This is a genomic window from Candidatus Eremiobacteraceae bacterium, from assembly GCA_035295225.1.
In the GTDB taxonomy this organism is placed as follows: Bacteria; Vulcanimicrobiota; Vulcanimicrobiia; order Eremiobacterales; family Eremiobacteraceae; genus JABCYQ01.
This window is the reverse complement of the sequence record DATGJI010000025.1, coordinates 1-96,828: the sequence shown is the minus strand read 5'-3', so window position 1 is coordinate 96,828 and position 96,828 is coordinate 1. Positions and strand designations below refer to the sequence as shown.

At 63.3% G+C, this 96,828-nt stretch carries 87 protein-coding genes, 14 tRNA genes, 1 other RNA gene and 1 riboswitch; of the genes, 23 read left to right on the top strand and 79 right to left on the bottom strand.

All coding sequences use genetic code 11. The features are described 5' to 3' along the window. The 4 genes from VKT51_04740 to VKT51_04725 all read left to right on the top strand — a co-directional run. The coding region (locus VKT51_04740) for a DNA integrity scanning protein DisA nucleotide-binding domain protein (GenBank protein HLJ83459.1) at positions 1 to 466 on the top strand (466 nt) is incomplete at its 5' end. Then, positions 450 to 1,121: a hypothetical protein gene (locus tag VKT51_04735; protein HLJ83458.1), complete on the top strand. Its 672-nt coding sequence runs from the start codon at positions 450 to 452 to the stop codon at positions 1,119 to 1,121. The genes VKT51_04740 and VKT51_04735, both read left to right, overlap by 17 nt. Next, positions 1,118 to 2,452 (top strand): phosphoglucosamine mutase, encoded by a 1,335-nt coding sequence (gene glmM / locus VKT51_04730; GenBank protein ID HLJ83457.1) that lies wholly within the window; start codon positions 1,118 to 1,120, stop codon positions 2,450 to 2,452. Before VKT51_04735 ends, glmM begins: the two co-directional genes overlap by 4 nt. 219 nt (positions 2,453 to 2,671) lie before the next feature. Continuing rightward, positions 2,672 to 2,828: riboswitch (cyclic di-AMP (ydaO/yuaA leader) on the top strand. Further along, positions 2,829 to 3,671: an NlpC/P60 family protein gene (locus tag VKT51_04725; protein ID HLJ83456.1), complete on the top strand. Its 843-nt coding sequence runs from the start codon at positions 2,829 to 2,831 to the stop codon at positions 3,669 to 3,671. Between the two features lie 83 nt (positions 3,672 to 3,754). Here the strand turns inward: VKT51_04725 and VKT51_04720 are convergent, their stop codons facing one another. Next, the gene (locus VKT51_04720; protein HLJ83455.1) at positions 3,755 to 4,744 is read right to left on the bottom strand and encodes a sulfotransferase; all 990 of its coding nucleotides are present in this window, start codon (positions 4,742 to 4,744) and stop codon (positions 3,755 to 3,757) included. A gap of 526 nt (positions 4,745 to 5,270) precedes the next feature. Here VKT51_04720 and VKT51_04715 point away from each other — a divergent pair. The 3 genes from VKT51_04715 (at position 5,271) to VKT51_04705 (ending at position 6,806) form a co-directional block, all read left to right on the top strand. Then, a tRNA-Gln gene (locus VKT51_04715) sits at positions 5,271 to 5,343 on the top strand. A gap of 78 nt (positions 5,344 to 5,421) precedes the next feature. Continuing rightward, positions 5,422 to 5,997: a sigma-70 family RNA polymerase sigma factor gene (locus VKT51_04710; GenBank protein ID HLJ83454.1), complete on the top strand. Its 576-nt coding sequence runs from the start codon at positions 5,422 to 5,424 to the stop codon at positions 5,995 to 5,997. After that, positions 5,997 to 6,806, top strand: a complete 810-nt coding sequence (locus VKT51_04705) for an anti-sigma factor (protein HLJ83453.1) — start codon at positions 5,997 to 5,999, stop codon at positions 6,804 to 6,806. The genes VKT51_04710 and VKT51_04705 overlap by 1 nt, the downstream gene beginning before the upstream one ends. Positions 6,807 to 6,826: 20 nt before the next feature. Here VKT51_04705 and VKT51_04700 read toward each other — a convergent pair whose 3' ends face one another. Further along, the gene (locus VKT51_04700) at positions 6,827 to 7,984 is read right to left on the bottom strand and encodes a citrate/2-methylcitrate synthase (GenBank protein HLJ83452.1); all 1,158 of its coding nucleotides are present in this window, start codon (positions 7,982 to 7,984) and stop codon (positions 6,827 to 6,829) included. Positions 7,985 to 8,155: 171 nt separating this feature from the next. On the opposite strand from VKT51_04700, the gene mdh reads away from it, so the two are divergent. From mdh to VKT51_04680, 4 genes are all read left to right on the top strand, one after another. Further along, positions 8,156 to 9,106, top strand: a complete 951-nt coding sequence (gene mdh / locus VKT51_04695) for a malate dehydrogenase (protein HLJ83451.1) — start codon at positions 8,156 to 8,158, stop codon at positions 9,104 to 9,106. Positions 9,107 to 9,220: 114 nt separating this feature from the next. After that, positions 9,221 to 11,344, top strand: a complete 2,124-nt coding sequence (locus tag VKT51_04690) for an ATPase, T2SS/T4P/T4SS family (GenBank protein ID HLJ83450.1) — start codon at positions 9,221 to 9,223, stop codon at positions 11,342 to 11,344. Between the two features lie 105 nt (positions 11,345 to 11,449). Then, complete coding sequence (locus tag VKT51_04685; GenBank protein HLJ83449.1) at positions 11,450 to 12,760, top strand: O-acetylhomoserine aminocarboxypropyltransferase/cysteine synthase family protein; 1,311 nt, start codon at positions 11,450 to 11,452, stop codon at positions 12,758 to 12,760. Continuing rightward, positions 12,757 to 13,227 carry a CoA-binding protein gene (locus VKT51_04680; protein ID HLJ83448.1) on the top strand — a complete coding sequence of 157 codons (471 nt, stop codon included), beginning with the start codon at positions 12,757 to 12,759 and terminating at the stop codon, positions 13,225 to 13,227. The genes VKT51_04685 and VKT51_04680 overlap by 4 nt, the downstream gene beginning before the upstream one ends. A 33-nt stretch (positions 13,228 to 13,260) precedes the next feature. Here the strand turns inward: VKT51_04680 and VKT51_04675 are convergent, their stop codons facing one another. Then, positions 13,261 to 13,947, bottom strand: coding sequence for a hypothetical protein (locus VKT51_04675; GenBank protein HLJ83447.1), 687 nt, complete (start codon positions 13,945 to 13,947; stop codon positions 13,261 to 13,263). A gap of 253 nt (positions 13,948 to 14,200) precedes the next feature. Continuing rightward, the gene (locus tag VKT51_04670; GenBank protein HLJ83446.1) at positions 14,201 to 14,683 is read right to left on the bottom strand and encodes a hypothetical protein; all 483 of its coding nucleotides are present in this window, start codon (positions 14,681 to 14,683) and stop codon (positions 14,201 to 14,203) included. A gap of 164 nt (positions 14,684 to 14,847) precedes the next feature. Here VKT51_04670 and xerA point away from each other — a divergent pair, with 164 nt between their 5' ends. Further along, positions 14,848 to 15,804 (top strand): site-specific tyrosine recombinase/integron integrase, encoded by a 957-nt coding sequence (gene xerA, locus VKT51_04665; protein ID HLJ83445.1) that lies wholly within the window; start codon positions 14,848 to 14,850, stop codon positions 15,802 to 15,804. Here the strand turns inward: xerA and VKT51_04660 are convergent. Together VKT51_04660 and VKT51_04655 are read right to left on the bottom strand one after the other, a co-directional pair. Further along, a complete protein-coding gene (locus tag VKT51_04660; GenBank protein ID HLJ83444.1) occupies positions 15,801 to 16,535 on the bottom strand; it encodes a hypothetical protein in 735 nt (244 codons plus the stop codon). The two genes, xerA and VKT51_04660, sit on opposite strands and share 4 nt — an antisense overlap. 19 nt (positions 16,536 to 16,554) lie before the next feature. Continuing rightward, positions 16,555 to 18,648, bottom strand: coding sequence for a prolyl oligopeptidase family serine peptidase (locus VKT51_04655; GenBank protein ID HLJ83443.1), 2,094 nt, complete (start codon positions 18,646 to 18,648; stop codon positions 16,555 to 16,557). A gap of 32 nt (positions 18,649 to 18,680) precedes the next feature. On the opposite strand from VKT51_04655, the gene VKT51_04650 reads away from it, so the two are divergent. Together VKT51_04650 and VKT51_04645 are read left to right on the top strand one after the other, a co-directional pair. Continuing rightward, positions 18,681 to 19,031, top strand: coding sequence for a tRNA-binding protein (locus VKT51_04650; GenBank protein HLJ83442.1), 351 nt, complete (start codon positions 18,681 to 18,683; stop codon positions 19,029 to 19,031). 757 nt (positions 19,032 to 19,788) lie between these two features. Next, complete coding sequence (locus VKT51_04645) at positions 19,789 to 20,469, top strand: hypothetical protein (GenBank protein HLJ83441.1); 681 nt, start codon at positions 19,789 to 19,791, stop codon at positions 20,467 to 20,469. Positions 20,470 to 20,482: 13 nt separating this feature from the next. On the opposite strand, the gene VKT51_04640 is transcribed toward VKT51_04645, so the two are convergent. Then, positions 20,483 to 21,835, bottom strand: coding sequence for a M56 family metallopeptidase (locus tag VKT51_04640; GenBank protein HLJ83440.1), 1,353 nt, complete (start codon positions 21,833 to 21,835; stop codon positions 20,483 to 20,485). Continuing rightward, positions 21,835 to 22,218 (bottom strand): BlaI/MecI/CopY family transcriptional regulator, encoded by a 384-nt coding sequence (locus tag VKT51_04635; protein HLJ83439.1) that lies wholly within the window; start codon positions 22,216 to 22,218, stop codon positions 21,835 to 21,837. The genes VKT51_04640 and VKT51_04635 overlap by 1 nt, the downstream gene beginning before the upstream one ends. Positions 22,219 to 22,392: 174 nt before the next feature. On the opposite strand from VKT51_04635, the gene VKT51_04630 reads away from it, so the two are divergent. After that, positions 22,393 to 24,630 carry a hypothetical protein gene (locus VKT51_04630; GenBank protein HLJ83438.1) on the top strand — a complete coding sequence of 746 codons (2,238 nt, stop codon included), beginning with the start codon at positions 22,393 to 22,395 and terminating at the stop codon, positions 24,628 to 24,630. 9 nt (positions 24,631 to 24,639) lie between these two features. Here VKT51_04630 and VKT51_04625 read toward each other — a convergent pair whose 3' ends face one another. From VKT51_04625 to gmk, 7 genes are read right to left on the bottom strand one after another with little or no spacing between them, the layout of a single operon-like run. Further along, positions 24,640 to 26,136, bottom strand: coding sequence for an MlaD family protein (locus VKT51_04625; protein ID HLJ83437.1), 1,497 nt, complete (start codon positions 26,134 to 26,136; stop codon positions 24,640 to 24,642). 18 nt (positions 26,137 to 26,154) lie between these two features. Beyond that, positions 26,155 to 26,961: an ATP-binding cassette domain-containing protein gene (locus VKT51_04620; protein ID HLJ83436.1), complete on the bottom strand. Its 807-nt coding sequence runs from the start codon at positions 26,959 to 26,961 to the stop codon at positions 26,155 to 26,157. Beyond that, on the bottom strand, positions 26,961 to 27,743 hold the full coding sequence (locus tag VKT51_04615) for an ABC transporter permease (GenBank protein ID HLJ83435.1): 783 nt from the start codon (positions 27,741 to 27,743) through the stop codon (positions 26,961 to 26,963). Before VKT51_04615 ends, VKT51_04620 begins: the two co-directional genes overlap by 1 nt. Then, the gene (locus VKT51_04610; GenBank protein HLJ83434.1) at positions 27,740 to 28,081 is read right to left on the bottom strand and encodes a hypothetical protein; all 342 of its coding nucleotides are present in this window, start codon (positions 28,079 to 28,081) and stop codon (positions 27,740 to 27,742) included. The genes VKT51_04615 and VKT51_04610 overlap by 4 nt, the downstream gene beginning before the upstream one ends. Then, positions 28,078 to 28,866, bottom strand: a complete 789-nt coding sequence (gene rph / locus VKT51_04605) for a ribonuclease PH (GenBank protein HLJ83433.1) — start codon at positions 28,864 to 28,866, stop codon at positions 28,078 to 28,080. The genes VKT51_04610 and rph overlap by 4 nt, the downstream gene beginning before the upstream one ends. A 1-nt stretch (position 28,867) precedes the next feature. After that, entirely contained in the window at positions 28,868 to 30,700 is a 1,833-nt protein-coding gene (gene glmS, locus VKT51_04600; GenBank protein HLJ83432.1) for a glutamine--fructose-6-phosphate transaminase (isomerizing), read from the bottom strand. A gap of 2 nt (positions 30,701 to 30,702) precedes the next feature. Beyond that, a complete protein-coding gene (gmk, locus tag VKT51_04595; GenBank protein ID HLJ83431.1) occupies positions 30,703 to 31,281 on the bottom strand; it encodes a guanylate kinase in 579 nt (192 codons plus the stop codon). A 53-nt stretch (positions 31,282 to 31,334) separates the two neighbouring features. On the opposite strand from gmk, the gene VKT51_04590 reads away from it, so the two are divergent. After that, positions 31,335 to 33,044 carry an NFACT RNA binding domain-containing protein gene (locus VKT51_04590; protein ID HLJ83430.1) on the top strand — a complete coding sequence of 570 codons (1,710 nt, stop codon included), beginning with the start codon at positions 31,335 to 31,337 and terminating at the stop codon, positions 33,042 to 33,044. On the opposite strand, the gene queA is transcribed toward VKT51_04590, so the two are convergent. The 7 genes from queA to pknB all read right to left on the bottom strand — a co-directional run bounded on the left by queA (position 33,034) and on the right by pknB (position 40,245). Next, entirely contained in the window at positions 33,034 to 34,101 is a 1,068-nt protein-coding gene (gene queA, locus VKT51_04585) for a tRNA preQ1(34) S-adenosylmethionine ribosyltransferase-isomerase QueA (GenBank protein HLJ83429.1), read from the bottom strand. The genes VKT51_04590 and queA overlap by 11 nt on opposite strands. Further along, on the bottom strand, positions 34,098 to 35,264 hold the full coding sequence (locus VKT51_04580) for a SpoIID/LytB domain-containing protein (GenBank protein HLJ83428.1): 1,167 nt from the start codon (positions 35,262 to 35,264) through the stop codon (positions 34,098 to 34,100). The genes queA and VKT51_04580 overlap by 4 nt, the downstream gene beginning before the upstream one ends. Positions 35,265 to 35,302: 38 nt before the next feature. Continuing rightward, the gene (ruvB, locus tag VKT51_04575; GenBank protein HLJ83427.1) at positions 35,303 to 36,361 is read right to left on the bottom strand and encodes a Holliday junction branch migration DNA helicase RuvB; all 1,059 of its coding nucleotides are present in this window, start codon (positions 36,359 to 36,361) and stop codon (positions 35,303 to 35,305) included. A 66-nt stretch (positions 36,362 to 36,427) separates the two neighbouring features. Then, positions 36,428 to 37,066, bottom strand: a complete 639-nt coding sequence (ruvA, locus tag VKT51_04570) for a Holliday junction branch migration protein RuvA (protein HLJ83426.1) — start codon at positions 37,064 to 37,066, stop codon at positions 36,428 to 36,430. Beyond that, on the bottom strand, positions 37,066 to 37,569 hold the full coding sequence (ruvC, locus tag VKT51_04565; protein HLJ83425.1) for a crossover junction endodeoxyribonuclease RuvC: 504 nt from the start codon (positions 37,567 to 37,569) through the stop codon (positions 37,066 to 37,068). Before ruvC ends, ruvA begins: the two co-directional genes overlap by 1 nt. After that, positions 37,566 to 38,162: a hypothetical protein gene (locus VKT51_04560; GenBank protein ID HLJ83424.1), complete on the bottom strand. Its 597-nt coding sequence runs from the start codon at positions 38,160 to 38,162 to the stop codon at positions 37,566 to 37,568. The genes ruvC and VKT51_04560 overlap by 4 nt, the downstream gene beginning before the upstream one ends. A gap of 1 nt (position 38,163) precedes the next feature. After that, positions 38,164 to 40,245 carry a Stk1 family PASTA domain-containing Ser/Thr kinase gene (gene pknB / locus VKT51_04555; GenBank protein ID HLJ83423.1) on the bottom strand — a complete coding sequence of 694 codons (2,082 nt, stop codon included), beginning with the start codon at positions 40,243 to 40,245 and terminating at the stop codon, positions 38,164 to 38,166. Between the two features lie 140 nt (positions 40,246 to 40,385). On the opposite strand from pknB, the gene VKT51_04550 reads away from it, so the two are divergent. Together VKT51_04550 and VKT51_04545 are read left to right on the top strand one after the other, a co-directional pair. After that, the gene (locus VKT51_04550) at positions 40,386 to 41,759 is read left to right on the top strand and encodes a penicillin-binding protein 2 (protein HLJ83422.1); all 1,374 of its coding nucleotides are present in this window, start codon (positions 40,386 to 40,388) and stop codon (positions 41,757 to 41,759) included. A gap of 90 nt (positions 41,760 to 41,849) precedes the next feature. Next, on the top strand, positions 41,850 to 42,380 hold the full coding sequence (locus tag VKT51_04545) for a hypothetical protein (GenBank protein ID HLJ83421.1): 531 nt from the start codon (positions 41,850 to 41,852) through the stop codon (positions 42,378 to 42,380). Here the strand turns inward: VKT51_04545 and VKT51_04540 are convergent. From VKT51_04540 to VKT51_04505, 8 genes are all read right to left on the bottom strand, one after another. Continuing rightward, positions 42,309 to 45,146, bottom strand: coding sequence for a GAF domain-containing protein (locus VKT51_04540; protein HLJ83420.1), 2,838 nt, complete (start codon positions 45,144 to 45,146; stop codon positions 42,309 to 42,311). The two genes, VKT51_04545 and VKT51_04540, sit on opposite strands and share 72 nt — an antisense overlap. A gap of 72 nt (positions 45,147 to 45,218) precedes the next feature. Continuing rightward, positions 45,219 to 48,437: a carbamoyl-phosphate synthase large subunit gene (gene carB, locus VKT51_04535; GenBank protein ID HLJ83419.1), complete on the bottom strand. Its 3,219-nt coding sequence runs from the start codon at positions 48,435 to 48,437 to the stop codon at positions 45,219 to 45,221. Positions 48,438 to 48,441: 4 nt separating this feature from the next. Continuing rightward, complete coding sequence (gene carA / locus VKT51_04530; GenBank protein HLJ83418.1) at positions 48,442 to 49,530, bottom strand: glutamine-hydrolyzing carbamoyl-phosphate synthase small subunit; 1,089 nt, start codon at positions 49,528 to 49,530, stop codon at positions 48,442 to 48,444. Next, positions 49,527 to 50,804: a dihydroorotase gene (locus VKT51_04525; protein HLJ83417.1), complete on the bottom strand. Its 1,278-nt coding sequence runs from the start codon at positions 50,802 to 50,804 to the stop codon at positions 49,527 to 49,529. Before VKT51_04525 ends, carA begins: the two co-directional genes overlap by 4 nt. After that, complete coding sequence (locus VKT51_04520) at positions 50,801 to 51,715, bottom strand: aspartate carbamoyltransferase catalytic subunit (protein HLJ83416.1); 915 nt, start codon at positions 51,713 to 51,715, stop codon at positions 50,801 to 50,803. The genes VKT51_04525 and VKT51_04520 overlap by 4 nt, the downstream gene beginning before the upstream one ends. After that, complete coding sequence (pyrR, locus tag VKT51_04515) at positions 51,712 to 52,266, bottom strand: bifunctional pyr operon transcriptional regulator/uracil phosphoribosyltransferase PyrR (protein HLJ83415.1); 555 nt, start codon at positions 52,264 to 52,266, stop codon at positions 51,712 to 51,714. The genes VKT51_04520 and pyrR overlap by 4 nt, the downstream gene beginning before the upstream one ends. 96 nt (positions 52,267 to 52,362) lie before the next feature. Next, on the bottom strand, positions 52,363 to 54,984 hold the full coding sequence (locus tag VKT51_04510; GenBank protein HLJ83414.1) for a valine--tRNA ligase: 2,622 nt from the start codon (positions 54,982 to 54,984) through the stop codon (positions 52,363 to 52,365). A 93-nt stretch (positions 54,985 to 55,077) separates the two neighbouring features. Next, positions 55,078 to 56,046, bottom strand: coding sequence for a pyridoxal-phosphate dependent enzyme (locus VKT51_04505; protein HLJ83413.1), 969 nt, complete (start codon positions 56,044 to 56,046; stop codon positions 55,078 to 55,080). Between the two features lie 215 nt (positions 56,047 to 56,261). On the opposite strand from VKT51_04505, the gene VKT51_04500 reads away from it, so the two are divergent. Together VKT51_04500 and VKT51_04495 are read left to right on the top strand one after the other, a co-directional pair. Continuing rightward, positions 56,262 to 57,455: a S53 family peptidase gene (locus VKT51_04500; protein ID HLJ83412.1), complete on the top strand. Its 1,194-nt coding sequence runs from the start codon at positions 56,262 to 56,264 to the stop codon at positions 57,453 to 57,455. Positions 57,456 to 57,659: 204 nt separating this feature from the next. Then, positions 57,660 to 58,868: a S53 family peptidase gene (locus tag VKT51_04495; GenBank protein HLJ83411.1), complete on the top strand. Its 1,209-nt coding sequence runs from the start codon at positions 57,660 to 57,662 to the stop codon at positions 58,866 to 58,868. 140 nt (positions 58,869 to 59,008) lie between these two features. On the opposite strand, the gene clpX is transcribed toward VKT51_04495, so the two are convergent. The 4 genes from clpX to VKT51_04475 form a co-directional block, all read right to left on the bottom strand. After that, the gene (clpX, locus tag VKT51_04490; GenBank protein ID HLJ83410.1) at positions 59,009 to 60,271 is read right to left on the bottom strand and encodes an ATP-dependent Clp protease ATP-binding subunit ClpX; all 1,263 of its coding nucleotides are present in this window, start codon (positions 60,269 to 60,271) and stop codon (positions 59,009 to 59,011) included. A gap of 15 nt (positions 60,272 to 60,286) precedes the next feature. After that, the gene (locus VKT51_04485) at positions 60,287 to 60,910 is read right to left on the bottom strand and encodes an ATP-dependent Clp protease proteolytic subunit (protein ID HLJ83409.1); all 624 of its coding nucleotides are present in this window, start codon (positions 60,908 to 60,910) and stop codon (positions 60,287 to 60,289) included. Between the two features lie 13 nt (positions 60,911 to 60,923). After that, positions 60,924 to 62,240 (bottom strand): trigger factor, encoded by a 1,317-nt coding sequence (gene tig / locus VKT51_04480; GenBank protein ID HLJ83408.1) that lies wholly within the window; start codon positions 62,238 to 62,240, stop codon positions 60,924 to 60,926. 121 nt (positions 62,241 to 62,361) lie between these two features. Continuing rightward, positions 62,362 to 62,436: transfer RNA gene (locus VKT51_04475), tRNA-Gly, on the bottom strand. A 114-nt stretch (positions 62,437 to 62,550) separates the two neighbouring features. Here VKT51_04475 and VKT51_04470 point away from each other — a divergent pair. Beyond that, positions 62,551 to 62,679 (top strand): hypothetical protein, encoded by a 129-nt coding sequence (locus VKT51_04470; GenBank protein ID HLJ83407.1) that lies wholly within the window; start codon positions 62,551 to 62,553, stop codon positions 62,677 to 62,679. A 15-nt stretch (positions 62,680 to 62,694) separates the two neighbouring features. Here the strand turns inward: VKT51_04470 and VKT51_04465 are convergent. The 21 genes from VKT51_04465 to VKT51_04365 form a co-directional block, all read right to left on the bottom strand. Next, positions 62,695 to 62,776 (bottom strand) — tRNA-Leu (locus VKT51_04465). Between the two features lie 19 nt (positions 62,777 to 62,795). Continuing rightward, positions 62,796 to 63,071: a hypothetical protein gene (locus tag VKT51_04460; GenBank protein ID HLJ83406.1), complete on the bottom strand. Its 276-nt coding sequence runs from the start codon at positions 63,069 to 63,071 to the stop codon at positions 62,796 to 62,798. Beyond that, positions 63,071 to 63,529: a BON domain-containing protein gene (locus VKT51_04455; GenBank protein HLJ83405.1), complete on the bottom strand. Its 459-nt coding sequence runs from the start codon at positions 63,527 to 63,529 to the stop codon at positions 63,071 to 63,073. The genes VKT51_04460 and VKT51_04455 overlap by 1 nt, the downstream gene beginning before the upstream one ends. 90 nt (positions 63,530 to 63,619) lie before the next feature. Continuing rightward, positions 63,620 to 63,695: transfer RNA gene (locus VKT51_04450), tRNA-Lys, on the bottom strand. 47 nt (positions 63,696 to 63,742) lie between these two features. After that, positions 63,743 to 63,814, bottom strand: a tRNA-Lys gene (locus VKT51_04445). 38 nt (positions 63,815 to 63,852) lie between these two features. Beyond that, positions 63,853 to 63,929 (bottom strand) — tRNA-His (locus tag VKT51_04440). Between the two features lie 37 nt (positions 63,930 to 63,966). After that, positions 63,967 to 64,824 carry an aldehyde dehydrogenase family protein gene (locus tag VKT51_04435; GenBank protein ID HLJ83404.1) on the bottom strand — a complete coding sequence of 286 codons (858 nt, stop codon included), beginning with the start codon at positions 64,822 to 64,824 and terminating at the stop codon, positions 63,967 to 63,969. After that, positions 64,821 to 66,347 (bottom strand): aldehyde dehydrogenase family protein, encoded by a 1,527-nt coding sequence (locus VKT51_04430; protein ID HLJ83403.1) that lies wholly within the window; start codon positions 66,345 to 66,347, stop codon positions 64,821 to 64,823. Before VKT51_04430 ends, VKT51_04435 begins: the two co-directional genes overlap by 4 nt. A 12-nt stretch (positions 66,348 to 66,359) precedes the next feature. After that, complete coding sequence (gene deoC / locus VKT51_04425) at positions 66,360 to 67,232, bottom strand: deoxyribose-phosphate aldolase (protein ID HLJ83402.1); 873 nt, start codon at positions 67,230 to 67,232, stop codon at positions 66,360 to 66,362. A gap of 22 nt (positions 67,233 to 67,254) precedes the next feature. Further along, a complete protein-coding gene (locus tag VKT51_04420; GenBank protein HLJ83401.1) occupies positions 67,255 to 68,667 on the bottom strand; it encodes an aspartate aminotransferase family protein in 1,413 nt (470 codons plus the stop codon). A 10-nt stretch (positions 68,668 to 68,677) separates the two neighbouring features. Then, positions 68,678 to 68,751, bottom strand: a tRNA-Arg gene (locus tag VKT51_04415). A 223-nt stretch (positions 68,752 to 68,974) separates the two neighbouring features. Next, positions 68,975 to 69,047, bottom strand: a tRNA-Pro gene (locus tag VKT51_04410). A gap of 561 nt (positions 69,048 to 69,608) precedes the next feature. Then, on the bottom strand, positions 69,609 to 70,208 hold the full coding sequence (locus VKT51_04405; protein HLJ83400.1) for a non-canonical purine NTP pyrophosphatase: 600 nt from the start codon (positions 70,206 to 70,208) through the stop codon (positions 69,609 to 69,611). Positions 70,209 to 70,210: 2 nt separating this feature from the next. Then, positions 70,211 to 72,025, bottom strand: coding sequence for a translation elongation factor 4 (gene lepA / locus VKT51_04400; protein HLJ83399.1), 1,815 nt, complete (start codon positions 72,023 to 72,025; stop codon positions 70,211 to 70,213). 14 nt (positions 72,026 to 72,039) lie between these two features. Then, the gene (locus VKT51_04395) at positions 72,040 to 72,324 is read right to left on the bottom strand and encodes a YggT family protein (GenBank protein HLJ83398.1); all 285 of its coding nucleotides are present in this window, start codon (positions 72,322 to 72,324) and stop codon (positions 72,040 to 72,042) included. 107 nt (positions 72,325 to 72,431) lie between these two features. Further along, positions 72,432 to 73,463, bottom strand: a complete 1,032-nt coding sequence (locus tag VKT51_04390; protein ID HLJ83397.1) for a M23 family metallopeptidase — start codon at positions 73,461 to 73,463, stop codon at positions 72,432 to 72,434. Positions 73,464 to 73,532: 69 nt separating this feature from the next. Beyond that, entirely contained in the window at positions 73,533 to 74,015 is a 483-nt protein-coding gene (locus VKT51_04385) for a DUF4446 family protein (protein HLJ83396.1), read from the bottom strand. Between the two features lie 124 nt (positions 74,016 to 74,139). Beyond that, positions 74,140 to 74,239, bottom strand: an RNA gene (gene ffs / locus VKT51_04380) — signal recognition particle sRNA small type. 20 nt (positions 74,240 to 74,259) lie between these two features. Beyond that, positions 74,260 to 74,347, bottom strand: a tRNA-Ser gene (locus tag VKT51_04375). Between the two features lie 116 nt (positions 74,348 to 74,463). Then, positions 74,464 to 78,036 carry an AAA family ATPase gene (locus tag VKT51_04370; GenBank protein HLJ83395.1) on the bottom strand — a complete coding sequence of 1,191 codons (3,573 nt, stop codon included), beginning with the start codon at positions 78,034 to 78,036 and terminating at the stop codon, positions 74,464 to 74,466. 60 nt (positions 78,037 to 78,096) lie between these two features. After that, entirely contained in the window at positions 78,097 to 78,351 is a 255-nt protein-coding gene (locus tag VKT51_04365; GenBank protein HLJ83394.1) for a hypothetical protein, read from the bottom strand. Positions 78,352 to 78,461: 110 nt separating this feature from the next. Here VKT51_04365 and VKT51_04360 point away from each other — a divergent pair, with 110 nt between their 5' ends. After that, on the top strand, positions 78,462 to 78,812 hold the full coding sequence (locus VKT51_04360; protein HLJ83393.1) for a hypothetical protein: 351 nt from the start codon (positions 78,462 to 78,464) through the stop codon (positions 78,810 to 78,812). On the opposite strand, the gene VKT51_04355 is transcribed toward VKT51_04360, so the two are convergent. The 8 genes from VKT51_04355 to VKT51_04320 all read right to left on the bottom strand — a co-directional run bounded on the left by VKT51_04355 (position 78,794) and on the right by VKT51_04320 (position 81,757). Further along, positions 78,794 to 79,162, bottom strand: coding sequence for a DUF1801 domain-containing protein (locus tag VKT51_04355; protein ID HLJ83392.1), 369 nt, complete (start codon positions 79,160 to 79,162; stop codon positions 78,794 to 78,796). The genes VKT51_04360 and VKT51_04355 overlap by 19 nt on opposite strands. A gap of 18 nt (positions 79,163 to 79,180) precedes the next feature. Further along, positions 79,181 to 79,272, bottom strand: a tRNA-Ser gene (locus VKT51_04350). An 8-nt stretch (positions 79,273 to 79,280) separates the two neighbouring features. Then, positions 79,281 to 79,745 carry a tRNA adenosine(34) deaminase TadA gene (gene tadA / locus VKT51_04345; GenBank protein HLJ83391.1) on the bottom strand — a complete coding sequence of 155 codons (465 nt, stop codon included), beginning with the start codon at positions 79,743 to 79,745 and terminating at the stop codon, positions 79,281 to 79,283. Positions 79,746 to 79,773: 28 nt separating this feature from the next. Further along, positions 79,774 to 79,847: transfer RNA gene (locus tag VKT51_04340), tRNA-Arg, on the bottom strand. A gap of 6 nt (positions 79,848 to 79,853) precedes the next feature. Then, positions 79,854 to 79,928: transfer RNA gene (locus tag VKT51_04335), tRNA-Met, on the bottom strand. Between the two features lie 56 nt (positions 79,929 to 79,984). After that, positions 79,985 to 80,059 (bottom strand) — tRNA-Arg (locus tag VKT51_04330). Positions 80,060 to 80,064: 5 nt separating this feature from the next. Continuing rightward, positions 80,065 to 80,160: transfer RNA gene (locus VKT51_04325), tRNA-Ser, on the bottom strand. A 352-nt stretch (positions 80,161 to 80,512) separates the two neighbouring features. Further along, complete coding sequence (locus VKT51_04320; protein ID HLJ83390.1) at positions 80,513 to 81,757, bottom strand: hypothetical protein; 1,245 nt, start codon at positions 81,755 to 81,757, stop codon at positions 80,513 to 80,515. Positions 81,758 to 82,120: 363 nt separating this feature from the next. Here VKT51_04320 and VKT51_04315 point away from each other — a divergent pair, with 363 nt between their 5' ends. Then, entirely contained in the window at positions 82,121 to 85,228 is a 3,108-nt protein-coding gene (locus VKT51_04315; protein HLJ83389.1) for a hypothetical protein, read from the top strand. 7 nt (positions 85,229 to 85,235) lie between these two features. Here the strand turns inward: VKT51_04315 and VKT51_04310 are convergent, their stop codons facing one another. The 16 genes from VKT51_04310 to VKT51_04235 all read right to left on the bottom strand — a co-directional run. Further along, positions 85,236 to 86,336 carry a glycosyltransferase gene (locus VKT51_04310; GenBank protein HLJ83388.1) on the bottom strand — a complete coding sequence of 367 codons (1,101 nt, stop codon included), beginning with the start codon at positions 86,334 to 86,336 and terminating at the stop codon, positions 85,236 to 85,238. Positions 86,337 to 86,386: 50 nt separating this feature from the next. Continuing rightward, complete coding sequence (locus tag VKT51_04305) at positions 86,387 to 86,686, bottom strand: hypothetical protein (GenBank protein ID HLJ83387.1); 300 nt, start codon at positions 86,684 to 86,686, stop codon at positions 86,387 to 86,389. Positions 86,687 to 86,754: 68 nt separating this feature from the next. Then, the gene (mltG, locus tag VKT51_04300) at positions 86,755 to 87,750 is read right to left on the bottom strand and encodes an endolytic transglycosylase MltG (protein HLJ83386.1); all 996 of its coding nucleotides are present in this window, start codon (positions 87,748 to 87,750) and stop codon (positions 86,755 to 86,757) included. A 5-nt stretch (positions 87,751 to 87,755) separates the two neighbouring features. After that, positions 87,756 to 88,175: a Holliday junction resolvase RuvX gene (gene ruvX, locus VKT51_04295; GenBank protein HLJ83385.1), complete on the bottom strand. Its 420-nt coding sequence runs from the start codon at positions 88,173 to 88,175 to the stop codon at positions 87,756 to 87,758. Further along, positions 88,172 to 88,942, bottom strand: a complete 771-nt coding sequence (recO, locus tag VKT51_04290; protein ID HLJ83384.1) for a DNA repair protein RecO — start codon at positions 88,940 to 88,942, stop codon at positions 88,172 to 88,174. Before recO ends, ruvX begins: the two co-directional genes overlap by 4 nt. Before the next feature lie 51 nt (positions 88,943 to 88,993). Beyond that, the gene (cdd, locus tag VKT51_04285; protein ID HLJ83383.1) at positions 88,994 to 89,437 is read right to left on the bottom strand and encodes a cytidine deaminase; all 444 of its coding nucleotides are present in this window, start codon (positions 89,435 to 89,437) and stop codon (positions 88,994 to 88,996) included. A 14-nt stretch (positions 89,438 to 89,451) separates the two neighbouring features. Next, a complete protein-coding gene (locus VKT51_04280) occupies positions 89,452 to 90,765 on the bottom strand; it encodes a hemolysin family protein (GenBank protein HLJ83382.1) in 1,314 nt (437 codons plus the stop codon). A gap of 97 nt (positions 90,766 to 90,862) precedes the next feature. After that, positions 90,863 to 91,225 carry a diacylglycerol kinase family protein gene (locus VKT51_04275; protein ID HLJ83381.1) on the bottom strand — a complete coding sequence of 121 codons (363 nt, stop codon included), beginning with the start codon at positions 91,223 to 91,225 and terminating at the stop codon, positions 90,863 to 90,865. Beyond that, on the bottom strand, positions 91,222 to 91,677 hold the full coding sequence (gene ybeY / locus VKT51_04270) for an rRNA maturation RNase YbeY (protein HLJ83380.1): 456 nt from the start codon (positions 91,675 to 91,677) through the stop codon (positions 91,222 to 91,224). Before ybeY ends, VKT51_04275 begins: the two co-directional genes overlap by 4 nt. Continuing rightward, a complete protein-coding gene (locus tag VKT51_04265) occupies positions 91,658 to 92,626 on the bottom strand; it encodes a PhoH family protein (GenBank protein HLJ83379.1) in 969 nt (322 codons plus the stop codon). The genes ybeY and VKT51_04265 overlap by 20 nt, the downstream gene beginning before the upstream one ends. Continuing rightward, on the bottom strand, positions 92,623 to 93,159 hold the full coding sequence (locus tag VKT51_04260) for a hypothetical protein (GenBank protein ID HLJ83378.1): 537 nt from the start codon (positions 93,157 to 93,159) through the stop codon (positions 92,623 to 92,625). The genes VKT51_04265 and VKT51_04260 overlap by 4 nt, the downstream gene beginning before the upstream one ends. Positions 93,160 to 93,170: 11 nt before the next feature. Next, the gene (gene floA, locus VKT51_04255; GenBank protein HLJ83377.1) at positions 93,171 to 94,187 is read right to left on the bottom strand and encodes a flotillin-like protein FloA; all 1,017 of its coding nucleotides are present in this window, start codon (positions 94,185 to 94,187) and stop codon (positions 93,171 to 93,173) included. A 16-nt stretch (positions 94,188 to 94,203) separates the two neighbouring features. After that, positions 94,204 to 95,577: an NfeD family protein gene (locus tag VKT51_04250; protein ID HLJ83376.1), complete on the bottom strand. Its 1,374-nt coding sequence runs from the start codon at positions 95,575 to 95,577 to the stop codon at positions 94,204 to 94,206. After that, entirely contained in the window at positions 95,574 to 96,029 is a 456-nt protein-coding gene (locus VKT51_04245; GenBank protein ID HLJ83375.1) for a GatB/YqeY domain-containing protein, read from the bottom strand. The genes VKT51_04250 and VKT51_04245 overlap by 4 nt, the downstream gene beginning before the upstream one ends. Positions 96,030 to 96,124: 95 nt before the next feature. After that, positions 96,125 to 96,298: a 30S ribosomal protein S21 gene (gene rpsU / locus VKT51_04240; GenBank protein ID HLJ83374.1), complete on the bottom strand. Its 174-nt coding sequence runs from the start codon at positions 96,296 to 96,298 to the stop codon at positions 96,125 to 96,127. A gap of 186 nt (positions 96,299 to 96,484) precedes the next feature. Further along, on the bottom strand, positions 96,485 to 96,828 hold a 344-nt coding region (locus tag VKT51_04235), incomplete at its 5' end, for a hypothetical protein (protein ID HLJ83373.1).

The following is a 96,828-nucleotide window of genomic DNA, read 5'->3' as shown; positions in this document are numbered from 1 at the left end:
CATCGTCATCGAGCGCAACACCGGGCTGCAGGAGTATTCGGAGACCGGCACGGCGCTCGACGCGCACGTCTCGCCCGAGCTGCTCACCGCGCTTTTCACGCCGCGAACGCCGCTGCACGACGGAGCCGCCATTTTGCATCTGAATCGGATCGTCGCGGCCGGCTGCGTGCTGCCGCTCTCGGAAGAAGCGACGGCCGGCGAGCGTCGTCGCGGCACGCGCCACCGGGCGGCGATCGGCATCACCGAACAGACCGATGCGATCGCACTGGTCGTGTCAGAAGAGACGGGCGCAATCGCGATCGTTCAGGACGGTCATCTCACCGAACATTTCGAGACGGCGGCCGCCATCGAACGAGCCTTGCGGCTTGTGCTCGCCCGACCCTCGCCCGTGAAGCCGGCGGGATGGGTCGAATCGATCCGCCATATGTGGTCGCGCCAGGAGAATGTCGATGATCGAAGCGTTTAGACGCGATCTCGGCCTCAAGTTCGCGGCGGTGATCATCGCGATCGTGCTTTGGTTCACGTTCAACTACTTGACGACAGGCGAAGCGACGTATTCGAAGACCCTCGTGCTCCCGGTCGCAGTGCAGCATATAGCGTCGGGACTCGTCGCGAGCGTCAACGTGCATCAGGTGACGATCGAGCTCGCGGGCGCGCGGCCGAAGCTCGAGGGTCTGACGCCGGACTCGTTCATCGCATTCGTGGACGCGGCGGGCAAGGGTATCGGCACATATTCCGTCGAGATCTCGACGCGCGGTCCGGCGACCGACAGCATCCGCTCGGTGACGCCCGGTGCGGCTGAACTCATCCTGGATCGTTACGGGTACCGCGTCGTGCCGGTTGTCGTGCGCGATGTTGAAGGAAGCCCGGATCTGCAGGCCGATCTCGAACCGTCAACGGTCACCGTGGCAGGAGCGGCGAGCGCCGTCGCAAGCGTCGTAGCCGCCCAAACGACCGTCGCTTTGCCTGGTCCACATGAATCCGCCGTGATGGAAGTCCGACCCGTCGCCGTGGACGCGCAGTTGACGCCTGTCGCCGGTGTGACGATCGATCCGCCTTTGGTCCGCGCAACGATCACCGTGCGCACAGCCAAGCACCCTGGGATCGGATTGCGCCCATGAATCGAATATTTGGAACCGACGGTGTTCGCGGCGTCGCGAACGAGTTCCTAACTCCTGAACTCGCCTTTAGCTTGGGCCGGGCCGGGGGCCACACGCTCGCGGCGCACGGCGAGCGCCGGCCCGTTCTCGTCGGGCGCGATACGCGCTGTTCCGGCCCGATGTTGGAAGAAGCGCTGAGCGCCGGCATCTGTTCGGTCGGATTGGATGTCTGGAAGCTTGGGATCGTGCCGACTCCCGGCGTCGCGTATCTGACGCGTCATCTCGGCGCCGCCGCCGGCGTCATGATTTCGGCGTCGCACAATCCAATCGAAGACAACGGCATCAAGTTCTTCGCAGCAGACGGGTGCAAGCTCGCGGATGCTCTTGAAGACGAGATCGCTGACCACGTCGTCGCGCACGAACGATTAGCGCGGCCGACCGGCACGGAAGTCGGTACGATTTTGGATCGGCGCCGAAGCGTAGGCGCTTACGCGAAACACTGCGTGAGCCTCGGCCGTGACTTGGGGCGAAGAACGATCGTCGTGGACGGCGCATACGGCGCCGCTTACGACATCGCGCCAAAGGTTCTCGCGCGGTTGGGCGCCACGGTCGTGCCGATACACTGCCGTCCGGACGGGCGGCGCATCAACGTGCGTTGCGGCGCCACGGATCTCACGGCGCTGCGCGAGGCTGTCATCAGCAGACCCGGAAGCGTCGGCGTCGCGTTTGACGGCGACGCCGATCGGGCGTTGTTCGTGGACGAGCAAGGCGCGACAGTGACCGGCGATCATATCCTCGCGATGTGGGCCAAAGATCTCGCGCAATCCGGGCAGCTGCTCCACGACACGGTCGTGGCCACGGTCATGAGCAACGTCGGCCTTGAGATCGCGCTGCGCGAGATGGGCGTGCAGATGCTGCGGACGGCAGTAGGCGACCGCTATGTGCTCGAGGCGATGCAAGCCGGCGGCTATCGTCTCGGCGGCGAGCAGTCTGGGCACGTCATCGATCTTGCGGCAAACTCCACCGGCGACGGCATCGCGACTGCGGTTCGCGTCCTCGGCCTTGTCGCTGGCGGCCAAACGCTCGCATCCCTTGCATCGATCTTGAAGACCTATCCGCAAATCCTCATCAACGTGCGCGTGAACGACAAGGCTCGAGCCGACGCTGATGACGGCGTGCGCGAAGCTGTGGCGCGCGTGCAGAGCGCGTTGGAAGGACGCGGTCGCCTTCTCGTGCGGCCGTCGGGCACAGAACCGCTGGTACGAATCATGATCGAGGGGCAAGACGAGATCGAGATGCAGCAACTTGCGGAAAGCATCGCATCAAAGATTCGGGCCTCTCAGAGTCCGTGATTCGGGACGGGCAGGACGTCTCGTCGAACGGTTGAAGCTTGCCGACAGACGTGGACGCTGTCGGCCGACCTGCTGAAGGGGCCGACGTCAGCCGCCCCAAGTGACGCACCTCATGGCCGAAATCGCGGCCTTCAGGCTACACTCGTAAGGAGAGTTCGACCGGAATTTAAGCACCGGACGTTACTCATTGTTACCAGCGGATTCGCACCCATGCGAAGCCGCATCCATTCGCCGAATTCCGCGCAGGCCGTGCATCGATCTGCGTGAGGAGCGGGGGACCCAGGTCCTCTAGGGGTGAGTCCGCGCCAGGGCGGCGCGGAGGCGCACTTTCAGCGCTAACCCGTCAGCTAACCCCGCAGGCGTTGAAAGGGAACCGTTGTTCAAGCGGCTCGCTCTCTACCTCGTCGTGGTCTCCGCAGCGTTTTCTCTTGGTCAGCCGGCATTTGCATGTCCGGTGGTTCGGCACGCCATCACATACTCGGTTTCGTCCGGCGACTCGCTCTGGAGCATCGCGTCTCGCTTCGGCAGCTCGGTCGCCACGCTCGAGCGGCGCAACGGCTTGTCGGATACCAGTATTCTGTCGCTTGGCGAGTCCATAACGGTCGGTGACCGGTACTCACGCCCCGCTTGCATCTCTCCCACGCATCGGGAGAAGACAGCGGCCCGAACAGCGACGCATCGCAGCCAAAAAGCGATGCATCGCAGCCGAACCGCGAAGTCCGGACATGTCGCCGCCGTCTCGCCGGTCGCCGGGCGTCAAGCTTTGTGGGCGGCCACGCACGTCGGGTCGCTGCCGATGTTCGGTCTCACGACGGCCGTTGCGATGGAGCAAGCACAGCGTGCTCTTGCGTTCGACGCACGGATCACCGCGACTGCGATGCGATTCCTCGGGGTTCCGTATTCGTGGGGCGGCACGTCGTACGGCGGGGTCGACTGCTCGGGGTTCGTCTGGGCGGTCTTTGCGAAAAACGGCATTGACCTCCCGCGCATGGCCGATGGGCAATTCGAAGCCGGTCGCCATGTTCGCGTCGCCGATCTCCGACCCGGAGACCTCGTGTTCTTCCAGACCTACGCCCCCGGCGCATCGCACGTCGGGATCTATCTCGGCGGAGGCAGATTCGTGCACGCGTCGTCGTCCGACGGCGTTCGCATCGATCAACTCGCCGAGGATTACTACGCAGAGCGGTTCATCGGCGCTCGCCGGCTTACGGGAGTGTAGGCCTCAAAGAACGGCGGAAGTAGATACCAAAGAAGCCGGTCAGACGCACCGGCTTCTTTCTTGCTGCGGTGCATCGCTTGATGCTACAAGGAGTACGCGGGCGAGCGATCGGGTGATGCCGCGACGCGGTGTCGGGAGAGGTCGGCGACGAGCGGCATGGACCCAGGCCCATAAATGTCGTCGAGCCCGAATCGCCGCAGCCACCACATCGCGCGGTCGATCTCAGCCTGCGTGATGTGCTGTCGCCAGTCGGTGACGAGGTTGCCGCCTCTGAGAACGGCGCTAGATTCTCCGTCGCGCGACACACGCGCTTGCACCGACGGAGCCGCCATGCGGGTGAACACCCGATCGTGGATGGGCCTGCCCAAGTACGAGAAGAGACGCGGGATCTCTTCGTGCGGCTCGGAGAGAATGCGCTCGTAAAAGGCGACGAACACTTTCTTGCCTGCGAGCTGACGCAGCGCGACATAGTAGTTCGCGCACCAGGCGAGCAGATGGTCGTCGACGTCGCGCGAGACGGATTGGATGTCGGCGCGGAAAGGCTCCAGATGGTCTTCCATCAGCTGCGGCTGGGAAAGGATCTCTTTTGCCGCGTTGCTGTGCCAGCGAAGCCTGAGAAGAGAGTTGAGCACAGCGCACGGATGCCGTATGAGCAGAACGATGGGCATCTCTGGCCAGTGAGCGTGGATCCAGCCGATCATCATCAGACTGCGGACATCTTTGATGATGCGCGGCCCGGCGACGATGCGGGTGTTGTATGCGCTGATCCACGGATTGCGGATGCGGCCTTCGAATATGTCCGCGGCCGGCTTGACATAGCGAGGCGAATCGTCGGTTGGACGAAGATATTGCCAGGTATGGAAGTGGGCGACTTGCGGCACGTTCCGGTTATGAAACGGTTCGTACATCGAACGAAAGGAGCCGTCGAAATTGATGATATCGCTCAGCCACGTCGTGCCGCTGCGCTGCATAGCCGCGATGAGAATCGAATCGCGATGGTGATCGCTCGTATTGATGAAAAGCTGTCCACGCAGCGTGCGCAGCCGGTTCGAGAGGCCTTTCAGCGTCGGCATCGGGGCGCGATCGAAGAGACGTGGGCCATCACAGACGTATTGTATGAGCCCAACCTTGCTGATTGATGAACGCAGGATGGGAATGTGATGGACCGACCGATTCGTAATCGGTTTGCTGAACGGCAAATGAATGAGCTGATCTCTCTAGCCCCACACACGGCACTCCAGAGAGTGCCCGGCTGTAGCGTTTAGGGAGTTAGCTTAGAGGAGCGACTCGAAACGGCGGCAGAACGGGTGAGCAAAATCTCAGCGCATCGCATTTGTCGTAAAGATCCGACCGCCTCAACGTTTCAGAATATCACAGCTTTGTCACAGTCCCAGTTCTTGGCATTGCATCGGAACAAAAATATCCTCGCGGCGGCGGGAATGGCGGTCGTCGCGGCGCGATCGGGTCCGTTCAGACGACTGTCACCCTCCTGTCGGGATCGCCGTGATCCTCCGGGCCCGCTTTGAACGGAGCATCGGGTCCTCTGCCCCCAACGAGGACATCGGCCGACCCGCACGGGATATGGTTTATCGCGCGTACTGGGGCGTAGCCAAGCTGGTAAGGCAGCAGACTTTGAATCTGCCTACCGTAGGTTCGAATCCTACCGCCCCAGCATAAGCCTGGCATCCATCCTCACTCATCCAGCGGCTAGCGACGGACGTATACCAATCGATGGGAAGACCCAGCTGACGTGGATCGTCCGAAGCCGGCCGACGAAACGCTGATCGCGGCGCTCGCCGGCAACGAGCTCGACGCGCTTGACGTCCTGTACGACCGCTATCACCGCGTTGCTTTCTCGATGGCGTACCGCGTGCTCGGTGACCGGCTGGCCGCCGAAGACGTCGTGCAGGACGCGTTTCTTTCCGTCTGGCGCCAAGCACGCTCGTTCCGAGCCGACCGCGGCAGCGCGCGGACATGGCTTATGGCAATCGTCCACCATCGCGCGATCGACAAACTGCGCTCGCACGCGAACATGCCGAACTTCGTGCCGCTTGAGGTCGTGCAACAACGCGAATCGGACGCCCCGGGTACGTGGGCGCAAGTCTGGTCGTCGCTCAGCGGCGATGTCGTGCGCAGCGCTCTGGAGCAGCTTCCGGCAGAGCAGAAGAAGAGCATCGAGCTCGCGTTCTTCTCAGGCTACACACACGTCGAAATCGCAGGTCTCATGGGCGTGCCGCTCGGGACCGTGAAGGGCCGCATGCGGATCGGATTGCAGAAGCTGAAATCGATGTTGGACCGCCCTGAGGCCGGGGTCACAGGCGCATGATGGATCACGATGCCGTCGTAGAGATCTCCGGCGCGTACGCGCTGGATGCGGTCACCCCGGAAGAAGCGAGCGCTATCGAAGCGCATCTCGCCAGCTGCGAGGCTTGCCGATCGGCGATCGCCGAAATGCGCGGAACCGTGCAGCTGCTGCCGTTGGCATGCGAAATCGCCGAGCCTTCGAACGACCTAAAAAAGCGGATCGCGGACTACGCGCGGGCCGAACTGCGTGCAGGCGGAAGGATCCGGCGCGCCGCGACGATGGATCCTCGCGGAGCCTCGAAGCTGCGCTGGTGGACGGCTGCCGCCGCGGCGGCGGTGATTCTTTGCGGATTCGGCTATGCCGTCGGTGCGATGGGCGCGCGAGCGGCGGCCGAAAAGAATATGGCCGAGATGAAACGCGAGCAGGCGCTCGCGCACACGACCATGGACCTAGAACGGCGCCATACCGCGGCGATCCTTGCCGACGACAAAGTCGTGCACAGCGTCGTCGCAGACATCGCCCACGGCAAAGTATGGGAGATGAGCGGCGGCAGCGGCGAGCATTGGTGGCACTGCGTGCTCGCTCAGCCGCCGGGGCAGCGAAACGCAACGCTGGTCGGCGTTGTGCCTGCTGCGCCGCACGGCATGAAGTATCAGGCGTGGATCATCCACAAGGGGAAGGTGCACCGCGCGGGAGTGATGCCGACCGGTGTGGCGATGGTGAACATGCCGATGCCGGTCGAGTCGGGCGACGTCGTGGCCTTCACGATGGAGCCGCCGGGCGGGAGCGATAAGCCGACGATGCCGTGGGTGATGCAGCAGGTCCTATAGGCGCGCCATAGAGGCGCGCCCTACACGGCGACGTCGATCGCGCGCTCATCGATGGGAACATAGACGACGCCGCGGTTCCCGACATAGTTCGCGCGCGGCCGGATCAACTTGTTATCCTCATACTGTTCCATCACGTGCGCGCACCATCCGGCGATTCTGCTCATCGCGAAAACGGGTGTGAAGTATGCGGTCGGTATGCCGAGCGTGTGGTAGACGCACGCACTGTAGAGGTCGACGTTCGGATACAAACCCCTACGTTCCCAGACAGCCCGCTCCATCGCCTCGGTCATCGCAAACCATTTCGTGGAACCGGCGGCAGCACCGACGGCGCCGGCAAGCGCTTTGAGTTCGGTGGCTCGCGGATCGTACGCTTTGTACACGGCGTGACCGAACCCCATGATCTTGTCGTGCGCAGCGAGCTTTGCGTCGACCCATGCTGCGACGCGGTCGAGGTCGCCGATCTCGATGAGGTTGTGGATCACGCCTTCGTTGGCGCCGCCGTGCAGCGGGCCTTTGAGTGTGCCGATGGCCGACGTGATCGCGCTATACATGTCGGAGAGCGTGGCGGAAGTGACGATGGCGGAAAACGTCGAGGCGTTCATGCCGTGGTCGGCGTGAAGAACGAGCGCAACGTCCAGGACTCGCGCGGCAGAATCGCTTGGCGTCTGCCCTGTCATCATGTAGAGGAAGTTCGAAGCGGTGTCGAGATCGCGCCGCGGTGCGATGGGCTCACGGCCGTTCGCGATGTGATGGAACGCTGCGAGGATCGTGGGGAAGATGGCGGTCAATCGAAGCGCCTTCTCCATCGTCGCGGAGCGCGACCTATCGTCGACCTTGTCGTCGAAGAGCGCGAGGGCGGACACGGCCGTGCGCAAGACGTCCATGGGCGCGGCCGCTGGGGGAAGCGAGCGGAGCATATCCTGGATGACCGCCGGCAGTTCTCGGCGAGCGCTCAGTTGCGCGCGGAATTCGTCGAGGCTGGTGCGGCTCGGCAGCACGCCGTACCATAACAGATACGCGGTCTCTTCGAACGTCGATTCTCGTGCGAGATCGTGGATATCGATGCCGCGGTAGATGAGCCGGCCTTCGTCGCCGTTGATGGATGAAAGCCGCGTGTCTCCGACGACCGCGCCTCGAAGGCCCGCGTCGGCGTTGCCGTTTTTCGAACCCGATTCCATTCGTGGTCTCCCTGCGCATGATATTCCCACGTACGTGGTATTCCCGCGCAAACGGTGCTACATTCGCCGCACGGAAAACGGGCAACTCCCAGGTCCGAATCCGGCAAGTGCGGTAAAAGTCGTACGCCGCGAGACGCCACAATTGTCGCGCAGCTCACTATGAGGATCGTTATGCGGAAAAAAGTGACCATCGTCGGCGCCGGCAATGTCGGCGCTACAACTGCGCACTGGCTAGCCGCCAAGGAGCTCGCCGACGTCGTGCTGGTGGATGTCGTGGAAGGCGTGCCGCAAGGCAAGGCGCTTGACTTGCAGGAGGCGCTGCCGGTCGAGGGATCGGACGTCACAGTGACCGGCAGCAACGATTACGAGTTGACCAAAGACTCGGATATCGTCGTGATCACCGCCGGTCTGCCGCGCAAACCCGGTATGTCGCGCGACGATTTGCTCAAGGTGAACGCGCAGATCGTCGGAAGCGCCACGGAATCTGCGGTCAAACAGTCGCCGAATTGCATCCTAATCATCGTCACGAATCCACTGGATGCCATGTGCGAGGTCGCACGCCAGAAGAGCGGTTTTCCGCGCGAGCGGATTTTAGGAATGGCCGGCGTCTTGGACTCGGCGCGGATGGCCGCGTTCATCGCGATGGAACTCAAAGTGAGTGTCGACAACGTCTACGCTGCGGTTCTCGGCGGTCACGGCGATCAGATGGTGCCGGTGCCGAGATACTCGACGGTCGCCGGAGTGCCGATCACGGAATTGATGGACGCCGCGACCATCGCGAAGATCGTCGATCGAACGGCCAAGGGCGGCGGCGAGATCGTCGCGCTGCTCAAGACGGGCAGCGCCTACTATGCGCCTGCACGAGCGATCACCGAGATGGTGGATGCGATACTCCGCGACAAGCATAAGATATTGCCGTGCGCGGTGCGGCTCACGGGCGAATACGGGCTGCGCGACCTCTTCATCGGCGTTCCGTGCAAGCTCGGCGCCGGCGGCCTCGAGGCGATCGTCCAGCTCAAGCTGACCCCCGATGAATCCGCGGCACTGACGCGCAGTGCTGCAGCGGTCAAGGAGCTTGTGGACGCCCTTGGCGCGATATCCGGAGCCCCGCAGCCACATTAAGGATACGTCCTACGGGACAGCGAAGGAGCCGCGGGCGTCTTGTGCGCCGGCGGCTTTGCTTCATCGCGGGCGCGACCGATGACAATGTAAGGTAGAACGAATGGAGCTCCATTCTTGAAGCGTGCCGTCACCACCATCGCCCAGGCGCGGCGTAAGTTCCAGCGCGGGAATCTCCACGTCTCCGTGGTCGTGCGCACCGACGATGGTAAGGTGGCGAGCGGCGACGCGCGGGACGTCAGCGCCGGCGGTCTGCGCCTCGCAACGGCTGACAAGATCACGGTGGGAGCGAAGGGGTTCGCGCAGCTGGCGCTGCCCGGCGGTCAAGTCGTGCGCGCGGCGATTGAAGTCGTATGGGATGACGCCGGAGAACGCGGTCCGGAATACGGCATCCGCTTCCAAAATCTCGGCTCGACCGAGCGCTTCGCGATTCTCGAAGCGATCTACGCGCCCGGCTCGGAAGAACGCCCGAATCTTCGGTCGGTTGAAGCAGCCGACGGCCCGATGGGCAATCAGCCGCTCAGCCCAGCGCATCACGCGTATTATCTGCGACTCATGCGACGCATGGAGCAGGCCCACAAACTCAATCCGGCAGACACCGACCGCATCCTGTTCGCGCGATTGTATCAGGCGCGCAGCTTGCGCGACATCCTCGTGGACTTCAACATCACGCCGCACGCGCAGCTCGATGACTTTCTCTCGGCTGTGTTCGGCGTGCCGTTCGTCGATCTGAATCGCACGCGCCCCGAACCGAGCGCATCGGATGCGATTCCGGTGGGCATCGCCACGAGCCAGTACATCATTCCGCTTTCGCGCAAAGGCGACAAACTCGTCGTGGCCATGGCCGATCCCGCGGATCTGCCCACGCTCGACCTCATCCAGCTTCGCGCGAAGAAGGACATCGAGGTCCGCTTTGCGCTGGTCGAAGACATCGAAGCCGCGATCAACAACGTCTATCACGGCGCAAACCTGCATTCCGCCGATAGGCTCATCGACTCCGTCGCGGCGGACAAGGCGCTCGCCGAAGGCTTCGGTGAGGGCACCGATGTCGAGGATCTAGAGACGCTGCGGCGTCTCTCCGACACGACGCCGATCGTCACGCTTGTCGATTCGATCTTACGGAGTGCCGTGGACGACGGCGCGAGCGACATCCACCTCGAACCGTTCGCCGAAGGCATCACCGTCAGATTCCGGTTGGATGGTGTGCTGCACGAGATGCGCCGCCTGCCCAAGAACGCGTACGCCGCCGTCGTGTCGCGCATCAAGATCATGACGCAGATGGACATCACGGTCCACCACGTGCCTCAGGACGGACGGGCTTCCATCCGTTTCCAGCGCAAAGAGTTCGACTTGCGGGTCTCGTCGCTGCCGACGGTGTTCGGCGAGAAGATCGTCGTGCGGCTCCTCGAGAAGAGCCCGCAAGTCAAAGACCTCAAATCCGTCGGCTTTAACGACCAGAACTACGCGGCGTTCGAACCGCTTTCCAAGCGTCCTTATGGCATGATCCTCTGCTGCGGTCCGACCGGGAGCGGCAAGTCGACAACGCTGTTCGCGTGCCTTCAAGAGATCAATGATGGCGCCACCAATATCACGACGGTAGAAGACCCCGTCGAATATCGCGTGCACGGCGTGAATCAGGTCGAGGTCAACGTCAAACGCGGCTTGACCTTCGCGGCAGTGCTCCGCTCGCTCTTGCGCCAGGATCCAGACGTCATCTACGTCGGTGAGATCCGCGACCGCGAGACGGCTGATCTCGCGGTGCGTGCAGCCCTGACGGGGCATCTGCTGCTCTCAACACTGCACACGAATTCCGCCGTCCAGGCCATCGCGCGCCTCGTCGACATCGGCGTCGATCCGGCGATGATCGGCTCGTCGCTCATCGGCGTCGTGGGCCAAAGGCTTATCCGGCGTATCTGCACGCGCTGCAAGGAACAGTACGAACTGCCGGATGATGAACAGCTCGTCTTGCAAGAGCTGCTGCCGCTTGTGGCACCCACGTCGCTCTGGCGCGGTAGGGGCTGCGCGGCCTGCCATGACACGGGCTACATCGGACGCATGGCGGTGCACGAAGTCATCGTGGTGGACGAAGGCATGCGCCGTCTGATCGCTAAGGGCGCGGATTCGAGCCAACTGCTCGACTACTGCGCGGCGCACGGTTTCAGCGATCTGCGCGACGATGCGATGCAGCGCCTCCTTGATGGCGACACGACGCTGCGCGAGGTCATGCGCGTCACGGTTTGATTTGTAGGGCGAGCCTTTAGGGCTCGCCGGCGGACCGTAAAGGTCCGCCCTACATCAGGAAACGCCAAAGGTCCGCACGCTCCGCGGCGACAACTCTTCGCCATAATGGCATCAGACCGCACGTTCGGCTTTCGCACACGCGCGCTCCACGCGGGTACGCAGCCTGACCGCACCACCGGCGCACGGGCGCTGCCCATCCACATGACGTCGAGTTTCGTCTTTGAATCGGCAGAAAAGGCAGCTGATCTCTACGCGCTGCGCACCTACGGCGATATCTACACCCGCATCTCCAACCCCACGATCGCGGCTTTCGAGGAGAAGATCGCGAGCCTTGAAGGCGGACTCGGTGCGATCGCGACCGCCTCAGGGCAGGCGGCGCAGATGGTCGCGTTTCTCACGCTAGCGCAACACGGCGATCACTTTGTCGCCGCGGCCGATCTCTATGGCGGCACGATCACGCAGCTCACGGTGACGCTGAAGCGGCTGGGCATAGAGACCACATTTGTGCCGCACGGCGACCCTGCAGCGATGCGCGCCGCGGTCAGGCCGAACACTCGGGCGATGTATATCGAGACGATCGGCAATCCCGGCGGTCGCGTTGCCGATCTGCGGCCAGTGGCAGATGCGGCGCATGATGCCGGCGTGCCGCTCATCGTGGACAACACCTTTGCCTCACCATATCTCTGCCGGCCCATCGAGCACGGCGCGGATATCGTCGTGCATTCCGGTACCAAGTTCATCGGCGGCCATGGCACGGTGATCGCCGGAGTGATGATCGAGTCCGGCAAGTTCCCGTGGGCCTCCGGACGGCATCCGCTGCTCTCGTCGCCCAGCCCAGGCTATCACGGACTTGAGTTTGCCGAGACGTTTGGCGAATACGCATACCTTATGCGCGCGCGGGCTGAGGTGCTGCGCGACATCGGCGCCTGCATCTCGCCCATGAATGCGTGGCTCCTCGTGCAGGGGCTCGAGACGCTAGCCTTGCGGATGGAGGGGCACGTCAAGAACGGCCAGCGTATCGCGGAATTCCTCGCGTCACACGCCGACGTCGCCTGGGTGAAATACGCAGGCCTGCCCGACAATCCGAGCCATGCGCTCGCGCGCCGCTATCTGCCGCTGGGGTCGGGCTCAATCCTCACCTTCGCGCCGCGCGGCGGACGCGCGGCTGCGGTCGCCTTCCTCGAAGCGTTGCAGCTGTGGAGCCACCTGGCAAACGTCGGCGATGCGAAGAGCCTTGTGATCCATCCGATGTCCACCACGCATCAGCAGTTGACAGAAGAAGAAGCGGCAGCCGGCGGCATCACGCCGGACATGATCCGGCTGTCGATCGGCTTGGAAGATGCCGACGACTTGATCTGGGATCTCGAGCAAGGATTCGCGGCTGCGCGACAGCATGCCGGCGCGGCTGCGCGGTGATTCTCTCCGCACCGTCGCAGCTGCGTGATCTCATCACATCCGCTCGGCACATCGCGGTCGTCGGCGCGAGCGCGAGCCCGCTCCGAGCGAGCAATTTCGTATATAAATATCTGCGGGCGCATGGCGTCGACGCGTTGGGCGTCAATCCGGCGACGCCGGACATCGACGGCGTGCCGTGTTACCCATCGCTCTCGGCCTATGCGGCAGCGCAAGGACCGCCCGATATCGTCGACGTCTTCCGAAAGCCCGCAGACTGCCCGCAGGTCGCACGCGACGCGGTCGCAGCCGGGGCTAAGGCCATCTGGTTTCAATACGGTGTCGTCAACGAGGAGGCCATCAAAATCGCCGACGATGCCGGTCTGAGCGTCGTCGTCGATCGCTGTCTGAAGGTCGAACATGCACGCATCGCAGGCGGCCTGAGCATGGCTGGCATGAACTCAGGCCGGATCTCTGCGAGGCGAAGTTAGGACCGAGGTCGGCGGAGCGCCGGAGTCTGCGACCTAGGTGTAGCCGGGTGGGAAGATGTAGACCGGCGGCGGCACGACGGGTGAGCCGACCTCGAGCGTGATCTCCATGTACGGCGCGAAGACGATGGTTCGCGGATCGACCGATTCCTGAACGCCGTTGATAAAGACGGTTATCGGGCCGGTATAGCCCGCGACGTTTGACTGATTGAGCGGTTCTCCCCAGATGTAGAAGTAGTCGTGCAGCGTGTAGGACCGCAGCACCGGCGCTTCCATGTGCAAGATGCCGGTTTCATCGTGGGTGTGCAGCCAGTACGTGCAGTCGGCCTTATGCACGAAGTGCCCCGTGCCCGGATTCTTCATGCCCGTGCCGCGTGGAATCGCGTACTGCACGCCGTTGACAAAAAGCGAAAGATGCACGTGATGATGGAATATCTCGTTGACGACCTTCTGACAGGGGATGCCGTTGACGGTCTGGCCTTGGCCGCCGCTCTTCGTGTCGCCCTCGGGAAAGACGTCGATGCCCACGGTCGTACCGGGCACGAGCTGGATCGGCGAAGCGGTGGCGGTCGGCTCTGCCGACCGATGCAAGATCGCACGATTCTGGGCGTGCCCCGCGCCAGGAAGAACCGCGTCTTGGCTGCCGCAGGCTGCGACGACGAGCGAAGAAGCTAAGAAGAATGCGGAGCCCGCGAGAGTCAGGCGTTGGCGCGTATCAGACATTGCTGCACCCCTTGAATGAGCAGACGACAAGTGCAGCCTTCTTGGTCAGTGCGTCCCCGTCACCCGTCGGTCTCGCAAGCAAAGTGTGCTATCTGGCGCACTTCACAGAATCTTCACAGAACGGCATATGCTAATAGTTCGGAGCCGGCGGGACGAAGCAGAAGCCCAGCGACGCTTTGAACGCCGTAGCGATGCATCGCTTCGCGACCTTGACGAGACCGGGACTGCTCACAACAACGGCGGCTGCATTGCTTTAGCCGGCTGAGCCCAAGGCGGCGAGCTCTGCGAATATCGCCCGTTCGACGTCGCGCCGATATAGCTTGTCTTCGTCAAACATGTACGTCGGCGCGTGAAAACGGATGCCCTTGACGGAGTGATCCCGGATTTCGTCGATGTCGACGGCCACACCGCCGCAGGGAAAGGGCGCGGACTTCAGGAGCGGGAGCCGGATGGTTGCTATGCCGCGAGCGGCAATGACAAGATCGTCGGCAAGTATCTCGAAAGCGACAAGCGGGCTGCCCGCAGAGATATTGATATACGCAGAACTGCGATGATCGAGCGCGATCGCGATCGTTCTGGTTCCGATGGCGACCACCCAGGTGCAAAGTGCGGTTGCCGGGATGCCGCGAGGGGAGACCGTCGCCAATACAACGGCAGTTCCACCGGCGAGCGCCGCATGCATCGCGCGCCGTAGATCATGCTCGACAGAGCCGGCTCCTGACGGGTCTGATGCCACGTCAACGACACACGTTCATGAAGTGACGAATCAAGTCACCTGCGTCTCCCGCATAGTGGCCGGTCGCCGAATCCTCGATCCGCGGCGCCGGTGAGCCCCAATCCGGCAGAAGCGGGCCAATCCCAAGCGCGTTATCTTGCGGGCGCATCGATATATTTTCGACCGTGCTCGAAGGAATCCCCGACTTCCCCAAACAATCATTTGGGGAAGTGAAAAACACCGCAAAAGCCGTGCCGGTCATCGAGGAATTCTCGGCCTATATACGGCTCGAACGCGGCCTTTCGGGGCGGACGGCGCAAGAGTATTCGCGCGATATCGACGATTTCGCGCGTTTTCTCGACAAAGAACGCTCGGAAAAGCTCTTGATCGGCGCGTCGCTGATCGACGCTCGCAAGTACGTCATGACGCTGATGGGCCAGCGGCGCTATACCGCGCCGGCGGTTCGTCGGCGGATCGCATCGCTACGGTCCTTTTACAAGTTCATTGTTCGGTCTGGTAAGCGGTCGGACAACCCCGTGGTGGATCTGGCGCCTCCCAAAGAGCCTCGGCGGCTCCCGAAGGTGCTGTCGGAACGTGAGGTCGGCAAGTTCCTCTCGGCCAAGGTGAATATCGATGACGAGTTCCTCTTCTCCCGCGATCACGCGATCTTTGAGATGATGTACGCGGCCGGCGTCCGGATCGCCGAACTTGTCGGGTTGGACATGCAAGACGTCGACCGAGAACGCCGGCTCCTCAAAGTCACGGGCAAGGGCAACAAGCAGCGCATGGTCTTGATGAACAAGACGGCCGTCAGGGCGTTGAACCGATACTTGAATTGCCGGCCGCACTGCGCATCCCAAGCGCTCTTCATCTCCAAGCGCTGTAATCGGCTCACCGCCCGTGCCGTCCGCTACCAATTCGCGGCGTTCAAGAAATCAGCCGGCATCGAGCGCGCCGCTTCGCCGCATACCCTGCGTCATTCATTCGCCACGCATATGCTGGAACGCGGAGCCGATCTGATGGTCATCAAGGAGCTGCTTGGCCACGAGAACTTGAGCACAACGCAGATCTACACGAACGTCTCCATGGAGCACGTCCGCCAGACGTACGAGGATTCGCACCCGCGCGACAAAGAGCGCTAAGGCATTCGGCGGAACACCGGAACTTGGAACATCGCATCGTCTAGCGGCACGTTGACGCGAAGCTGATCGTACCAAATGACTCCGTGAACGGACGTGCCGTATAGGACGTTCCTAGCGAATGCGGGGAATTCGAAGCCGTAGGGTCCCTGAAGGAGTGGAGTGTTCCGGTTCCAGTCAACCGTGCCGTCTGCGAGCGGCCCGATATGGATTTCCCGCAATGATTTTAGATCAAAATACTTGCCCGCCGTTCCGCAATGGGCCGTCGTGATCTCAACGTACAGCGCCGGGGCTCCGCCGATCATCGACCAATTCGCATATCGTTTGGTTGCCGGCCAGCGGCTCGGGAACCAGTCCGGGTTGCTCAGCCAGATCATAGGGCAGTCTTGCATCCATTCGTGCGGACCAAGCGGATATTCGTAACCGGTCGGATACGCAAACCAGCCGCGGCGGCCGTCAAATCCCGACGCGTATGATCCCGACTCATCGTAGTACTTCGTGACCGTGACGCTCATAGTCGGCGCCTTCCAATATGTCGAGATAACGCCGCGTTGGTTCCCCAATGTAACGGTGCCCGATGCGATGAAGGAATGAATCAGTCCGAGCCGGTGCCGCGCTGCCGGGTTGTAGATAGCCGCGATGATCTCGGCAGGCGTCGAAGCGCGCGGCTTTGCAAGGCCAGCGCTCCCCGTGAGGAGCATAAGCGCGATCGCAGCGGCGGCAGTTCGTCTCACTATCGACCGCCTTGGTGACCTACCGCAAGTGAGCGAGCATGAACGCGGAGGACGCGTTGTAGAGCTGTAGCATGTGCGCGAACAGAAGGCTCTCCTCGTGCGTCTCGTTTGGGATCACGAGCTGTTCGACTTCCACGCCCTGCGCGCGGAGCCGCTGCGCCAGATCCAGACCTTGCGAGAACGCGACGTTGCGATCGTCATCGCCCTGCGAGAGAAAGACCGGCGAGCGCCACGACGCGAGCGACGCGATAGGGGAGCTATCGTACGCGAGCTGCCGCTGTTCGGGCGTGCCGACCTGATGACCATCGTTCCAGTCGATCCAAGTGGCCCAGTTGTGCACGCCCGCGAAATCCGCACCGACTTTGAAGATGTCCGAATTGCGCGCGAGCCCGAGCGCTGTGAGATAGCCGCCGTAGGAGAGTCCATAGATTCCCATCCGTTTAGGATCGACGTCGGTTCTCGTCTGAAGGAACCTCGCGCCTGCGACGACGTCCTGGTACTCGGAGGCCCCTTGCGCGCCGGCGTGCGGGGCCATGCGGAAATCGTGTCCGTACATGATGCCGCTGCGGTAATTGATCGAAAGCACGACGCAGCCATGATTGGCGTAAAACTGGTTTGATTCGTAAAGGTTGCTGTAAAATTCTAGGTAGTGAAAACCGGGCAACATCTGGCGCTCGGAGCCGCCGTGATCGAAGACGATCGCGGGATGTACGGCCAAGCCGTCGTTCGGCACGAAGAGCTGCGCGTGGATCAGCAGCCCGTCTGGCGCGTGAAACGTGACGAGCTGCGGCTGAACGAGGTCCGCCGCAGGATAGTCGCTTGGGACCGGAGCCCCGCCGAGCGATCGGGCTGAACCGAGCGGTGCTTCTTCTTCTTCTACCGCGGTCGGATATCGGAATCCGGCGTTGACGAAGGCCAGCCCGTTTTCGCGTATCGGAGCGGGCGCCCACTGGTCATCTGTGCCCGATGTCAGCGCTTGCGGAGCAGACCCGTCAAATGCCACTTGCCATAGATGGCGACGGTCGATGTCGCCCTCGTTCGTCGCGTAGGTAAGCACGCCGTTTCCCGCCCTCTGGGTCACCGACTCTACTTCGAACTGACCTGGAGTGAGCAGACGCGCCTGACCGCCCGAAACCGGAACCGCGTAGAGATGACGCCAGCCATCGCCCTCCCAGGGAAAAGCTATTTGACTGTCGCGCGACCAGAACAATTGCGAATTGTCGTCGAGAGGGTAGAACTGCCAGCCGGCTCCTGTGTTAGCCGTCCAAACCGCCCGCCCGCCGGAGCCGTCATTCCGAGTGACCCAGATCGACCACGGCGCTTCGGGGCCGAGAAAATAGTCCGAATTGTCTTCGCGAAGACCCGGCATGCGGACAAAGGCCAGAGAAGATCCGTCGGGCGACCATTCCGGGTTATCGTCTGAGTTGAATCCCGGTGAGGCGTACGAAATCGCGCGCCGTCGGACGTCGTAGATGGCAACGAACGAGTGGTCGCCGCGGTCGTTCACGAAGGCTATCAGCTGCGCGCTGGGAGACCAACGCAAGCCCCGCACGCTGCCGCGAATCGTAAATGCTTGAGCAGCGGCGGCGACGCGCAGCATCGCCCCCTGTCGCTGGATACGTGCCAGCCACATCTGGCCATGACTCACCCACGCGATGCTGTCGCCGTGCGGCGAAACCGCAGGTTGGCCGCCCAGACCCACGTGAACGGGTTTTCCCCCCTCGAGATCCAGCAGCCAGACGTCTTGGGTGGGCGGCGTGGCGAGCGTGGCCGGGTTGGCGATCTCGCCTTGGCCGTTCGGATCGGTACCGCGCACGTAAGCAACGCCGCTGTCATCCGGCAGAATCGACAGGTTGCTGAGCACCTGCCCATCGTCGCTGAAGTACGAGCTGATCCGGCGCGTGGACCCCGAAGCGTTGAAATAGATGTTCCGCAGTCCGCGCTCGTCTACCGTCCATGCGATCGCATTGCCGTCGGATGAAGCGGTGAGATTGTCGACGAAGGGCGCCGAAAGAATCGCCTCCATCGTGAACTGACGCGCGGGCACTGCCGAGGCGGGCTTCACTGCGGCCGCGGCCAAAATCACTCCGAGCGCGATGGCGAGTCTTCGCATCGATCTTTCTCCCCGTATGTGGTATGACGACTATGATTGCGACAAAGCCGACCATCGGATACTCCGACTTCGAAAAGGTCGACATTCGGATCGGCCGCATCACTGCGGTCGAGGATTTCCCCAAAGCGCGCAAAGCGTCTTTTAAACTCACGATAGATTTTGGGCTGGACGTCGGTGTTCGTCGATCGAGCGCGCAGATCACCGCGCGCTACACAAAGGAGGAACTCGTCGGCAAGATCGTCGCCGCCGTTGTCAACTTCCCAGCCAAACGGATAGCCGACTTCGAAAGCGAGGTTCTCGTCCTGGGTGCTGCCGACGAGGAATTCGAGGTGATTCTCCTGTCAACAGACCGACGGGTGCCTTTGGGAGCGAAAATATTCTAAAAGATTTGCGTCAAACGCCGAAGCGATAATGGACAGCGAAACCTCTTAGGACACCAATTGAAACTGGAAAGCCGATAATGCCATCTCGGAGTTTGATTCCTCTGCTTTGCTGCGGAACGATTGCGTTGCTGTCCGCCATGCCATTTTCGGTTCGGAGTGAATCTAGACTAGGCACCAAAATAACGACACATCTCGAAGTCGCTACCGATAATGAAACGTCGAATCAGGCCGCAACTTGCGATATATCTGCCCAGCCGTACACCATATACTATATGCGAGCGCTTGACCTCGAGAGGACTCAGTCTGAGACGCTAAGCGTTGAATTCCTAGTTACTAATAACACCGATGATACGATCCAATCATTTTCTGGCTCGGCCCTAATCTCAACGAAGGGCCTTTCACGCTCGGAAGGCGCGGTTGCCTTTATCTCAATCCCCCCTGGCAAGAGCAAGATACTAGACGTCAAATTGATCTTAAATGGGGACGCCGAAGCAACAGCGGTGTTTCAGGATGCGTCGCTAACGCAAATAAAGTATACATGGACAATGAGCAAGATAACATTTTTAAACGCGGGAACAATAAACTGTTCACAATGAATTCAGTCGTCCTCCGGCGTATCGCTCGCCCCGATTCGACGCGGTCCCGCTTAAGGTGAAGCCTCAGTTCACGCTCATAAAAGTCCAACAAAGCCGCATTCGTCGATACCAAGGCGACAACTGCAAGCGGGAGCGCGGCGTCCCTCGACGAATTGCCCGCCATGAAAAAACAACTTGCGGCAGCGCTCGCTCTGAGCGCAGCCATCATTCTCGTATGTGGCGGCACGAACCGGGCTCTTGCGGCTACGGCGCAGCCGTCCGATCACCCCAATGCCATGGAAGCAACCTTTGTCGCGAAGGCGACTGCTGATCTTCAACGTCTGTACGGCACGACTGCTCAGGCGGCTGCCGCCGGCTATTTCCGTTACACCGACGAGGATTCGACCGGTGCCATCAGCTGGGTGAATCCGAAATACTTCAACAGCGACGAGACGCATCCGAGCCAGTTGTGGTACGACGTCAAGGGCCGCCTGATCGGCGTGGATTATTCGGTGGTCCGCAACGGCGCTAAGCTGCCGCCCTCCAAGTGGGGCCTATTGCCCGCGCGGTGGTTCGACTTCGGCGCGCACGTGCACTACGGTCTCGTGAAGCCGGTCGGGGGCTCGAACTTCGGCTACGTCACCGTCAAGAAGATGGCCGCTGCCGGCGGATCGCCGACGAACCCGACGCGGGCCGACATCGTGAAGGCGGGCAAGGCCAAGTCCGTCTCCGATGTGACGTTTGCATTCGCGTTTCCGGATCTCTGGGACGTGGAGTTCTGGACCGTGCCGAATCCATCGGGTGCGTTTGCGACGAAGAATCCGGCCGTCAAGCCGTCTCCGATGGCTGCAAAGCAGATGTAGTCGGAAGCGACCCTTAGTTCACGTGCGCTGACGCCCCGTCTAAACCGCGGGCGCGCAGCGCGCGGGCATTCCGTCCGATAGCGCCGCCTGAGGTTACTCCGGCGGCGTTCGCCGCTTGCAAGTGCGCGAGGGCGTCGGCTAGCGTCGACGTGACCGCCTTCGAATGCGCTCTGATCGAACCCACGACGCTGTGCGTCGTCGCGTGCGCGATTCGGTGCGCACGAGCGCGGAACAAGAGGCAGGCGTAGTTGACCAAATGGCCCGGTTTCGCGGATTCGTGCCGCTGTTTGAGCGCCGGCGGAGCGAACGCCGTCTCGGTCGAGGCGTGCGTTGCTGTCGCCGAAGGTGCCGCAGCAGCGAGCGCTTGCGGCGCGACCGCAACGATCGGTGCGAGTTGCGCTTCTCCCGCCAGCACCGCGAGCAGAACCGCGCAGGCAGCCCAACTGGCACCGACCGCGATCCCAGGAGGCACGAAGTGCGCACGATGCAGCAGGCGCTCGACGCGAATGAAGATCTGCTTCCGGGTGACAAAGGCTCCGAGCGATGGCAGATGGAGCGGACGCTTCAGCGATGCGATCTCGGCGAGCCGCGCGAGACACGTCGCGTAAGGCCGCGCGCGACCGGTCACGGCAACCACCCAGTCGTCGCATGCGATTTCACGCTCGACGCTCATCTCGCGGGCGATGAGGTGCACGGCTGGACTGAAGAAAAGCAGCGCTTCAGCGGCCTTTTGCGCGAGGTTCGTCCAGTCATCACCGCGCTGCAGGTGCGCGAGTTCGTGAAGACAGATCTGATCGATCTCGTCGTCGCTCAGCTCTCCGATGAGATGTTCCGGCATCACGATCGCTGGGTGGAGCAGACCGATCGCGAGCGGCGTTTCGATATCTTGCGAAACGAGCAGGCGTGGTATGCGTCGTTTTTCAGCCCCGCTAAGCCATGCGGTGAGCTTCATCTGGTAGCGCACCGGAAGAGGCGTCGCCCGGTCCTTTATCCGCTGCAGTTTCATGTGTCCGATGATCAACCGGACGATAAACACCGTTGCCAGCGCATACCAAACCACAAAGAGCGCGAGCGCCCAATCGGCCGGCACCGAAAACAACGCTGTCGTCGCGGATGGAGCCGCGGGCATCGCCGTCGCCATTGCGAATAAGGAGAAGCGGTGGCCGGGAAGCGGATCCAACAGCGCGATGGCGATAAGAGCGGCCGACCAGATGCCGTAGCGGGTCGCTGCGTTGGCTCGCGGCAACAGTCTCACGGCGCCCCACGCGAATAAGGCGACCGGCAAAGCGTAGACGATGCCGGCCAGCAGTGAAACCGCGCTTTGCCTTGCGATCGCCTCGGCGACCGCGAGACTCGGCCCGATCATCAGCGCGCCTCGCTAGCTTTGATGAGCCGCTTTAGGCGGTCAACCTCCACCGCGTCGAGCTTCTCATTCTCCAGCACGTTGAGTGCGAGCAGACCGGGTGAGTTCTGGAAAAAGCGCGAGACGAGCTGCTTGACTGCGCTGCGCTGCGCCGCGGAGCGGTCGACGATCGGCGAGTAGACAAAAGCGCGACCGGACTCGTGATGCTTGACGTATCCCTTCTGCTCCAAGATACGCATCGTCGTGAGAACGGTGTTGTAGGCGAGCGTCTGTCGCACCGGCAGCGCGTCGACGACGTCGCCGACCGTCGCTTCGCCCTTCTCCCACAATATGTCCATGAGGCGAACCTCCGCCTCAGTGAGCGTGCCCGATTTTTTGCGCGCCATCGCCGGCCTCCGTGCTACAAACTAACAAATTAGTATTGACGACCGTGCCGCCTAGGTCCTGCGTCCGCCGCCCGCTCCTTCTTCTGCGCATGTCGCCGCCGCAGGGGGAACTCGGGCCGGGGTTCGAATGGTCGGCTCGAGCAACTAATTCTACAGGAGTCGTTTCTTACTCGCATGATCGCCAGCCGTACGGTGCGGAGTGCCTTTATCGCCGCCGCAATCGCCGCGGCGCTCTCGGTGTTCGCCGTTCCGGCGGCCGCGTCGGTGAACGCCGGCGTCTCGACCACCGCGGTCCAAGGAACCCCCTCGAGACCGCTCGACCCCTCGCTCAGCGATCCGGCGTGGCAGAAAGCGCTCACCGCCACCGACTTTTTCGACCTCACGACCCGCCGGCAGGCGCCCCTCGTAACCACAGCCTACGTTTTGTACGATGCGCAGAATCTGTATGTCGGGTTTCGCTGCGAGCAGCCGGGCGTCGAGATCCACGCCGAACAGACGACGAACGGAGTCGGCTTCGGCCAAGATGATTTCGTCGGCATCGGCCTCGATCCGTCAGGCGACAGCAGCCAAGTCTACTATTTCGAGACATCGCCGAGAGGCGTTCGCAACCAGCAGTCGAGCGAATCCACGCGCTTCGATCCGCCGTGGCAGGCAGCTGCAACCGTATCGGGTTCGACGTGGTCCGCCGTCATGGTCATACCTTTCAAGGTGCTGCGGGCCGGCGGCGGGCACGCGTGGCGCCTTTCGTTCGTGCGCGGCGTCGCCGCCGTCGGGGAACACTACACGTGGGCTTACGACGGATTGATGGCTGACGGCCAACCGCCGAATTACCCCGCATTCACCGATGCGCGGTTCTGGCCGACGCTGACCGGGCTGACCATCAAGACCACAGCGGCGCGGCCGCAGCCGCGCGTCGAACTGTACGGACTTGAGAGCATCGGTAAGGATCGGCTGCAGTTCCAGCAGGCGAGCGGTGTTTTCGCGCAACAGAGCGTCCGCAACTACGGGGTTGATTTCACCTACCCCATGACCAACACGATCGCCGCGGTCGGGACTCTCGATCCGGATTTCTCGAACGTCGAAGTCGATCAGCAGACGATCTCACCGCAAGAATTCCGCCGCAACCTCACGGAATATCGGCCCTTCTTCGCTCAAGGCGCGCAGTATTTCAATCCGGATCAGGCGCAAGCCGCACTCCTTTCCGGAAACCAGACCTTCTACACGCCGAACTTCGGACCGTTCGACCGCGGCTTCAAGATCGAGGGCACCCAAGGGCTGAACGCCATCGGACTTTTGGAAGCACGCGGTTCGAATCTCGACGGCAGCGTTTTTGACGATACGGCGTTTGGGCTTCAGCACGCGTTGCCCGACCGAACCCTGTCGTGGTGGATGGACGGCGTGCTTGCGAATCACTTCCTACCCGGTCAGCTTTTTCCGGGCAACGACACGACGCTGGAAGCCGGCTTCAAAGGCCGTGACAACGCGACGGGCTTCGTCTACGCTTTTGACGACGCTTTTGAGGATCGCCTCGCCCCCTCGAGCCAGTTCGCCATCGGACCGGGCATCGGGCATCAACTCGAGGGGTTTGTGGATGTCCACAAGCCGTCGTTCGAGTGGCTCGCGGGTTATCAAGATACCAATCCGTTCTATGCGCCGGCAGATGGATTCACCACATCTCCGGATCTGCGCGGCCCGACCGGTATCATCGATTTCGTCGCAAATCCCGGCGGCGCGGTCAAGAACATCAACGGCTTCTTCGGTGCAGACCGGTTTCTAGCGCGAAATGGCGACGTCCACGAGAACGACGCGTTCGGCAACGTGAACGTGACGCTGGCGGATCTCTTCTCCTTCGGCGTCACCCAGCAGACGAGCGGCTTCCGCTTCTATCAGTTGCCATACCCGCTGTACTCCGGCGGCACCACGCTGCCGTTCGACTCTACGTCCATCAACGTCGGGTATCGCGACGGCACGCCTGCGCCTATCGACATCTCGTACAGCGGCGGCCCATTCGGGAACGCGGGCGCGCTATTCACGACGGCGCCGACGACGTTCTTTCTTCACCAATTCACGTCGAGCACGTCGCGACCGCTGAGTCAGCGATTCAATCTGCAGCTCGAATACGACGGCAACACCGAACGATTTCCGGACGGGCAAGTCCTGACGCAACAACTTCGGCGTATCGGCATCGGAGAATCGTTCGGCCCGAACACGAATGTCTCGATCGCGCTGCGCGACATCGGCGGCGTAGGCGGGTTCGCCGCGCCAGGCGTGAACCTCGCGGTCGGCTTTCACGAGCGATTTCAGACAGGCAGCGAACTATTCGTGAACTACGGCACCCCGGCGGCCGGGGTGACGCTCGACAGGCTCATCGTCAAATACGTCTTACGGATCGGCGGCGGCGCGGGTACGTAAGGGTAGTCGCTAGGTCTTCACCTGGAGCCCGAACGACGGCGTGCGCGTACCGTTCCCGAAGAAGATGTTCCGTTCACCGTAGAAGAGCTGCAGGCGCTGGCTCAAACGGACTTGACCGTAGAGATCGAATTTCGGGTGCTTCGGGTCGTACACACGCGCATCGATGCCCAATAGTCCGTTCGGATCGACGACTGCTTTGAAGCCGAGCGTCGAGTAGAGGATGCCGCCGGATAAGGTCAGGCCGGAGGACCTCGCCGAATCGATCAAAAGGTCGTACTTGGTCGAATAGCCGAGATCGTCCGCGCCGATCGTCGCGTGCATCGGCAGACGCGGCAGGAGGGTGATCGCGACGTCGCTCGCGGGGCCGCCGCCGGCGTTGCTCCACGTCTCGCGCACCTGCGCCGTCGCCAACACGAAGCCGCCGCCGCGGCGCCGCATGAGTTGCGGCGGCAACGCCGGTCCGTTCGGACCCGGCGACGCGTTCGGCCCCGGCGAGCCGAGCGGAGCGGGAAGGCCTTGGCGAGGCGGCCCTTCTCCTCCAGGTTGTGCGGCGGAGAAATTGCCGAGCAAATCGTCGGCGCGGGCGATAGCCGTGGCGAGATTTCCAACGGCGCCCCTCAGATTCGACTGAACCCTCGGATCGCCCGTGATGCTGTGGATATCGCCGGCGATCGCCTTGAGCTGGGCCGTCGCGTCGGCGACGTTCGCCGCGGTGGAAAGCAGGCTCTTCTTCAGCGACGGATCGGACGTGATCTCCGCCAGCGCCTTCATGCTCTGCTGCGCGCTCGCAGAGGTCGCCGCGAGGTTGCGGATCATCTCATTGAGCTGGGTGCGATTTGAGGCGACAAGTCCGCGCACATCCTGCGAGACACCGACGAGGTTCTGACCGCCTACCGCGATCACTTGATCGACCTGGGCGATGGTCGCGTTCAGCTCTCCGGCCAGCTGCTGCAGCGTGGCGTCGGTATGGATGACGAGGGCATCGCTGTGCAGCGCAAGTTCGTTGAACGTCCGAACGATCCGCGGCAGTTCGCGATTGACGACCGCGAGCGTCACGTCGAGTTCTTTGAGCCTCGCCTGTCCGGCGCTCGCGAGGTCGGCGAGCGACGGCGGGAGGGTTCCGTTTGGCATCTGCTCTTCGGGAAGGATCCGGTGCGGCAGAGGAGTTGCATCGGCAAGGTTCTTCGGCGGATAGATCTGCACCGACGACTGCCCGGTGAGCGTCGTCGTGATGACGAACTGCGATTCGCGATAGATGGTGTTCTTATCGTTGACGTTGCAGATCACAGCCGCCGTTTGATCCGGCAGCAACTGGATATCCGTGACGGCGCCTACGTCGACGCCGGCAAGCTGTACGGCGGATCCGATCTGCAGGCCGTTGGTGTTCTGAAAATGGACCGCCATCTGATAACCTGTATGCTGGAAGTTCGAGAGCATGTAGTAGACCGCCACGATGCCCGCCAGCGCGAAAAGCGTGAAAAGCCCAACCTTGACCTGACTGGACACTACTACCGTCCTCCGGAGCTAAAGCGGAATCGGGCCATCTTCGCTGCCTTCCAAGAACTGCTGCACGATGGGATTGCGCGAGGCTTTGATCTGCTGGACCGGGCCGTTTTCGATGATCGTCCCCTCGAAGAGCATCGCGATATTGTCCGCGAGCCGGTAGACCGATGGCATGTCGTGCGAGACGACCACGCACGTCGCCTTCAATCGCTTCTGAATGTTCTGAATCGTCTCCGTTATGACATGGGTCATGATGGGGTCGAGCCCCGTGGTGGGCTCGTCGAACAGGATGATCTCCGGATCGTTGACCACGGCGCGCGCAAAGCCCACACGCTTCTGCATGCCGCCCGACAGTTCGGAAGGCATGCGCTTGTCTACCCCCTCCAGGCCGAGCGTTTCGAGGGTCTTCTCCACGCGTTCGCGGATCTGTGCTGGATTCAACGACGTGTGTTCCCACAGCGGGTACGCCACGTTTTCGCCGACCGTGAGCGAGTCGAAGAGAGCGGAATACTGAAACCCGAATCCCATCTTCTTGCGGATCTCATTGAGATCTCTATCGGGGAGATCCGTCGTCTCCTCACCGTTGACGAAGACATGGCCCCGAGATGCGTGGCGAAGTCCGTTGATCACCCGGAGAATCGTGGATTTGCCCGCGCCGGAGAGCCCGATCACGCAGGTGATCTCACCGCGCCGGCAATCCATGCTGCAATCCGAAAGCACGATCTTCGGCCCGTAGCGCAGTTCGACGCACTGCAGCCGGATCGCGACATCGTCCGGCGGCCGTTCCGGTTGGACATCGCGATGACCGGCGACGTGTTCGTCGAGCATCAGAATATCAAGAACGACAGCAAGAAGTTAAACGCGAAGATCAGGATGATCGAGGTCACGACCGCGTGCGTCGTGACTTTGCCGACGCCTTCGGCGCCGCCGCGCGCACGCAGACCTTCGTAACAGGCCACGAGACCCACGATGAGACCGAACACGGCCGCCTTGAAGAGACCCTTCGTGAAATCGCTCATGATGACGGTCTGCTGCACGGATCTCCAATAGATGGCGCCGGGCAAGTGAACCTGGATCTGCGCCATCAGAAATCCCGCCGTGACGCCGACGATATCGGCGAAGATCGTGAGCATCGGGACCGTGAGAACGCACGCCAACAGACGTGGAGCCACGAGAACTTTCGCCGGACTAACACCCATTGATTGCAGCGCTTCGACTTGTTCGGTCACCACCATCGATCCGAGTTGTGCGGTGACCGCGGCGCCCGCGCGCCCGGCGAAGACGATGCCTGTGAGGATCGGGCCGAGTTCGCGAAGTTCGCCGAATGCGACGCTTCCGCCGATAAGCGTCGCGAATCCGTATGCCACCGCTTGAGCCGCCGCTTCAAGCGAGATCACCATGCCCGTGAACGCCGATGTGAGGACGATGATCGGCGCCGACTCCACACCCAAAAAGTATGCCTGGTGAATGACCTCGGTGAATCGAAAGCGCATGGAGACGATATAGCGCGCCGCATCGCCGAGGAGCATCGTCAGCCCGCCGGCATATGAAAGGAAGCGGCTGATTCCGCCTATCCCGGGCAGCGGCTGGGCGGGCGCTTCGCTGCTCACGGGCCCGTCTGTTCGGAAGCGAGACTGGCCAACGCGGACAGCACCGCGCGCGTCCGCTCCAGCCGCCGCGCTGCGACGCTTCGTTCCGCTTGCGCATTGTACTGTCGCTGGTAGAGCTCGTCGAGCGTTCGGTCGACATGCGCGATGTGCGCGGCTGCCTCGCGTTCAACGGTCTCGAAATATCGTCGAGCCTGACGTTTGAATTCGGCCATCGAGGCATCGTCCGACGACGTGCGGACGCGATCGCGCGCGCGCAGCAATGCGCGATCGGTGATGTGAAATTCGTCCACGAGCGCCACGACGGATTCGGTGGCCGCCGCTTCCACGGCGCTGTTCATCCGCCGGCGCCGGTCCGCGCCGCGCGAGCGCCGAAAACCGGAATGGCGTGCGGAGCGAGCGCGCCGCGCTGCGCCTCGATGAGCGACGTGATGCCGCTTGCGGCGAGCGCGAGCATGCGATCAAGATCCGGCTTCGTGAAAGGACGGTCTTCTGCCGTGCCCTGCACTTCGACGTAGTGTCCGGCCCCGGTCATGACGACGTTCATATCGGTTTGAGCCCGGGAATCCTCCTCGTAGTCCAAGTCGAGGACCGGGCGCCCATCCACGACCCCTACCGATACCGCTGCGAGCCAATCGACGAGCGGCCAGCCGGTCAAAATGCGCGATTCGCGGGCTTTCCCAAGCGCGAGACAGAGCGCGACGAACGCGCCCGTGACCGAAGCGGTCCGCGTGCCGCCGTCCGCCTGGATGACGTCGCAATCGATCGTGATGGTGCGCTCGCCCAGCGCTCGCGTGTCGACGACCGATCTCAGACTTCTTCCGATGAGCCGCTGGATCTCGTGCGTCCGTCCGCCGACTTTCCCTTTGGTCGACTCGCGTGCGGTGCGTTCGGCGGTGCTCTGCGGCATCATGGCGTACTCGGCCGTCACCCAGCCGACACCTTTGCCTTTGAGGAACGGCGGGACCCGATCTTCAAACGCGGCGGCGCAGAGAACTTTGGTGTCGCCGAACGACACGAGTGCTGAGCCCGACGCGAACCGTAAGTAGTCTGTCTCGATCACGACCGGCCGCAGCTCGTCGTCGCGGCGGCCGCTGTTCCGGGCGCTAGGGCTAGCCGAGGTCATCTCATTCGACCGTGACGGTCTTTGCGAGATTGCGCGGTTGATCAACGTCGCAGCCTTTGCGATCGGCGATGTGGTACGCGAGCAATTGAAGCGGAATGACGTTGATGATCGGCGCGACGAGGTGATGCGTCTGCGGCACCGTGAGCACGATATCCGCGGTCTCCAGCACCGCGCTGTCGTCCGCGTTGGCGACGGCGATCACCCGGCTCTCCCGTGCTTTCGCTTCGGCCATATTGCTCAAGACTTTCTCCTGCACGGGGCCGCGCGTGACGATGACGACGCATGGCACGTTCTCATCGAGCAGTGCGATCGGTCCGTGTTTCATTTCGCCCGCGGCGTAGCCCTCGGCGTGGATGTAGGAGATCTCCTTGAGTTTGAGCGCCCCCTCGAGGGCGATCGGAAAATTGACGTGGCGGCCGAGGAAGAGCACGGTCTGCGCCTTTGCGTAGCGCCGCGCCACCGGAAGCACGTCTTCGTTGACGTTGAGCGCCTGGTCGACGAGCGCCGGCAGTTCTCGCAGGGCGTTGCCGATCTCAGCCAGCTGCGGCACATCGACGGTCTTGCGCAAGCGAGCCAGATGCAGCGCGAAGAGCGCCATCGCGACGCACTGCGCGGTGAACGTCTTCGTCGCGGCGACGCCGATCTCGGGGCCGGCGTGCGTGTAGAGCACGCCGTTCGCGCTTCTCGAAAGCGACGACCCGACGCGATTGCAGACGCCGAGCACGGCGGCTCCGCCGGCACGCGCGATGCGTACCGCCTCGAGCGTGTCGGCAGTCTCTCCGCTCTGCGACACCGCGATCGCGAGGCTGTCACGCTCGACCACCGGTTCGGCATAGCGGAATTCCGACGCGAGTTCCAATTCCACGGGCAGTTTCGCGAGCTGACGGATCAAGTACATCCCGTACGCCGCGGCGTGGTATGCGGTGCCGCACGCGAACATCGTGATCTTCTTGATCTTGAGGAGCGCCTCGTCGGAGATCCCGAGGTCTGGGATTCGGACGAGCCCCTCATCGTCGATCCGCCCGGCGAGCGTATCCTTCACGACCTTCGGCTGCTCGTAGATCTCCTTCAGCATGAAGTGTTTGAAGCCGCCCTTTTCCGCCGCCCGGACGTCCCAAGCGACGTGGGTGATTTCGCGCTCGACATTCTCGCCGTCAAACGTCGAGATGCTCGCGCCGTCGCGTGTCACCACGACCACTTCGCCTTCTTGGATGACGAGTTGCCGGCGCGTGTAGTGGAGAATCGCCGGGATATCCGACGCGACGAATATCTCGTTGTCGCCGAGACCGACGATGAGCGGCGACGCGCCGTTGCGCGCGAAGACGATCTGATCCGGATGATCGCTCGAAAGGACACCGAGCGCATAGGCGCCTTTGACGACGGCGATGGTCCGGCGCACGGCGCCGACAAGATCGTGATCGCGCAGTTCCTCTTCAAGCAGGTGCGCCAGCACTTCGGTATCGGTCTCGCTGACGAACGTGTGCCCTTCGGCGACGAGATCGGCGCGCAGGCTCGCGAAATTCTCGATGATGCCGTTATGGATCACCGCGATGGTGCCGGTGCAATCCATGTGCGGGTGCGCGTTGGTATCGGAGGGCCGGCCATGCGTTGCCCAACGCGTGTGACCGATGCCGATGCTGCCGTGCAGCGGTTCGACACCCAACGCCTCCTCGAGCCGGCCGAGCTTGCCCACGCGCTTGCAGCCGACGATCTTGTCTCCATCGACGAGCGCAACGCCGGCGGAATCGTAACCGCGATACTCGAGGCGACGCAGTCCGTCCAAGAGGACGCCGACCACGTCACGCTCTCCGATGTACCCGACGATGCCGCACATCTTCAGTCGCTCCCGTTCTTTTCATGCAGCCGAGACGTTTTGAGCCGCTCCGCTCCGAGCACGGCATGCAGCTTGGCGAGCGCCGTGGGAAGCGAGTCGTTCACGATGAGGTACTCGTAGGCGCCGATGTGCCGTGCCTCTTCTCGCGCTATCTCCAACCGCTTCGATATCGCATCGGCGCCTTCCGTCCGGCGCCGCTCAAGCCTCCTCGCAAGTTCCTGTTCCGACGGCGCGGTGAGGAACACGAGGACCGCGTGCGGAAATGCGCGTTTGATGGCTAGAGCGCCGTTCACTTCCGGTTTCATCACGATGTCGCGGCCTCGTGCGAGCGCTTCCGTGATAAATTGTTTCGGCGTGCCGTAGAGATTGTTCGCATATTCGCGCGTTTCTATGAAGGCGCCGTCCGCATCCATCTGCTCGAACGTGGGCCGCGAGATGAAGAAATAGTGGACACCCTCGCGCTCTCCTTCGCGCGCGGGCCTGGTGGTCGCCGAGACGGAATACGCAAGGTCGGGTTCGATGCGCCGCAGCTCGTCGACGAGGCTATCCTTGCCCGCGCCGGATGGGCCGGAGACGACCAACAGGACGGAATCGCGACGGAACAGGGCGTTCAGAACGCTGCTTCTCCTCTCCCATGACGCTCGATGTCTGGCTCGTCGCCCGTCTCGCGCTGGAACTCGACGACCGCTTGCGCGGAGCTCGTGTTCAAGGGTTGCGCGGCGGACCAAATGGGCTGGCTCTGATACTTCATAGGCGCGCCGGCCCGATCACGCTCGTCGCGACGCTGCATGCAGAGAGTCCAATGCTTGCCGCGCTCGAGCGTACGCCCGAAGAATACGAAAGCGGCGTGGGCGGCTGGGCTGCCGGTGTAGCCGCGCTGCTGCGCAATGCTACCATCGAGGCTGTCCGCGCCGTTCCGCACGACCGCATCATCAACGTGGAACTGGTTTCTCGCTCCGCGTTCGGCGTGCCTGCCCGGCATCGATTGGTGTTCGAATTGGAGCCGCGCAAAGCGAACGCGCTGATCCTTCGTCCGATCGGGGAAGAACAGCACACCGTCCTCGCAGCGGCGAAGACCGTGGAAGGCGCGCGCGAAGGTGCGCGCGATGTCATCGCGGGTAAGCCGTACGTGCCGCCGCCGCCGCGGAGAAAAGCGCTCGACGCGACCTTCGAAGAAGAAAGGCCGATCGCAGCCGATGATACGCGGGCGCTGGCGCGCAGGTTGTACGCTCTGGATCCTGCGTGCTCGCCGCCGCTCGCGCGTGAAGTCATCGAGCGAGCACTCGCAGCCGAGTCGGAACACGATCTTCCGTTTCGCCTGACTGCGGCATGGGCGCAGTTGCGCGCCGAAGTGGAGGCGGCGTCCGCCGATATCGCCGCGCCTATTTTCGCCTACGTTCGATCGGAAACGCTCGGCGCGGAGACCTATCACTGCGTGCCGCTTTCCTGGGCGCCGGGCGCGCTTCAGACACGCGCGACACTGAACGAACTGTGCGCAGAACAGATGAGCCGGTCAGGCCGGGCGCGCGTTTTGCCGCTCGCGAACGGTCTGCGCAAACGCATCGACACGCTGCTCGCGCGCTGCGCCGAGGAAACAGCGCGTCTTCGCGCCCGTCAAGAGGCAGCGGCCGACGCCGAGCATCTCAAAGCGGCGGGCGATGCCATCTATGCAAACCTCGCCGCGATACCATCTGGTGTCGCGCAATTCACGACGCCGGAGGGCCTCGTCGTCCGATTGGATCCGCTGCTCGACGCGAAGCGCAATGCACAGTCGTATTTCAAGCGCTTCAAGAAAGCACGCAGCGGGCTGCCCGCTGTTGCCGAGCGTTTGCGAACGCTCGCGGCGAACCGATCGCTCTGGGAACATCTGTTGTGGGAGATCAACCGGGTAGAAAGCGCCGGCCAGAGCGATCTTTCGGTCCTCACGGAGATCGCGGAGTCGCTCTCTCCGCAGCGTCGCGCAAAGGCGAGCGGCAGCGCGCCCGGGCGGCGCGAGCGCGTGATCGACTTGGGGAACGGCGCGGTCGCGCACGTCGGACGCTCGCCGAAGGACAACGAGCGCGTGACGTTTTCGGTAGGGGCCAAGGACGATTTCTGGTTCCACGCCCGCGGCATTCCCGGCGCCCATGTGATCCTGCGTCTTCCCGGCGGCAGAACGCAGCCGACGCACGAAGAGATTCTGGCCGCGGCCGGACTCGCCGCAGGCAGCAGCCGGGCAGCGGAATCGGGAAAAGTGGAAGTGGATTACACTCGCCGCAAGCACGTCCGCAAGCAAGGCAAAGGCAGGACGGGCATGGTCTGGTACACGGATTTCCAGACGGTGCTCGTCGCGCCTACCCGGTAGTCCGGCGCTCGACGAACATCGCGTCGCCGAACGAGAAGAACCGGTAGCCGAGCCGCACAGCTTCTTCATACGCCGCGATGGCGCGCTCACGCCCGGCGAACGCGCACACGAGCATAAGCAGCGTCGATCGGGGCAGGTGGAAGTTCGTGATGAGCGCGTCGACAACCCGGAACCGAAACGGATGGTAGATGAAGAGATCGGTCGCGCCGGGGCCGGATGCGACCGTGCCGTCCTCACCCGCGGCGGCCTCAAGCGCACGAAGTGCCGTCGTGCCGACCGCGATGACGCGCCTGCCCTCGCGTTTGGCCGCAGCGACCGCGGCTGCAGTGTCCGCCGGTATCGCAAATCGCTCGAGATGCATCCTATGCTCGCGCACGTCCGCAGCGGTGACCGGCCGAAACGTCGCGGTGCCCACGTCCAGCGTGAGCGTCGTCCAATGGATATCCGAGTTCTTCAGGCGTTCGATAAGTTCTGTCGTGAAATGGAGACCGGCAGTGGGTGCGGCTGCCGACCCCGGCAGCCGGGCATAGACGGTCTGATACCGCTCATCCGCGTCTTGCGGTGCTTCTGTTATATATGGAGGAAGCGGCATGCTGCCGTAACGATCCATCGCCTCGTCGGCCGTCACGCCGTGGAAGCGGACGATTCGGCCGCCATCCGGCGTCCGGTCTTCGATATGGATGCTGGCGCCCTCGCCGAGTGAAAGCGTATCACCGGGTCTTATCCTGCGCCCGGGCCGGACGAGCGCTTCCCATCGCCCAGGAATGCTGTCGGGTCCGAGCAGGAGCACTTCGGCCGCTCCGCCCCGGGCACGTTTGGCCGGGATACGCGCGCGCAGCACGCGCGTATCGTTGGCGACGACCACATCTCCAGCGCGCAGTAAGTCAGCCAGGTCCGCGAACCCCCTGTGCGCGATGGGGCCGGCGGCAGGTAGGACGAGCAACCGCGACGCCGTGCGAACCGGGGTCGGACGTTGCGCTATGAGCTCAGTCGGTAACGCGTAATCGTAAGATTCGACGCGATAAGTTCGTTCCTCGACATCACGAGCATCGCTCACGGTCCAAGCACGGGTGGTGCGGCATACGCGGGCCCATCCGCGATCGTCGTGAGCGCCGTTCCGCTGTAATAGAATCGCAAGATACCGAGGCAGTCGATGCCCGATGCCGCCATGCTGCGCGCGCCCCATTGCGACAGCCCCACGCCGTGGCCGAAGCCGGAACCCGAAACTCTGATGCGCGAACCCTCGAGTGCGACCGCAGAGATCCTCGTGCTTCGCACCGTCCTGCGCCCGGCAAGCCGCCGGAAATCGAATCCGCTCAGCGTTGCAGAACCCAACGTGCCGAAAATCGATATTGATTCGAGCCTCCCGGATTCGTCCGTCGGGCCGGACTCGATGCCTGTCACGTCGCCTACGTTTGTATAGTACGCGTCGACGGATTGGGCGAGGTCCGCGGCCGGAATCGTCGCCGACCACTCGTTGTCGGGCGAGCCGAGCGCGTAAGGATCCGGCTTCGCTTTGAGATACGGCTGCGGATCGGAAAGCGCCGAACCGTCCGCGGTGAAGCCGCCGTCGTCGGCGGAATAATACGTGTGCACGATCTGGCCACCGTAGACGAGAATTTCACCGCGCGTAGCATCCGCCGCGAGAATCGTCGAAGGCGATTCCGAGTCGACGCCGCCATACGCTTGATCCTGATCGCCGGCGACGAGATCGTATCCGACGTCGTCGCGGATACCGAGACGTCCGACCGCGTACGTGCGCGCCACGATCGCTTGAGCTTCGAGCGCTGCTGTGGGCCAGGAAGCCGGCATCTCGCTTCCCACAACGCCGTATAGGTACTGCTCGAGATCGACGAAATCGACGACCGTCAGAGCGCCATCGGGATCGAGCTGTACGACGATGCTTCCGCGGTAGGGTGCGCCGTTGACGTCGATCGGCAAGCCGAAGGGCGATGCGATGAGCACCTTCGTCCCGACTTCGATCGAGTTCGCGATGACCAGCCTTCCGCTTTCGGCGCGGACATCCAGCACAGTCGCGACGTCGGGAAGCACGACAGAACGAGCCGGATCGACGTCGCTCGTCGGTCGAACGGTCAGACCTGCTTCCGACGCGAGCACGGCGCTTGTCACATGCCGCACCAATGCGATGCGCACCGTATCACCCGCGAGGGCGTTGTCGGGCGCGAATAGGACGACCGCGGCCGCCGCGACGGCAGCCATGCGAACCCAACTGTGTGCTTTGCTTCTGTGAATGCGCGTCACAATAGTCGAGGCGGGTCCGCCGACCGTTCGCCTGCGTGCGCGCGGGCGGAGGGAGTGGCGCGTCTTCCAGCAGCCGTGCGCTGCAAAAAGCCGATTTGCATGAGATATGGCTCGACGACGTCGATGAGCGTCGCCTCTTCTTCGTTCAAGCTCGCGGCTAGCGCTCCGATGCCGACCGGGCCGCCGTTGTACTGCCCGATCAAGGCGTTCAGGAATGCGCGGTCAAGCGCGTCGAGTCCGAGCAGGTCGATGCGCTCGAGCTCGAGAGCGGCTTTGGCGACGTCCAGATCGATGACGCCGTTCGCTTTGACTTCCGCGTAGTCGCGCAGCCGCCGCAAGAGTCGATTCGCGACCCGCGGCGTCCCTCGCGCGCGGGCGGCGATTTCGCGCGCACCGCCGGGTTCGAGTGCGACGCCGAGCACCGAGGCCGAGTGCGTGACGATTTCGCAGAGCTCGTCCGGCGTGTAGTATTCGAGATGGTGCACGATGCCGAAGCGATCGCGCAGCGGCGCGGAGAGCATGCCCGCGCGCGTCGTCGCCCCGACAAGCGTGAACCGCTTGAGAGAAATCTTGATGGTCTTGGCGTACGCGCCTTTGTCCACCATGAAATCAATCGCGAAGTCTTCCATCGCCGGATAGAGAAATTCTTCGACGACTCGAGGCAGCCGGTGGATCTCGTCGATGAAGAGCACGTCGCCCGCCTGGAGATTCGTGAGTATTCCGACCAGATCGCCCGGCCGCTCCAGCGTGGGGCCAGATACCTGGTGAAACGTCGCGCCCATGTCGCGCGCGATGATATTGGCGAGCGTGGTCTTTCCGAGGCCCGGCGGCCCGTGGACGAGGACGTGCTCGAGCGGCTCGCCGCGCCGCTTCGCCGCCTCTATCGAGATCTTGAGGTTCTCCACGACCGGCTTCTGACCGACGTACCGATCGAAGCCCGCCGGACGAAGCGTGACCGCGATGATCTGCTCTTCGACCGTCTCCTCGGGAGCAGCGACGCTGCGCGTCGCAGGCGCGGCGCTCTCATCTCCTCGCATCGTCGGTTTACGCGGCATGCACGACACGTTTTGTCGCAGTCGCCCGCGCGCCTGCCTTGCGTCGCTCAGTATGGTCGTTTTCGTTCAATGCTCCGGCTCGCGCGACCGCCGGCGATAGATCTCGGTCAAGAGATCCTCGGCGTTCTTGATGCCGTCGTTTGCCGCAAGGGCTTCACTTGCCATCGCCGCGGCCTCGGGCCGCCGGTACTGCAATTGGAGGAGCACGTCGATCGCTTCGGTGACGAAATCAGGTTGGGGCTGCTGATTCTTGCCCTTGCCCTGGTCTTCGCCGCGAATGAGCCCAAAGCGCGAGACTTTGCCCTGCAGTTTGGCGATGATGTCCTTCGCCTTTTGCGCGCCGATGCCGGGCAGCGCGCGCAGGCTCGCGTGGTCGCCGTCGTCGATCGATCGAGCGATCTCCGCCATCGGCCGGGAGAAAGCTTTTGCTGCGGTCTTTGGGCCGATGCTCGCGACCGTCAGCAGTGCTTCGAAGAATTCGCGTTCGACGGGATTCGTAAAGCCGATGTAGATGGGCGTGCCGCGATTGCCGTCGATCTGCATGTACGGAAACACTTCGAGGGCGAGCGGGTCTCCCGGCGCCACTCCGGCGATCTTATCGGCAACGCAGCCGGGCAGCATGATCTCATAGCAGAGGCCGCCGGTCTCTACGAGTACGGCATTCGCGCGCCGTTCACGCAATGCGCCCTCGATTCGCGAGAACATCAGCGAGCCGCGGCGCCCCGGGCGAGATCGGCCGCGCAGCGCCGCGAGTGCGCGATCGCGAGCGCTAAAGCATCGGTGACGTCTTCGGGAGACGGAGTGCTCTTTAGGCGGAGCGCATGCACGACCATCGCCGCGACCTGTTCTTTTGTCGCTGCGCCTCGGCCCACGAGCGCCTTTTTCACATGCGTCGCGGCGTAGTCGAAGACCGGAAGCGCGCAGAGTCCGGCCGAGCAGACCAGCGCGCCGCGCGCATGCGCCATGAGAAGCGCGGTCCTTGGAAATGCGCCGCGCGAGAAGACTTGCTCGACGACCATAGCATCCGGTTTGAACGATGTGACGATCTCAAGAATGCCGCGCTGGAGGTCGGCGAGCCGTTCGGAGAGCGTCTGACCTCTTTCAGGCGCGAGCACGCCCGCCTCCAGAAGCCGCAGGATGCCGCCGTTCGTTTCTATGACTCCGTAGCCCGTGACATAGAGGCTCGGATCGACGCCGAGGATTCTCACGATAATTCGCCTGGGGCGGTCGACCTTGACGCCCCGGCAGCGAACTCTGCCATCCTCTTAACCGACCCGACGACGTCGGATCCGGCTTCATTCGACTCTGCCCAGCGCTTGCTATCGCCATACAAGTACTCTGCAGCTCGATAAAGACGCACGCTCGCAATCCTGCGATGAATTGCGACGACTTCCGCGAGCAGCTCCCAACTCAAAATGATTCGCGGCGCGTAACTGTCGTAGATCACCGGCCCGTCGACAAGGCCGTACTTGACGTACGTACCGATTCTGTCGAGCGACCGCAAAATGTACAGCTCTTTGTGCACGCGGTCGTCGGCGACGCCGATCTGCCCGACTTCTCTGTAGAATGTCTCGTCTTCCAAGCGCTCAGAGAGCTCTTGGATGACGAACCGGTAGGCGTCTACGAATTTCGGATCGACCATCTCGAGCAGGACGCTGCGCACAGCCTCGAATTGCGTCGCTCGCCGTGTCTGCTCCAACTGATCCGTCGTGATCTTAACCTGGCGCGCGGCCATCACGACCGTTACCGCGATGACGATGGCCGACAAGATCGAGCCGATAGCGGTGAGTGCTTCCCACACGTCAGTTGCCCGGGCCGAGGGTGATCGTGACCGTGTTTGACCCGGCCGCCGGCGTCGCGCCCGCTTGCGGATCCGTGGCGATCACTTTTGCGTCCGGCGGACTGCCGGGCTGCACCGTGACGTTCTGAACCACGTAACCGGCGGCTTGCAGCGCGGCTCGTGCGGCGTCGAGCGTCATGCCGACGACATTCGGTACGGGTTGCGGTGCAGCGCTTGGCGCCGCTGACGGCGTCGCGCCTGGCTGCGCGCTCGGGCCGCCGATGACTGCGACGGCCACGACAAGGTCGATCGTGGCGCCTTGCGCGGTCGGCGTGTTTGCCGCCGGGTTCTGGCTGATGACGGTGCCCGGCGTCGTGCCGGAATCCATTGCATCTGCGACCGTGCCGACCGAAAGGCCGGCTTGCGCAAGCGAGCGGCGCGCGTCGTCGAGCGTGCCTCCTACGACGTCCGGAACCGTGATGGCATTTGGCCCGCCGCTTATGCGGACGGTGACGACCGAATGCGGTTTGGCCGGCGTGCCGCCGCTTGGGTCCTGATCGATGATCGCGTGCGCGGGAATGTTGTCGCTCGCGACGACCTGGCTGATCGAGAGCGTGAGACCGGCTTTCGCGAGGATGGTTCGCGCGACGTCATCGGTCAGCGCCACCACGTTGGGGACGCTGATGGTCTGCGGCCCCGAGCTCGGGAAGATCACGACGACGTCGGATTGGGCGGCCGGTTCGCCGCCGGCCGGATTCGTCTTCGCGATGTTGCCGGCCGGTACGTTGTCGGAATGCACCGGCGTGCCGACCACGACGGAAAAACCGGCAGATGCGAGTGCGGCAGTCGCGGTCTTCACATCTTTTCCGGTGACGACCGGAACCTTCGCGCTGAGCGGTCCGGCGCTCACGAGGAGCGTGACCTTCTGTCCGCGCTGCAGCGCGGTGCCCGCCGCCGGATCGGTGCCGTCGACCAATCCGCTCTCGGTCTTCGGGTCGTGCTGCTGCTTGATGGCAACGTCGTCGACGCCCGATTGGTGCAGCGCGTCCACCGCATCGACCACCGATTTTCCGCTGACGTCGGGCATGCGGAGCCCTTGCGCTCCCGAACGCCATGCCGCGGAAAGGACGGCGACGATCAAGACCACTGCGAGGACGCCGCATGCGAAGAGCGCAAGGCGGCGGCCGCTCCAACGCGCGGGAGCGGCGTCGTCGGCGGCAGCAGCGGCCCTGCGTGCCGCGGCGCGGCGTCTCAGCAGTGCGGTCGGACTATCGGGTCCCGGTTCATCATCCTCTGCGGTGCCGTCACCGCGGGCCACGCGGCGCAGCGCGCTCAAACATTCGCCGGCCGTGCGATACCGTTCTTTCGGAGATGGGTCGAGCAGTTTCAAGATCATCGCGCGCAACGCCGGTGAGACATCGTCCGGAAAGTCGAGATCTTGCGGTCCACGCAACTGCTGGGCTGCGACTTCTTGCGGCGACGCGCCGACATAGGGTTTGTTGCCGGTGAGCATCTCGTACAGCACGACGCCTACGCTGTATAAGTCGGCCGCTTCGGTCACGGCGTCGCCGGCCAGCACTTCCGGCGCGCAATATGGAACGGATCCCATGATCGCGTCGGCGCCGGAGCCGCGAGTCTCGGCAGCGCCCGCCAATCCGAAATCGGCAACGCGCACATCGTCGTCCGGCGTGACGAGAATGTTGGACGGCTTGATGTCGCGATGCAGCAGATCGGCCCGATGTGCTGCCGCGAGCGCTCGGCAGATCTGCTGCGCGTAGCGGACTGCGGCGGTCTGAGGAATTCTTCCCTGGCGCGCGATCAGCTCGGCGAGGGTTTCCCCGGCGACGTATTCCTGCACGATATAGTTCGTGCCGTCGTTCTCACCGACGTCATACGTGTTGACTATCTTGGGATGGCTGAGTCTTGCGGCGGCCTGCGCTTCCTGGTAGAAGCGTTGCACGAATTCGTCGTCCGCCGCGAATTGCGGACGGAGCACTTTTATCGCGACTTGACGCCGCAGCAAGAGATCGTAACCTCGATGTACGACCGCCATGCCGCCTTCGCCGATGACCGCATCGACCCGGTACCGATTGTTGTAGATCATGCCCGGAATCGCCCGTTCGACGGGGCGCGCGCGGCTGCCTGGGCCGAGCCCTTTTGTTGGGCGGACCTTTATGGTCCGCCATCGATTACAGGAAGCGATGACGACCGGCTTCAACTTCGTCCGGAGTGCGCCGCAGATTGTTGAACGTTGCCGCGGTCTTCGCGCTCCTCTTCGCACTGCTCGCCGCGCAGGAGGCGCGTGTACAGGTCGCGGAGCGCGATAGCATTTCCACGCATCCCGGCGACCCGCGGCACGCGCGCGATATCGCCCAGCGCGGTGAGCTGCTCGATGCGACCGGGCAGCCGCTAGCGCTGTCGCGCGGCGGCAAGCGCGTCTACCCGGCCGGCAGCGCGCTCGCCCAAATCGTCGGCTACTCGTCGCTCGTTTACGGTGAAGCTGGTCTCGAGGCGGCGTTCGATCCCGTGATCGCGCCGACCGGGCAGGAACCGCGAAACGTTCTCGGCTCGTTTGGGCGCACCGATGTCGCCGTATCGCCCGCCGGCAGCGTCGTCTTAACGCTGCGGCGCGACATCTCGGCGGTGGCGGATGAGGCGATGCCGCAGGGCGTCCGCGGCGCGGCGATCGTCCTCGATCCTCGAACCGGGGCCATCCTCGCGATGGTCGACCGGCCGACCTTCGATCCGAATGAGATCGACAAGGCCTTCGCCAGTTTGCGCTCTCGATCGGACGCTCCGTTGCTCAACCGCGCCCTCGACGGACTGTATCCGCCGGGTTCGACGTTCAAAATCGTCACGGTGAGCGCCGCGCTCGATCACGGCGCGGTGGACGCGAGCGATTCGTTCTCCGACCCCGGCTATTTCCAGATCGGCCCTTATCGCGTGCACAACGACCAGAACGAAGTCACGGGCACGCAAAACGTCACCGGCGCGTTCGCATTGTCGAGCAACGTCGATTTCGCACAGATCGGCGTGAAGCTTGGCGCGGATAATTTCTACTATTACCTACAGCGCTTTCACGTGGGTGACGTGACCGGGATGGCGGTCCCGATGACTCGAGATGTCGTTCCGCCTGAAGCCTCGATTTCCGACTCGGAGCTCGCCCAGATGGCCTTTGGACAGGGCGGCCTGACCGTCACGCCCTTGCGGATGGCGCTTGTGGCTGCGGCGATCGCCAACCGCGGTTCGATGATGCGGCCGAACCTGGTCAAAGAGATCCGCATGCCCGGCCGCCCGACGCTGCGGGTACCTCCCGCGCAGTGGGGCCGCGCGGTGACGGCGGATACCGCGATATCCGTCCGCGATATGATGATCGCAGTCGTCACGTACGGCACGGGCACAGCTGCGGCCATTCCCGGCGTCACCGTCGCCGGCAAGACGGGCACCGGGACCCACAATGGTGCGCCGCCCGACGCTTGGTTTGTCTGCTTTGCTCCCGCTTCAGCCCCGCGGCTGGTCGTGGCGGTGATCATCGAGGACGCGGGGTACGGCGGCGCCGTTGCGGCGCCGATCGCGCGCGCAATTCTGCAGGGCTCGCTTCCCTTGTATCCGCGATAGCGCGATGAATGTGCGGCAGCCCTCCTCGGCGTATGACTGCACTCGCTTCACAGCGCGATGGGAGAATCAAGTATGACGTGTAGAGTTCGTATGAGGACAGCCGCGGCCGCGACGGTGGGATGTCTGCTGCTCACCGCTTGCAACGCATCGGTCGCCCCGCTTCAGACGGGAGCGGCCGGCGCGGATTCACGCAAGGCGGCGTCGGCATGGTCGCAACAAGTCTCTAACATCTCGGGCGATTACATTGGAACGATGCACGACGCGCAGGGCGGGAGTGGGTCCGCAAAGGCGACGCTCGCGCAGCATGGTACGAATGCGGGCGGCGCGGTCAGAGATAAGGAATCCGGTCAGACAATCATCGCCGATATGTCCATGACGATCACGCCGCAGAATTCCACGAGCGGCGCCATGGTGATCGATTTTCCGCCGGCGAACACAGGTCAGGTGTGCACCTTTAGAACCTCCGGGATGTACGACCCGACGTCCAACGTCCTCAGCGGTTCTTATGTCGCGGTCACGGGATGTGCCGGCGACTCGGGGACGTTCAAACTAACCCAGCAGTGTCATGACACCGACGTCACCGGGGATCTGATGAGACCGTTCAACAACCCTCACTGCTGAAAGCGCGGGCAGGAGCGCCAGAGCATCCGTCTGGCTCAACTTCGAGCCTTCTTCAATCAAAAGGGCCATGACGGAAGCTCCGAGCGTGGCTTCGATTGTTCGCGATGCATTTCGGAGCGCGATCGTCTCCACTCGGTCGCGCTCGAACTGCAGCTCGCCAAGACGGGCGTTCGCGTAACCCCACAGCACGGCGCCCTCGCGTCTGTCAGCAAGCCCCGGCGCGCAATGTGCGATGCTGAGTGCGATGAGGACCGCGTGTTGCGATTCGAGAGCCAACGTCAATGCCCGCCGCGCATGCGGCTCGGCGATTTCTATCGCATCTGCCGCGAGCGCGCAACAGGCGAGATCGCTTTCGATGTACTTTTGGACGTCCGTGTCGGCGTACGGCAAAGCCTCGTTCAGCAGCTCCATGGCCCGGTCGTAACAGCCCGCCGCCCCTTCACTTGACGCCCACCATTGGAGAACGTGGCAGATCTCGTCTGGGCGTTTGGTCTCCCGAGCGTTGCTCAGCGCCTCGTCGAAAAGCGGCCGAGCTCGGGCTATCTGTTCGGGCGGCAGCGACGCCGCGCAGCGTCGGAGAACCGCCACGAGGAGATGCGCGTCGCCGCCTTCGCGCGCACGTCGAACGGCTTCGGCCGCCGGTTCGGCCGCCTCGTCGAATCGCGCAGCTCTTGCAAATTGATAGGCCGTCTGCGACAGTGCCCGGATGAGGCCGCGCTCATCGCTCGATTCGCGGTAACGCGACACCGCACGCTGCGCGGCTTCGAGCGCGCGCCCATGCGCGAGGGAATTGTTGTGCATCATCGATGCGATGTATTCGACCCGGCCGGCGGTTGCTTGGGATATGTCCGTGACATCGAGCGCGCGCTCACACCAGTGCAAACCCTCACCTAATAGTCCGAGGCGCAGGAATATCGCTCCGCAATCGGCGGCCAGCTGCGACCCGAGGTGCCGGTCGCCTGGGCCGTCGAGCGTCCACGCGAGCGCGGCTCGGAAATTATCGATGTCGGGCGTGAGACTCTCGAGCCAACCGGGGGGCGGCCGCGTGTCGAACGCGCGATACGCGTCGGCAGCGACTGCGGCGAAATACATCGCGTGGCGCGCCGCCGCCGCGGCCGTTTCGGACGCGTCGGCTGCTCTGTTCTCCGCGAATTCCCGGATCATCTCCAACAGACCGTAGCGCGTCGAAAGCGCCAACCTCACCGTCAACAGTGACTTGTCCGCCAGCGACGTCAACAGATCGAGCACGCGATACTCGTTCGCTGCTCCGTCACGCCCGTAGACGGTGGAAGCCGCTTCGAGCGAAAACGTACCGCGAAACACACCGAGGCACCGCAAGAGCGCCTTCTCGTCCGGCGCGAGCAGATCGTAGCTCCATTGGATCGTGCCCTCGAGCGTTTGACGCCGCGGCGATTCCGTTCTCCGCGCGTCCGCGACCAGTTTGAAGCGCTCGTTCAGGCGCGCTGCGATCTCATGGACGCTCAATGCTCGCACGCGCGCGGCAGCCAGTTCGATCGCCAACGGAACACAATCCAATCGTTCGCAGATGCCGCGCACGATAGCCGCGTCCGTCTCGGCGTCGAAACCATCCGCGACCGCGCTTGCGCGGCGTGCGAAAAGCTCTGCCGCCGCATCGACGCGAAGCGGTGGAAGACGGTAGACCTGCTCGCCCGGAAGATGCAAGAGCTCCCTGCTCGTCGCCACGATCGAGATGTGCGGGCAGTGAGCGCATATTTGAGCAATCACCGCCGCCGCGGCAGCCAGGACGTGTTCGCAGTTGTCCACTACGATGAGCGCGTCGCGCGATCGCAGGAATCCGATCAACTGTGCGAGATCGCCGCCGCCTTCAGCGCCCGCTCCGCTCAGCGCAGCGAGGATCGTGGCTGCGACCAGGCTGCCGTCAGTGATCGGCGCAAGGGTGACAAACCAGGCGCCGTACTCGTGCTCCGCGATCGACGTCGCCGCGCAGTGGAGTGCGATATGCGTTTTTCCCACACCCCCGGCGCCGGTCAGCGTCACCAATCCTGCATGCGCCACCGCGGCCTTGATCTCGGCCGCTTCGCGCGCGCGGCCTATCAGCGGGGCAAGATCGGCCGGAATGTTATTGGGGACGGTCGGCTTGCGAGCGCGAAGCGAAGGATCGAGTGCGGTGAGCGCAACGCCGAGGTCTTGCGCAAGCCCGCTCAGCATCTGGATCGCCTCAGGGTCGTCGTCATGCTGCTTGAAATCCACAAGCAGAAAGCCGACCGCATCGCCGGCCGCGGTCATCGGGAAGGCGAGGCTGCCTCGGGCCGCCGATTTCAGCAATGCAGGCCGAGCTGGTGCACCGGTGGAGCGCATTCGGACCGCGAGCGGGTCATCGAATGCGACATCGTCGGCCGGTCTCTCGAACGACGACGCCTCCGCGCGGAAGACATCTCGCCGAACATACACCGCGCACGCGTCCGCCTCCAAATAATGGTCGATGGCTTCGACGACTCGTCGCAGCAGCTGCTGGGTGTCGCTGAACGAAGTCAGCTCACGCCGAAATTTTGAGACGGCGTCGAGCGCGAGCCGCTTCTTTCGATAGAATGCGGCTTCGACCGCGGCCTCTACGCGCTGATGCAGGGGGCGGAAGAGGAGCGTGGCCGCGACGACGATAGCGATCTCAAGCGCGAGGCTCGCAGCCCTCGAGTGCTCTGAGACGAACCGCTCTGAAAGCCACTCGGCTAGCGCAAAGAGCAGAACGATCGCCGTCGTGACGCAGGCGTACACATATGCGCGCATGCGTCGCCCTATCGCAGAAGTCGTTTTAGCGGTCACTGTAGGTCGTCAGCCCCGTCTCGCGGCTATGGCGTTTCAGCGCACGTACGCCAATGGCCGGACGAAATCGTTGAGCGGCCGGACCGACGGGCTTGAATCGCTGCGCGCTTCGAGCGCGAGCAGCAGTGCGCGCACCGTGTCGAGCGAGGTGAGGCAGGCGATGCCGACCTCGACGGCCGCTCGACGGATCCGATATCCATCGCTCTGCGCCGTCGACGACGCTGCGGCGTCGTTGATGACGAGATCCACCCCGTTCGCCATGATGAGGTCGACGACGTGCGGCGAGCCCTCCGGGATCTTGTTCACCCGCGTCGCAGGTATGCTGCGATTGAAGAGCAGCTGCCAAGTCCCCGGCGTGGCGAACATCTCGTAGCCGAGTTCGATGAACGCTTCGGCGATGGACGCAGCCGCATGTTTCTCGGCGTCGGAGACCGAGAGCAAGATCCGGCCGCCCGGCGGCGGAGGCGGGATCCCCGCTCCGATGAGCCCGCGCAGCAACGCACCGGCGAACGAGTCGTCGATGCCGAGCACCTCGCCGGTCGATTTCATCTCCGGCCCGAGCATCGTCTCGACTTGGCGCAGCTTGGCGAACGAGAACACCGGGACTTTCACGGCGACGAAATCCGGACGCGGGAGCAGCCCGAGAGGCAGACCCATGTCGGCAAGACGCTCTCCCAGTGCGACACGCGCAGCTGCCGCCACGAGCGGCACGCCGGTGAGCTTCGCGATGATCGGCACCGTCCGGCTCGCGCGCGGATTGGCTTCGATGACGAAGAGCTCGCCGTCGCGGATGATGTACTGGACGTTGATCAGACCGCGTATGCCGAGCTCGGCACAGAGCGCCTCGGTGACCGCGGCGATGCGCGACTCCATCCCCGCTCCGATGCTCTGCGTAGGATACACCGCCATCGAATCGCCCGAATGGATGCCGGCGCGCTCGACGTGTTCGAAGATCCCGGGAATGATGATCGATGTGCCGTCGTAGACGGCGTCGGTCTCGACTTCAGTACCCGCAAGATATTTGTCCACGAGCAGCGGCGCATGCGGCAAGATCGGCGGCGCGCTTGCTGCATACGACGCGAGCTGCGCCTCGTTGTACACGATCTCCATCGCGCGTCCGCCCAGGACGTACGACGGCCGCACGATGACCGGGAAACCCAGTTCGCGAGCGATCTCGCGCGCTTTCCGGAACGAGAGCGCCGTCCTGCCTGCCGGCCGTGAAACGCCAAGCCGTTGGAGAACGGTATCGAATTTCTTGCGATCCTCTGCCTTGTCGAGCACGCGTTGATCGGAGCCGAGCGAACGGACACCGCGGGCGGCAAGCTCGCGGGCAAGATTGATCGGTGTCTGGCCGCCGAAGCCGAGCAGCACGCCTTCTGCATTTGTTGCGCGGACCGCACGCTCCACCTCGTCGACGCACGGCGGTTCGAAGACGAGGATATCGGAGACGTCAAAATCGGTGCTGACGGTTTCCGGATTGTTGTTGACCATGACGGATGCGACGCCCGCATCGTGCAGCGCCTGGGCTGCGTGAACGCACGAATAGTCGAATTCGATGCCCTGCCCGATGCGGATCGGACCGCTGCCGACGACGACCACTGTCCGTCCGCTCGGCATCCGCAGCTCGTCTTCTTCACCGACGCTCGCGTAATAGTACGGCGAGCGCGCGGGAAACTCGGCACCGGCCGTATCCACCATCTTGAACACGTCGGCGGCGCGGTCGGCGCACAGTTCTCGCACCGTCTCGCGCGGCGTTCCCGACAATCTCGCGATCGTCGTCTCCGCGAAGCCTTTCGTCTTCGCGGCCACGATCGCGTCGTCCGAAGCGTGCGCGCGGAGGCGCTCTTCCATCTCGACGATTTCCGCGATCTCCCACAGCCAGAACGGATCGATGGTGCTGAGCCGCGCGACGTTTTCGACGCTGCGCCCGCGCCGCAGCGCTTCCGCGACGACGAAGAGCCGCTCGTGGGTCGGCGCCCTCAGGACATCGTCGAGCTCGTCGTCGCTCCAGCGCGAGAACGTCCAGCCGGTAAGCGCATCGCGCCCTGTGTCCGCTCCGCGCACCGCCTTGAGCAGCGCTTGGGAGAGCGTGCGGCCGATGGCCATCACCTCGCCGGTGGATTTCATCTGGCTGGAGAGCCGCGCATCGCCGAGGGGGAATTTGTCGAACGGCCAACGCGGTATCTTGACCACGCAGTAGTCAAGCGTCGGTTCGAATGCGGCCTTCGTCACGCCCGTCACCGGATTGGCGATATCCGAGAGACGCTTGCCGAGCGCGATCTTCGCAGCGATCTTTGCGATCGGGTAGCCGGTCGCTTTGCTTGCAAGCGCCGAGGACCGGGATACGCGCGGGTTGACTTCGATGATCTGGTACGCGTCCGACGCCGGATCCAGCGCGAACTGGATATTGCAGCCGCCTTCGACTTCGAGATGACGGATGATGTTGATCGCGGCCGTGCGCAGGCGATGATAATCGCGATCGCTGAGCGTCTGCGACGGCGCGATCACGATCGAGTCACCCGTATGGACGCCGACCGGGTCCAGATTTTCCATGTTGCAGACGATGACGCAGTTATCGGCGCCGTCGCGCAGCACTTCGTATTCGACTTCTTTCCAGCCCAGCAGCGACGTCTCAAGCAGCACTTGGTGGATGATGCTCGCGTTCATGCCCGACGCGAGCAGCGCGACGAGCTGCTCGCGATCGTACGCGATGCCTCCGCCGGTGCCGCCGAGCGTGAACGCCGGCCGAATGATCAGCGGATATCCGACTTCGTCGGCAAACCGGACGCCCTGTTCCACGCGCGTCACGACGACCGATGCGGGAACCGGCTCCCCGATCGACTGCATCGCTTGTTTGAAGAGGTGCCGGTCTTCGGCCAGACGGATGGTTCGGAGCGGTGTGCCCAGCAGCCGCACGCCGTGGCGTTCCAGCACGCCACGCTCGGCAAGCGCGATCGCAAGATTCAACCCGGTCTGACCGCCGAGCGTCGCGAGCATCGCGTCCGGGCGCTCGCGCGCGATGATCGCTTCGACGTACGCGGGCGTCAACGGCTCGAGGTAGACCGCGTCAGCGGTTTCCGGATCGGTCATGATCGTCGCCGGATTCGAATTGACGAGCACGACGCGACAGCCTTCCTCGCGCAGGGCTCGGCACGCTTGTACGCCTGCATAGTCGAACTCCGCGGCCTGTCCGATCACGATCGGACCGGATCCGATGACGAGTACGCAGGCGGGGAAGTCTGCGGGGCGCTCCATCGTGTCAGCCACGGCGCATGACGTCGACGAATCGCCGGAAAAAGGCTCGCGCGTCGAGCGGTCCAGGCGATGCTTCGGGATGGAACTGCACCGATTCCACGGGAAGCGTGCGGTGCCGGAGGCCTTCGTTCGATCCGTCGTTGAGATTGACCATCGTCTCTTCGACGTCGGGCGGCAGCGTGCTTGCGTCAACCGCATAGCCGTGGTTCTGCGCAGTGATCATGACCTCACCGCTGCGCACGTCTTGCACCGGCTGATTGGCGCCGCGGTGACCGTACTTCATCTTGTAGGTGCGCGCACCGAGCGCAAGGGCGATGAGCTGATGACCGAGGCAGATGCCGAACGTCGGCAGATCACGACGCTCGATCGCCGCGCGCAGCGTTGTGACGACGCCGGTCAATTCGGTTGGATCGCCCGGCCCGTTGCTGACGAGCAATCCGTCGGGCCGAAGCGCGAGCACGTCCGCGAGTGACGCGGTGAACGGCATGTCGAACACCTCGACGCCTTCGGCTGCCGTGAGGGCCGCGATGTTCTCTTTGGATCCGCAGTTCAAGAGCGCGACCCGCAACGGACCCGCACCGCGCCCCGCGGTCTGCGGGGGCGACACCGCGCGCACGAGTTCGGGCGTGCCAAGCGCTTTGGCGCGGTAGCGGTCGAGCGCCGCCGGCGCCGCCGCGATCGCGTGTTCCCCGACGGCGAGTATCGCGCGCATCGTGCCTTCTTCTCGAAGCCGCGTCACGAGCGCGCGCGTATCGATGCCTTCGATCGCGCGCACATTTGATTCTTCAAGCCAGTCCGGCAGCGAGCTGGAACTGCGCCAGTGACTGGGATGTCGCGTGATGCGCTTGCAGATCGCACCTGACGCCACGATGCGATGATGCTGGCGCACGGACGGATCGATGCCGTAGTTGCCGATGAGCGGATAGCAGAACACGAGCAGCTGGCCGTTGTACGACGGATCGGTGAGTGCTTCTTCGTAGCCGGTCATGCCGGTGAAAAACACCGCTTCGCCCTCAGCCAAGCCGTCGGGACCGATACCGGTGCCGTCGAAGCGCGCGCCGTCTTCCAAAATCAGCATCGCCGGCCGGCTCACGCTACGATCTCCCCGCCGACCACTGCGAGCGCGGGCCGAACGGTGAATCTCTTCCCCGCGAACGGCGTGATCCGACCGAGCGACTTGAAGCGCTCCGGTTCGACCGTCCACGGCCTGTCAAGATAGAGACCGGTGATGTCAGCCGGAGCGCCCACCTTGAGCGTGCCCCCGGGCACGCCGAGCAACGCCGCGACGTTGGTCGAAAAATTCGCTACCATGGTCGCGAGCGCGACGTCGGGCAATGCGTGAAACGTTGCGCCGACGGCCGTTTCGAGCCCGCTGAAGCCGGCGCAGGCATGGCTGAGCGGCGGCTCCTTCTCTGCGGCCGCGTGCGGTGCATGGTCCGACGCGAAGATCGTGATGATGCCGTCGGCGACGGCGCGGCGCAGCGCTGCCGTGTCGGCTGCCGTGCGCAGCGGCGGGTTGACGCGCATACGTGCGTCGTAGCCGAGCAGCGAATCGTCGGTGCAGAGCAGATGATGCGGCGTCACTTCCGCAGTGAGACGCGCGCCTTGGTCGCGCGCCCAGCGGACGACGTCGATGGTCTGCGCCGCGCTCACGTGGCACAAGTGCCAGGCTTTCCCCGTGGCTCGCGCGACGAGAGCGTCGCGCGCGGCGATTGCCGTCTCCGCGATCGACGGCGATCCGGCCACGCCGAGCAGATCCGAAATGGCGCCCTCGTGCATGAGGCTGTCGCTGAACGAGCTGTCTTCGCAGTGGGAGAGAAAAGGCTGCGACAGATCGGCGATCGAGAGGGCGGCATTGTACAGCGCTTTCAGCGACGCCGTGCTCGAACCGTCGTCCGAGAAAGCGACGGCGCCCGCATCCGCCATCGAACGCAGTTCTGCGATCGACGTTCCGTTGCGGCCGCGCGTGACCGCGCCGATGACGTATGTCCGCACTCGGCCGGCGGCCGCCGCGTCGCGCGCGACGCGCCGCACTGCAGCAGCGTCATCGATCGCGGGCCGCGTGTTCGGCATGGCCGCGACCGCAGTGAATCCGCCGGCGGCCGCGGCCGACAAGCCGGACGCCAGCGTCTCTTTGTGTGCATCGCCGGGCTCGCGCAAGTGCACGTGGGGATCGATAAAGCCCGGGCAGAGGATCATACCCGCACAATCCACCCGCTCGACTTCGGGATCCGCTGCTGCCGGCGCGTCGTCGAGCAATGCGGCGATGACCCCGTTGCGCACCACGATCGTCCGCACGGCATCAAGGTCGAGTGTCGGATCCACGACGCGTGCTCCCACGAAATCGCGGTTGGCAGAGCGCTTCACGACTGGCCGCCGATGCAAGCTTCGAGCACGGCCATCCGCATGAACGTGCCGTTCTCCACTTGTCGTTCGATGCGGCTTCGCGCATCGGTCACGAGCGACGCAGCGATTTCGACCCCGCGATTCACGGGCCCGGGGTGCATGATGATCGCGTGTGCCGGCAGCAGCGCATAGCGCTTGGCGTCTAGGCCGAAGCCGCCGGAGAGATCCGATGATGGTGCGGAACCGGCAGCGTCGATGCGTTCTTTTTGCACGCGCAGCAGCATGATCGCGTCGCTATGCGGCAACTCTGCGTCGAGGTCGCTCGCAGCCGCCGCGAAGCCCCACGCCGGGCGGTCCGGCGGCAATGAGGATGGCGGGCCGCACAGCGTCACTTGTGCCCCGAGCAGCGAAGCAGCGCGCCCTGACGACCGTGCGACTCGACTGTGCTTGATGTCACCGCTTATCGTCAGCCGCCGTCCGTCCAGCGTTCCGAATTCTTGCTGCAGCGTCAGGGCATCGAGCAAACCCTGCGTCGGGTGCGCGTGACAGCCATCGCCCGCGTTGATGATCGAGCCGCCGAAATGGGGTGCGAGTGAGTGCGGAAAACCGCTCTCGCTATGCCGGACGACGATCGCATCCGCGCCGATCGCCCGCACCGTCCGCATGGTATCTTCCAACGACTCGCCTTTGCCGAGCGACGATGCTCCCGTGTTGAAATCGAGCCAGTGCGCGCCGAGGCGAAAAGCGGCTGCCGCAAAAGAGAGCGCCGTACGCGTGCTCGCTTCGAAGAACATCCCGATCACGATGCGTCCGTGAAGGAGACGGGCAGCGCTTGGCACGCCGCGTTTGAATTCCGCCGCGCGCGCGACGAACCGCTCGATCGTCGAACGGTCGGCACCGTCGAGATCGAGGAGGTGTCGGCTACGGGTCATGCGCGCTCGCAGATGACGATGCGGTCGGATTCGTCGGGTTCGGGCCTCAGGTGCACGACGATTCGCTCGGCGCGCGACGTGGGAACGAAGCGGCCGATGTAGTCGGCTTGGATCGGCAGGTCGCGGATCCCGCGGTCGGCCATGACGCATAGCCGGATCGCATCGGGCCGCCCTCTGTCGATCAGGGCGTCGAGCGCAGCGCGCACGGTACGCCCGGTGAAGAGAACGTCGTCGACGAGGACGACCTCCCGGCCATTGACGTCGGCATGTATGTCGCTGTCCGGGAGATCGGGGCGCGCGGCATCATCTCGATAGAGGTTGATATTGAGAAAACCGGCTGCGACGGTGATGCCCGTCCGCTTTTTGATCTCGGCCACGATCCGTCGCGTGAGATTCTCCCCGCCGCGCCGGATGCCGACGAGCACGAGCCGGTCGCTCGCTCCGTTGGGCTCTAGGATCTGATGCGTGAGCCGCTCGACCGTGCGCTGAACGGCAGGAGCCGCGAGAACGACGAGCTTCTCGCGCATCGCCGCTTCTGTTCGCGTTTCCACGGTCGGTTTGTGGCCCTTTCCGTCATGAAATGTCAGAGTCGTCGAACTTTTTCATTCGCTTCCCGCGCAGGCGCCGCCTGCCCGATCCCCGCGGAATCAAAGAGCCGCGAGACGCTCGGCGGCATTCGTCCGCGCGCTTCGCAGCGCGTCGAGCCGCGTGCGCTCTTTGTCGACGACGTCAGGCGGTGCCTTTGCGACGAAGCCGGACGAAGCGAGCTTGCGTTCTATCGCGGCGATCTCAGTCTCCGATTTCTCGATCTCCTTCGCTAAGGCAACGCGTTCGCGTTCGACGAACGCATTATCAACCGGCAAGAAGACATTTGCGCCGCCATATCGCCGGGTGAGCGCCGATCGCGGCGGCGAGTCGAAACGCAGCCGCCCGATACGAGCGAGCCGTTCGAGCACGCCGTGCTGCTCCTGCAAGAGGGCGGCCAGTGAAGGCTCCGCCTCGGTCACATGGATGTCGCTCAATTCGCGATAGGGCATCTTCGGAATCGCGCGAAGCGCGAGCACGGTCTCCACGAACCCGAGCACGCGCATCATCGCGGCCGACGCATCGGCGTCGCGCCAAGCGTTTGCGTCGTCGGGCCACGCGCTGCGGCCGATGAATTCACGGTCGTGGCTGAGTCTCTGCCAGAGCTCCTCGGTGACGAACGGCATCAAAGGATGGAGCAGCTGAAGCGACGTCCGCAGCACGTGCCCGAGCACGGCGGCGCGTGATTCTGCCTTGTCTTTGGCGATTTCGATGTAGACATCGCAGACGGTGTTCCAAACAAACGCGTAGAGCGACTCCGCGGCCTGTGAAAAATCGAAGATCTCAAGCGCTTCGGTGACGCGGGCGGTGACGTTCGCAAGGCCGTCGAGCACGGCGCGATCGGCCAGCGTCAGCGCCTCTTTCGCCGGCAACGCGAGGACCGGCTGGTCCGCCCCCAGTTCGGGGAACCGCTGCAGTGCGAATCGGACCGCCTGCCAGAGCTTATTGCAGAAACGGCGTGCATCGTCGCATTTGGCGACGGAAAAGCGGACGTCTTGAGCCGAATGCATGTGCGAGACGATGCCGAAGCGCGTGGCATCGGCGCCGAAGTCGCGCACGAGATCCATGGGATCGAGCGAGTTGCCCAGCGACTTGCTCATCTTGCGTCCCTGCTCGTCCATGATCAGCGGCGTCACGAACACCGTGGCGAACGGCTCGCGCCCGAGAAAATGCAGTCCCATCATCACCATGCGCGCGACCCAAAGGAACAGGATCTCGCGCGCGGTCAAGAGGACTTGCGTCGGGTACCATGCCGCCAACTCTTTAGTCTTGTCCGGCCATCCCAGGATGGAGAACGGCCAGAGCGCGCTTGAGAACCACGTGTCGAGCGTGTCATCGTCCTGTCGAAGTTCGAGCCGGCCGCACGTCGTGCACTTCGGCGGCGCGGTTTCGCCCACGTTGGCGTGGTCTTCCGAGCAGTACCAGACAGGCAAGCGGTGCCCTATCCAGAGCTGACGCGAGATGTTCCAGTCACGGATCTTCTCGAGCCATTCGATGTAGCTCCGGCCGAATCGCTCCTGCGGAAAGCGGACGCGGCCCGAGCGCGACGCCTCAAGCGCGGCAGCGGCGAGCGACTGCATGCGCAGGAACCATTGCAGCGAAAGAAGCGGCTCGATCGGTGTGTCGCAGCGGTAACAGAGACCGACGCTTGTCTCGTGCGGATCGAGCCCGACCAGCACGCCGCGTTCGCGCAGACGCTCGACCGCGAGCTCGCGCGCTTCGAAGCGGTCCATGCCGGCGAATTCCGGCTCGACCGGACCTGCAAGTCTACCGTCCGTGCCGATGACAGACGGCGAGCCTAACCGATGCCGCTCGCCGATCTCGTAGTCGGTCTGGTCGTGCGCCGGCGTTATCTTGAGCGCGCCGGTGCCAAACCCGGGCTCGACCGCCGGATCAGCGATCACGGGTATCGGACCCGGTGAGAGCGGCCGGGTGACGGTTGTGCCGATCAGGTGCTTGTAGCGGTCGTCGTCCGGATGGACCGCCACCGCGACGTCGGCGAAGATGGTTTCCGGCCGCGTCGTCGCGATCACGATTCCGTCGCCGCCGTCGGCGCCGGCATAGCGCACGCGGTATAGCGTTCCGGGCCGATCCTCATGCTCGACTTCGGAGTCTGACAGCGTCGAGCCGCAACGCGGACACCAGTTGACCAGACGCGTTCCGCGGTAGATCAAACCCTCTTCGTACAGCGAGATGAAGACCCGGACGACGGCGCGGCTCAACCCTTCGTCGAGCGTGAAGCGATCGCGCTGCCAGTCTGGTCCGAAGCCCAGCGCGCGGAACTGTTGGTAGAGGATGTTGCCGTACTCGACCCGCCAGCGCCAAAAATACTCCACGAAGCGTTCGCGCCCGAGATCGAAGCGCGTCATGCCTTGCTTCGCAAGTTCGCGCTCGAGCACGTTCTGGGTCGCGATCGCGGCATGGTCTTGACCCGGGAGCCAGACGGCATTGTAACCGCGCATCGTGTGATAGCGCGTCAGGATATCCATCGGGGTGTACGTCGAGCCGTGGCCCATGTGAGCTCGGCCGGTGACGTTGGGCGGCGGCATGGCGATGACGAACGGCGGCTTGCTCGTGTCGGGCTCGACGTGGAAAAGTCCCGCTTCTTCCCAGCGTCGGTACCACGCGGACTCGATAGCCTGCGGATCGTACTTTTCGAGCATGGGTTCTGAAGTGCGCGTCACGCTCGATTCGTTCGGGCGTTCAGGCGCGCACCCTGCCCGTTCAAACTCAGCCGCGTCCGACGGCGGGCGCGCTTTTGTGGCGCGCCGGCGCCTTCAATCATCTTCTGCGCAAAGGGCCGCGAACGTCGGCATGTCCACGTTGCCGCCGCTGACGATAAGTCCGATCCGCGCGCACTTCTTCGGCAGACGGCGATACATGGCTGCGGCGATGACCGTCGCGCCGGCCGGTTCGGTGACGACTTTCAAGTGCGTGGCGGCAAATCGCATCGCGCTACGGATCTCTTTATCGCTGACCAAGACGATGCCGTCGGCCCGCTCGCGCGCGATCTCCCAGGTCAATTGACCGGGCATGGTCACCCGCACGCCCTCCGCGATCGTGTTCGGCGGCGCGATCTCAACGCGCCGCCCCTCGCGCCATGAGAGCCACCAATCATTGCCTGCTTCGGGCTCCACGCCGTAGACCGCGCAGTTCGGCTGCAGACCCTTGACCGCCGTTGCAGTGCCGGCAAGCAGTCCGCCTCCGCCGACGGGTGTGACCACGGCGTCGAGATCGAGCACATCCTGACACAGTTCAAGCGCCGCCGTCCCCTGTCCGGCGATCACGTCGAGGTGATCGTACGGCGGTATCAATGCCGCGCCGCTTTTTTCAACGATCGCCGCGGCGATCGACTCTCGATTCTCGGTCGCCTGGTCGTAGGTGACGACACGCGCGCCGTATGCTCGCGTCGCATCGAGCTTCACCTTTGACGCGTCGGCGGGCATGACGATCGTCGCATCGATGCCGAGGAGTTGCGCCGCCAGCGCAACGCCTTGCGCGTGATTTCCCGACGAGAACGCGACGACGCCGCGCTTTTTCTCCCCAGCGCTCAGCTGGGCGATTGCGTTGTACGCGCCGCGTATCTTGAATGCGCCCACGCTTTGGAAATTCTCGCATTTCACGAACACGGCAGCGCCCGCGGCCGCATCGAGAGCAGGCGACGAGAGCACGCTCGTCCGCCAGGCGACGCCGTTCAGGCGTTGCGCTGCGTCCATGACGTCGGAAAATGTGGGCCGAAGGGTCATCGGACGCGGCTTGGGCGCCCGTGCTACGTGAGTCCTTTAGCCTACAACACAACCATTGTCGGATTTGCCAGGACAGTTGGAACCATAATTGGGACTAGGTGCCGAAAGGCGCGCTGCCGTCAGCCACGCGAATTTGATCCAGATATATCGCCGCGGTCTTCGACTCGCCGGCGCGTCGCGTTATCCCATCATGCCGTCATCCGAGGAGGCCACCGATGATACGTTTCCTTCGTCCGGTCGCGCTTTTGGCGTTGCCCGTTCTCTTAGCGGCTTGCGGCAGTCATGGCGTCTCGAGCGCATTGCCGCAGCCCGGTAACGCCGGCGCGGCCGGCGTGCAAGGCTACAATATGATGTCGAACGTACGCGAGAACTGCGGCCCCGTGGCTCCAGGCTTCGCGCGCTGTTTCTCGCTGCTGCGCACGAACGCGATGAATGGCGCAGAGCCGGACTTCACGTCTTACGGCCCTCCGGATTTGCAATCGGCGTACAAACTGTCAAGCTCGACGCTCGGGGCCGGGCAGACGGTCGCCATCGTCGACGCCTTCGATGATTCGACCGCACAGGCCGACCTCAGCAAGTACCGATCGTTCTACGGACTCCCGGCTTGCACGGGCACCGGGAAGTGCTTCCAAAAACTCAACCAGCAAGGCAAACCCGGCCCGTACCCAACGAGGCAGGATTGGGCCGTAGAAATCTCACTCGACGTGGATATGGTCTCGGCGATCTGCCCCAAATGCCACATCATTCTCATGGAAGCGAACGACAATTCGTTCGCCAATCTCGCGGCGACCGTCGATGAAGCATTCAAGCTCAAGGCGAATGCGATCAGCAATAGCTACGGCGGCGGCGAGTACAGCGGCGAGACGACCGACCAGAAACACTACAACCATCCGGGTGCCATGATCACGGCGAGCTCGGGCGATAACGGCTACGGCGTGCAGTTCCCGGCAGCTTCGCAGTACGTCACCGCGGTCGGCGGAACGACGCTCACGCATTCCACGAACAAGCGCGGCTGGGCGGAAGTCGTCTGGTCCGGCGCGGGCAGCGGATGCAGCGCATTCGTCACGAAGCCGACGTGGCAAAAGGACACCGGCTGCTCCCGGCGCACGGTCGCCGATGTCTCAGCCGACGCCGATCCGAACCCCGGCGTGGTAATCGTCTACCGAGGCGGCTTCTACAGTGTCGGCGGTACAAGTGTTGCGAGCCCGATCATCGCCTCGGTCTACGCGCTCGAGGGGAATGCCGCGACGTTGAACTACGGCTCGGAGAGCTACAGCCATCTCAACGCGCTCTTCGACATCACGAAGGGCAGCAACGGAAGCTGCTCGCCGGCGTACCTCTGTCATGGCGAAAAAGGCTACGACGGACCGACCGGAAACGGAACTCCGGACGGCGACGAGGCGTTCTAGCACACTCGCGGCCGAGACAGGTGAGATAGGGCGGGCCAAGGCTCGCCCTATTTTCATGGTGCGAATGGGCCGGGACCGAAAATTAGGACCCTGCTTATAGAGGCGCGCCGCGGACGGGTCGGCAAAGTCCGAGCGCAGACATCGCCGATCGCATCGCCGTGAGATCTGTGTGTCGTATATTTGCAACGATCGAGGAGGCCCTGGATGAATCGATTCCTTCGGCCGGTCGCGCTTTTGGCGCTCCCGGTTCTTTTGGCGGCTTGCGGTCATGGTGCGACGAGCGCCATTCCGCAGATGCACGCGCCCGGTAGCGGGGCTCAAGCCATCGCCGATACCGGCAGTCCCGGCAACGTGCGGGAGAACTGCGGACCCGTGGACCCGGGATACGCGCGCTGCATGTCGATGACGCGCACGGACATCGGATTCCAACCGGATATGACGTTCACCGCATACGTGCCGTCACAGCTCCAAGCCGCGTACAATCTTCCGTCGAAGACTGCGGGAACTGGGCAGACGGTCGCGATCGTGGATGCGTTCGACGATCCCACTGCAGAAAGCGATCTTGCGAAGTACCGCAAGACGTTCAACGAGACGGTTTGCTCGACCGCGAACGGCTGCTTCCGGAAACTGAACCAGCTCGGTCAGCCTGGTCCGTATCCGCCGGTCAACGCGGGCTGGGACATCGAGATCTCCCTCGACGTGGACATGGTTTCGGCGATCTGCCCGAAATGCCACATCATCCTGATGGAATCCAATGATAACTCGTTTGCGAACTTGGCGGCAACCGTCGACGAAGCCGCGAAGCTGAAGGCGACCGAGATCAGCAATAGCTACGGCGGCGGCGAGTACAGCGGCGAACAGACCGATCAAAGCCACTACAAGCACAAGGGCATCATGATCACCGTCAGTTCGGGTGACGGCGCATTCGGTTCGGGACCCCAATTCCCGGCAGCGTCGCAATACGTCACTGCGGTCGGCGGCACGTCGCTCCACAAAGCGACCAATGCGCGCAAATGGACGGAAGTGGTGTGGCCGGGAGCGGGAAGCGGCTGCAGCGCGTTCATCACAAAGCCGACGTGGCAGAAGGACACCGGCTGTTCGCGGCGCACGATCGCCGACGTCTCGGCGCAAGCCGATCCGAATCCTGGCGTGGTGATCGTGTACCACAACACGTTCACAGCCGAAGGCGGCACGAGCGTCGCAAGCCCGATCATCGCGTCGGTCTACGCACTCGCCGGCAACGGCGCCACGCTCACCTACGGCTCGGAGAGCTATAAGGTGGCATCGACCAATCTGTACGATATCACCAAGGGCAACAACGGATCGTGTTCACCCGCGTATCTGTGCACCGGTGAAATCGGCTACGACGGGCCGACCGGAAACGGAACTCCGCACGGAGTCGGCGCGTTCTGATCGGTGCTCTGCCAGACGAAGGGGCCGGCTTACGCCGGCCCCTTTCTTCTATTCCGCGGCCGCGACGTCGCCGGCGATGCCATGATATACGATGGGCCGACTTAGCGTCGGCCCCTTCGGGGTAAAGCCGAAGCAAGAGGCTAAGCGGGGACGTCCTTCGTGGCAGGGCCGGGGATGAGCACCGGTTGCTGTTGGCCGTCGATCACTTCTTTATTGATGACGCACTTCTTGACGTTCGTCAGCGACGGCAGATCGTACATCACGTCCAGCATCACTTCTTCTATGATCGAACGCAACCCGCGCGCTCCGGTCTTGCGCGTCTGAGCGCGCTGAGCGATCGCCGCGAGCGCTTCTTTTGTGAAGCTCAGCTCGATGCCGTCCATCGCGAATATCTTCTGGTACTGGCGGACAAGAGCGTTGCGCGGTTCGGTGAGAATACGGCGCAGCGCTAGGTCGTCCAGCGGATCCAACGTCACCATGATCGGCAGACGACCGATGAACTCGGGGATCAGGCCGAACTTGAGCAGATCTTCGGGCATCATCTGCTGCAGCAGCCGGCCAGTCCGTTTCTCGGACTTGCTTTCGGGGACGGCCCGGAAGCCCAAGCTCTGATCCGATACTCTGCTGTCGACGATGCGCTCGAGGCCGTCAAAAGCGCCGCCGCAGATGAACAAGACGTTCGTGGTGTCTATCTGTATGAACTCTTGATGCGGATGCTTGCGCCCGCCTTGAGGCGGCACGTTCGCGGTCGTGCCTTCTAAGATCTTGAGCAGCGCCTGCTGCACGCCCTCGCCTGATACGTCGCGCGTGATGGATGGGTTTTCGCTCTTGCGCGCGATCTTGTCGATCTCGTCGATGTAGACGATGCCCTTTTCCGCGCGCTTGACGTCGTAGTCCGCGGCTTGAATGAGCTTCAGAAGAATATTCTCGACGTCTTCGCCGACGTAGCCCGCTTCGGTCAACGACGTGGCATCGGCCATGGCGAGCGGCACGTCCAAGATCTTCGCGAGCGTCTGCGCAAGGTACGTCTTGCCGGATCCGGTCGGGCCGACGAGCAGAATATTGCTCTTGTGCAGTTCGACGTCGTCCGAGCCGCTTTGCGTGGAGTTCACCCGTTTGTAGTGATTATAGACGGCGACCGCTAGGCTCTTCTTCGCCCGGTCCTGGCCGATCACGTACTGATTGAGGATGTGGTTGATCTCTTTCGGCTTGGGAATATTCCGCAGCCGAAGATTCTCATCGACGTTTTTGTAGAGCTCTTCCTCGATGATCTCGTTGCAGAGCTCTATGCACTCGTCGCAGATGTACACGCCGGGGCCCGCGATGAGCTTGCGCACTTGCTCCTGCGACTTGCCGCAGAAGCTGCACTTGAGCTGACCTTTTTCGTCCCCGAACCGAAACAACGCCGCCTCGCTTCCCTAGGTGGCCGTGGGCTTCGACGTTAGGGTCTCGCGCGACTGCCGGCTCATGACCGAATCCACGAGGCCGTAGTCCACTGCTTCCTCGGCGGTCAAGTGGTAATCTCGCTCCATATCGCGTTCGATTCGGTCGATCGGCTGCCCCGTGGTAGCCACATAGATCTCCGCTAATCGGCGTCGGGTGGCGGTGAGATCACGTGCATATATCTCTATATCCGTCGCCTGGCCGCCGATCTGCGAGATCCATGGCTGGTGGATGAGGACCTTCGAGTTTGGAAGCGCGGCGCGCTTGCCTTTGGTGCCGCCCGTCAGCAGGATGGAAGCCGCGCTTGCCGCCATGCCGGCGACGAGCGTGGCCACATCGGGTTTGACGAGCTGCATCGCGTCGTAGATGGCAAGGCCGGCGGTCACACTCCCGCCGGGACTATTGATGTACATCTCGATATCTTTATCGGCATCTTCTTTTTCGAGGAATAGAAGTTGTGCGATGATGAGATTGGCGAGGCTATCGTCGATCTGGGAGCCGACGAATATGATCCGCTCCTTCAGCAGCCGTGAGTAGATATCGAAGGCTCGTTCGCCGCGCGCCGTCTGCTCGACGACCATCGGCACCAGATGTCCCATTTCTCAGCGTCTCCTATCGTCCCGCCATGGCGGCCGGGGCGTCGACGATCGTAGCTTGCGCGACCAGATGATCGATGGTCTTCTGCTTGCGCACGGAATCGATAAGCGGCCCGAAGCCGGTGTTCTTGCGGATCATTTGCAGTAGCGAATCGCGCGACAGGCCATACGAACGCGCGAGCTGCGCAAGCTCGGCCTCGAGATCGCTCGTCGTCACTTCGATCGCTTCCGCTTTTGCGATCTCTTCGAGCAGCAGCGAAGTTCGCACGCGGCGTTCGGCCTCTACCTTATACTCCGTGCGCAAGCCCTCTTCGTCGACTTCCTTGGCTGCCAAGTATTCTTCCCACGGCCGGCCGATGCGCTGCATGTAGCCCTTCGCATCCGCGACGAGACTGTCGATCTCATTGTTCACGAGGACGGCGGGAAGCGGGAAGTCGTGCATCGCGACGAGGCGATCGAGCAGCGAGCGCTGGACCTGTTCGCGAGCGCGTGCCTCGGCGGCCGCGAGCAGCCGTTTGCGGATGTCCTCGCGCAAAGCGTCGAGCGTCTGCGCATCCGAGACCGCCGCGACAAAATTATCGTCCAGCTCGGGAAGCACCGGCGTCTGAAGCGCGCGGATGGAGACCTCGAAGGTCGCTTCCTTGCCCCGCAGGTGTTCGGCATGATAGTCGGGCGGAAAGCTCACTGTGACCGAGCGCTTTTCGCCGGGCCGCGCGCCGATCAGTTGTTCCATGAATCCTGGAACGAACTTTTCCGGCGCCACTTCTGTCGTGTGGTCCTTTGCCGAGCCGCCATTGAATGGTTCGCCGTCGATCGAGCCTTCGTAGTCGAGCGTCACGACGTCGCCGTTGGCGACACCCCGGTCCAAGACTGGTTGAAGTTGAGAGGCGCGGCGACGCAACGCCTGCAGGCTGCGCTCCACCTCGTCGTCGGTGACCGCGATCGCCGGCCGCTCGACTGTGATGCCTTTGTGATCGGCGAGCGCGATCTCCGGCCGCACTGCCACCACCGCCTTGATGCGCAGACTCTTGCCTTCGTCGACCTTTTCAAGATCGAAGTGCGGATGCTCCACCGGCACGAGGTTGTGCTCTTTGAGCGCTCGCGTGTAGGCATCGGGCACGACATCCTCGACCGCCTGATGCTCGATCGTCTCCGCGCCGATGTGACGCTCGAATATTCCGCGCGGGATCTTTCCCGGGCGGAATCCCGGCACGCGATAGTTCTTCAGGAGCTTCTGAAACGCGCGCTGGCGCGCAGCGTCGAAATCCGTTTCGGATACCGCGATATCGAGTTCGACGATCGTGGGTTCGAGTTTGCGAAGCGTAGCGCTCACGAAAAGTGCGGACCAACCTCCGAAGATGCGGGCAGGCGGCCTTCGTGCGCTTTTGCAGGCTATCCTGGCATATGAAACGCGGCCGTTGTCATGACGGATCGCGAGTGAAACGTTTCGGTGCTGGAGCGGAAGACGAGATTCGAACTCGCGACCCTCGCCTTGGCAAGGCGATGCTCTACCACTGAGCTACTTCCGCGCGTCGCGCGGAAACGTCGGCTTTCGCCGACGTTTTCTGACCGGTTTGCAGGTTAGGCGAGCGAGGAGGATTTCCTTGCGGGGAATGATTCCGCGAAGTAGGAATCCACGGCTCATGACGGATACCGCGCTAGTCGCGACGGTGCTGATAGTGGGCGGCGTCATCTTTCTTTCGACGTTTCTCTGGATCACCGTCGTGCGAGTTCGAGAGATAGGACCGCCGGCGCCCCCGCATTCGCATTGACGTCGTCATGACTGCTGGGCACGAAAGGACTCGAACCTTCACGGGTCGCCCCACCGGAACCTAAATCCGGCGCGTCTGCCAATTTCGCCACGTGCCCAAACAAAAAGAAGCCGCGGTTAGTGCCGCAAGACCGCTGGCGGACCGGTCTTATCTCCGCTGTCGGCGACGCTCTTGAGCAACATCACGTCCTTTGGAAAATAGACGATCGTCTGGTGACCGGACGCACAGGTCAGCTCGAAGCTCGAATTTTGAAAGTTGAAACCGGGCGTCGCGACGGCGCTGCCGTCCGGGTTTACCGCATCCGACGTCTCGCCTTCGCCTGCTAAGCGGATGTGGCATTCCAATCCCGTGCAGTCGATGTCGCGTCGGTAGCGGAGCCGCAGACCCCGCACTATTCGGTTTCCGCTGCGCGCCGGACTTGCAGCAGATTGCGGACGGATCCGTCGGGCGACATCTGGCGCGCGAGCATATCGGCGTGCCGCCATTCCTCATCGTCTTCGACGAGACCATGCAGCAAGAGCGTGGAGCCGAACGCGTCCACCCAAATCGCGCGCTGGCTGAGTGAGACGTGCGCTGCGAACGCGGACTTCAAGCGCTCGGTCGGGCTGTCGCTCCACGGCATGCGGATCGCCTGCAGCAGCGCAGTGCTCATGTCTGCGATCGAATCGAACAGGTCTGGATAGGCCGCGGCCCAATTCGCCATTCGCTCGCGGGCGAGATCGATCAGCTGCGCGCTGCGCTCGCGGACGCGTACCGTCAGTGCGAAACGTGCCGAAGGTGGGGAAGCGATGACGCCCGCGGCAGCGCCCAGAGCGAACGCGCCGAGCAGTCCGAGTCCTCTACGATCCATGACGATTGCGCGTTTTCGCGGGCGGGGCGGGAGTCCTTCCGCCTCCGACGGCCGACGCGTGATGTGATGCGGGTCGAACCGTTTGTGCGATGGTGCGTCGTGAGGGAATCGAACCCCCAACCAACAGATTAAGAGTCTGCTGCTCTACCAATTGAGCTAACGACGCATGCGCGAAAGATTATATCGAAATCAGGTCGCCATGACAAGTGAATGTGCCCCGCCCGAGATTCGAACTCGGAACCACCCGGTTAAAAGCCGGATGCTCTACCGTTGAGCTAACGGGGCTCGACGAGGCGATCGCCGTGAGGGCAGCAGCAAGCGCGTGGGGTGAGTGAGGGGAGTTGAACCCCCTACCTCCGGTGCCACAGACCGGCGCTCTAACCAAATGAGCTACACTCACCGCGTATGCGCCGTTTCGGCGCGCCGCGCGAGACGCCCTACAGTCCGGCCGGATGCCATGTCGTCTTGATCTCGAGAAAATCGACGACATGATATGGGTTGCGCATCTGCGCGACCGATCGATCGGCTGCGCCGTAGCCCGCGACTCGCTTCACGTTCGCGCTGGCTGCGATGTCCAATTCCCGGCGCTCTTGCGACGCGCAGTCCCAAAGGCCGAGTGCGTTGACGTCCATGTGCGCAGCGAGATGCGGTGCGGTCGCAGATCGCCTGCCGGTCAGTATGTTGAGGACGCCCGCGGGAAAATCGGACGTCGCGGCCGATTCAGCCAGCGCGACCGCGCCGAACGGGTCGGCGTCTGACGCTAGGCATACCACCGCGTTACCGCCGCAGAGCGGTGGTACGACCGCGGCGATCAGCCCCGCGATGCCGCGCGCGTTGGGAGCGACGACGCCGACAACACCCGTAGACTCGGGCGTGCTGACATTGAAATGCGGGCCGCTCACCGGGTTTTTTGTCGAAAAGATCTGCTCGATTTTGTCACTGAGACCGGCGTACCAGCACGTCGCGTCGATCGCCTCGTCTACATCCTTCTCAGAGACGCGCGCGGTCAATCCGGCCGCGCGGCATGCGTCGATCAACTGAGCCCGGCGCGATTCCATCATCTCAGCCAACCGGTAGAGGATCTGCCCGCGATTGTAAGCGCTGCGGTCGCGCCAGGCTGGCCATGCACCGCGCGCCGCCCGAACGGCATCCCGCACGTCCTTGCGGCTCGCGAGCGCGACATTGACGGATTCATCAGCGCCCCGAACGGCGATCGTTCGACCCGACTCCGAGCGCACGAACGCGCCGGCGATGTAGAGCTTGAGCGTCTTGCGGACAGCGACGCGCGACGTCATGGTCTCGCCTCGATATAGGGAAGCAGACCGTGTATCCCGCCTTCGCGCCCGAAGCCGCTCTCGCGATAGCCCCCGAACGGTGACGACGGGTCGAACTTGTTGAACGTGTTCGACCAGACCACGCCCGCCCGCAGCTGCGACGCGATCTTGAAGTTCTTGCTCCCCTTGTCCGTCCACACGCCTGCGGAAAGTCCGTACGGGGTGTTGTTCGCCTTCTCCACCGCTTCGTCGGGCGTGCGGAATGTCAGCACGGAGAGCACTGGGCCGAAAATCTCCTCCTGCGCGATGCGGTGCGACATCGAGACGCCGGTGAAAAACGTGGGCCGATACCAGAAGCCGCGCGCCGGCAAGTCGCATTCTGTCTGAAAGCGCGAGCAGCCGTCGTCGTCTCCTGATCGCACGAGCTCTTCGATCTTCGAGAGCTGAGCGGCGGAATTGATCGCGCCGATGTCGGTGTTCTTGTCGAGCGGATCACCGACGCGCAGCGTCTGCATTCGCCGGTGGAGCAATTCGGCCACGACATCGTGGACGGATTCTTGTACGAGCAGGCGCGATCCAGCGCAGCAGACGTGGCCTTGGTTGAAAAATATGCCGTTGACGATACCCTCGACTGCTTGTTCGAGCGGCGCGTCATCGAAGACGATGTTCGCCGCTTTGCCCCCGAGTTCGAGCGTGAGCCGCTTGCCTGTGCCCGCGCACGCGCGGGCGATCTCTTTGCCCACTTCCGTCGAGCCGGTGAACGCCACTTTGTCCACGCCGCGATGGCCCGCGAGCGCCGCGCCCGTGGCGCCCGCACCGGTGATGATGTTCACGACGCCCGGTGGAAGATCGGCTTGCTCGATGATCTCCGCCAGTCTGAGCGCCGTGAGCGGCGTGGTCTCCGCGGGTTTGAGCACGACGGTGTTGCCGCACGCCAGCGCCGGCGCGATCTTCCATGCGGCCATGAGCAGCGGAAAATTCCACGGGATGATCTGGGCGGCGACGCCGAGCGGCCTCGGATTTGTGTTTGGAAACGCCCACTCGAGTTTATCCGCCCAGCCGGCATAATAGAAGAAATGCTGCGCGGCAAGGGGCACGTCAAAATCGCGCGCCTCTTTGATCGGCTTGCCGCCGTCGACTGATTCCAAGACGGCGAGTTCGCGACTGCGTTCTGCGATAGCACGGGCGATGCGGAAGAGGTATTTTGCACGATGCGCGGGCGGGCAGCGTCGCCAGTATTTCTCGTATGCCGTTCGAGCGGCGGCAACCGCGCGATCGACATCGGCCGCGTCCGCCTGAGCGACTTCGGCGAGCGTCTCTTCGGTCGCGGGATTGATGGTGGCGAAGTGGCGGCCGCTTTTGGGCTTCTGCCATCGCCCGCCGACGAAGAGCTCGTAGCGGGGCTTAATCGCAAGGTAATCGCGCGCTTCCGGGGCCGGTGCATATTCCCACGCGTCGAGGCGCGCGAGGTCCGAAGGCGCGGTCATCGCAAGCCTGCCATTCGCCGGACGGATCGCCGTTTTGGTCTTCCTCGCTTGCGTCAAGTCTTGCGGCCTCTAGTCTTTTGTGAAGTATTCATCTGATTGATACGCGCCCGTGCGTTCCTTCCAAAGCTGCATGAGGATGTCGTTGAGCAAAGAACTGGCGCCGATGCGAAACCACGCCGGAGAGAGCCAGTCGTCGCCGCATGTCTCCTTGACGATCACCAGATATTGCAGCGCCTGCTTTGCCGTGCGGATGCCGCCCGCGACTTTCACGCCGACGCGCCGGCCGGTGCGCCGCTCGAAGTCGCGCGCCGCGTGCAGCATGACGAGCGCCACCGGCAGCGTCGCGGCCGGTGCGATTTTGCCGGTGGACGTCTTGATGAAGTCCGCGCCAGCTTCCATCGCCAGCTCGGAAGCCCGTCTGACGTTGTCGTAGGTCCCGAGTTCGCCAGTTTCGAGAATGACCTTGAGCGCCGCGGGCCCGCACGCGCGTTTCACGTCTTCGATCTCGCTGCGGACGTCGCGATAGCGGCCGGCATGAAATGCGCCGCGGTCGATCACCATGTCGATCTCGTCGGCGCCGTCGGCGACCGCTTCTTTCGTCTCTTCGAGCTTGACCGCGATGCTGGATTGCCCCGATGGGAAGGCGGTCGCGACGGAAGCCACCTTGACCTCTGCGCCTTGCAAAGCTTTTTTCGCTGTGCCGACGAGTGATGGGTAGACGCAGACGGCTGCGACGTGCGGCAGCGAGAGATCCCGCGCGTCCGGCGTCAGGGCCTTGCGGCAGAGCTGTGCGACGCGTCCTGGCGTGTCCTTGCCCTCGAGCGTCGTGAGGTCGATGCAGCCGATCGCAATGCGCAGACCTTGGATCTTCGCATGCTTTTTGATGCTTCGCTTGGCCAGGTCCGCGGCGCGTTCTTCGAGGCCGACGGCATCAACGGTCATCATGCCGGTGTTATTTCGCCCGTCATTGTGCCACAAGTTCCGCGATCGCCGACTCGAAGACGCGCGTGTGCTCGTCGACGTCGTCGGCGGTCGTGGCGGGCGACATCAAGGCCATCATATGGAAAGGCGTCAACACGATGCGGCGGTTCAAGGCGTAGAGGTGCATGAAGCGGTCAAGTTCGGCGTCACCGGCCGCTTGTGCTTCTCCGCCATTGCGCGGCGGCGCGGCCCTGAAGAGATATTCTGCACGGCAGCCGAGGCGCGTGACGTGCCACGCAAGGCCCGCCGCCTTGTCGATCGCGTTCTGAACGCCGTCTGCGAATCGCTTGCCGTTCGCGATCATCTGGTCGAAGGCTTGGTCCGTCAGCACGTGTTCGAGCGTGGCGCGCACGGCGGCGAGGGAGAGCGCGTTTGCCGCGAGCGTTCCGCCGATCCCGCCGCTATCGCTCGAGTCGCTCTCGATCAGCGCTTCGATCTTCTGTGCGGCCTCGGGGGTGAAGCCGTAAGCCGCAGCCGGCACGCCGCCTGCGATCGTCTTGCCGATCACGAGGAAGTCGGGATCGAGCGAGTCGGCGCGCGTAGAACCGCCTGGACCCGCGCAGATCGTATGCGTCTCGTCGATGATGAGCAGCGTTCCAGTGCGGCGCGTTATCTCGCGCAGTCCCTGGTGGAAGCCGGGCTGCGGCAAGACGATGCCGACGTTCGTGAGCGCGGGTTCAGCGAGAACGCACGCCACGTCCCCAGGCGCGAGCGCTTTTTCGAGGGCGTCGAGATCGTTGAACTCCACAACTTTGGTTGTCAGGATGGGATCTATAGCCGGCCCGATGTTCCCCGCGCGCGATGCGGGGATGCCTTGTTTGAGTCCGATGAAGCTCTCATCTACGGTGCCGTGATAGCAGCCGTTGAAGACGAGCACGTAAGGTCTCTTCGTGATGGCGCGCGCCAATCGTAACGAGAAACGGTTTGCGTCGGTCGCGGTGAGGCAGAACTGCCAGAACGGAAGCCCGAATCTGCGTGTCAATTCTTCAGCGGCCCAGAGTGCATCTTCCGTCGGAAGCATGAGCGTGATGCCCCGCGCGGCTTGCCGCGCCACCGCGTCGACGACCGCTTTCGGCGAGTGTCCGCTCATCGCGCCGGTGTCGCCGAGGCATAAGTCAAGGTACTCGTGGCCATCGACATCGCGAAAACGCGCGCCGTGCGCCTCTCCGACGAACACCGGGAATCCGCCGGCCCAGCGCACCATCCAGTGCATGGGCACGCCGCTGAGCAGTGACCGTTTCGCGCGTTCGAAGAGCGCGTGCGATTTCGGATGCTCGGCGACGAAGCGCTCTTCTTCTCTCTGCATCAATGCGCGAAGACGCGTTCGATCAATTTCTCGATCGCGTTTCGCTGCCGATGTCGCGGTAGTCGCCAACTCGTCTCCCGGATGTTCCACAGCAAAAATTCGCGCCCACCGTGACTCGAACACGGGACAACCCGCTTAGAAGGCGGGTGCTCTATCCAACTGAGCTATGGGCGCTCGCACAATAACGTTGCCATTGCGTGCTCGGCGAATCCTTCGTCACGTTTTGACGTGCGTCAGTGCAGCCATCGGAAGCGAACCGAAGAAGATGACAATGACAATGGGGAACGCGGCGATGACGCCGGTGGTCAGGACGGCACGACATCCGGCTGCCTGGCCCCCGGCAAGCATTCCACATTGATTCGGGCGCGGTCAGACCAGTCCAGCATAACTTTTGGGATCGGGCGGACACGGATCGAACGTGCGACCTGTGCCTCCCAAAGGCACCGCTCTACCACCTGAGCTACCGCCCGTAACTTGATGATTCAGCGCCGCTCCGAGTCGCTACCTTCCACTTCAGTTGGACGGCTGTCTTTCGACGGTGACAGTTTGCGCACCGCACGACGCATTTCTCTATCTCACGTTTAAAGCGTTCAAGCGAAAAGCGCTTATAGACCCAGACGCTTATTTCGCCTAGCTTTGGCCCGCGCACGTGATCGAACTCCAAAACGACTATGTCACTCTCTCCGCAGTCGACACACGGATGACCCTCCAGGTAACGCCACATCAATTCCCGCTTCGCGGTTCTCTCCTTCAGACCGTTCTCATATCGCCTGCGAAGATGAGTCGTTCGATTTGCCTGGTAGTGAGCTTTACTGTAAGCGCGCTGACACGTGCGACAATATGAGACCGGCAGAAACTCCCCAGCCTGACGCGACGAGAATGCTGACCACGGCTTGATGTGACCGCAATTCGGGCACCGCTTATATTGAATTTCGAGGACGGGCAACCTCAATTGTTTCATGCCCGCTCATCACGCACGAGCGTTCGCTAGTCAATAGTCATGCGGACCGTGAGACAAAATAATTTCGGCGTTAGCCGTTCCGCAACAATTCTCGCATTGCGCGCACCGCTCGACCACGATGCGAGACCGAATCCTTCTTCTCTTCTCCCGCTTGCGCAAACGTCGAACCAAAAGGTGGGTAGACGAAGATCGGGTCATAACCGAATCCAGCATCGCCGGCCGGCGCGCGCGCGATAGACCCCTCGACTTCGCCGCGCGCGAAGAGCGGCGAAAAACCCGGCACGACCAGCGCGCAGACGCAGACGAAGCGCGCTCGGCGAAAAGAATCGCCGAACGCATCACACGCCGCGATGATGTGCGCATTGCGCTCCTGCCATGAGGATTCAGGAGATGGCGAGCGGGCCGACAAAACGCCCGGGCCCCAGCCAAGCGCTTCCACTTCAATGCCGGAATCATCGGCAAGCGCCGGCGCGCCGATACGCTCCGAAAGCGCGACCGCTTTCAGCAGCGCGTTGTCTTCGTAAGTCGCTCCCGTCTCGGCCACCTCAACATACGAAGGACCCGGGGCGGCCAACACAGGCGGCGCAGCGCCCCACAAGCGCAGAAGCTCGCGCAATTTGCCGGCATTCCCGGTCGCGACGGTCACGATGGCGTCGCGATCGAGGAACACCTTTAAAGTCCGCGCTCCAGCTTCAGCACGGCCATGAACGCCTCTTGCGGCAGCTCGACGTTGCCGACTTGCTTCATGCGCTTCTTACCTTCTTTCTGCTTCTCGAGCAGCTTGCGCTTGCGGCTGATGTCGCCGCCGTAGCACTTGGCAAGCACGTTCTTGCGCATCGCTTTGACCGTCTCACGCGCCACGATCTTGTTGCCGATCGCCGCTTGGATCGGCACGTCGAACATCTGGCGCGGGATGACCTCCCGTAACCGTTCGGTGAGCTGCCGCCCCCACGACGGCGCATTGTCGCGATGCACGATAAAAGAAAGCGCGTCAACGGACTCCGCATTCAACAGGATGTCCAGCTTTACGAGATCGCCCGGCTTGTAGCCAATGACCTCGTAGTCCATGGAAGCGTAACCCTTGGTCCGCGATTTCAACTGATCGAAGAAATCGACGATCACCTCGGCCAACGGCAATTCGTAGACGAAGATCACGCGCAAAGGAGAGATATAATCCATCGAGATCATCGTGCCGCGCCGCGATTGGCACAGATCCATGATCGCGCCGATATATTCCGCAGGCGTGATGATCGACGCCTTGACGTAGGGCTCTTCCATGATCGCGATGGTCGGCAGGGGCGGCAGCTTCGCCGGATTGTCGATCGAGAGATGTTCGCCGGCGGTGGTGAGCACGTGATAGACGACGGACGGCGATGTCGCGATCAAGGATAGATCGTACTCGCGCTCCAGCCGCTCTTGCACGATCTCCATGTGCAGCAGACCCAAGAATCCGCAGCGGAACCCGAACCCGAGCGCCATGGAAGACTCCGGCTCGAACGAGAGCGCGGCGTCGTTGAGCTTCAGCTTCTCTAGCGCATCGCGCAGATCGCCGTAGTCGTCGCCTTCATTCGGATACAGCCCGCAGTAGACCATCGGCGTGACTTTGCGGTAGCCGGGCAGCGGCACGTGCGCAGGCGCGTCGGCACCGGTCAACGTGTCGCCCACGCCGATATCAGAAACGGCCTTGATGTTCGCGATGACGTAGCCCACGTCGCCGATCCCAAGGCGCTTCGACATCACCATGCGCGGCCTGAACGTCCCCACCTCGAGCACTTCGAAAATCGTGTCGCCCGCCATCGAGCGGATGCGCGTGCCCTGCTCGAGCGCGCCATCCACGACCCGTACGTAAAGAATCACGCCTCGATACGAGTCGAAGAACGAATCGAACACCAAAGCTCGGAGCCGATCGGGGTTGCCGACCGGAGCCGGGACGAGGCGGACGATCGCCTCTAGGATCTCCTTGATCCCGACGCCCTCTTTGGCGGACGCCTTGATGCAGCGCTCCTTTTCGATGAGCAGCGTATCCTCGACGTCGCGGATCACCGCATCTGGATCAGCCGCCGGAAGGTCGATTTTGTTGATGACCGGGATTATCTCGAGCTTCGCCTCCGTGGCGAGATAGAAGTTCGCGAGCGTCTGCGCTTCGATGCCTTGGGCGGCATCGATCACGAGAAGCGCGCCTTCGCACGCGGAGAGCGACCGCGACACTTCGTACGAGAAATCCACATGCCCCGGCGTGTCGATGAGATTCAGATCGTAGACGTTGCCGTCGTCCGCTTGGTAGTTCAGCGTGACCGGATGTGCCTTGATCGTGATGCCGCGTTCCCGCTCGAGATCCATCGAGTCGAGCACTTGCTCTTCCATCTCGCGGCTCGCGAGCGTTCCCGTCATCTCGAGAAGACGGTCGGAGAGCGTCGTCTTGCCGTGATCGATGTGCGCGATGATGCAGAAATTCCGCACGAACGGATTCGCGCGGCCGTGGCTCACGTGACCCAAGGGACTCAACCGGTGGGACATACAGGCACGTAATGGACGATCGCTTGCAGGACAAGAATGGCGGCCATCGGTGAGAAATCCAGACCGCCGATCAGCGGGATCAGCGTCTGGAACGGCAGGAGCGCACCGTCCGTCAACCGCCGCAGCAGCGTCGGTATCCATGCCGGTAAGTCGGGCAACCACGAGGTGATCACGCGGGCGACGATGGCGATCGCCTCCGCGTTGAGCACGATGCGCGCCATAGCGAAGAGCGTGCAGATCAGATGGTCGGACGAAGAGCTTGGGTTCACGCTGCTCCCGCAAAAAAACGGGCGGCCGACCTCGTCGGTCGACCGCACCTGGACTAGCATTGGCCTCGGGCCGGACTACTGTGTCGCCGGATGCACCCTACGCGCCACTAGAGGTACGGCGTCGGATCGATCGGCGTGCCCCATTGCAAGATCTCGTAATGGCAGTGCGGTCCGGTCGCGAAACCGGTCGCCCCGATCTCCGCAATTTCTTGGCCCTTACGAACCGTCTGCCCTGCGCTCACGAGCAGGCGCGAATTGTGCCCATACCACGTCACGAGGCCGTTGCCGTGATCGATTTCGATCTTGTAACCGTACCCGCCATCCCATCCGGCCGCTTGCACCGTGCCGCTTGCGGTCGCATACACCGGCGCGCCGTAATCGTTCACGATGTCCAGACCAGGGTGGAAACCCACATCGGGGTATGTGCGATAACCAAAGCCTGACGAGACGTATCCCTCGGTCGGCCAGAGCGACGGAATCGCATCGAGATAGCGCTGGTGTGCGACCGATGCTGCGACGCGAGCATCGGCGGCGGCTTGGGCGTCGGCTCGGAGCAACGCTTCATCGACCCAGACTTGGTTCAGCTGCGCGTTGAGCTGCATCAACTGCGCCGACTCACTCGCAAATGTCACCGAGCCGCCCTCGCGGCCTTGCGTGAGCCACGCCGCGATCGCACCCCAGATCGGCGACGATGTGGTGCGGACCGCGGCCATAGGCCGGACGTGCGATGTTGCCGGCGAGGTCGACGAAGCCGAGGCGGCGGTCCCGGCGGGCGCCGCTTTGGGAGGCGTCGCGTGGCCTATCGTCTTCTTGTCGCCGATCCCGCTCAAGGTGCGGATCTCTTTCTCGTTCTGCTGCAGAAGTTTGAGCCGCTTCCACATCGACTGTGTCTGCCTTGACATGTCGACGAGCTGACGGCTCTGCTGCGCATCGACGCGCTGCAAGGTCATCACTTTCGCTTCGGCAGCGCGAACGGCGCCGACGTGGGACATCATCAAGGCGGCGCTCAGGAGCAGCGTGCAAGCCGCCCCGATCGCGAGATGCATGTGCGAGATCTCGAGCTTGTAGATCGATTCCGTATGGTGCGGAATGATCTTGATGAGCAGCCGCTTGTGCGGCGAGAAGAAATTTATCTTCACTAAGGACTACCTCTGGCGTTCGCAAGATTCGAAAAGAGGCAGCCTGTGCCGCATCACGCGGCGCCGGCCTTACGAAGGCGTGCGCTTTCCAGCCTGTTCCTGAGCCTGGCCGAGTGCCGCTCGCTCTTCGTTGCTCACCTCTTTGTCAGCGGAGAAGCCACGCACCGCCTTGGCGTACGTCCGGACTTCCTCGCGCGAGTAGATGCTCGACACGAGGTATCCGTCGCCGCGCCCGTCGATAACGGCGAGCGCAAACGATAGCTCTGATCCGACGTCGGGGAACGCGTTAAACCGCACGAACCCGACATGTTGCAGGGCGCGTCCCGCGCGCGATTCCACAGCGGCGAGCCGGCTGCGCAGTGCCTGGAGGTCCGGGATCTCTGCGGACAGCGCAGGCTCCGACCTGCTTCTGACCGCTCCGAACCGAGGACGCGCGACGCCCCAATGATACGCGGCTATCGCCAAGACGGCGAATACCGCGGCGGCTGCGAATTGCGGACTTGCCGCACCAACCGCCAGGCCGTCGAGAAACAATCGAAATGCGTCCGTCATGACGCCGGCCTCCTCGTGCTTTCGAATCGGTCGCAGGTCGTTTCCTGCCCGGTGTGCTACGCGCGTTGGCGCGTCCCAGATATGCGAGCGCTGTCACATGCGCACGGTCTCGATAAGGGGAGGCTCGGGCCAGAGACGACCGCGGCGCTCGAAAGGTCCCACATGCCGCTGCTACCTTCCGGTCCTGACGGGGTTAGCGGGTTTTCGTCGCGCGGGCCCTGGCCGTCAACGCCTCCCATGCGATCGGAGAGGGAGGGATTCGAACCCTCGAGACGCTTGTGACGCCTACACGCTTTCCAGGCGTGCCTGTTCGACCACTCCAGCACCTCTCCGCGCGCGGAACGAAAGCGGTCGACCTGCACGGTCGACCGTCGCGGTTTCACGCCTCGCCCGTTTCAACGCGCGGTGTAGGGCGGGCCTTTATGGACAGCCGCGCGACGCGTGTGCGTCAGGTCTTCGCGCGCGCGCGCCGCACTTTCGCACGTCCCGTTGAAACTGCCCTCGCGGCGGCCGAATCCGGCCAACGACCATCGTTGAAAGCGCTCCGTATTTCCCGATTCACCTGCAGCGAGAGATAGGTAGCGCGCTCTGGGGCGCCGTCGATGAGAGCGGCTTGCTCGTCCAGTATCGCGTTCGCTTGCTCGAGCGCGGCGTTCATGGCCTTCTTGTCACCCAGTGCGCGGTACGCTCTCGCCGACGTCCAATGTGCGAATTGCGGCATGAATATTGTCGTCGTTTCGCCCGACAGCGCGCTCGCCAACTCGACGTTGAGCTCGCGCACGGCTTGAAGGTCGCCGACCAAGAGCTGCGCGCAGATCAAATGCGAAATGTCGTCCGCGAAATCGGCAGGACGCGTCAGGCGACGCCGGATCGCCAGCCCTTCCTTCATGTGCGCGATCGCCTGCGTGAGGTTTCCGAGGTCGCGCTCCGCCGCGCCAAGGTTGCCTAATGCGGCGGCTTCATAGACGGCATGACCAGCCGAACGCGCATGTTCGATGGCGGCGAGTGCTTGGAGCCGCGCTTCTGCCGCATCACCGCGAAGCAACGCTAAGTAACTCAGGTTGATCGTACAGGCGGCCTGACCCCGCAGGTCCTTCAGATCGTGGAAATGCCCGAGCGCAGCTCGAAGCGACCGGTCCGCGTCATCGAACAGCCCGACTTTTACGCTGAGAATGCCGCCGTTGACGAGAACGCCCGCAAGACCTTGCCGCTTTCCGATCGCGGCATAGATCTCTGCAGCCTCTGCGTGACAGGCGAGCGCTTCGTGCATGAGCGACATGCGCGCCGCCCCCGACGCTTGGCGCGCGATAGCGTCGCCCTCGCCCTCGCGATCGCCGATCGTCTTGTACAGCTCGCGCGCTTCCTTGGCGAGCGACCGGCAGACGTCGTAACGCTGCTCCATAAGAGCACCGTACGTCACCGACATCATCGCTCGCGCCACGATCCCGGGATTGCGCACGCCTTCGGGCGATGAGCGCACCTCCCGAAAAATCGCGGATGCCTCGTCAAAGGCACCCGTCTCCGTCGCTATTTCGACGATTCTGCACCGCGCCTCTATCTGACCCGTCGCATCGCCGGCCTTGCGATAGAACGCCAGCGATTCATTTGCGGCGCGGTTTGCCCGGGTGCTATCGCCGGTGAGCATCTCGAAGGCAGCCCTGATCAGCTTCGCTTCAGCGCGCAGCGATAGGTCATCGCTTGGCTCGACCTCCTTTTCAAACACTTCGATGAGTCGCCGCTCTTCTTCGCGCTCGCCAAGCGCGCGTGCCAGCGCGATTTTGCGTCGCAGCACGTCGGCCCGCGCGCGGGCGTCGCCGCTTTGCGTCGCAAGCTCCGTCAGTTCGATGAGATCCGTGCGCTGCGATTCGCGATCGCCGCGCCGCGCGCCGATGCGCTCGCGCAGACCAAGCGCTTCGAAGCGCGTCGTCGCGTCCTTGGCGAGATCGAGACAGCGCCGCACGTGCGAAAGCGCCTCATCATACGCGTAGACTTCCTGCGCGTGGCGCGCCGCGGCGAGATACGCGGCGGCGGCCTTCTCGGGCTCGTTCCCTCGATCGTGATGATGAGCGATGTCGGATGCGAACTGACCCGCGCGATGCGCATACGTCTCCTCGAGGGCGCGCGCGATGTGCCGGTGACAGCGAGTCCTGACATTAGGCGCGACGCCGGCATAGATCGCCCGCTGGATCAGATGGTGCGAGAACGAGTACGCATAGCCGCTTCGTCCGCCCGTTTCTTTCACGATGTGCCGGTCGATCAGCTCGCCCAAGGCGTCGAAGACTTCGTTCTCGCTCCAGCCGGCGACGTCGCGCACCAGATCCATATTGAAGCCTTGCCCGACGATGGCGGCGACGTCGGCGAGCGCGCGCGCCTGTTCCGGGAGCCGATCCACACGTGCGGCGATCACATGCTTGGCGCTCGATGGCGGCTCGGCGCCAAATTCCGCCGGGCGTTCGACAAGATCGCGGATGACCTCCGCGAGAAACAACGGATTGCCCGCGCTGCGCTCGACGAGCGTATGCGCGAGTTCCGCGCCGCGCTCCGCGAGCGCAGGCACGCGGCTCACGATGTCCTGGACTGCCGATCGGTCGAGCGGACGCGGCGCGATCACCGCGACGGTCTTCGCCTCCTGAAGCTCCGCACGCAGCCGCCGCAGCGGGTGCGATCGCGGGGCTTCTTCGTCTCTATACGAGACGATGACGAGGATCGGCAGCTGTGTGATGCGCCGCGCGAGAAATCCAAGCGCAGCGATCGTCGTCTCGCCGGCCCAGTGCACGTCTTCAAGGACGATGAGCAGCGGTCGCGGCCGGGCGAGCTGCTCAAAGCACTTCGCCATCGCTTCGAACAGCCGGATCCGCTCGCGTTCGGGTTCGACCGGCGGCGGCGTCGGAAGATCCGGGCGGCGCGCGCGCAATTCCGGCACGGCATGCGCCATAACTCCGAGCCACATCGGCTCGACATTGAGCGACGCGAGCAGCGGCGCGACGCTGCGCAGGCTCTCCGCGATCGATTGATACGGGGCGGACTCCGGATACGTGGTCGTGCCGGACATCACGCGCGCGCCCTGCGCTCCCGCCGCCAACGCGAACTCTGATGTAAGCCGCGACTTGCCGATCCCGGCCTCGCCGACGATCATCACGACGCTGCCGCGGCCGCGCGCCGCGCGGCTCCACGACATCCGCAGTCTTTCCATTTCGTCGCCGCGTCCAACGAATGGGAGCAACAGGCCGTCATCGCGAGAGGCGTGGAACCCGTCGGGCGGCGCCAAGTTCAAGCTGTCGGCGAGCGGCGCGTTGCGGAGGATCACGTCTTTGAGCACCGATGTCTCGGGCATAGGCTCGACGTTCATCTCATCGCGCAGGCGGCGATCGAACGACTGATATGCGGCGAGCGCGCCGGCACGATCACCGCTCTCGTAACGGACCGCCATGAGCTGTCGAAGCGTGTCTTCTCGCCAGGGGTCGCTCGTCAGGATTCGTTGAGCGAGAGCGACCGCGCCGCTGAAGTCGCGGCGGCCGCGCGCTTCGATCAGCAGTTCTGCGAGGGTGGCGAGATAGAGGTTGCGCAGGCGGTCGCGTTCGGGCAACAGCCATTCATCGTACAGCGTGTCCAGCAAGTCGCCGCCATATACCTCGACTGCTTCGGTTCGGCTGGCCGACACCTTCGCCAGACGATCGAATTCCGCGGCGTCGAGCCAATAGTCTGACGCGGGATTCCACTGCACGCTTTCGGCATCGGCGATGATCCACGGCACGCCGGGAGGCGCAGCCGGCAGCGCTTTTTGGACGTGATGGAGATGACGCCGGAAATTTGCCCGAGCATCGTCCTCGGTATCGTCTTCCCACAGCGTGAAGGCGAGTTTCTCTCGCGACAGCGGGGCCGAGCGGTGCACGAGCAGGTAGGCGACGAGCGAAAGCGCCTTGGGAGGCGCCGCAAACCGGTAGGGTTCACCCGCACGAGCAAAGCGCGGCTGACCGAGCAGATAAATTTTCAGCGACGGCGATGTGGTCGTCGCGGTCATCGGCGGCACCCCGATCGGCGGTTCGCGCGTTACCGCCTATTCAGGGCTTTGAACGGTTTTTCATGTCTCCCCACTGCGCTCCGGCGCCGGGAGGACCGGTTCGCCGATCCTGGCGTTGATGAAGTCCGTCAGGTCGCCGAACGAGGAGAAGTACAGCCGGCGGTCGTGGCCCACATGCTCGACGGCACCGCGCCACTGGCCATCGGACCGGCCACCCGTCTCATACCAGACATGCACGACAAATCGATGGTCTCGTCGCTCCATGTCGTTGAGTATAGGCAGACCCCGTCCGCCAGGCGTCCAAGCCTCGTTCAACCCAATTCCTTGCGCATAATGTAGCCGATGCCGAAACGGGTTGACGCTTCGCCGATCCGCTCGAAGCCGCACGCCTCGTAGAATCCGAGAGCCCGCGGATTGGCCACAACGTGGAGCGCGCGAGCTCCTTCAGACACGGCAAAGCGTGCGGCGTCCTGGACAAGTGCTTTGCCGATGCCTCGCTTCCAGCGAGATGGCTCAACGAACAGACCGTCGAGCTCGGCATCGCCATCGTGACGGCGCAGCACGACGCTAAACCCAACGACTATCCCCTGCAGCTCCGCGACGAATGCCCGGCCGCTCTCGATCTGTTCCGCCGGAAGGTCGATCGCGTCAGGATGAGCGAGCAGGGCCTCGCGGTATTCTTCCCACACCAGCGACGCTCTGCGTTGCAGCTCTTCAAGGACGGGCCGCTCCTGGATCGCCGCGGCACGAATGGCGACTATCTCTTCTTCGCCTGATTCTCTTTCAGTCGAAATTTGACGATCCGTCTCACAAGCGCGTATGGAATTGGTTTGTCGAGCGGAAACTGCACCGAACCCTTCGCCCACTTGTACGGGGCGAGTTCGTCTTGAAACGCTCGCGTGCCCGATGACGTCGGATAGAATCCGATATGATGTTTGAACGCGGCGAAGTGCACGAGATTGCCGTTGAATTTGAATGTCGGGATCTGATACGAGATCGCTTCTTCGGCCTTCGGCGCCGCTTTGCGGATCGTCTCGCGCATCTTCACCAGACGCTCGCGCACGTCGGCGGGAAACGCTTTGATGTATTCGTCAATCGTCTTGGCGGTTTTGCGCGACATCGGCATCTGATGGGTTTTCCAATCTGGCGGAGAGGGTGGGATTCGAACCCACGAACGGGTTTGAGCCGTTACTCGCTTTCGAGGCGAGCGCGATCAACCAACTCTGCCACCTCTCCATCTTTGACTACGCATCGTCGCGCAGGCGCTTCCCCTGGAAGAACGCGCGCAACAGTTCGCTCGATTCGTCCGCAAGCACTCCTTTCTCCACAGCGATGCGGTGATTGAGCCGCGGGCTATTCGTAAGGTCGAAAACCGATCCCGCTGCGCCGCCTTTCGGGTCGTCACAGCCATAGATCAATCGCTCGATCCTCGCGGCGACGCAGGCACCCGCGCACATGACGCAGGGCTCTTTTGTCACATACAGCGTCGCGTCGGCGAGTCGCCAGCTCCCGATTTTCGCAGCCGCCTGACGCAGCGCACCGATCTCCGCGTGCGCGGTCGGGTCGTTCTCGGCCTCCTTCTCGTTAAAGCCCGACCCGAGAACCGTTTCGCCGCGGACGACGATGGCGCCGACCGGAACATCGCCTCGCGAACCTGCGATGCGCGCAAGATCAAGGGCCATCCGCATGAACGCGGCGGAATCGGCGATTTCGTTCCTCGCATTCGCAAATATGGAGCGCGCCCGAGTGGGCTCGAACCACCAACCTTCGGCTTCGGAGGCCGACACTCTATCCAGTTGAGCTACGGGCGCACTATATGGTGCCTCGGGCAAGACTCGAACTTGCGACCAAGGGCTTATGAGTCCCCTGCTCTACCACTGAGCTACCGAGGCAGGCACTATAGTTTGAAACGGTCGCCAGCCCGCTTGAGCCGGCGACCGCCGCGATTCGCGCTCGGAGGGACTCGAACCCCCGACCTCCAGATTCGTAGTCTGGCATTCTAATCCAGCTGAACTACGAGCGCACGACTGGCGGAGAGAGAGGGATTCGAACCCTCGATAGCGCTTTGACAGCACTATAACGGTTTAGCAAACCGCCGCCTTCAGCCAACTCGGCCATCTCTCCGAACTGTATACAATCATTGTACGGTAAGGCTTTTCTCGCCTTCCTGATTTCTCTTCTGTGCGTCCCTTCCGCGAGATGCTAACGTATTTGCTAGCGGATTCGCGAACGCTCGGTCTATCGCATCAGCAACCGCCGGGTCCAACGCTGGTGCGGCGTCCAAGTTGCCCTCCGTCACCGACTGTCTACTGTGACCCATCGCTGTTGCGCGAACGATGTTGAGAACGTGTCCGGGTTCACCCACCGCCCGTTAGCATAACAGCAAACGCGGCGCTTCGGGTTCCATCCCTCCCCGACTTTCGCTCTCACGGTGTCTTGTCGCGCGCGTTCGGCGCGCAGCACGGAACGACTCTTGTCAGGGCACCGTGACCTTCACGCTGAAGCTGTTGCCAATCGCGTCGTTGATCGTGACCGTCGCGTGACCCGAGCCTACGGACGTCACGATGAACTTATCCGCGGCGGAGCCTTGCTTCACCGATGCGACATTCGAGTTGCTGCTCGTAGCCGTCCACGCGTTCGTGCCGCTCTGAGTAGCGGTCAGCGTGCTCATCTGGCCGATCGCCGTGAAGGCGATGCTTTTCGGCGCGACGGTGAGCGGGTGCGGGATGTACACGTTGATCACGTTCTGATACGCGCCAACCCATACGTTTTTGTCGGGACCGGTGACCAGCGTGTAGTTCGAGTAGCCGATGTTCGGCGGGGTGTAATCCGTGATCTTGAGCGTTTTTGTGTCGATCTCATGGATCGCGGTGCCGTCGCCCGTGAACCAAGGATTGCCGTCGGGTCCGATCGCCATATCTTCGAGCGCGTTATTGCCGGTATCCGGAGCCGGTATGAGTTTGATCACGCCGCTTGTCGTGATCCGCCCGACGTTGGAGCCGCAGCGGAACCAGAGGTTGTGGTCCGGGCCTGCGACGATGCCTCGCGGATTGCATTGCGGCGACGCTGGAAGTGAATATTCTTTCACCGTTCCGCTTGTCGTCACCGAGCCGATCTTCATCCCGCTATACTCGGTGAACCAAAGTTTACCATCGGACCCGGCCGTTATCGCGCCGACGTTGACCCGTTGAGTCGGGAGCGCATATTCCGTGATGACGCCCGATTTCGTGATCTTCCCGACATGATTGCTTTCCACAAACCACACGTTGTTGTCGGGACCGAGGGTGAGACCGGACGGCAGATCGCCGCTCGGCACCGTGAATGCCTTGCTCACACCGTTGACAGTGACGGTGCCGATCTGTGCAAAAGCCGCATTTGTGACGTAGAATTTCTTGTCTGCGCCCACCGCGATGTAGCCCGCGACAACGGCAGACGAGAAGAGCTTGGCCGTGCCGCCCATCGTCACGCGCGTAAGTTTTTCGAAGTTCCCTTCCGTGAACCAGATGGCTTTGTCCGGTCCGACAACGACGTCGACGTAAAGTCCACCCGAATTCGGCGGGCTAAACGTGGTCCAATTCGTGGGAGCCTTCCCCTTTTGCACAACAGACGGCTGATACAGCCCGCCACGTTGCCCGGCCTGAGGCACGACGAAATGCGCACCGCTACATCCGGCCGCCATGCCGACGATCGCCAACGCGATAAACGAACGCATGAGTCTCATGTAAGAAGCCCTCTCGTGCTATAAATCGTTTTTCATTGTAACACCGACATGACCACTTACAATACGGCAAATCGAGGCAATATGCGCCGCGCGGCAGGACGTAAGTCCTCATGGGACCGTCAAGTATATGGAGCAGGTCATCGTCTATTTGACATCACTCGTGTGCACGATCGTATACAACAATAGCCACGGGATCTGCGACGACGGAATGGCTGCGATCAACCACAAAACGCCTTTTGGCTTCGAGGATGACAGGGCATTTTTAGAGCTTTCTGTCTGCAATTATGCATTTCAACGAACTTCATCCTTATCTGCCCCGCGCGTCGAAAGGATTTTCGCTGCTTGGTCGCTGGATACGCCGATATGAAGAAAATCGTCGTCGCCGCCCTCGCGCTCACCGTCATCGCATCAGCCGTCGCCGCGGCGAGCGCCGCAACAACGCCGCCGGCGCAACAGCTCATGAGCAAGCTGCATTGGCGAAGCATCGGTCCGTACATCGGGGGCCGTGTGGTCGCCGTCGCCGGCGTCCCCAGCAATCCCGACCTTTTCTACATGGGCGGTGTGCAGGCAGGCGTCTGGAAAAGCACCGACTACGGACAGAACTGGACCAACATAACTGACGGCAAAATCCCCGGCGTTGCCGACCCGATCGGCGCGCTCGCGGTAGCGGACTCAAATCCGAAGGTCATCTACGCGGGCACGGGCGAGGCAGACATCCGCGGCGATTTCGACACGGGTGACGGCGTCTACAAATCCACCGACGCCGGGAAGACATGGTCCTACGCCGGCTTGCGCGAGACGCACATGATCACGAAGCTCGCGATCGATCCGCGCAACCCCGATGTCGTCTATGCATCTTCGATGGGGCACGTCTTCGCGCCGAACTCCGAGCGCGGCATCTTCAAAACGACCGACGGCGGGAAGTCATGGAGCAAGGTGCTCTTCGTCGACGACCGGACCGGCGGCGTCGACCTGTCGATGGACAAGCACGATCCGCAGACGTTGTACGCCGCCATGTGGCAAGCGCAGCGCGTGCCGTGGAAGCTCACGAGCGGCGGACCCGGCAGCGGCCTGTATAAGACGAGCGACGGCGGAGCTCACTGGACGAAAATCTCCTCGAACCCCGGTTATGCCACCGGCACGTTAGGCAAGATCGGGGTATCGGTCGCGCAGTCGAATCCGAACGTCGTCTATTCGATCGCGCAGGCAAACGACGGCGGAGTCTTCCGCTCCGACGACGCCGGCAAGACGTGGCAACGCGTCAATAATCAGTGGAAGCTGCGTCAGCGCGCCTTCTATTACACAGCGATCTTCGCCGACCCGACCAATCCAAAGCGGGCATATGCCCCGAACGTCGATTCACTGTACGTCACGAACGACGGCGGAAAGGTTTGGAAGACGATCGACGGCATACCCCACGGCGACCACCACATCGTTTGGATCAACCCCAATCATCCGAACATCTTGTTGGAAGGCAACGACGGAGGGGCGACCGTCTCGGTCAATTCCGGCGAGACGTGGAGCTCGATTCTGAATCAGCCTACGGGTCAGATCTATCACGTCTCGCTCGACGACCAGTTCCCGTTCCACCTCTTCGGCGCTTCGCAGGACGAGGGCGCCTGGGAGTATGCGAGCGCCGACGTCGGCGGAGCGATCACGATCGGCGACTGGCACTCGGTCGCGCTCGGTGAGAGCACGTTCATCGCGCCGGATCCTACCGATCCGCTCGTGACGTACGGTTCCGGTTATTATAGCTCGTTCGTGCAGCTGAATCGGGTCACCGGGCAAGAAAAGAACATCAGCCCGTACCCGCGCTACATGGCCGGCGCATCGGCCGCCGAGACGAAGTATCGCTTCGGCTGGACGCATCCCATCTTGTTCTCGCCGGCCGACAGCAATGAACTCCTCGTGGCGGCTCAAGTGGTCTTCTCCAGCACCGACCGCGGTCAGACGTGGAAGATCATCAGTCCGGATCTGACGCGCAACGACCCGAGCACGGAGGGTCCGACCGGCGGACCCATCTACGGCGATCAGACGGGCGCCGAGACATTTCCCGACATCTCGTCGCTTGCCGTCTCACCGCTTGATGCGAACGTTCTTTGGGCCGGATCCGCGGACGGCTTGGTGCACGTCACGAAGGATCACGGCGTTACCTGGACCTCAGTGACACCGCCCCAGCTCGTCGAATGGGCGCAGATCAGTTCGATCGAGCCGTCGCACACCGACAAGGGCACGGCGTACCTCACCGCCTCGCGCTACATGTGGGATGACTATCGCCCGTACGTATTCGAGACGACAGATTTCGGCGCGCATTGGTCGCAGATCACCAGCGGATTGCCGACAGACCAGTACGTCTTCGTCATCCGCCAAGATCCGCGCGAGCCGCGCCTGATGTTCGCGGGCACGCGCAGCACGGTGTACGTAAGCCTAGACGGCGGCGCACAATGGCAGCCGCTGACCCTCGATCTTCCGGGCGTGCAAGTGCGCGATCTCGCCGTTGACACGCGCGAGGGAGAACTCGTCGCCGCCACGCACGGCCGTGCGTTCTGGATCCTCGATAATCTTGCGCTCTTGGAGCAGCTCGCGCGACAGACATCGTACAGCGTGGCCGACGTCCAACTGTTCAGCCCGGAGACGGCGTGGCTCACGGCATCCTACGGCAGCGGTTTCTTTCCGACGCCGAATGCCGGCGAAAACCCGCGCTACGGCGCACGCGTCTTCTTCAACCTGCCTGCGGATTACAACGGGCGCGAGCCGCTCACGTTGTCGTTCGTCGATGCCGGCGGAACGACGATTCGCAGCTTTGCGCTGCACCTCGCTGCCAAGCACACTCCGAAGCTGACCGAAGACCAGCAAGATGCCATGGACGCCGAGCAGCTGCGCGCGCACGCCGCAATGCAAGCCACCGGTGTCAAGGCCGGCATGAACGCGTTCCAGTGGGATCTCAGGTACGCGCCGGCGTTCGACCCGCCGACCTACAACAACGACGTGACCGACGACTTTGCCGACTCCGGAGACGGCCCGACGACGTTGCCCGGTTCGTATACGGTAGTGCTGCAGTACGGGGCGCGGAAGCTTCAATCGACGCTGACGATCGCGCTCGACCCGCGCGTCCATCCCGCCGCGGGCGATCTTGCGGCGCGCCTGGCGCTCGAGCAGCAGATCGTCGCCACAATGAACGACCTCGACCACGCACTCGCGCGCGCCATGACGGCGCGCGCGGGGTTGCAGGCCGACAGACGCGCGCAACTCGATTCCGAGATCGCGAGCCTCGTGCTGTTGAACGGAAGCTCCAGCGAGTACGACGTCGTTTATCCGTCGAAACTGCGCGAACAGCTCGGCTTCCTGCTCAACTCGCTCGAGAACGCCTACGAAGCGCCGACCGCGGCGGAACTTTCCACGTACCAGGACCTGAAAGCGTTGGCGGCCGACGGCGAGGCTAAGCTTGCGGCTCTGACAGCGGCCAAGTGATCGCGGCCTAGAGCCGCGCGATGATGTCCGTGACGGCGCGTGCCGCATCGGGATGGGCAAGGGCACGCGCGCGGCGACGCATCCGCTCCACTTCGCTCGGATCGTCGAGCAGGCGCTCGACGGCCGGCGCGAGATCGCGCGACGACTGCAGCAGCACGCCGACGCCGCGGTCCTGCAGGTAGCGCGTGTTGCGTTCTTCTTGTCCGGGCAAGGGCTTGAGCATCACGAGCGGCAGCTCAGAGGCCAGCGCCTCCGAACTCGTCAGGCCGCCCGGCTTTGAGATCAGAAGATCGGCGGCGCGCATGTAGTCGCAGACGTTGCCCACGAAACCGCGCACGACGACCGGGTGGCGCAGTCGGCGGGCCACATCACCGAGGCGGCGTTCAAGACGGGCGTTCTTGCCGACGACGACGACCGTCTGGATCGGACGCGACATTTCGTCCAACGCCACAAGCGCCTTTTCGAGCGGCCCGATGCCCAGGCCGCCGCCCATGAGCAGCAGCGTCGTCCGGTTACGTTCGATCCCGATGATGTCGCGCGCGGAGCTTTTCGTGGCGTGGCGCGCAAAATTGCAGTCGATAGGAATGCCGGTGACCCGGACGCGCTCGGCGCGAACGCCCCGCGAGACGAGCGCCTGCTTCATGGCGCTTGTGGCTACGGCATACGCATCGATGTTCTTGTGTATCCAGAACGGGTGCACGACAAAATCCGTGACGATGCCGACGACGGGGGGCGCATCTTTGAACTCCCGCTTGTACTCCGCCATGACGCCGCACGGAAAGGCGTGCGTGCAGACGACGACATCGGGGGCCAGGCGCTCGACATATTGGCGCAGATTGACCGCGGTGTAATGATGGAGCCAGGTCTTGAACGCCGACACCTTCGTGGCGCGTTCCGCTTGATCGTAGATATAGCGGTAGAGGTGCGGCAGCATCTTCACCATGCCGATGTAGCCGTTGCTCGCGACGCGGTGGAAGACGTGCGAGGCGTAACGATACGAATCGACGACATGGCACTGCGCGTCCGGCCAGCGGGCCGTCACCGCGCTCGAAACCGCTTGCGCCGCGGCGGTGTGGCCCTCCCCGACGCTGGCGGAGAGGAACAACACGTTGCGCGGCCGCTCTATCGCCGACGGTCCACGAGGACTGATCTGGAGCGCTATTGTTGGTCCTCCGCAACAGCATCCGCAGCCTGGTCGAGGAAGTCGTTGAGGATCTCTTGCGCGAGCGCCTCGTCTTCGACGAGAGCGCCCGTCTTACTCGTCACTATGAATTCGTCAGCGGGCTCGCAATAGCAGACTGCATAGCGCGTGCCGGAATCGGAATCCTCTATAATGCCGACCACTTCGAACTCGCGCTCGGCCGCCGAATTCGTGGCTTGGCCATCAACGGAACCAGCGACGACGATGCGATCCTGCAACTCGAGTTCGTCGGCGTGTGCGGACTGCTCGCTGCTCACGTTTTCCCGGTTCGCGTCCCGGGCCCCGGGTTCTTCTTCAGCGCGCGTTCATCTAACCGGACGCTCATCTAGCGCAGGTACTTATGCTCGGCCTCGACTTGCTGCTGCAGCGTCGTCGAAAACGCATGCCGGCCGCCGCCCTTGTACACGTAGTACAGATAGTCGGTCGTCGCGGGATGAAACGCAGCGTTCAACGACGCAGCTCCGGGATTCGCGATCGGCGTCGGCGGCAGCCCGGTGTAGAGATAGGTGTTGTACGGACTGTCGATCTTGAGATCGGAGAGCGAGAGTTCGGTCTTGTGGTTCGGCAGCGCGTACTCGATCGTCGCATCCACCTGCAACGGCATGCCGAGCCGCAAGCGATTATAGTAGACGCCGGCCATTATCGGACGCTCAACATCCACCCGCGCTTCGCGCTCGATCAAAGACGCGGCCGTCACGATCTGCGGTATCGTCAGCTTTAGTTTGCGCGCCGCACTGAGGTAGTCGCGGGGCAGTTTACGCATGAACGTCGCAGTCATGAGATCGGCGGCATCGCGCGACGTCGCATCTCTGCGCAGCTGATACGTGTCCGGAAACAAATAGCCTTCGAGTCCGCGAGTCTGTACGCCGTCGAGCCGCAGATCGGTATGTGCCACGACGGCTTCAAATTCCGATCTCGTTCCGATGCCGTGCGCTTGGAGCACGGCGCCGATCTGGTCCGCGGTGAAACCCTCGGGGATCGTTATCCAGACCGTCGCCGGACGGCCCCCCTGCAGCAGTACGGTCGCCACAGCCGGCAGTGCGAGATGCGGACCGAACGTGTATTCCGCTGCTTGGATCGTCGCATTCCGATCGCGCAGCCGTTCGTACGCGATGAACGCGATCGGCCACCGCACTATTCCGGCATCGCCCAGTTGATGCGCAATGTCGGAAAGGCTGGATCCCTCGGCGATCACGATCGACGTGGATTGTGCCGGCCGTTCGGTGTCGGCGAACGCGACCCAGAAACAGAACGCCGCGGCCGCGACGCATATCGCGACAACTGCGCCCAGCGCGATCTGAAGCCACGGTGCGATGCGCACGGGAGCTACGATCCGCGCCGCGCGAGCCAGCCGTCGAGGATCTCGACTGCGGCGATTCGGTCGACGAGGCGACGGCGCTTGCTTCCGCTCAGACCGCTATCCCGAATTCTCTTATTCGCAGCGGCGCTGGTCAAGCGCTCGTCGGCGGCCGTCACTTCGCCGCCAAACGCCTTTCGCAACTCCGCGATGAACGTGTCCATTTTCAACGCGGCGGGTCCGCGCTCGCCCGCAAGCGTGAGGGGATAACCGACCACGAGCGTCTTCGCATTGCGTTCGACCGCGAGCCGCACGATCTCTCCGATCGCTTTCGCGCGCGATGGCTGCTCGATCGTCGCGAGCGGCATGGCGGGAAGACCTTCTCCCTCGCTGACCGCGACGCCGATGCGCACCGTACCGACATCCAAGCCGAGAACGACGTCGCTCATGTCCGGCTGGCTGTGGCGAGGAGGGAGCGCGAGCGTCTACCGGCGTGGAACTGCACGAAGGCGTGTGTCGCACGCGCGAGCGGCTCGAGCGCCTCATGGTCGGCCAATTCTTTGAACGGTATCGCGCCGATCGCGCGAAGCGCTGCCAACTCACTTGCGCTTACCCGAACGTTCGCGTCGTCAGCGCGGTCATGCTCTTGGATCGCCGCCTGAAGGCAACGCCGGCACACGAGACCGCCCGCCGCCGGCGACAGGGTCGCGAGGCCGCCCGCAAGCGGGCGGCGCCCGAGGGGCTGCCCGCAGCGCGCGCACGCATCGAGTTCAATGCCGACACCGAGCACTGCGAGGATCCTCAGGTCGACGGCGGCCGCGATAGCGCCAGGACGAAGTCCCGCGGCGAGCGCGTCGCGCGCTTCGGCGACGACGTCGAAGAGTTCGGGCACGGCGAGGCCAGGTTCGCAGAGCCCATCGATCGATTCCGCCAGATACGATGCGAAAGCGAAGACGTCGGGGTCCACGAGTCGTTCCCACCCGCCGCCAATGCTCGACGCAGACGTGATCACGTCGAGGCTCCGGCCTGTGTGCAGCGTGATGCGCGCCCGGCTGAACAGATCCAATCGCGCGCCGAACTTGCTCTGTGTCTTGCGCGCGCCTTTTGCGACGGCCGACGATTTGCCGCGTTCGCGCGAAAAGAGCGTAAGAATCCGGTCGGACTCACCGAGCGGTCGCCTGCGAAGAACGATGGCCTCGACGGTGAACGATCTCACGTCATGCAGCCGCTGCGGCAGAAGGACTCGCCGGCGGACGAAGGCTTAGATTCAGACGCCCGACAGAACCGGCGCTTCGCGCTCGTCGCCGATTCCATGCCCCGTGAAGGCGGACGGTACGAGATCGGCGAGCGACAGTCTGCCGTACGTGCCGTCGGGGCGGCAGCGCAGAACGATAAGATCGGCATTGAATTCGGATAGAACCTGACGGCATGCGCCGCACGGCGTGACGCCGTCGGGTCCGGAGCCGGCAATCGCGATCGCCGCGAACGAGCGAACGCCGGCTGAGACGGCGCTGCCGAGCGCCACGCGTTCGGCGCACATCGAGAGACCGAGGGAGGCGTTTTCAACATTTGCACCAGTGAAGATCCGGCCATCAGCGGCGATGAGCGCTGAACCCACGTGGAATTGCGAGTATGGCGCGTACGCGTTCAACCTCGCCTCCCACGCCTTGACGACAAGTTCGTCGATGCGCGCGTCGTCCAATCTGGGCACGTGATCCTCCTACGTCATCCCTCGGCCGCTTCGCGCGACCGCGCCCCCGGTTTAACACCGTTCGGCGCAAGGGGCGATTTGATTCGAACCTTGAGAAGCCTTCTTCCCGCGGTCCGTTCTACGACAAGCGTCACGCCGCCGTCGATGGTCACCTGTTCGCCGGGAAGCGGCACGCGGCCAAAAAGCCCGAACGTATAGCCGCCGATGCTCTCGAAATCCTCGGTGGGAAGATTCAGACCGAGCTTTTCGTTGACGTCGTCGATCCCCATTCGGGCGTCCACGACGACGTCGCCGTCGGCTAAGTGTTCGAGCGACGGCGCCTTGTCAGACGTTTCGGCGTCGTATTCGTCCATGATGTCGCCGACGATCTCCTCGAGCAGATCTTCCATCGTCACGAGTCCAGCCGTCCCGCCGTACTCGTCGACGACAATGGCGACGGATACTTTCTCGGCTTGCATCTCGCGCATCAGCTCGTCGATCTTCTTGTTCTCCGGAATCGCCTTGATCGGGCGCATCAGCGGCCGCAGCGCACCGTGCTGATCGCCGCGACTCACCGCGATCAATAATTCGCGGTCATGCACCACGCCGACGATGTGATCGATATCGCCGTCGAATACCGGCAGTTTTGAATACCCTTGCTCGATGACGAGCTCAACCGCTTTTTCGATCGGCTGATCCACGTCCGCGCAGACCATGTCGGTGCGCGGGGTCATGACTTCGCGCACGACCGTGTCGCCGAGCTCGAAGATGGAGTGGATCATCTCCTTCTCCTCTTCTTCGATCACGCCGTGCTCCTCGCCGGCGGTGACGAGCGCGCGAATATCGTCCTCGGTGACGTACGGGCCCTTCGCCGTTGGATTGCCCCCGAACAACCGGATGATCCAATGGGTGACGAAGACCAGAAACCACGTGACCGGCCGCAGGACGAAGCGCGCGGTCTTCAGGATCGGTGCGAGCCGCCGCGCCCAGAGCGTCGGGTTTTGCACGGCGATCATCTTCGGCACGATCTCGCCGAAGATGAGCGCGCCGAGCGTCATGCCTGCCGTCGCCCAAAAGATCGGGCGCGAGATGCCGATCGCGATCGCGAGCCACGTGGCGAGCGAATCCGCCGCCAGCAGCACGATGATGTTTCCGACGAGGATCGTGGTGAGGTAGAGATCGCGCTCATCGTGCATGCGCATCAGATCGTCGGTCGCCGAGCCCTGAGCACGTTGCAGAATGCGCAAGCGGCTCAAAGCGAGCAGCGCCGCTTCAGACGCCGCAAAAAAACCTGCGATGAGGATGAGCACGATAATGCCGACGAGCGCCGGCAACCTGGGATCTGTCACGCCGTGACTTCGTCCAGCCTCGCGCTGGACCGTCTACTGCCGGATGTTTCCGTCATATCTCCTCGGGCGTCCCATGTATTCGCTGCTGCCGCACCCTTTACTTGCCCAAAAGTGCCGCACTGTATGCGAGGGTGACCGCCGCTGCCGCGGCGATGGCGATCATGAGCACGGCGCCGGCGCCGGCGTGCTTCGCCGACCGCGCCAGTGGGTGATTGCCGGGTTGGAACAGGTCGATGCCGTGCTCGAGTCCCGTGTTGAACAGTTCCGCGGTGAGCACTGCGCCGCACGCAAGCACGATGACCGCCCACTTCACGAGATCGAAGCGCAACACGATAGCACCGATGACGACCAAGATGGTCAGGACGATCTGAATTCGGAAGTTCGATTGCTCGATCAGCGTCTGATAGATGCCATCCAACGCATCGGCAACGGCATGGGCGAACGAGCGCAACGCGTTCACGTGCTCGTCAACGTATGCAGGAGGCGGCGCGTCAAGCCGTGCATGCGCGCGGCCTCGCGCGGTACCTGGTGATCGTAGCCGCAAAGATGCAGCGTGCCGTGCACGAGCAGGCGCGCCACCTCCGTGCGCAACGTGGCATCGTATTCGCGCGCTTGGCGCCGGGCTGTCTCGATGGAGATCACCACGTCGCCGAACGGTTCGCCGCGTTTCAGCCCATCGCCGATGTCAAACGAAAGGACGTCCGTCGCGCGATCGATGCCGCGAAATGTCCGGTTGAGTTCACGGATCTTCCGGTCGCCTGTCAGCACGACGGTGATGTCCCCCACCACCGCCGGCGCAGCCTTCGCGAGGGTCGCAAGCACGGCGCGCCGGAGAAACGCCGCAGAGAGGAGGCGCCTGTTTCCCGCGCCGCGCAAGAACACGCGCGGACCGTCAACGGAGGCGTCGGGCATAACGCGCGATGATGGTGCGGATCAGCGGATGTCGGACGACGTCAGCCTCCGTAAGGCGGACGACAGCGATGTCCGGGGCGTCGGTGAACAGCTCCTCGGCGTGCAGCAGCCCGGACGAGCTCGGGTTCGGAAGATCGATCTGCGTGTCGTCGCCGCAGACGACCATGCGCGAGCCGCTGCCGATGCGGGTGAGGAACATCTGCATCTGCTCATCGGACGTGTTCTGGGCCTCGTCTAAGACGATGAACGAGTCGCTCAGCGTTCGGCCGCGCATGTAGGCGAGCGGCGCGACCTCGACCTGGCCTCGTTCGACCGCTCGCTGCACCGCTTGCGGATCCATGACTTCGGCCAAGGCATCGAAGAGCGGGCGCAGATACGGATCGACTTTTTCCTGAAGATCGCCCGGCAGAAACCCGAGGTTTTCGCCAGCCTCGACGGCCGGCCGTGAAAGGATGATGCGCTGGACCTTTCCCGCGCGCAGCGCCTCGAGCGCCAAGACAACCGCGAGGAACGTCTTTCCCGTTCCCGCCGGCCCGATCCCAAACGTCAGCGTGTGCTTTGCTACGGCGCCGACGAAATCGCGCTGACCGGCACTCCGCGGACGGACGGGTCGGCCTTTGCGCGTGACTGTCAGCGGCTCGGCGATGGAAGCGGCCTCGGATTGTTCGCCGGCGAGCGCGTGTCCGACGTCTTCCACGGTCAGTTCGCGGCCCGACGATGCGGAGGCGAGCATGCGCCGCAATGCGGACGATGCCGCGCCGACCGCCGAACGCTCGCCCGTCAGGACTATTTCGTCGCCTTGAACGTGCAGCTGCGCGCCCGTGGCGTGCTCGAGCGCGTCGAGATTCGCATCGAGCTGCCCGAAGAGCCGAATGCGGTCGTCTAAGCCGCCGATCGAGACGCGCATCCGAGCTTCCGCTTGGGCCAACGCGGTCGCCTTCGCTTTCACCAGTCTGCGGCGAGACTCGCGCCAGCCCGCAAACCCACCGGTGGCCCGATCACAGCCGCGGCGACGATAGACAGCGTCGCAAAGTTCTGACCGTTGGGCAGGCCCATGATCTGCGCGATGTTGAGCGCTGCCGGATTCGCCGAATTATATGCGGGCGATGTCGAAACCCCGGCGTCGAGCGTCATCGCGTCGAACGCCGGCATGTTCGGAGCGACCATGTTGGTGAGCATGCTCATCGGAGCATCCGCCGCCGGCGCTATGTAGCGCGGCGCCGGCTGGGCCGTTGCCGGCACCGGCGCCGGTTGGGCCGCCGGCTGAGACGATGCCGCACGGAGGACGCGAATGGCGCTCTGCATCGCCTGTGCGCGCTGCGCGGGCGTCGGACGTATCCCGCTCGGATATTGTGAAGCCTGTGCAGCTAGCGGACCACCGGCTTGCGCCTGCGCTTGGCTGCGCGCGATCGCTTTGCGGATCGAACTGACGGCGCCGAATATCCAGATCGCGATGACGACGATGATGAAGAGTTCGGACATCTGCTAATCCGCTATGACGTCGACGGACCGGCCGGCGGCGATGCCGGACCGCCGCCGCTCGGCTGACCGCCGCTCGGCTGGCCGGCGATGGTCTGCCGCATTTCGGTGTCGGCAAGGACGTTCTTCATGCGATAGTAGTCCATCACGCCGAGGTTGCCGGCTCGGAACGCCTCCGCCATCGCAGTCGGGACGAGCGCTTCTGCCTCGACGACTTTCGCGCGCATCGCCTGCGTCTGGGCCTTCATCTCTTGTTCTTGCGCGAGCGCCGCATACTGGCGCTCTGCAGCCTTTGCTTGAGCGACGCGGCGATCCGCCTCGGCCTGTGCGGTCTGGAGATCGGCGCCGACGTTGCGCCCGACATCCACGTCCGCGATGTCGATCGAGACGATCTCGAATCCCGTTCCGGCATCGAGCCCCTTGGAAAGCACGGTTTTGCTGATATGGTCCGGATTCTCCAGCACTTCCTTATAGTCCAAGCTCGATCCGACCGCGGCGACGACGCCTTCGCCGACGCGAGCCACGATCGTCGCTTCGCCGGCGCCGCCGACGATGCGTTCGACTTTCGTGCGCACGGTGATACGCGCTTTGACGTTGAGCTGGATGCCGTCTTTTGCCACGCCTTGGAAGATGGGCGTCTCGATGACCTTCGGCGTCACGTACGCCGCGAGCGCTTCTTGCGGGTTTCGACCGGCAAGGTCGATGGCCGCCGCCTGACCCCAGTCGAGGGGCACTTGCGCGCGCTGTGCGGCGATGAGGCTCTGCACGACGACATCGACGTGTCCGCCGGCGAGATAGTGCGCGATCAGCAAGTCGGTGCTCACGGGAACGCCCGCCTTGACTGCCGTGATCAAGTTCTGGACGATCACCGCGGGCGGCACGCGCATGAACCGCATCCGCACGAGGCTGAAGATGCCGAGCGGCACGCCGGCGAAGCGCGCGCTCATCCACAGTCCGAACGGGAAGTAGTAAAGGAACATCATGAAGAGGATGAAGATGACGATCGCGGCGAGGATTGCGAGATAGCTCATACGATTGTGACGACTCCTAGCGCTGGCTTTGCGCGCGCTTGACGACGATAGTGGCGCCTTGCACGCGATAGACGACGACCTTTGTCTGCGGCGGGATGAAATCGCCTTCGGTCTGCACTTGATAGCGAACGCCGCCCACTGACGCCACACCCGCGGGGCGCAGCATCGACTCCGCGACGCCTTCGCGACCGACGAGCTCGATCAGTTCGTGCGCCGCGACGTAGCCTGCCGACGGCGCCTGCACGCCGGCGAAGGCCAAGCGGCGCCCGAACGCGCTCTCGGGCAGCCAGCGTAAGAGCAAGATGAAGATCGCGATCGAGACGATCAACGCGATCGCGGTCGTCTCGGCGCCGAGGATCCAGACGCCGCTGCCGAAGGCGAGCACGATACTGCCCAAGATCAGCATACTGCCGACGATTCCGGAAATGCCGTGGCCGGGCAGCACGTGCAGTTCGAAGAGCAGGCCGATGATGCCGAGGCCGAACAGCGCGAGGATCACGAAGTTAGACGTTCCCGCCACGATGTGCGCGCCGAAGAACAAAGCGAGTGCGAGGAAGCCGACGAGCCCGGCGATCAGATGCTGCGTCTGAAGTTCGATCAATATACCGAGGAACCCGATCGTCAGCAGCAGTCCTGAAACGCGAGGATCGGTCACGAACTGCGCGATCCCTTCGCCCCAGTTCGGCGCGAACACGACAAGATGCGCGCCCGAAAAACCGGCGTCCGCCAGCGCGGCGTCGAGACTGCCGACGATTCCGTCCGCCATGCCGTGCTGCTTCGCTTGCGATGGATTCAGCGAAACGACTTGACCTTTGTGATTGATGCCCGGCACGACGATGTTCGGATCCACGAACGCTCCGGCGATCGTCTTGTCTCGATGATGGGCTATGGCGACGCCTTCGACCTTGGAGCGGAATGCGGCGATGAACTTCTCATCGACCGGGGATTCGCCGTTCGGTCCGATGGTGATCGGCAGCGCCGCGCCCATGCTGGAGCCTTGCTGCATGTAGATCTTGTCGCAGGACAACGCGATGAACGCACCGGCGGACCACGCGCGGCTCGTCACGTACGCGATCGTAGGAACGCCCGCGCCCGATATGGCGTCGCTGATATCGACGGCGTCGTCGATTGCGCCGCCATCCGTGTTGATGCGGAAGACGATCGCGCTTGCGCCGTTGTTCTTTGCGTCCGAGATCGCGCGCTCCACGCGATGCGCCATGCCGACATCGATCACGTCGTCGATGTCGACGACCTCGATCGTCTTCTGCCCGACGACCGTCGCGTCAGCCGACGCCCTTCCCGATATGCCGAACCACGGCGCAATGCTGCCGACGATGAACGCGGCAGCGATAAAGAGACGCAACGATTTCGGGAGCACCAGTTTTGTCACGACGACACGCGCGCATCCATCGCAGCGCGAACGGCCGCCTGGATCGCTTTTCCCGGAGCCTTGTCTTTGAGTGCGCCCATGGCCGCCTTCATCGCATCGGGAAACGTTGCCGCGGGCGGAAGGCTTGCGACCAAATCGCCGACCATCGAACGCAATTCGGCGTCGGTCAACTCCTTCGGCAGATATTCGCCGAGAATCGCGCGTTCGCGAGTTTCTTTGTCGGCGAGTTCCTGACGCCCGGCTTTCGCGAATTGCTCGATCGAGTCGTCGCGCTGCTTGACCTGCTTGCGAAGGACGTCTTCTTCTTCGGACGGTGCGAGGGGCGCAGCGGCGTCGATCTGCCTGTACTTGATGGCAGAAATCGCCATTCGAAGCGTGTCCATACGCTCAGTGTCTCGCGCCTTCATCGCCGACTTCAGATCGGCGTTCAGGCGATCCAGGATTGTGGGCATTCCGCTCCGTGCGGCGCTTGCGCCGCTCACGCATGGTCGAGGGCGACCTTTCGGACGCCCTCTGAGAGACCCTTTCCCTTACGCCTGAGCGCGACTCAGCTCCGGCGTTTACGCGCTGCCGCGGATTTCTTCTTGCGGCGAACGCTGGGCTTTTCGTAGTGCTCGTGCCGGCGTGCCTCCGCGAGCACACCTGCCTTCTGACACAGCTTCTTAAAACGCTTGAGGGCGCTTTCGATCGATTCGTTGGGGCCGACTCTCGTTTCCATGATTCCAAACACCCCCTTCGCAGACGCGAGATGCGGGCCCGAGGCCCGCATCCGGCGATTTCAAAATCGTGTACTCCCCCTATTTCGCGGTATCGGAAAACGGCCCTTGTGAGGCGCTCCTTTCGCCTTGCTGTCCCGCTGGAGCCGGCCCTTGAGCCGCTTAATGTGGGCCGACTGGCGTCGGCCCCTTCAGACCGCGTGGCCGTGGCAGACCGCGCTGCCCGCGTCCGTGAACGTCTGCCCGGCGATGGGCTGGAAGCGCCAGTCATAACCGTGCGGGTGCAGGGTGAGGAGCAAGACGCCGTAGGTGGTCCAATTGCGCACCAGACTGTTTGGGACGGTCCGGCCGAAAAGGTCATGACTCTTTCCCCCGGTCCCCACGACGAACTCTCGAATTCCCCGCCTTTCATCAAGCGTGCCATCCGGCGTCTGCGGCGCAAAGCGTTCGTAGTCGTGGTCGTGACCAGCTAGCGCGACGTCGGCGCCCGACGCGTAGAGGTCTTGCCAAAACGGCTCGTAGGTCGCGTCGGAAT

Bases quoted from the DNA above. Each gene is read 5' to 3' on its own strand.
- VKT51_04520 (HLJ83416.1), bottom strand. From the start codon at position 51,715: ATGACCCGTAGCCGACACCTCCTCGATCTCGACGGTGCCGACCGTTCG.
- VKT51_04545 (HLJ83421.1), top strand. From the start codon at position 41,850: ATGAGGACAGCCGCGGCCGCGACGGTGGGATGTCTGCTGCTCACCGCT.
- VKT51_04620 (HLJ83436.1), bottom strand. From the start codon at position 26,961: ATGCTCGACGAACACGTCGCCGGTCATCGCGATGTCCAACCGGAACGG.
- VKT51_04540 (HLJ83420.1), bottom strand. From the start codon at position 45,146: ATGCGCGCATATGTGTACGCCTGCGTCACGACGGCGATCGTTCTGCTC.
- VKT51_04355 (HLJ83392.1), bottom strand. From the start codon at position 79,162: ATGCCGATGTCGCGCAAAACCGCCAAGACGATTGACGAATACATCAAA.
- VKT51_04610 (HLJ83434.1), bottom strand. From the start codon at position 28,081: ATGAACAGCGCCGTGGAAGCGGCGGCCACCGAATCCGTCGTGGCGCTC.
- VKT51_04505 (HLJ83413.1), bottom strand. From the start codon at position 56,046: ATGACCCTTCGGCCCACATTTTCCGACGTCATGGACGCAGCGCAACGC.
- ybeY (HLJ83380.1), bottom strand. From the start codon at position 91,677: ATGCCCGACGCCTCCGTTGACGGTCCGCGCGTGTTCTTGCGCGGCGCG.
- VKT51_04590 (HLJ83430.1), top strand. From the start codon at position 31,335: ATGACGCTCGATGTCTGGCTCGTCGCCCGTCTCGCGCTGGAACTCGAC.
- VKT51_04675 (HLJ83447.1), bottom strand. From the start codon at position 13,947: ATGTCTGATACGCGCCAACGCCTGACTCTCGCGGGCTCCGCATTCTTC.
- floA (HLJ83377.1), bottom strand. From the start codon at position 94,187: ATGAGCTATCTCGCAATCCTCGCCGCGATCGTCATCTTCATCCTCTTC.
- carB (HLJ83419.1), bottom strand. From the start codon at position 48,437: ATGGAGCGCCCCGCAGACTTCCCCGCCTGCGTACTCGTCATCGGATCC.
- glmS (HLJ83432.1), bottom strand. From the start codon at position 30,700: ATGTGCGGCATCGTCGGGTACATCGGAGAGCGTGACGTGGTCGGCGTC.
- VKT51_04385 (HLJ83396.1), bottom strand. From the start codon at position 74,015: ATGACGGACGCATTTCGATTGTTTCTCGACGGCCTGGCGGTTGGTGCG.
- VKT51_04645 (HLJ83441.1), top strand. From the start codon at position 19,789: ATGAAAAAACAACTTGCGGCAGCGCTCGCTCTGAGCGCAGCCATCATT.
- VKT51_04485 (HLJ83409.1), bottom strand. From the start codon at position 60,910: ATGGGACATCTGGTGCCGATGGTCGTCGAGCAGACGGCGCGCGGCGAA.
- ruvB (HLJ83427.1), bottom strand. From the start codon at position 36,361: ATGCCGCGTAAACCGACGATGCGAGGAGATGAGAGCGCCGCGCCTGCG.
- VKT51_04700 (HLJ83452.1), bottom strand. From the start codon at position 7,984: ATGGAATCGGGTTCGAAAAACGGCAACGCCGACGCGGGCCTTCGAGGC.
- ruvX (HLJ83385.1), bottom strand. From the start codon at position 88,175: ATGAGCGACGTCGTTCTCGGCTTGGATGTCGGTACGGTGCGCATCGGC.
- VKT51_04640 (HLJ83440.1), bottom strand. From the start codon at position 21,835: ATGATCGGGCCGAGTCTCGCGGTCGCCGAGGCGATCGCAAGGCAAAGC.
- rph (HLJ83433.1), bottom strand. From the start codon at position 28,866: ATGACCTCGGCTAGCCCTAGCGCCCGGAACAGCGGCCGCCGCGACGAC.
- VKT51_04705 (HLJ83453.1), top strand. From the start codon at position 5,997: ATGGATCACGATGCCGTCGTAGAGATCTCCGGCGCGTACGCGCTGGAT.
- deoC (HLJ83402.1), bottom strand. From the start codon at position 67,232: ATGACCGTTGATGCCGTCGGCCTCGAAGAACGCGCCGCGGACCTGGCC.
- VKT51_04245 (HLJ83375.1), bottom strand. From the start codon at position 96,029: ATGCCCACAATCCTGGATCGCCTGAACGCCGATCTGAAGTCGGCGATG.
- VKT51_04435 (HLJ83404.1), bottom strand. From the start codon at position 64,824: ATGACGTCGCGCGTCGCTGTCCGCAAGACGCTCAAGCTCTACATCGCC.
- VKT51_04655 (HLJ83443.1), bottom strand. From the start codon at position 18,648: ATGCGAAGACTCGCCATCGCGCTCGGAGTGATTTTGGCCGCGGCCGCA.
- ruvA (HLJ83426.1), bottom strand. From the start codon at position 37,066: ATGTTCTCGCGAATCGAGGGCGCATTGCGTGAACGGCGCGCGAATGCC.
- VKT51_04315 (HLJ83389.1), top strand. From the start codon at position 82,121: ATGAAGAAAATCGTCGTCGCCGCCCTCGCGCTCACCGTCATCGCATCA.
- VKT51_04370 (HLJ83395.1), bottom strand. From the start codon at position 78,036: ATGACCGCGACGACCACATCGCCGTCGCTGAAAATTTATCTGCTCGGT.
- glmM (HLJ83457.1), top strand. From the start codon at position 1,118: ATGAATCGAATATTTGGAACCGACGGTGTTCGCGGCGTCGCGAACGAG.
- mdh (HLJ83451.1), top strand. From the start codon at position 8,156: ATGCGGAAAAAAGTGACCATCGTCGGCGCCGGCAATGTCGGCGCTACA.
- VKT51_04500 (HLJ83412.1), top strand. From the start codon at position 56,262: ATGATACGTTTCCTTCGTCCGGTCGCGCTTTTGGCGTTGCCCGTTCTC.
- VKT51_04685 (HLJ83449.1), top strand. From the start codon at position 11,450: ATGGCATCAGACCGCACGTTCGGCTTTCGCACACGCGCGCTCCACGCG.
- VKT51_04495 (HLJ83411.1), top strand. From the start codon at position 57,660: ATGAATCGATTCCTTCGGCCGGTCGCGCTTTTGGCGCTCCCGGTTCTT.
- VKT51_04455 (HLJ83405.1), bottom strand. From the start codon at position 63,529: ATGGATCGTAGAGGACTCGGACTGCTCGGCGCGTTCGCTCTGGGCGCT.
- VKT51_04260 (HLJ83378.1), bottom strand. From the start codon at position 93,159: ATGTCCGAACTCTTCATCATCGTCGTCATCGCGATCTGGATATTCGGC.
- VKT51_04650 (HLJ83442.1), top strand. From the start codon at position 18,681: ATGATTGCGACAAAGCCGACCATCGGATACTCCGACTTCGAAAAGGTC.
- VKT51_04630 (HLJ83438.1), top strand. From the start codon at position 22,393: ATGATCGCCAGCCGTACGGTGCGGAGTGCCTTTATCGCCGCCGCAATC.
- VKT51_04720 (HLJ83455.1), bottom strand. From the start codon at position 4,744: ATGCCGACGCTGAAAGGCCTCTCGAACCGGCTGCGCACGCTGCGTGGA.
- VKT51_04320 (HLJ83390.1), bottom strand. From the start codon at position 81,757: ATGAGACTCATGCGTTCGTTTATCGCGTTGGCGATCGTCGGCATGGCG.
- pknB (HLJ83423.1), bottom strand. From the start codon at position 40,245: ATGATCTACAACAATCGGTACCGGGTCGATGCGGTCATCGGCGAAGGC.
- VKT51_04635 (HLJ83439.1), bottom strand. From the start codon at position 22,218: ATGGCGCGCAAAAAATCGGGCACGCTCACTGAGGCGGAGGTTCGCCTC.
- VKT51_04470 (HLJ83407.1), top strand. From the start codon at position 62,551: ATGACGGATACCGCGCTAGTCGCGACGGTGCTGATAGTGGGCGGCGTC.
- VKT51_04580 (HLJ83428.1), bottom strand. From the start codon at position 35,264: ATGGCTGCCGTCGCGGCGGCCGCGGTCGTCCTATTCGCGCCCGACAAC.
- VKT51_04735 (HLJ83458.1), top strand. From the start codon at position 450: ATGATCGAAGCGTTTAGACGCGATCTCGGCCTCAAGTTCGCGGCGGTG.